This window comes from Polynucleobacter sp. AP-Kaivos-20-H2 (assembly GCF_018882215.1).
GTDB lineage: Bacteria > Pseudomonadota > Gammaproteobacteria > Burkholderiales > Burkholderiaceae > Polynucleobacter.
Map to the genome: position 1 here is coordinate 115,344 of NZ_JACVOX010000001.1, position 113,609 is coordinate 228,952.

At 46.4% G+C, this 113,609-nt stretch carries 118 protein-coding genes and 3 tRNA genes (2 of these 121 cut by a window edge); 79 read left to right on the forward strand and 42 right to left on the reverse strand.

Going from position 1 to position 113,609, the window contains the following annotated elements; genetic code table 11:
- The 4 genes in view from ICE89_RS00545 to ICE89_RS00560 are tightly spaced (at most 53 nt apart) and all read right to left on the reverse strand, a layout consistent with a single transcriptional unit that may run on beyond the window.
- A protein-coding gene (locus ICE89_RS00545; RefSeq protein ID WP_216264276.1) for a M3 family metallopeptidase crosses the window boundary here: on the reverse strand, positions 1-347 show its 5' end (the start). It extends 1,786 nt beyond the left edge of the window; 347 of the gene's 2,133 nt are visible here — the first part of the coding sequence; it begins with the start codon at positions 345-347; the stop codon falls past the left edge of the window.
- A gap of 53 nt (positions 348-400) precedes the next feature.
- Positions 401-1,255 (reverse strand): bifunctional methylenetetrahydrofolate dehydrogenase/methenyltetrahydrofolate cyclohydrolase FolD, encoded by an 855-nt coding sequence (gene folD / locus ICE89_RS00550; protein WP_216264277.1) that lies wholly within the window; start codon positions 1,253-1,255, stop codon positions 401-403.
- 15 nt (positions 1,256-1,270) lie between these two features.
- Entirely contained in the window at positions 1,271-1,918 is a 648-nt protein-coding gene (locus ICE89_RS00555) for a response regulator transcription factor (RefSeq protein ID WP_216264278.1), read from the reverse strand.
- A gap of 35 nt (positions 1,919-1,953) precedes the next feature.
- On the reverse strand, positions 1,954-4,476 hold the full coding sequence (locus ICE89_RS00560) for a PAS domain-containing sensor histidine kinase (protein ID WP_216264279.1): 2,523 nt from the start codon (positions 4,474-4,476) through the stop codon (positions 1,954-1,956).
- Between the two features lie 205 nt (positions 4,477-4,681).
- On the opposite strand from ICE89_RS00560, the gene aceE reads away from it, so the two are divergent.
- The 3 genes from aceE to lpdA (ICE89_RS00575) are packed head-to-tail and all read left to right on the forward strand — an operon-like array spanning position 4,682 to position 10,792.
- On the forward strand, positions 4,682-7,378 hold the full coding sequence (aceE, locus tag ICE89_RS00565; protein ID WP_216264280.1) for a pyruvate dehydrogenase (acetyl-transferring), homodimeric type: 2,697 nt from the start codon (positions 4,682-4,684) through the stop codon (positions 7,376-7,378).
- A 15-nt stretch (positions 7,379-7,393) separates the two neighbouring features.
- The gene (gene aceF, locus ICE89_RS00570; protein WP_216264281.1) at positions 7,394-8,998 is read left to right on the forward strand and encodes a dihydrolipoyllysine-residue acetyltransferase; all 1,605 of its coding nucleotides are present in this window, start codon (positions 7,394-7,396) and stop codon (positions 8,996-8,998) included.
- Positions 8,999-9,007: 9 nt separating this feature from the next.
- Positions 9,008-10,792 (forward strand): dihydrolipoyl dehydrogenase, encoded by a 1,785-nt coding sequence (gene lpdA, locus ICE89_RS00575; RefSeq protein ID WP_216264282.1) that lies wholly within the window; start codon positions 9,008-9,010, stop codon positions 10,790-10,792.
- 71 nt (positions 10,793-10,863) lie between these two features.
- On the opposite strand, the gene ICE89_RS00580 is transcribed toward lpdA (ICE89_RS00575), so the two are convergent.
- Positions 10,864-11,418 carry a phasin family protein gene (locus ICE89_RS00580; protein ID WP_216264283.1) on the reverse strand — a complete coding sequence of 185 codons (555 nt, stop codon included), beginning with the start codon at positions 11,416-11,418 and terminating at the stop codon, positions 10,864-10,866.
- Between the two features lie 199 nt (positions 11,419-11,617).
- Between ICE89_RS00580 and ICE89_RS00585 the strand changes: the two genes are divergently transcribed.
- Together ICE89_RS00585 and ICE89_RS00590 are read left to right on the forward strand one after the other, a co-directional pair.
- Positions 11,618-12,505 carry a DMT family transporter gene (locus ICE89_RS00585; protein ID WP_216264284.1) on the forward strand — a complete coding sequence of 296 codons (888 nt, stop codon included), beginning with the start codon at positions 11,618-11,620 and terminating at the stop codon, positions 12,503-12,505.
- A gap of 109 nt (positions 12,506-12,614) precedes the next feature.
- On the forward strand, positions 12,615-13,619 hold the full coding sequence (locus ICE89_RS00590) for a serine hydrolase (RefSeq protein ID WP_216264285.1): 1,005 nt from the start codon (positions 12,615-12,617) through the stop codon (positions 13,617-13,619).
- An 8-nt stretch (positions 13,620-13,627) separates the two neighbouring features.
- Here the strand turns inward: ICE89_RS00590 and ICE89_RS00595 are convergent, their stop codons facing one another.
- From ICE89_RS00595 to ICE89_RS00655, 13 genes are all read right to left on the reverse strand, one after another.
- Complete coding sequence (locus tag ICE89_RS00595) at positions 13,628-14,461, reverse strand: IclR family transcriptional regulator (protein ID WP_216264286.1); 834 nt, start codon at positions 14,459-14,461, stop codon at positions 13,628-13,630.
- Between the two features lie 102 nt (positions 14,462-14,563).
- Positions 14,564-15,598 carry a quinone-dependent dihydroorotate dehydrogenase gene (locus ICE89_RS00600; RefSeq protein WP_216264287.1) on the reverse strand — a complete coding sequence of 345 codons (1,035 nt, stop codon included), beginning with the start codon at positions 15,596-15,598 and terminating at the stop codon, positions 14,564-14,566.
- Positions 15,599-15,607: 9 nt separating this feature from the next.
- Entirely contained in the window at positions 15,608-16,354 is a 747-nt protein-coding gene (locus tag ICE89_RS00605) for an arginyltransferase (RefSeq protein ID WP_216264288.1), read from the reverse strand.
- Positions 16,351-17,088 carry a leucyl/phenylalanyl-tRNA--protein transferase gene (gene aat, locus ICE89_RS00610; protein WP_216263014.1) on the reverse strand — a complete coding sequence of 246 codons (738 nt, stop codon included), beginning with the start codon at positions 17,086-17,088 and terminating at the stop codon, positions 16,351-16,353. The genes ICE89_RS00605 and aat overlap by 4 nt, the downstream gene beginning before the upstream one ends.
- 9 nt (positions 17,089-17,097) lie before the next feature.
- Positions 17,098-17,658, reverse strand: coding sequence for an NUDIX hydrolase (locus ICE89_RS00615; RefSeq protein WP_216263015.1), 561 nt, complete (start codon positions 17,656-17,658; stop codon positions 17,098-17,100).
- Between the two features lie 9 nt (positions 17,659-17,667).
- Positions 17,668-19,494, reverse strand: a complete 1,827-nt coding sequence (locus ICE89_RS00620) for a bifunctional chorismate-binding protein/class IV aminotransferase (protein ID WP_216264289.1) — start codon at positions 19,492-19,494, stop codon at positions 17,668-17,670.
- 24 nt (positions 19,495-19,518) lie between these two features.
- Entirely contained in the window at positions 19,519-20,094 is a 576-nt protein-coding gene (locus tag ICE89_RS00625; protein WP_216264290.1) for a peptidylprolyl isomerase, read from the reverse strand.
- A gap of 77 nt (positions 20,095-20,171) precedes the next feature.
- On the reverse strand, positions 20,172-20,798 hold the full coding sequence (locus ICE89_RS00630; RefSeq protein ID WP_216264291.1) for a 2-hydroxychromene-2-carboxylate isomerase: 627 nt from the start codon (positions 20,796-20,798) through the stop codon (positions 20,172-20,174).
- A 6-nt stretch (positions 20,799-20,804) separates the two neighbouring features.
- Positions 20,805-22,118, reverse strand: a complete 1,314-nt coding sequence (locus ICE89_RS00635; RefSeq protein WP_216264292.1) for a replication-associated recombination protein A — start codon at positions 22,116-22,118, stop codon at positions 20,805-20,807.
- Positions 22,119-22,122: 4 nt separating this feature from the next.
- Entirely contained in the window at positions 22,123-22,602 is a 480-nt protein-coding gene (locus tag ICE89_RS00640) for a DUF3429 domain-containing protein (protein ID WP_251367797.1), read from the reverse strand.
- 36 nt (positions 22,603-22,638) lie between these two features.
- Positions 22,639-23,493, reverse strand: a complete 855-nt coding sequence (locus ICE89_RS00645) for a 3-hydroxybutyryl-CoA dehydrogenase (protein ID WP_216263021.1) — start codon at positions 23,491-23,493, stop codon at positions 22,639-22,641.
- A 1-nt stretch (position 23,494) separates the two neighbouring features.
- Positions 23,495-24,202 (reverse strand): glutathione binding-like protein, encoded by a 708-nt coding sequence (locus ICE89_RS00650; protein ID WP_216263221.1) that lies wholly within the window; start codon positions 24,200-24,202, stop codon positions 23,495-23,497.
- Between the two features lie 36 nt (positions 24,203-24,238).
- Positions 24,239-25,435, reverse strand: a complete 1,197-nt coding sequence (locus ICE89_RS00655; protein WP_216263022.1) for a pyridoxal phosphate-dependent aminotransferase — start codon at positions 25,433-25,435, stop codon at positions 24,239-24,241.
- A gap of 84 nt (positions 25,436-25,519) precedes the next feature.
- On the opposite strand from ICE89_RS00655, the gene yaaA reads away from it, so the two are divergent.
- Both yaaA and ICE89_RS00665 read left to right on the forward strand, forming a co-directional pair.
- Positions 25,520-26,296, forward strand: a complete 777-nt coding sequence (gene yaaA, locus ICE89_RS00660; RefSeq protein WP_216264293.1) for a peroxide stress protein YaaA — start codon at positions 25,520-25,522, stop codon at positions 26,294-26,296.
- Positions 26,296-27,507, forward strand: a complete 1,212-nt coding sequence (locus ICE89_RS00665) for a DUF2863 family protein (protein WP_216264294.1) — start codon at positions 26,296-26,298, stop codon at positions 27,505-27,507. The genes yaaA and ICE89_RS00665 overlap by 1 nt, the downstream gene beginning before the upstream one ends.
- Before the next feature lie 119 nt (positions 27,508-27,626).
- Here the strand turns inward: ICE89_RS00665 and ICE89_RS00670 are convergent, their stop codons facing one another.
- Positions 27,627-28,001, reverse strand: coding sequence for a hypothetical protein (locus ICE89_RS00670; protein WP_216264295.1), 375 nt, complete (start codon positions 27,999-28,001; stop codon positions 27,627-27,629).
- A 10-nt stretch (positions 28,002-28,011) separates the two neighbouring features.
- Positions 28,012-29,001, reverse strand: a complete 990-nt coding sequence (locus ICE89_RS00675) for a malate dehydrogenase (protein WP_072582234.1) — start codon at positions 28,999-29,001, stop codon at positions 28,012-28,014.
- 122 nt (positions 29,002-29,123) lie between these two features.
- Between ICE89_RS00675 and ICE89_RS00680 the strand changes: the two genes are divergently transcribed.
- The 24 genes from ICE89_RS00680 to ICE89_RS00795 all read left to right on the forward strand — a co-directional run bounded on the left by ICE89_RS00680 (position 29,124) and on the right by ICE89_RS00795 (position 51,726).
- On the forward strand, positions 29,124-29,897 hold the full coding sequence (locus tag ICE89_RS00680) for a GntR family transcriptional regulator (RefSeq protein WP_255558609.1): 774 nt from the start codon (positions 29,124-29,126) through the stop codon (positions 29,895-29,897).
- 155 nt (positions 29,898-30,052) lie between these two features.
- Positions 30,053-30,472 carry a succinate dehydrogenase, cytochrome b556 subunit gene (gene sdhC, locus ICE89_RS00685; RefSeq protein WP_216263027.1) on the forward strand — a complete coding sequence of 140 codons (420 nt, stop codon included), beginning with the start codon at positions 30,053-30,055 and terminating at the stop codon, positions 30,470-30,472.
- A 24-nt stretch (positions 30,473-30,496) separates the two neighbouring features.
- Entirely contained in the window at positions 30,497-30,862 is a 366-nt protein-coding gene (gene sdhD / locus ICE89_RS00690; RefSeq protein ID WP_216263028.1) for a succinate dehydrogenase, hydrophobic membrane anchor protein, read from the forward strand.
- A 4-nt stretch (positions 30,863-30,866) separates the two neighbouring features.
- Complete coding sequence (gene sdhA / locus ICE89_RS00695; protein WP_216263029.1) at positions 30,867-32,645, forward strand: succinate dehydrogenase flavoprotein subunit; 1,779 nt, start codon at positions 30,867-30,869, stop codon at positions 32,643-32,645.
- 16 nt (positions 32,646-32,661) lie between these two features.
- Positions 32,662-33,366, forward strand: a complete 705-nt coding sequence (locus ICE89_RS00700) for a succinate dehydrogenase iron-sulfur subunit (protein ID WP_215392479.1) — start codon at positions 32,662-32,664, stop codon at positions 33,364-33,366.
- Positions 33,363-33,632 carry a succinate dehydrogenase assembly factor 2 gene (locus ICE89_RS00705; protein WP_216263030.1) on the forward strand — a complete coding sequence of 90 codons (270 nt, stop codon included), beginning with the start codon at positions 33,363-33,365 and terminating at the stop codon, positions 33,630-33,632. Before ICE89_RS00700 ends, ICE89_RS00705 begins: the two co-directional genes overlap by 4 nt.
- 82 nt (positions 33,633-33,714) lie before the next feature.
- Positions 33,715-35,028 carry a citrate synthase gene (gene gltA / locus ICE89_RS00710; protein ID WP_216263031.1) on the forward strand — a complete coding sequence of 438 codons (1,314 nt, stop codon included), beginning with the start codon at positions 33,715-33,717 and terminating at the stop codon, positions 35,026-35,028.
- Between the two features lie 17 nt (positions 35,029-35,045).
- Positions 35,046-36,455, forward strand: a complete 1,410-nt coding sequence (gene leuC, locus ICE89_RS00715; protein ID WP_216263032.1) for a 3-isopropylmalate dehydratase large subunit — start codon at positions 35,046-35,048, stop codon at positions 36,453-36,455.
- 12 nt (positions 36,456-36,467) lie between these two features.
- Positions 36,468-36,674 carry a hypothetical protein gene (locus ICE89_RS00720; RefSeq protein WP_216263033.1) on the forward strand — a complete coding sequence of 69 codons (207 nt, stop codon included), beginning with the start codon at positions 36,468-36,470 and terminating at the stop codon, positions 36,672-36,674.
- A gap of 32 nt (positions 36,675-36,706) precedes the next feature.
- Complete coding sequence (gene leuD, locus ICE89_RS00725; protein ID WP_215363275.1) at positions 36,707-37,354, forward strand: 3-isopropylmalate dehydratase small subunit; 648 nt, start codon at positions 36,707-36,709, stop codon at positions 37,352-37,354.
- A 23-nt stretch (positions 37,355-37,377) separates the two neighbouring features.
- Positions 37,378-38,448, forward strand: coding sequence for a 3-isopropylmalate dehydrogenase (gene leuB / locus ICE89_RS00730; protein WP_216263034.1), 1,071 nt, complete (start codon positions 37,378-37,380; stop codon positions 38,446-38,448).
- Positions 38,449-38,528: 80 nt separating this feature from the next.
- Positions 38,529-39,686, forward strand: a complete 1,158-nt coding sequence (gene asd, locus ICE89_RS00735) for an aspartate-semialdehyde dehydrogenase (protein ID WP_216264296.1) — start codon at positions 38,529-38,531, stop codon at positions 39,684-39,686.
- Between the two features lie 10 nt (positions 39,687-39,696).
- Positions 39,697-41,079, forward strand: coding sequence for a FimV/HubP family polar landmark protein (locus tag ICE89_RS00740; protein WP_216263036.1), 1,383 nt, complete (start codon positions 39,697-39,699; stop codon positions 41,077-41,079).
- A 3-nt stretch (positions 41,080-41,082) separates the two neighbouring features.
- On the forward strand, positions 41,083-41,934 hold the full coding sequence (truA, locus tag ICE89_RS00745) for a tRNA pseudouridine(38-40) synthase TruA (RefSeq protein ID WP_216263037.1): 852 nt from the start codon (positions 41,083-41,085) through the stop codon (positions 41,932-41,934).
- A 25-nt stretch (positions 41,935-41,959) separates the two neighbouring features.
- Positions 41,960-42,637 carry a phosphoribosylanthranilate isomerase gene (locus tag ICE89_RS00750; protein WP_216263038.1) on the forward strand — a complete coding sequence of 226 codons (678 nt, stop codon included), beginning with the start codon at positions 41,960-41,962 and terminating at the stop codon, positions 42,635-42,637.
- Positions 42,638-42,667: 30 nt separating this feature from the next.
- Entirely contained in the window at positions 42,668-43,861 is a 1,194-nt protein-coding gene (gene trpB, locus ICE89_RS00755; RefSeq protein ID WP_215363289.1) for a tryptophan synthase subunit beta, read from the forward strand.
- A 9-nt stretch (positions 43,862-43,870) separates the two neighbouring features.
- Entirely contained in the window at positions 43,871-44,668 is a 798-nt protein-coding gene (gene trpA, locus ICE89_RS00760; protein ID WP_216263039.1) for a tryptophan synthase subunit alpha, read from the forward strand.
- A gap of 6 nt (positions 44,669-44,674) precedes the next feature.
- Complete coding sequence (gene accD, locus ICE89_RS00765; RefSeq protein WP_216264297.1) at positions 44,675-45,562, forward strand: acetyl-CoA carboxylase, carboxyltransferase subunit beta; 888 nt, start codon at positions 44,675-44,677, stop codon at positions 45,560-45,562.
- Between the two features lie 4 nt (positions 45,563-45,566).
- Positions 45,567-46,892: a bifunctional tetrahydrofolate synthase/dihydrofolate synthase gene (gene folC / locus ICE89_RS00770; RefSeq protein ID WP_216264298.1), complete on the forward strand. Its 1,326-nt coding sequence runs from the start codon at positions 45,567-45,569 to the stop codon at positions 46,890-46,892.
- A gap of 3 nt (positions 46,893-46,895) precedes the next feature.
- On the forward strand, positions 46,896-47,708 hold the full coding sequence (locus ICE89_RS00775; protein WP_216264299.1) for an SPOR domain-containing protein: 813 nt from the start codon (positions 46,896-46,898) through the stop codon (positions 47,706-47,708).
- Complete coding sequence (locus tag ICE89_RS00780; RefSeq protein WP_216264300.1) at positions 47,708-48,274, forward strand: CvpA family protein; 567 nt, start codon at positions 47,708-47,710, stop codon at positions 48,272-48,274. Before ICE89_RS00775 ends, ICE89_RS00780 begins: the two co-directional genes overlap by 1 nt.
- Before the next feature lie 4 nt (positions 48,275-48,278).
- Positions 48,279-49,817, forward strand: coding sequence for an amidophosphoribosyltransferase (purF, locus tag ICE89_RS00785; protein WP_216264301.1), 1,539 nt, complete (start codon positions 48,279-48,281; stop codon positions 49,815-49,817).
- Positions 49,818-49,877: 60 nt separating this feature from the next.
- Positions 49,878-51,086: an O-succinylhomoserine sulfhydrylase gene (locus ICE89_RS00790; protein WP_216264302.1), complete on the forward strand. Its 1,209-nt coding sequence runs from the start codon at positions 49,878-49,880 to the stop codon at positions 51,084-51,086.
- The gene (locus tag ICE89_RS00795) at positions 51,070-51,726 is read left to right on the forward strand and encodes a class I SAM-dependent methyltransferase (RefSeq protein WP_370625306.1); all 657 of its coding nucleotides are present in this window, start codon (positions 51,070-51,072) and stop codon (positions 51,724-51,726) included. The genes ICE89_RS00790 and ICE89_RS00795 overlap by 17 nt, the downstream gene beginning before the upstream one ends.
- An 8-nt stretch (positions 51,727-51,734) precedes the next feature.
- Here ICE89_RS00795 and ICE89_RS00800 read toward each other — a convergent pair whose 3' ends face one another.
- Both ICE89_RS00800 and modB read right to left on the reverse strand, forming a co-directional pair.
- Positions 51,735-52,841 carry an ABC transporter ATP-binding protein gene (locus ICE89_RS00800; protein ID WP_216264303.1) on the reverse strand — a complete coding sequence of 369 codons (1,107 nt, stop codon included), beginning with the start codon at positions 52,839-52,841 and terminating at the stop codon, positions 51,735-51,737.
- Entirely contained in the window at positions 52,841-53,497 is a 657-nt protein-coding gene (gene modB / locus ICE89_RS00805) for a molybdate ABC transporter permease subunit (RefSeq protein ID WP_216264304.1), read from the reverse strand. Before modB ends, ICE89_RS00800 begins: the two co-directional genes overlap by 1 nt.
- 166 nt (positions 53,498-53,663) lie before the next feature.
- Between modB and soxY the strand changes: the two genes are divergently transcribed.
- From soxY to mnmH, 12 genes are read left to right on the forward strand one after another with little or no spacing between them, the layout of a single operon-like run.
- Positions 53,664-54,116, forward strand: coding sequence for a thiosulfate oxidation carrier protein SoxY (gene soxY, locus ICE89_RS00810; RefSeq protein WP_216264305.1), 453 nt, complete (start codon positions 53,664-53,666; stop codon positions 54,114-54,116).
- Positions 54,117-54,175: 59 nt separating this feature from the next.
- Positions 54,176-54,484, forward strand: coding sequence for a thiosulfate oxidation carrier complex protein SoxZ (gene soxZ / locus ICE89_RS00815; protein WP_216227784.1), 309 nt, complete (start codon positions 54,176-54,178; stop codon positions 54,482-54,484).
- Between the two features lie 7 nt (positions 54,485-54,491).
- Complete coding sequence (gene soxA / locus ICE89_RS00820; protein ID WP_216264306.1) at positions 54,492-55,304, forward strand: sulfur oxidation c-type cytochrome SoxA; 813 nt, start codon at positions 54,492-54,494, stop codon at positions 55,302-55,304.
- Between the two features lie 11 nt (positions 55,305-55,315).
- On the forward strand, positions 55,316-55,933 hold the full coding sequence (gene soxX / locus ICE89_RS00825) for a sulfur oxidation c-type cytochrome SoxX (RefSeq protein ID WP_216264307.1): 618 nt from the start codon (positions 55,316-55,318) through the stop codon (positions 55,931-55,933).
- A 9-nt stretch (positions 55,934-55,942) separates the two neighbouring features.
- On the forward strand, positions 55,943-57,676 hold the full coding sequence (gene soxB / locus ICE89_RS00830; RefSeq protein WP_216264308.1) for a thiosulfohydrolase SoxB: 1,734 nt from the start codon (positions 55,943-55,945) through the stop codon (positions 57,674-57,676).
- A 24-nt stretch (positions 57,677-57,700) separates the two neighbouring features.
- Positions 57,701-58,156 (forward strand): DsrE family protein, encoded by a 456-nt coding sequence (locus tag ICE89_RS00835; RefSeq protein WP_370625307.1) that lies wholly within the window; start codon positions 57,701-57,703, stop codon positions 58,154-58,156.
- Positions 58,157-58,186: 30 nt separating this feature from the next.
- The gene (locus ICE89_RS00840; RefSeq protein WP_216264309.1) at positions 58,187-59,308 is read left to right on the forward strand and encodes a YeeE/YedE family protein; all 1,122 of its coding nucleotides are present in this window, start codon (positions 58,187-58,189) and stop codon (positions 59,306-59,308) included.
- 18 nt (positions 59,309-59,326) lie between these two features.
- Positions 59,327-59,764, forward strand: coding sequence for a YeeE/YedE family protein (locus tag ICE89_RS00845; protein ID WP_216264310.1), 438 nt, complete (start codon positions 59,327-59,329; stop codon positions 59,762-59,764).
- 1 nt (position 59,765) lies between these two features.
- Complete coding sequence (locus ICE89_RS00850; protein WP_216264311.1) at positions 59,766-60,206, forward strand: YeeE/YedE family protein; 441 nt, start codon at positions 59,766-59,768, stop codon at positions 60,204-60,206.
- A 58-nt stretch (positions 60,207-60,264) separates the two neighbouring features.
- A complete protein-coding gene (locus tag ICE89_RS00855; protein WP_216264312.1) occupies positions 60,265-60,609 on the forward strand; it encodes a TIGR01244 family sulfur transferase in 345 nt (114 codons plus the stop codon).
- 16 nt (positions 60,610-60,625) lie between these two features.
- Positions 60,626-61,045, forward strand: coding sequence for a thioesterase family protein (locus ICE89_RS00860; protein ID WP_216264313.1), 420 nt, complete (start codon positions 60,626-60,628; stop codon positions 61,043-61,045).
- A 6-nt stretch (positions 61,046-61,051) separates the two neighbouring features.
- Positions 61,052-62,125: a tRNA 2-selenouridine(34) synthase MnmH gene (mnmH, locus tag ICE89_RS00865; RefSeq protein WP_216264314.1), complete on the forward strand. Its 1,074-nt coding sequence runs from the start codon at positions 61,052-61,054 to the stop codon at positions 62,123-62,125.
- Here the strand turns inward: mnmH and ICE89_RS00870 are convergent.
- Positions 62,122-63,306: an acyl-CoA dehydrogenase gene (locus tag ICE89_RS00870; protein ID WP_215363379.1), complete on the reverse strand. Its 1,185-nt coding sequence runs from the start codon at positions 63,304-63,306 to the stop codon at positions 62,122-62,124. The genes mnmH and ICE89_RS00870 overlap by 4 nt on opposite strands.
- 105 nt (positions 63,307-63,411) lie before the next feature.
- Between ICE89_RS00870 and ICE89_RS00875 the strand changes: the two genes are divergently transcribed.
- Positions 63,412-64,122 carry a queuosine precursor transporter gene (locus ICE89_RS00875; protein ID WP_216264315.1) on the forward strand — a complete coding sequence of 237 codons (711 nt, stop codon included), beginning with the start codon at positions 63,412-63,414 and terminating at the stop codon, positions 64,120-64,122.
- Between the two features lie 114 nt (positions 64,123-64,236).
- On the forward strand, positions 64,237-65,844 hold the full coding sequence (locus tag ICE89_RS00880) for an ABC-F family ATPase (protein ID WP_215360039.1): 1,608 nt from the start codon (positions 64,237-64,239) through the stop codon (positions 65,842-65,844).
- A gap of 39 nt (positions 65,845-65,883) precedes the next feature.
- On the opposite strand, the gene ICE89_RS00885 is transcribed toward ICE89_RS00880, so the two are convergent.
- The 4 genes from ICE89_RS00885 to ICE89_RS00900 form a co-directional block, all read right to left on the reverse strand.
- Entirely contained in the window at positions 65,884-66,147 is a 264-nt protein-coding gene (locus ICE89_RS00885; RefSeq protein ID WP_216264316.1) for a DUF1289 domain-containing protein, read from the reverse strand.
- Positions 66,144-67,319, reverse strand: a complete 1,176-nt coding sequence (locus ICE89_RS00890; RefSeq protein WP_370625326.1) for a GNAT family N-acetyltransferase — start codon at positions 67,317-67,319, stop codon at positions 66,144-66,146. The genes ICE89_RS00885 and ICE89_RS00890 overlap by 4 nt, the downstream gene beginning before the upstream one ends.
- Complete coding sequence (gloA, locus tag ICE89_RS00895) at positions 67,319-67,705, reverse strand: lactoylglutathione lyase (protein ID WP_216264318.1); 387 nt, start codon at positions 67,703-67,705, stop codon at positions 67,319-67,321. Before gloA ends, ICE89_RS00890 begins: the two co-directional genes overlap by 1 nt.
- An 83-nt stretch (positions 67,706-67,788) precedes the next feature.
- On the reverse strand, positions 67,789-69,459 hold the full coding sequence (locus tag ICE89_RS00900) for an electron transfer flavoprotein-ubiquinone oxidoreductase (RefSeq protein WP_216264319.1): 1,671 nt from the start codon (positions 69,457-69,459) through the stop codon (positions 67,789-67,791).
- 158 nt (positions 69,460-69,617) lie between these two features.
- Here ICE89_RS00900 and ICE89_RS00905 point away from each other — a divergent pair, with 158 nt between their 5' ends.
- From ICE89_RS00905 to ICE89_RS00980, 16 genes are all read left to right on the forward strand, one after another.
- Positions 69,618-70,319, forward strand: a complete 702-nt coding sequence (locus ICE89_RS00905) for a CoA transferase subunit A (RefSeq protein ID WP_216122271.1) — start codon at positions 69,618-69,620, stop codon at positions 70,317-70,319.
- A 31-nt stretch (positions 70,320-70,350) separates the two neighbouring features.
- On the forward strand, positions 70,351-71,001 hold the full coding sequence (locus tag ICE89_RS00910; RefSeq protein WP_215363397.1) for a CoA transferase subunit B: 651 nt from the start codon (positions 70,351-70,353) through the stop codon (positions 70,999-71,001).
- 35 nt (positions 71,002-71,036) lie between these two features.
- The gene (locus ICE89_RS11755; protein WP_216264320.1) at positions 71,037-72,911 is read left to right on the forward strand and encodes an alpha/beta fold hydrolase; all 1,875 of its coding nucleotides are present in this window, start codon (positions 71,037-71,039) and stop codon (positions 72,909-72,911) included.
- 27 nt (positions 72,912-72,938) lie between these two features.
- A complete protein-coding gene (locus ICE89_RS00920; RefSeq protein ID WP_216264321.1) occupies positions 72,939-74,972 on the forward strand; it encodes a bifunctional (p)ppGpp synthetase/guanosine-3',5'-bis(diphosphate) 3'-pyrophosphohydrolase in 2,034 nt (677 codons plus the stop codon).
- Positions 74,973-74,990: 18 nt separating this feature from the next.
- Positions 74,991-75,067, forward strand: a tRNA-Val gene (locus ICE89_RS00925).
- Positions 75,068-75,165: 98 nt separating this feature from the next.
- Positions 75,166-77,088 (forward strand): threonine--tRNA ligase, encoded by a 1,923-nt coding sequence (gene thrS, locus ICE89_RS00930; RefSeq protein WP_216264322.1) that lies wholly within the window; start codon positions 75,166-75,168, stop codon positions 77,086-77,088.
- A gap of 42 nt (positions 77,089-77,130) precedes the next feature.
- Positions 77,131-77,655, forward strand: a complete 525-nt coding sequence (gene infC, locus ICE89_RS00935; RefSeq protein ID WP_174249837.1) for a translation initiation factor IF-3 — start codon at positions 77,131-77,133, stop codon at positions 77,653-77,655.
- 127 nt (positions 77,656-77,782) lie between these two features.
- Complete coding sequence (gene rpmI, locus ICE89_RS00940; RefSeq protein WP_046330084.1) at positions 77,783-77,980, forward strand: 50S ribosomal protein L35; 198 nt, start codon at positions 77,783-77,785, stop codon at positions 77,978-77,980.
- A 25-nt stretch (positions 77,981-78,005) separates the two neighbouring features.
- On the forward strand, positions 78,006-78,371 hold the full coding sequence (gene rplT / locus ICE89_RS00945) for a 50S ribosomal protein L20 (RefSeq protein WP_011902675.1): 366 nt from the start codon (positions 78,006-78,008) through the stop codon (positions 78,369-78,371).
- Positions 78,372-78,396: 25 nt separating this feature from the next.
- Positions 78,397-79,443, forward strand: a complete 1,047-nt coding sequence (gene pheS / locus ICE89_RS00950) for a phenylalanine--tRNA ligase subunit alpha (protein WP_216263069.1) — start codon at positions 78,397-78,399, stop codon at positions 79,441-79,443.
- Positions 79,444-79,476: 33 nt separating this feature from the next.
- Entirely contained in the window at positions 79,477-81,933 is a 2,457-nt protein-coding gene (gene pheT / locus ICE89_RS00955; RefSeq protein WP_216264323.1) for a phenylalanine--tRNA ligase subunit beta, read from the forward strand.
- A 53-nt stretch (positions 81,934-81,986) separates the two neighbouring features.
- The gene (locus tag ICE89_RS00960) at positions 81,987-82,310 is read left to right on the forward strand and encodes an integration host factor subunit alpha (RefSeq protein WP_216264324.1); all 324 of its coding nucleotides are present in this window, start codon (positions 81,987-81,989) and stop codon (positions 82,308-82,310) included.
- Positions 82,288-82,638, forward strand: a complete 351-nt coding sequence (locus tag ICE89_RS00965) for a MerR family transcriptional regulator (protein ID WP_215361724.1) — start codon at positions 82,288-82,290, stop codon at positions 82,636-82,638. The genes ICE89_RS00960 and ICE89_RS00965 overlap by 23 nt, the downstream gene beginning before the upstream one ends.
- 25 nt (positions 82,639-82,663) lie before the next feature.
- Positions 82,664-82,740, forward strand: a tRNA-Pro gene (locus tag ICE89_RS00970).
- A gap of 23 nt (positions 82,741-82,763) precedes the next feature.
- On the forward strand, positions 82,764-83,177 hold the full coding sequence (locus ICE89_RS00975) for a PaaI family thioesterase (RefSeq protein ID WP_216263071.1): 414 nt from the start codon (positions 82,764-82,766) through the stop codon (positions 83,175-83,177).
- A gap of 183 nt (positions 83,178-83,360) precedes the next feature.
- A complete protein-coding gene (locus tag ICE89_RS00980) occupies positions 83,361-83,645 on the forward strand; it encodes an H-NS family nucleoid-associated regulatory protein (protein ID WP_215360063.1) in 285 nt (94 codons plus the stop codon).
- A gap of 82 nt (positions 83,646-83,727) precedes the next feature.
- Here the strand turns inward: ICE89_RS00980 and ICE89_RS00985 are convergent, their stop codons facing one another.
- Positions 83,728-84,426 (reverse strand): excisionase family DNA-binding protein, encoded by a 699-nt coding sequence (locus tag ICE89_RS00985; protein ID WP_216264325.1) that lies wholly within the window; start codon positions 84,424-84,426, stop codon positions 83,728-83,730.
- A gap of 299 nt (positions 84,427-84,725) precedes the next feature.
- On the opposite strand from ICE89_RS00985, the gene ICE89_RS00990 reads away from it, so the two are divergent.
- The 9 genes from ICE89_RS00990 to bamC all read left to right on the forward strand — a co-directional run bounded on the left by ICE89_RS00990 (position 84,726) and on the right by bamC (position 96,177).
- Positions 84,726-87,581, forward strand: coding sequence for a 2-oxoglutarate dehydrogenase E1 component (locus ICE89_RS00990; protein WP_216264326.1), 2,856 nt, complete (start codon positions 84,726-84,728; stop codon positions 87,579-87,581).
- Positions 87,582-87,633: 52 nt separating this feature from the next.
- Positions 87,634-88,827 carry a 2-oxoglutarate dehydrogenase complex dihydrolipoyllysine-residue succinyltransferase gene (gene odhB / locus ICE89_RS00995; protein WP_216264327.1) on the forward strand — a complete coding sequence of 398 codons (1,194 nt, stop codon included), beginning with the start codon at positions 87,634-87,636 and terminating at the stop codon, positions 88,825-88,827.
- Positions 88,828-88,839: 12 nt separating this feature from the next.
- Positions 88,840-90,276, forward strand: coding sequence for a dihydrolipoyl dehydrogenase (gene lpdA / locus ICE89_RS01000; protein WP_216264328.1), 1,437 nt, complete (start codon positions 88,840-88,842; stop codon positions 90,274-90,276).
- The gene (zapE, locus tag ICE89_RS01005) at positions 90,277-91,380 is read left to right on the forward strand and encodes a cell division protein ZapE (protein WP_216264329.1); all 1,104 of its coding nucleotides are present in this window, start codon (positions 90,277-90,279) and stop codon (positions 91,378-91,380) included. It abuts the gene before it with no gap.
- A 9-nt stretch (positions 91,381-91,389) separates the two neighbouring features.
- Entirely contained in the window at positions 91,390-92,241 is an 852-nt protein-coding gene (locus ICE89_RS01010) for a 3',5'-nucleoside bisphosphate phosphatase (protein ID WP_216264330.1), read from the forward strand.
- Positions 92,242-92,306: 65 nt separating this feature from the next.
- Positions 92,307-93,509 (forward strand): tryptophan--tRNA ligase, encoded by a 1,203-nt coding sequence (locus ICE89_RS01015; protein WP_215363432.1) that lies wholly within the window; start codon positions 92,307-92,309, stop codon positions 93,507-93,509.
- Positions 93,510-93,518: 9 nt separating this feature from the next.
- A complete protein-coding gene (locus ICE89_RS01020) occupies positions 93,519-94,082 on the forward strand; it encodes a bifunctional 2-polyprenyl-6-hydroxyphenol methylase/3-demethylubiquinol 3-O-methyltransferase UbiG (protein ID WP_216264331.1) in 564 nt (187 codons plus the stop codon).
- 77 nt (positions 94,083-94,159) lie between these two features.
- Complete coding sequence (gene dapA, locus ICE89_RS01025; RefSeq protein WP_216264990.1) at positions 94,160-95,032, forward strand: 4-hydroxy-tetrahydrodipicolinate synthase; 873 nt, start codon at positions 94,160-94,162, stop codon at positions 95,030-95,032.
- Positions 95,032-96,177: an outer membrane protein assembly factor BamC gene (bamC, locus tag ICE89_RS01030; protein WP_216264991.1), complete on the forward strand. Its 1,146-nt coding sequence runs from the start codon at positions 95,032-95,034 to the stop codon at positions 96,175-96,177. The genes dapA and bamC overlap by 1 nt, the downstream gene beginning before the upstream one ends.
- A gap of 62 nt (positions 96,178-96,239) precedes the next feature.
- Here the strand turns inward: bamC and ICE89_RS01035 are convergent, their stop codons facing one another.
- Both ICE89_RS01035 and ICE89_RS01040 read right to left on the reverse strand, forming a co-directional pair.
- The gene (locus ICE89_RS01035; protein ID WP_216264332.1) at positions 96,240-96,419 is read right to left on the reverse strand and encodes a hypothetical protein; all 180 of its coding nucleotides are present in this window, start codon (positions 96,417-96,419) and stop codon (positions 96,240-96,242) included.
- 109 nt (positions 96,420-96,528) lie between these two features.
- Entirely contained in the window at positions 96,529-97,761 is a 1,233-nt protein-coding gene (locus ICE89_RS01040; RefSeq protein ID WP_216264333.1) for a cupin domain-containing protein, read from the reverse strand.
- A 54-nt stretch (positions 97,762-97,815) separates the two neighbouring features.
- Between ICE89_RS01040 and ICE89_RS01045 the strand changes: the two genes are divergently transcribed.
- A complete protein-coding gene (locus ICE89_RS01045) occupies positions 97,816-98,418 on the forward strand; it encodes a peptidylprolyl isomerase (protein ID WP_216263226.1) in 603 nt (200 codons plus the stop codon).
- Positions 98,419-98,512: 94 nt separating this feature from the next.
- Here the strand turns inward: ICE89_RS01045 and cysE are convergent, their stop codons facing one another.
- Together cysE and ICE89_RS01055 are read right to left on the reverse strand one after the other, a co-directional pair.
- On the reverse strand, positions 98,513-99,277 hold the full coding sequence (gene cysE, locus ICE89_RS01050) for a serine O-acetyltransferase (RefSeq protein ID WP_216264334.1): 765 nt from the start codon (positions 99,275-99,277) through the stop codon (positions 98,513-98,515).
- Between the two features lie 23 nt (positions 99,278-99,300).
- Positions 99,301-100,053, reverse strand: coding sequence for an RNA methyltransferase (locus tag ICE89_RS01055; RefSeq protein WP_216264992.1), 753 nt, complete (start codon positions 100,051-100,053; stop codon positions 99,301-99,303).
- Positions 100,054-100,193: 140 nt separating this feature from the next.
- Between ICE89_RS01055 and ICE89_RS01060 the strand changes: the two genes are divergently transcribed.
- Positions 100,194-100,982 (forward strand): inositol monophosphatase family protein, encoded by a 789-nt coding sequence (locus ICE89_RS01060; protein WP_072582299.1) that lies wholly within the window; start codon positions 100,194-100,196, stop codon positions 100,980-100,982.
- A gap of 32 nt (positions 100,983-101,014) precedes the next feature.
- On the opposite strand, the gene ICE89_RS01065 is transcribed toward ICE89_RS01060, so the two are convergent.
- Genes ICE89_RS01065 through ICE89_RS01075 form a run of 3 tightly spaced genes read right to left on the reverse strand, consistent with a single transcriptional unit; the run spans position 101,015 to position 103,183 of the window.
- Entirely contained in the window at positions 101,015-101,797 is a 783-nt protein-coding gene (locus ICE89_RS01065) for a UDP-2,3-diacylglucosamine diphosphatase (RefSeq protein ID WP_216264335.1), read from the reverse strand.
- The gene (locus tag ICE89_RS01070) at positions 101,794-102,297 is read right to left on the reverse strand and encodes a peptidylprolyl isomerase (RefSeq protein WP_216264336.1); all 504 of its coding nucleotides are present in this window, start codon (positions 102,295-102,297) and stop codon (positions 101,794-101,796) included. The genes ICE89_RS01065 and ICE89_RS01070 overlap by 4 nt, the downstream gene beginning before the upstream one ends.
- Positions 102,269-103,183: a M48 family metallopeptidase gene (locus ICE89_RS01075; RefSeq protein WP_216264337.1), complete on the reverse strand. Its 915-nt coding sequence runs from the start codon at positions 103,181-103,183 to the stop codon at positions 102,269-102,271. Before ICE89_RS01075 ends, ICE89_RS01070 begins: the two co-directional genes overlap by 29 nt.
- A gap of 60 nt (positions 103,184-103,243) precedes the next feature.
- Here ICE89_RS01075 and cysS point away from each other — a divergent pair, with 60 nt between their 5' ends.
- The 4 genes from cysS to tilS are packed head-to-tail and all read left to right on the forward strand — an operon-like array spanning position 103,244 to position 107,599.
- Positions 103,244-104,665 (forward strand): cysteine--tRNA ligase, encoded by a 1,422-nt coding sequence (gene cysS, locus ICE89_RS01080; protein WP_216264338.1) that lies wholly within the window; start codon positions 103,244-103,246, stop codon positions 104,663-104,665.
- Entirely contained in the window at positions 104,665-105,339 is a 675-nt protein-coding gene (locus ICE89_RS01085; protein ID WP_216264339.1) for a DNA-3-methyladenine glycosylase, read from the forward strand. Before cysS ends, ICE89_RS01085 begins: the two co-directional genes overlap by 1 nt.
- A gap of 9 nt (positions 105,340-105,348) precedes the next feature.
- Positions 105,349-106,320 (forward strand): acetyl-CoA carboxylase carboxyltransferase subunit alpha, encoded by a 972-nt coding sequence (locus tag ICE89_RS01090; protein WP_216264340.1) that lies wholly within the window; start codon positions 105,349-105,351, stop codon positions 106,318-106,320.
- Complete coding sequence (gene tilS / locus ICE89_RS01095) at positions 106,286-107,599, forward strand: tRNA lysidine(34) synthetase TilS (RefSeq protein ID WP_216264341.1); 1,314 nt, start codon at positions 106,286-106,288, stop codon at positions 107,597-107,599. The genes ICE89_RS01090 and tilS overlap by 35 nt, the downstream gene beginning before the upstream one ends.
- Here the strand turns inward: tilS and ICE89_RS01100 are convergent.
- Together ICE89_RS01100 and ICE89_RS01105 are read right to left on the reverse strand one after the other, a co-directional pair.
- Positions 107,589-107,882 (reverse strand): type II toxin-antitoxin system RelE/ParE family toxin, encoded by a 294-nt coding sequence (locus ICE89_RS01100; RefSeq protein ID WP_216263086.1) that lies wholly within the window; start codon positions 107,880-107,882, stop codon positions 107,589-107,591. The genes tilS and ICE89_RS01100 overlap by 11 nt on opposite strands.
- Positions 107,876-108,160, reverse strand: coding sequence for a hypothetical protein (locus tag ICE89_RS01105; RefSeq protein WP_216264342.1), 285 nt, complete (start codon positions 108,158-108,160; stop codon positions 107,876-107,878). Before ICE89_RS01105 ends, ICE89_RS01100 begins: the two co-directional genes overlap by 7 nt.
- Before the next feature lie 171 nt (positions 108,161-108,331).
- Here ICE89_RS01105 and ICE89_RS01110 point away from each other — a divergent pair, with 171 nt between their 5' ends.
- Positions 108,332-109,582 carry an aspartate kinase gene (locus tag ICE89_RS01110; protein ID WP_216264343.1) on the forward strand — a complete coding sequence of 417 codons (1,251 nt, stop codon included), beginning with the start codon at positions 108,332-108,334 and terminating at the stop codon, positions 109,580-109,582.
- A gap of 72 nt (positions 109,583-109,654) precedes the next feature.
- Positions 109,655-109,749: transfer RNA gene (locus tag ICE89_RS01115), tRNA-Ser, on the forward strand.
- Between the two features lie 222 nt (positions 109,750-109,971).
- Here the strand turns inward: ICE89_RS01115 and ICE89_RS01120 are convergent.
- Entirely contained in the window at positions 109,972-110,565 is a 594-nt protein-coding gene (locus tag ICE89_RS01120) for a nitroreductase (RefSeq protein ID WP_216153777.1), read from the reverse strand.
- Complete coding sequence (locus ICE89_RS01125) at positions 110,555-111,022, reverse strand: nuclear transport factor 2 family protein (RefSeq protein WP_215360111.1); 468 nt, start codon at positions 111,020-111,022, stop codon at positions 110,555-110,557. The genes ICE89_RS01120 and ICE89_RS01125 overlap by 11 nt, the downstream gene beginning before the upstream one ends.
- 263 nt (positions 111,023-111,285) lie before the next feature.
- Between ICE89_RS01125 and ICE89_RS01130 the strand changes: the two genes are divergently transcribed.
- Positions 111,286-111,660, forward strand: a complete 375-nt coding sequence (locus ICE89_RS01130) for an HPP family protein (protein WP_216264344.1) — start codon at positions 111,286-111,288, stop codon at positions 111,658-111,660.
- Positions 111,661-111,666: 6 nt separating this feature from the next.
- Here ICE89_RS01130 and ICE89_RS01135 read toward each other — a convergent pair whose 3' ends face one another.
- The 3 genes in view from ICE89_RS01135 to ICE89_RS01145 are tightly spaced (at most 7 nt apart) and all read right to left on the reverse strand, a layout consistent with a single transcriptional unit that may run on beyond the window.
- Positions 111,667-112,176, reverse strand: a complete 510-nt coding sequence (locus ICE89_RS01135; RefSeq protein ID WP_216264345.1) for an HPP family protein — start codon at positions 112,174-112,176, stop codon at positions 111,667-111,669.
- Positions 112,177-112,179: 3 nt separating this feature from the next.
- Positions 112,180-113,088, reverse strand: coding sequence for a DNA-binding protein YbiB (gene ybiB, locus ICE89_RS01140; RefSeq protein ID WP_011902844.1), 909 nt, complete (start codon positions 113,086-113,088; stop codon positions 112,180-112,182).
- A gap of 7 nt (positions 113,089-113,095) precedes the next feature.
- A protein-coding gene (locus tag ICE89_RS01145) for a nitrate reductase (protein WP_216264346.1) crosses the window boundary here: on the reverse strand, positions 113,096-113,609 show its final stretch. 2,327 nt of this gene lie beyond the right edge of the window; the window shows 514 of its 2,841 coding nt (coding positions 2,328-2,841); its start codon lies beyond the right edge, outside the window; its stop codon occupies positions 113,096-113,098.

Consider the following 113,609-nt stretch of genomic DNA (forward strand, 5'->3'; position numbering starts at 1 on the left):
AGGCTTGAGAAGAAAGCGGTGACCTTAGGTAGCATCTCGCCATAGGCAGCGCGTAACTCCGGGGTATCGGCAACGCTATTGAGATGAGATATCACGCCCCAAGACCTACCAAAAAATTCAGTAGCATCTTCTAGTGGTTCGGCGAGGGCATCCCAAGTAGATGGAGTACCTGGATTGACTGCCACATCCACAGCGTCTTGCGCTTGCTTGAGTAAATATTCAATTGCTGGTGCAATATGCTCAGGCTTGACTTCTGAGTAGGCAGCAATGCCGCGCCCAAAAGTAGTCAGTGGATTGTTTTGCAATTCTGCGGGGAGGGCGCTGGAGAGAGATATGGATGTAGTCATCCCTCTAGCTTAATGGACTGGGAGCAATTTTGCCAAAAGTCCCAGCTAATTCCTCAGAGCTTGGCGGCCTTTTCAGCAGCTTCCAAGGTATTCATGAGAAGCATAGTGATGGTCATTGGGCCAACACCACCTGGAACTGGGGTAATCCAACCGGCAATGTATTTGGCTGTATCAAAATCCACGTCGCCACAGAGTTTGCCATCAGGCAGGCGATTAATGCCCACATCAATGACAACGGCACCGTTCTTCACCATGTCGCCAGTAATCATTTTGGGTTTACCGGTAGCAACCACCAAAATGTCGGCATCCTTGGTGTGATGTGCCAAGTCACGAGTCTTGCTATTGCAAATAGTGACCGTTGCACCGGCTTGCAATAGCAGCATCGCCATCGGCTTGCCCACAATATTGGAGGCGCCAACAATCACAGCGCGAGCACCGCGAATTGGGTAATCAATGCTTTCAAGAATCTTCATGCAGCCATATGGGGTGCAAGGCTTGAATTCTGGTTGGCCAACCATCAAGGCGCCAGCATTTGCAACGTGAAAGCCATCCACATCTTTTTCTGGGGCAATTGCTTCCAGAACGCGCTCAGAGGCAATGTGCTCAGGTAGCGGGAGTTGCACCAAGATCCCGTGTATTGCAGGATCCGCATTGAGGGTGGCAATACGAGCGAGTAACTCTTCTTCGCCTAGTTCTACAGAATAGCGCTCTAAAACAGAATGAATGCCAACGTCTTCACAGGCTTTTACCTTATTACGCACATATACCGCGCTAGCAGGGTTGTCACCAACCACGATGACTGCTAAACCAGGTCTAGTGCCTTTGGCGGTGACGATTGCACCACGTGCAGCAATTTCCGTACGTAGTTTTTTAGAGAGTATGTTTCCGTCTAATAATTGAGCTGGCATAGAAAACCCCGGGAATTAATTAGGTTGGGGATCAGACAAAGCTAGGCGGAGTAGGTCGGCAACCGTGTTGACGTTGAGCTTTTCCATGATGTTGGCGCGGTGTGCTTCAACAGTCTTAATAGAAATGCCGAGATCATCAGCAATTTGTTTATTCAAACGGCCTGCAACAATGCGCTCTAGAACCTGACGCTCACGACCAGTTAACTTGCTGAGTAAGCTCTGGGTAATTTTGCGTTGACTAGCTTGTGAATAATCGATGCGCGCTTTAGCAAGCATGCGATCCACTAAACCACAAAGATCATTTTCTTTAAAAGGCTTTTCAATAAAGTCTACTGCGCCACGTTTCATCGTGGAGACAGCCATCGATACATCGCCATGACCAGTGATGAATGCAACTGGCATTGGTAGGTTTTCGTTGGTTAACCGCTCTTGCAATTCAAGGCCTGACATACCAGGCATGCGCACATCCAAAATGGCGCAAGAGATGGTGGACTTATCGGTACTTTGCAAGGACTGTAAGAAACGTTCTGCGCTAGCATGGCATCGCACAACATAACCATTGCTTTCTAAGAGCCAAGTAAGAGAGTCTCTTACCGCTTCGTCATCATCAACTACATAGACAACTTCAGCTTGGTTTGGTTTTGCAGTAGCGCTTAAGTTCATATCAGTTCTCGTGAGGTGAATCTATAAATTCGAAGTTAAACAGTAGCCTTGGATTCAGGGGATTCCAGTGGTAGAAGTATTGTAAAGGTGCAGCCAGCCAGCTTGGTCTGTTCTAAGTCTTTGACATTGGTGGCCCAAAGCCTGCCATGATGAGACTCAATAATGGAGCGGCAAATATTGAGTCCCATGCCCATTCCGTCGGACTTTGTGCTGAAAAACGGCTCAAATATGCGTTCCAGAACGTTTTCCGAGATTCCGCCCCCTGCATCGGTCACCTGGATTCTGAGCATGGCTGGGAAGACGCTGGTGTCCAAATCTGCGCTAATCTGAACTGGCGGCGCTGACCAACGGGAGGAAAGGGGGTAAGCCTCACGGACGCTATCCAAGGCGTTTTTCAGAAGATTGACCACTACCTGGAGGATCAGGACTGGATCTAGGTTAACTACGGGCAGATTTTCAGCAATTTCCGAGCTAATGACTAAGCGATGGCGGTGGGCTTCAATTTCAACCAAGCCAACTGCGTCATTAATAATTTCAGTAATGTTTGCCGCTTTACGTTGAGGCTCACTGCGTTTTACAAAACCTCGTATGCGCTGAATGATGGTGCCAGCACGATGGGCTTGTTCAGAAGCCTTTTCTAATGCCGGCAAAATATCTTTAGTTAGCGCAGGGTCAAGATGCCCATCCAAGCGCTTAGCAACACCCATGCAGTAGTTTGATATGGCTGAAAGAGGTTGGTTTAGTTCATGAGCTAAAGAGGATGCCATTTCACCCATTGTGGTGAGACGACTAGTGAACTGCATCCGCTCTTGTTGTTGCAGGGCTAAATCATCTGCTTCTTTACGAGCAGTAATGTCAGTGGCAATCAATAGCTGTGCAAGATGCCCATCTACCCACGGGATGTAACGACGTCTAACTTCAAACCATTGATTATTCTCATCGCCTAGCTGAACTTCTTCTGACTCGGATTCTTGGTATAGGAATGAGGTTGGAATTCCAGGGGGAGAATCCTCAAGATCTTCTGCAATATCTCGCATCGTCGTGTTGCTGGTATCGCTGCCCGCTAATTGGAAGTGACCTTTAGAGTTATCTCCAAAGCGCTCGCGGTAAAAACGATTAGCAAATAGCAGGGCGTTAGTTTCTAGTGAGACCACCGACACAGCTGCGTCTAGACTTTCTAGAACAGTGGTGAAGCGATCTTGAGAAGCAGCTAATTCTTCGCGAATCTTTTTAGGTTCTGAAATATCAATTAATGAGGTAACCCAACCAGTCTGCTTACCTTTTTCATTTATCAGTGGGGCAATAAAGGTACGGGTCTGTATCAAGGAGCCGTCTTTCTTTAAGATCGCTCCTTCGATGCCGACCCTCATGACAACGCTGATGTCGGACTTCATCGCCCGATTCATTTTCTCAACAAGCTCATCTCTTCTGCTATCTGGCCAGAATGGAAAGGGCGGAGTAAGGCCTATTAACTCTTCTGATGTCCAGCCTGTCATTTCGCAAAATGCTCGATTCACATAAGTAATGCGCTTTTGCATATCATGCGCACGAATGCCCACAGGGGTGGAGTCTTCCATGGCATTACGAAAGCTGGTTTCTTTGCGCAGGCTTGCTTCTGCCTCTTGGCGTACTTGCATTTGCTTTAGTACAGACCACAAGCTCCAAACCACGAATGCGCTTAATCCGATCACAACACCAATTAACATCCTGAAAGTGAGGTTGGTTGGCGGAGGATAGGTATCAATGCGTAAATTAATGTTGGGGCTTAAGACCCCAATGTCTAAACTTGTCTGATTGCTAAATGCTCTTTTAGGGGTATCTCTATCGGAAGAAATGCCCAATACTCTTTCATTGTCGGTGAGCAAGGTAAAGCGGTAATGGGATTTCAGTTCACTAGGCAGGGCATCCAATATTCCTTGAGGCGTATAGAGTGCTGCCAAGAAACCAACCACTTCTCCACCAACAATATTAGGTACCACTTGCCATAGAACGATTTTTCTATCGGTGGGGATCGGTGCGTCACCTGGTAAATTTAAGGAAACAAACTGGCTAAAGGCTGCTCGACTGGTTACTCGGCTAAGCTCAATAGTTGAGGCAAGACTGGAATTAATGAGCTGATCATTTTGAGTTTTGCTAATCCAATCCGATTTGTTACTTTCAGCGGGAGCTGCCCATAGCCACTGATTTTGATTATTTAACCAAATGATTTTGACGATCTCATGGTTATTTAAAACGAGATCTTCTGCTTGCTCGCGCGCAATTTGTCTGAGCTTGAATTGATCCTCGTTTGCAGCCATTTCTCTATTAATCGTTGTTAATGCATCAAGGTTGCTAGCGAAACGAGATTGAATACGCTGTTTGGCAAATGACAGCTCTCTAAATAGGGCAGCCTCTTGCTGATTCTTTTCTTGCAAATGCAGCGTACCCAAAATAATGCCCATGACTGCTGTAAAGAGAACAATGGCTAAAAGCGGGGTGTAAACAATCCTAAATCCGCGTATTTTGCGGAGCCACCTAAAGGGGCTGAGGACTAGGCTGGAAAATGCTGTTTTTCTCATAAATACTAAGCATTTTGCCTGATTTGCCCATCCAAAATGCCATTTCTTCCCGTTTCATAGCTTCTTATTTGCACCGCAATAAAATACCACATTATGAGAAATACTATCATTATGTGGAAAATTGCTTGTTTACACCCATATACCTTCCTAGAATGTTGCCTATAGAGTTGATTACAAATTAAGCATTATTCAATGGAGACAAAAAATGGCAGCAGTTCCAGACCAAGTATTAGGTAAACAGAACACTCAGGATGCGGATCCTGGTGAGACTCAGGAATGGTTACAAGCGCTCGATGGCGTGATTCGTAACGAAGGTCCCGAGAGAGCTGCCTATCTCATTGATCAACAAATTTCTCACGCTCGTGTAAACGGAGTAGTGCAGCCATTCCATGCTGAGACTCCTTATATCAATACTATTCCTGTTGAAAATCAAGCACGTTTACCTGGCGATCAAAATATAGAACATCGCATTCGTTCATATACGCGGTGGAATGCTATGGCGATGGTGCTGCGTGCGAACAAAGATACAAACGTTGGTGGACACATTTCATCGTTCCAGTCAGCAGCTACTTTGTATGACGTTGGCTTCAACCATTTCTGGCACGCACCGTCCCCAGAGAATGGTGGCGATTTAATATTTGTTCAGGGCCACTCAGCGCCAGGTGTTTATGCACGTGCATATATGTTGGGCCGTCTCGAAGAAGGTCAGCTCAATAACTTCCGTCAAGAAGTTGGTGGCAAAGGTATCTCTAGCTATCCACATCCTTGGTTGATGCCAGACTTCTGGCAGTTCCCAACCGTATCGATGGGCTTGGGTCCGATCATGGCAATTTACCAAGCGCGCTTTATGAAGTACCTAACAGACCGCGGCTTCATTCAAGAGCAAGGCCGTAAAGTTTGGGCATTCCTGGGTGATGGCGAAACCGACGAACCAGAATCCTTGGGCGCGATTGGTATGGCCGGTCGTGAAAAACTCGATAACCTGATTTTCGTAATTAACTGTAATTTGCAGCGTCTAGATGGACCAGTGCGCGGCAACGGCAGCATCATTCAAGAGCTTGAGAGCGAGTTCCGCGGTGCCGGCTGGAATGTGATCAAAGTAGTGTGGGGCGGTCAGTGGGACGCTCTCTTTGCACGCGATAAAAAAGGCATCCTGATGCAGCGCTTAGGCGAGATCGTTGACGGCCAGTATCAGACTATGAAGTCTAAGAACGGTAGCTACGTTCGCGAGATCGTTTTTAATACACCAGAATTAAAGGCCTTAGTAAGTGACTGGAGTGATGATGAAATTTGGCAACTGAATCGCGGTGGTCATGATCCACATAAAGTGTATGCAGCATTCCATGCGGCGGTAAATCACAAGAATCAACCTACAGTGATCCTAGCCCACACCATTAAAGGTTATGGCATGGGTGGCTCAGGTGAGGCGATGAACATTGCCCACCAAGCGAAGAAGATGAACGATGACGACGTGCGTCGCTTCCGTGATCGATTTGAGATTCCTGTTAAAGATGAAGAGTTGGACGAAATGCCTTTGGTCAAGTTTGCCGAAGGTAGTCCTGAATTAGAGTACATGAAGGCGCGTCGTCAAGAGTTGGGTGGTTACTTGCCGCAACGTCGCACTAAAGCGGAGAGCTTGCCAGTTCCTGCTTTAGAAGTATTTGCTCCATTGCTTGAAGCCACTAGTGAAGGTCGTGAGATTTCTACAACCATGGCATTTGTGCGCATACTCAATACAGTTGTGCGCGATAAGGTGTTGGGTAAACGGGTGGTACCGATTGTTCCAGATGAGTCCCGTACTTTTGGTATGGAAGGCATGTTCCGTCAATTAGGAATCTGGAATCAATTGGGTCAGTTATATACACCAGAAGATCATGATCAATTGATGTTCTACAAAGAGGACAAGACAGGTCAAATTCTGCAAGAAGGTATTAATGAAGCCGGCGGTATGTGCGACTGGATCGCCGCCGCAACTTCTTACTCTACCCATGGCGTACCGATGTTGCCTTTCTATATCTTCTACTCCATGTTTGGTTTCCAGCGTATCGGTGATTTAGCTTGGGCTGCAGGGGATATGCGTAGCCGCGGTTTCTTGCTAGGTGGTACAGCTGGAAGAACTACCTTGAACGGCGAAGGCTTACAGCACGAAGATGGCCATAGTCATTTGTGGAGTGGTGCGGTTCCTAACTGCATCAGCTATGACCCAACCTTCTCATTTGAATTAGCTGTAGTGATTCAGGATGGTATGCGTCGTATGTTGGAAGTTCAGGAAGACGTTTACTACTACGTTACTTTGATGAATGAAAACTATTCACACCCAGCAATGCCTAAGGGTGCGGAGAAAGACATCATCAAGGGTATGTATAAGCTCAAGTCTGTTGGTGATGACAAGGCAAAATTGCGTGTACAACTCTTAGGTTCGGGAACGATCTTCCGTGAAGTGATTGAAGCAGCGGAGATTCTGCATAAAGACTGGGGTGTTGCCTCTGACTTGTGGGGTTGCCCAAGCTTTACTGAGTTAGGCCGTGATTGGACTGCAGTTCACCGTAGCAATCTGTTGAACCCAACTGCTGCACCCGCCTTATCTCATGTAGAGAAATGCTTGAAAGATACTACTGGTCCAATCGTTGCAGCTACTGACTATGTTCGTTTATTTGCTGAACAGATTCGTCCAGCAATTCAGCACATGGGTCGCCGTTATGAAGTATTGGGTACTGATGGCTTTGGACGTTCTGATACTCGTGAAAAACTCCGTGACTTCTTTGAGGTAGATCGTCGCTGGGTCGTTCTCACTGCCTTGAGGTCGTTGGTTGACTCTGGTCAGCTTGATCGCTCTAAGTTGACTGAGGCGATTCAGAAGTACAACATTGACACTACTAAACCAAACCCAATGACGGTTTGATAAGAGACAAATACTATGAGTCAAATAATTGAAATCAAAGTCCCGGATATCGGCGACTATAAAGATGTGCCAGTGATCGAAGTCTTGGTTAAAGCCGGTGACAAGATTGAGAAAGAACAATCTATCGTTGTGCTGGAGTCTGATAAAGCCACCATGGATGTTCCATCATCACACGCTGGCATTGTAAAAGAAGTCAAAGTCAAAGTAGGCGACAACCTGTCTGAGGGATCCCTTGTAATTACCTTGGAAGAGGGCGTGGCAGGAACAACTCCTGCACCAGCGACAGCAGCAGCAAGCGCTCCTGCGCCAGTAGCAGCTGCCAGCGGCGGATCCCCCATCGAAATCAAAGTCCCAGATATCGGCGACTATAAAGATGTACCAGTGATCGAAGTCTTGATTAAAGCCGGTGACAAGATTGAGAAAGAACAATCTATCGTTGTGCTGGAGTCTGATAAAGCCACCATGGATGTTCCTTCTTCACACTCAGGCATCGTCAAAGAAGTTAAGGTAAAGGTGGGCGATAACTTATCGGAAGGATCGGTAGTTGTCATCTTGGAAGGTGGGGCATCTGGCGTATCGACTCCTGTGTCTACTCCTGCAGCTGCACCTGCCGCACCAGCAATTAAAGCGGTAGAGCCTCCGATTGCGCGCGCACCCGCACCACCTCCTATCAGCAATACCCCCCCGCCAGTCGACGACGCAGTAAGTCATGCAAGTCCATCAGTGCGTAAGTTTGCGCGTGAGCTTGGTGTCACTATTACGCAAGTTAAAGGATCTGGCCCTAAAGGCCGCATTACTCAGGAAGACGTCCAAGCATTTGTGAAGGCGGCTATGAGTGGTGGTGCAGGTAGTCCTGCGGCTGCTTCAAGCGGCGGTAGTTTAGGTGGTTTGAATCTGATTCCTTGGCCGAAGGTTGATTTCACGAAGTTTGGTGAAATCGAGCGCCAACCACTCAATCGTATTAAGAAACTCACTGCAGCCAATTTAGGCCGTAACTGGGTGATGATCCCTGCCGTGACTTATCACGAAGATGCTGACATCACTGATTTAGAAGCATTCCGCGTTCTCACCAATAAAGAGAATGAGAAGAAGGGTGTCAAGATCACAATGCTGGCTTTCTTAATGAAAGCTGCAGTCGCTGCATTGAAAAAGTATCCAGAGTTTAATAGCTCTCTGGATGGCGATGATCTGATTTTGAAGAAATACTTCAATATTGGATTTGCCGCAGATACTCCAACTGGATTGGTTGTCCCGGTCATTAAAGATGCTGATAAGAAAGGTATCTCTGAATTAGCTAAAGAGACTTCAGATTTAGCAGCTCTTGCCCGTGATGGCAAGTTAAAGCCAGATCAAATGCAAGGCGCTAGCTTTACGATCTCATCACTAGGCGGTATCGGTGGAACGTATTTCTCCCCAATCGTGAATGCTCCTGAAGTAGCGATTATGGGCGTGAGCAAAGCGGCTATGAAGCCAGTCTGGGATGGTAAGCAGTTTGTGCCACACCTCATTTGCCCATTGTCTCTCTCTGCAGATCACCGTGTAATTGATGGCGCCTTAGCTACTCGCTTCAATGTATACATTGCTCAGCTCTTAGCCGACTTCCGTCGCGCTAGTCTGTAAGGGGGATCTATGGCTAAGAAAACGATCCTCGTTCCGGATATTGGTGACTATGCAGATGTACCGGTCATTGAAGTACTGGTTAAAGTAGGCGACGTGATTGAAAAAGAGCAGCCGCTATTAGTTCTTGAATCCGATAAAGCAACCATGGAAGTTCCAGCCGATGCTGCAGGTACTGTTACTAGTATTGCAGTCAAGCTTGGAGATAAAGTGAGTAAAGGTTCTGTGATTGCGGAGATTGAGGCTAGTGGTGCAGCGCCTGCGCCTCAACCAGCTCCAGCAGCAAAACCTGTAGAACCAACCACACCTGCTGCTGCTATTGCTCCTGCCCCAGTAGCAGGGCAGTACAGCGGTCAGGTTGATCATGAGTGTGAAGTGTTGGTACTCGGCGCTGGCCCTGGCGGTTATAGCGCAGCGTTTCGTAGTGCCGATTTGGGTATGAATACCGTTTTAGTTGAGCGTTACCCCACTTTAGGCGGAGTCTGCTTGAACGTAGGTTGCATTCCATCTAAAGCATTGCTGCACACCACCTCAGTCATGGATGAAGTCAAAACGATGGCGAAGCACGGCATCACTTTTGGAGCGCCGAAGATTGAGATTGATCAGCTCCGTGGTTACAAAGAATCCGTCATTGCTAAATTGACCGGTGGGCTTGCTGGTATGGCAAAGGCTCGTAAAGTAAAAGTAGTACGTGGTCTAGGTAAGTTCTTGGATGTAAACCACGTCGAGGTTGAATTAACTGATGGTACCGGTCAGGATCTCACTGGTAAAAAAGAAGTGGTGCGCTTTCAGAAGGCCATCATTGCCGCTGGTAGTCAGCCAGTGAAGCTGCCATTCTTACCAGAAGACCCGCGCATTGTAGATAGTACCGGTGCTTTATTGCTCAAGAGCATTCCAAAGCGGATGCTTGTTATTGGTGGCGGCATTATTGGCCTAGAGATGGCTACGGTTTACAGCACATTAGGCTCACGCATTGATATCGCCGAGATGATGGATGGCTTGATGGCGGGTGCTGATCGTGATTTAGAAAAGGTCTGGGAGAAGTTCAATGCCGGACGTTTTGAAAAGATCATGCTTAAGACTCGTGCTGCTAAGGCAGAAGTAAAGCCTGACGGAATTCAAGTTTCTTTTGAGGGCGAGAACGCGCCAGCTGAACCACAAACGTATGACTTGGTATTGGTTGCAGTAGGCCGTACTCCGAATGGCAAAAAGATTGATGCCGGTAAAGCGGGTGTGCAGGTGGATGAGCGCGGCTTTATTCCAGTTGATAAACAAATGCGGACCAATGTCTCTAATATTTTTGCAATTGGCGACTTGGTTGGCCAGCCGATGTTGGCTCACAAGGCAGTACATGAAGGTCACGTTGCTGCGGAAGCTGCTGCTGGAGAAAAATCCTACTTCGATGCCAAGCAGATTCCATCGGTTGCCTACACTGATCCTGAAGTGGCATGGGCTGGCTTGACAGAGGAGCAATGTAAAGCTCAAGGTATTACTTATGAGAAGGGTTTATTCCCATGGGCAGCTAGTGGACGCGCGATCGCTAATGGACGTGATGAAGGTTTCACAAAACTCATTTTTGATGCTACTACCCATCGCATTATTGGTGGCGGTATTGTTGGCACGCACGCTGGCGATTTAATCGGCGAAGTGTGTTTGGCAATTGAGATGGGTGCTGATGCGGTGGATATCGGTAAAACGATTCATCCACACCCAACCCTTGGTGAGTCAGTCGGTCTTGCGGCTGAAGCAGCTCATGGCCATTGCACTGATTTACCGCCAGTGAAAAAGAAATCTTAAGTAGCGCTTGAGGTGTAAAAGAAAAAGCCCCGAGCAATCGGGGCTTTCGCAGTCAAGACACTCTCTCAGAATTATTTCTTCTTCGTCGCCTTACTAGCTTTCTCTGCAGTCTTCAATACAGTTTCTGTTGCGTCGCTAAGATTGGTTTGTGCAACTTCAACTGCGTGCTTAACCGCTTTTTGACTAGTTTCAAATACATTGTTTGCAGAAGCAATTGCTTGCTTCATTGCTTGCATAGCTGCATCTGATCCAGCCGGTGCATTTTTTGTCCACTCTTCTACCAAAGAGTTAATTTTCTTTTGGCCAGCTTGAAATTCTTTTTCAGCGGATTGTGTGAAGCTATTTTGTGTCTCATGTGCCAACTCATATAAATGACGGCTATAGGCCATAATTTTTTCTGCCATTGGTTGCACTGCTTCGGCTTGATGGGCTAGCAACTGTTGAATGTCTTTCACTTCCAGTGCTTTCTTAGCGCTATTCATGCTATCGCTCAAGCTTTGTTTCGCAATATGCATATTAAGCTCAACCAACTTTTTAATGCTTTGCAATGCTTGATTGGTCAATCCACTCAAAGTCTCTAAATTTGCTTTCTGTGCCGCTGCAATTTGTTCTGGAGTTAAGTTCATCTGCATCTCTTTCCGTTTCACTGTTTTGTGTCTTTTGATCTTAAGCTTTTTCTTAATGTACTCTCTTTGCGACATTGTATGGTGTAGATGTTGCGATGCAACATAAATGGCTTGCCATGTAGATGAATAGTTCAAACAAGAAAAGAGCCTAAAATCAGGGGGCTCAGTAAAAAATCTCAATACTTTCAGTAAGTTACCCATGAAGCTTTCGCTTGATAACGCCATTGCACCGATCTTTGTCCTCATATGGAGTACCGGCTTTGTGATTGCGCGTATGGCAATGCCATATGTAGAGCCAGCCACCTTTCTGTTTTGGCGTTTTGCAGGGGTTCTAGCGGCTATGGCAGCGCTCAGTCTCGTGTGGAGAATTACCTGGCCTAGCTGGTCGCAAATCAAGCACATCGCCATTGCTGGGATCTTGCTGCAGTTTGGCTATTTACTGGGAGTATGGTTTGCTGTTCGTCTTGGAATGACGGCAGGGTTGGTGGCCATAATAGTTGGTCTGCAACCCATCGTTACTGCTTGGTTTGCTGCTTGGATTTCTGAGAAGGTCAGCTCACGTCAATGGATAGGTCTAGGATTCGGATTTGCGGGTGTTGCGCTTGTGGTTGCCGAGAAGATTGGCTTTAACCACATTCCATTGCTTAGTTATGTTTTGGCATTTATTGCACTTCTATCTATTACCTTTGGCACCCTATATCAGAAGAAATTCTGCCCCGTATTTGATCTGCGTGCTGGATCCTCTATTCAGTTTGGGGTATCGGCAGTTTTGTGTTTCTTTTGTATGTATTTCTTTGAGTCTGGCGTGATGGTTTGGAATCCATCTGTTATTGGCGCCTTACTGTGGGCTATCTTTCCTCTGTCAATTGGATCGATTAGCTTGCTATTTATGATGATTCGCAAGGGGGCAGCCACTAAAGTCACCAGCTTTCTTTATTTAGTGCCACCAACTACTGCTGCAATGGCTTGGCTCTTATTTGATGAGCCATTTACATTGCTGATGGCGGTAGGTTTATGTTTGACGATGACTGGCGTAGTGCTAGTGAATGCCCGTCAGACCAATACAGTAGCGACTATTGCCGAGTAGGGCATTCATTTAGTGGAATAAATTACCTGGATTGGGGCGAATAAAACCGCTTTGTCTTCAGAAATTAATTATCATTCCGTATGTTGAAAGTTTTGGAAGGTATTTTGGGATGCGTTTGAATCGATTTTGGCCCCTAGTTATTGCATTGCTCTTTTGGCTGGGAGTGCTGGGTAACGCACCTGTTCAGGCCGCAACAAAAGATAAGCAGAAGCAAGTAAAGTCAACAAAAGTGGTGACTAAGTCACCCAAAAGAGCCAAGACTGTCCGCGTCACTGTTACTAGATCATCTGCACCCGTAGTTGCAGGACCTCCATCATTAGCTACTGCATTAGGTTTGCGTGGTCAGCGCGATGAGCTCAATCTTAAATCCACTGTAGTGATGGTGGTCAATCAAGACACAAAGGAAGTCTATTACGAGAAGAATCCTTCTGTCAGTTTGCCTATTGCCTCTATTACCAAACTCATGACTGCCATGGTGACGCTCGATGCAAAATTGCCAATGGATGATGTCATCGTTATTAATGCAGAAGACGCGCATATTTATCGGCACTCTCGTTTGGCTGAAGGCACTTCACTTACCCGAGAAGATGCGCTGCATTTGGCTTTGATGTCCTCTGAGAACCGCGCCGCATATACCCTAGCCAGAAACTATCCCGGCGGCCTACCTGCATTTGTTGCTGCCATGAACCGTAAGGCAAAAGATCTCGGCATGGAGCACTCTCACTTTGAGGATCCCACTGGACTGACTAGTGAGAATGTTGCTTCAGCAGAAGATCTCACACGCATGCTCAATGCTGCCTATCAGTACAAAACTATTCGTGAGTTCTCAACCTGGCCTGATTTAACTATGGTGATTGCCAATCGCCCGCAAAAGTTTTTGAACACAAACCGTTTGGTACGTTCCGGGGATATGGATATTGGATTGCAGAAGACTGGCTTCATTAACGCTGCAGGTCGATGCTTGGTCATGCAGGCAAGGGTAAACAACACGCCATTGCTATTGGTCTTTTTGGATTCTGTAGGAACGCAATCCCGTTTTGCCGATGCAGTGCGGGTGCGCGATTGGTATGAGCGCATGCCATCTGGCGCGCAACCCATTCGTCGCTTGATGTAACTGATGAATTAAGCTGCTGAGCCTGGCTCGGCAGACTTGGGTTTAAAACCCATGCCTTTGGATATCTGTAGGGCAGTCTCTAGTAGGGCGCGGAGCCAATCTGCTTGTATACGATCCGTTGGGGCGCTTAAAGACAAGCCGGCAACCAATTTTCCAGTGTCATCCAAAATGGCTGCAGCTAAACAGCTCACGCCTAACTCTAATTCTTCGTCATCGCGAGCGTTACCCACTTTACGCACATGATTGAGTTCGGTTTCGAGTTTGCCTAATTCGGTAATGCTGTTACGAGTGTGTCCAGATAAACCTGTGCGAGTGACATAGGCACGCACTTGTCCAGGGTCGTCGCTCGCGAGGAAGAGTTTGCCAACCGAGGTGAGATGCAAAGGTGCACGACCACCAATGGCACGAACTACCTGCATGCCTGAGCGTTCACTATAAGCGCGATCAACGTAGACAATTTCATCGCCTTGACGTACGGATAGGTTAACGGTTTCACCAGTGAGCTTATGCAGAGTACGCATTGGTAGTTGCGCAGCCTCACGCACAGATAAGCGTGCCTTCACCAAATTACCTAGCTCTAAAAGTTTTAAGCCAAGGCGATAGGTTCCTCCATCGCCACGCTCAACCAATCGGCAAGCAACGAGGTCATTCAAAATTCGGTGGGCAGTAGAAGGGTGCAGACCCGTTGTCTCTGCGAGATTCTTCAGGCTACTGGATTCTTCTTGCTCGGCAAGGGCGTCTAGCAAATTCATCATGCGCTCCACTACCTGGATGGCTGTCTTGCCAACCTCGCCGGTAGATTTGGGGGTTTTGATGGTCTTGCTGGTGTTCATAGGTCTCATTGTAGCGATTTCGGACGAAATTGCATATTATGAAATCCTATATTACAAAGGCATCTGCTGAAAATATCCCCTTTTATAGGGACACAGGGGATTAAGGCTCTTTTAGGCTTGCCTTAAAGCAGCAGCACACTCATTGACTAAGTCAGGCCCTCGATAAATCAGGCCGCTATAGAGTTGCACTAAGCTGGCGCCTGCCATGATCTTTTCACGGGCATCTGCGCCACTCATGATGCCGCCCACGCCGATGATGGGTAGTTGATTACCCAATCTCGCCTTTAAAGCTTTGATGACAATATTAGAGGCATTACGCACGGGCGCGCCAGATAAACCGCCAGCCTCTTCACCAAATTCCATTCCCTTGACTACATCACGAGAGATGGTTGTATTGGTGGCGATGACAGCATCAATGCCAAACTCGAGCAGGAGATCGGCAATGAGATGAATGTCGCTATGGTCTAGATCGGGTGCAATTTTCAAAAAGAGTGGTTTGCGTACGCCATAACGATCGCTTAAGCGCTTTCTGGCTTCATCAAGACTTCCCAATAATTCGCGGAGCATTTCTTCGCCTTGTAAGGCACGCAGATTTTTGGTGTTCGGTGAAGAAATGTTGACAGTGATATAAGCGGAGATTTCATAAACGGCTTCCATTGCCAGGATGTAATCTCGAGAAGCCTCTTCAATCGGGGTGCTGGCGTTCTTGCCAATATTTAAACCAAGTACACCACCACTTTGCCAAAACTGAGAGCGACGCACTCTGGCAACGCAGGCATCAACGCCATCGTTATTAAAGCCCATGCGATTAATAATGCCCTGAGCTTGCGGTAAACGAAACATGCGTGGCTTAGGATTGCCAGGCTGTGACCGTGGCGTGACTGTGCCGATTTCTAAAAATCCAAACCCTAATGCAGCGAGTGCATCGATATGCTTACCATCTTTATCTAAGCCTGCCGCTAATCCAACTGGGTTAGAAAAATCAATGCCACAGAGTGTTTGTGGATCATTAATGGGCTTGCTTACTAAACGCTCCAATAAACCCCAGCGCTGCGCACGGTCCATATTGCTTAAGGTGAGGTTGTGCGCCTTTTCTGGGTCTATAGAAAACAGCCAGGGGCGGAGGAGGGAGTAACGACCGATCATGGGTAGATATTATGACTCAGGGAGCTCTTGCCAATGATCGTCAATCAAACCTTCCATGGGTTGATATTTCACCTTATACGACATCTTGTCGCTTTCCTTAATGAAGTAGCCAAGGTAAAGGTAAGGCAAACCCAATATGCGAGCTTGTTCAATTTGCCACAGAATGCTATAGCTACCATAACTGGCCGCAGAGCTTGTGGTGTCGTAAAAGGTATAAACAGAAGAGATTCCCTGTTCCAGAATATCGATCATGCTCACCATACGTAATCGACCGGGGTGCGGGTCATGTGGACCATCCCGAAACTCCACAATACGGGAGTTCACTCGGCTTTGTAATAAGAACTGCATGTATTGATCTTGATCATCGCTATCCATGTCACCACCTGCGTGCCGCTCAGTTTGATAACGTTGATAGAGTTGGTAGTGTTCCTCTTGGTAACCTAGATTGAGGACTGAGGCCTGAAGATCAGAGTGTTTTTTTTGGGCGCGGCGCTGGCTGCGAGAAGGCGTAAATTGGTTTACCAAAATACGCGTAGAAATACAGGCTTTACATTCGTCGCAATATGGTCGATAGGTATACAAACCACTTCGACGAAAGCCAGCATTAAGTAAATCGTTATACACATCCGCATGAATCAGATGCGATGGTGTGGCTACTTGTGAGCGAGCTGTTTTATTGGGTAGGTAGCTACAAGCATAGGGAGCAGTTGCATAGAACTGCAGGGTGGTTAGGGGAAGTTCTTTAAGCTGAGTCATAACCAGTGATGCAAAATTGCTTTGTCAAAAGTCCAGGATTTCTCAATCTTAGTTTGATTTAAGGATATTTGCAGTTGCTCTAAAAAGACCTGCCTGGGTATTGGGCTGGCGCCTAAGGACAACAGGTGAGCCGTTTCTTGCTGGCAGTCGATCATCTGGACTTCATTCATCAGGCACCATGCACTCAGGGCTGCTAAAGAGATTTTTGATGCATTGGTCTTACGACTAAACATAGACTCACCAAACACCATTCCTCCAAAGGCAACACAATAAAGTCCGCCAGTAAGCTGGCCATCTTCGATTACGGCAATACTGTGGGCGTTGCCTGCTTCGTGAAGTGCGGTGTAGGCATCAATGATTTCATGGGTAATCCAAGTACCATCCTGATCTTTGCGAGTGCTCGTGGCACAGGAGCGTATGACCGCACCAAAATCGGCATCAACCAATATCTGTGACTGCGTGCTTTGACAAAAGAGTCGAATATTCTTTTGCAAAGATTCACTGCACTTAAAGGCGCTGGGCTTTAACACCATTCTAGGGTCCGGCGACCACCAGAGAATAGGTTGGTTATCCGAGTACCACGGAAAAATACCTTGTTGATAGGCGCGAGCTAGTTGACCGGGGTATATCTGCTCACTGACGGCAATGAGCCCAGGAACGCTGGGATCGGGATCTGCCTCAAGCAGCGGATTTGGGAAAGGGTCGTTGGGCCCTAGCCAGGCAATCTGACCCATATTGACTCTTTAGATTCTTTCGGAAGGTAGAACGTCACGACTGCGCACATGAAATTCCTTACCAGCCTCTAAGTTGCCAGCAGCGCGGTCTGCAAAGAACCATTCAAGGGTTTGCTTGACAGTGGGAAAGGCCAATTCTTCCCACGGAATATCATGCTCATGAAAAAGGGCTACTTCAAGACTTTCTTCACCAGCAGAAAATTCTGGATGGGTCATCGTGGCTAAATAGAATAGGTGCACCTGTTCTGCGTGAGGCACATTCAGCAAAGAATAGAGTGGTCCAATTTCCACGGCGGCACCAGCTTCTTCCAGAGTCTCGCGGGCTGCGCCGTGGCTAGTGCTTTCACCTAACTCCATAAAGCCCGCAGGTAAAGTCCAAAAGCCATGACGAGGTTCAATCGCACGACGACATAAGAGCACTTGCTTGCCGTATACCGGAATACTTCCCACTACGTTGCGAGGATTTTGATAATGAATGCTGCCGCACGCTTCACAGACATGACGCTCACGAGAGTCATCTGCTGGAATTTTGATAGTTAATACTGAGGCGCAGTTAGAGCAATACTTCATGCTGACTTTCTAAAAATGGGCTTTGATGGCGCCGCGTAATGCATTGCTAAGCATAATCTCATCTGCCATTGAAACATCATTAATAGTCAGGTTGGCTTCACGGGCATTTAGAGTGGGATCTGTAAGTAGGGCGGCACGCATTACCCCAGGCAAGAGACCGGCCGATACTGGTGGCGTAAGCCATTCAGAGCTACCCTGAGGTTTAACAAAAATGCTAGTCCTTCCGCCCTCAGTAACAAAGCCTTGTTCATTGACAAATAAGGCATCAAATCCACCTAAGTTCACGGCTTCTTGCCAAGCTTGGTCATAAAGAGATCGATTGCTCATTTTGTGACGCAGTAAAGCATCCCCAGAAAACATCGTCACATCACCTTGAAGAATATCTTTAGCCCAGAATAGTTTGACTGGTTCATTGATCAAATCCATCGCAGCATTCGTAACTAATAGTTCGCCAGTAGGCGTGAGATCCAACCTTAATCGATAGGACAAGTTTTTATCAAATGAGGCACAGGTGCTCAGAATCAATTTCTTGGCAGTCTCCAGTTGAAAGGGGATTCTTAAAGCTGCTGCAGATGCAAACAGACGGTGTAAGTGGGCGTGCAATCTTTGGGGTTCGCCATTCAGAACCGCAATGGTTTCAAATAAGCCTGTAGCGCTTGGAAGATCCACTAGGAAGGCAGATTTAATGCGGCACTCTTGCCATTCTTGGCCTGCATCTGAGTCATTGGTGATTCCAGCGCCAACCCCTAGGGTAAAGCTTGATACATGAGAGTCGTGATCTTGCCTAATTTCAACAGTGCGGATGGGAACACTAAAGGCAAAGTTCCCATTGGGGTCAAGCCAGCCTAAGGCGCCGCAATAGTAGCCGCGATCTTCGGGTTCTAGTTCTTGAATAATTTCCATACTACGCTTTTTAGGGGCCCCTGTAACTGAGCCACATGGAAATACCGCTTTGAAAATATCGAATAGAGCAACATCAGGTTTGATCTGACCTTGCACGGTAGAAGTCATTTGCAATACATCACCGTGTCTTGCCACTTCAAATAGATTGGGCACTAGTACCGTGCCCGGAAGAGAGATGCGACTGAGATCATTACGTAGCAAGTCCACAATCATGACATTCTCAGCTTGATTCTTTGGGTCATCCGATAAGGTGCTCGCAACGGCAGATAGGGCACTTGCAGTACCCTTCATTGGCATAGCTTTTATCGTATCGCCATCTCGCGCAATAAATAGTTCAGGTGATTGCGACAGTAAAAAGTTGCCATCATGTTCAATAAAAGCACCAAAGCGCCCAGGCTGGCGATCCCTTAAGCGGCTATATAAGGCGAGTGGAGCACCATAAGTCTTGCCTGTGATTCGATAGGTGTGGTTAATCTGGTAGCTATCACCGCTGCGGATGTATTCCTGTATCGCTGCAATATCGGCAGTAAATTGCTCCTCGTTCAAGGATTCCTGAACATCCATCACTCCGGCGCTTGCTTGAGCTAGATCTAGCGAAGCCAACCTCTGAGCAATGCAGATGTCGACATCCTGCTTGGATAGTTTTTTGAATTCTTCAAAAGACCAGGCTTCAATGAGCGGATGGTGATGATCTGATTGATTGACTCGCTCAGGTAGATTATGAATTTGTCTACCCAACTCATAAGCAAAGGCAGCAACAATAAATTCACCCTTTGCAAGCGCGGCAGAAATTTCAGTAAGGCACTGCTGGGTAGCGGTTAAATCTAACGCATGATCGCCGCTCGGAAGAACGCACCAGTAGTGCAGCGCGTTTTCATATTGGCGACTAGTGGGTAAGGCCGCGGTGCTTTGCGCATCATCGAGCAAAATCATCGCGGCTTACCTAGCAATGTCTACTTATTTCAGAATCGTGGCAGATTCGATGATGACAGTCTTAGTAGGAACGTCAGACATTCTGCCCATGCGTGGGGCTGGAGCAACCATGGTTGGTACTTTGCGAATGGCATCTATGGTTTGTGTCCCAGAGATCACTTTGCCAAACACGGTATAGCCATTACCCATCGCATTAGGGTAGTCGAGCGCCGCATTGTCTTTCACGTTAATAAAGAACTGCGAAGTTGCGGAATCAGGATCAGAGGTGCGAGCCATCGCAATCGTGTAAACGTTATTCTTCAAGCCATTTTGCGCTTCAGAAACTACTGGGGAATCGGTTGGCTTTTGATTTAAGTCTGGCGTAAACCCACCACCTTGAATCATGAAGCCATCAATCACACGATGAAAGATCGTGCCGTTATAGAAACCGCTCTTAACGTAGTTCAAAAAGTTAGCAGTGCTCTTGGGTGCTTTCACATCATCTAATTCAACGACGAAGTTGCCCATCGTAGTTTTGAATTCAACCTTAGGGCCTGCAAACGCTGCTTGACTAGTAAAACAAGAAACAGCAACAACAAGGGCGGCAAATAGCTTACGCATAAGAACTCCTTAAATAAGATAAAAATAGCTTGTATTTGATTGTATTGCCCAAGACCGCCGGAGGGTTAAATGATCCTTTAGGCTAGCCCATTGGGAACATTTCCGGCATAAGCATAGGAAGCCTCATCAAACATGCCCGGTCTTGCAAGGTAGTCCAGTGTCCAGTCAATAGTGTCAACACCCCAAAAGCAATGTTGATTCACTATCAGGGCCGGCACTCCAAAGGCGCCATCGGCTTTTGCTTGATTGGTATTAGCGATCAGCTTTGCCTTCACTTCTGGATTTTCAGGTTTAGGTGTATCTGCGGGAAGCCCTAAATGACTACAAAATTCTGGCCAAGATAGGTTGGGGTCTTTACCTTCCGCCCAAACATAATCAAAAGCACGCTCAACCATCACCCAATCGGCATTCTGTTCAACGAGAAGACGTTGTGCAGCAACTGTCATAAAGGGGTGATGTTCTGGAAAGCGAAACGGAATACCTAACTTCTCCGCCTGCCATACACAAAACTGATAGGTGTGTGGGCGTTTGGCAGCAACTTCTCCTGGACCCTTATTTTCAGAAGCTCTGAGCAGGCCACCCAGCAGAATAGAAATAGGTTTAATCTCTAGCTTGCTTTCAAGACGCTGTCTTTGCTTGGTGTACAGATAAGCAAACGGGGAAACAATATCGTAATAAAAAGTAGCTGCAATCTTTGTACTCATATCGCCTTATTTTTTCTTGTGCTCTTCATCGAGCTTCTTTAAGAATGCTAGTTTTTCTTTGATCTGCGACTCTAGGCCACGCTCAACTGGTTCGTACCAATGCGGCTCCTTCATGCCTTCTGGCAGATAGGTTTCACCAGCGGCATAGCCATGCGGCTCATCATGGGCATAGCGATATTCCTTGCCGTGACCAAGCTCTTTCATTAACTTAGTGGGTGCATTGCGCAGATGATTCGGAACGGGTTTGGATTGATCTTTTGCTACATAAGCGCGAGCAGCATTAAAAGCGTTGTAGCTTGCATTGCTTTTTGAGGCAACGGCAAGATAGACTACTGCTTGCCCAAGAGCTAACTCACCCTCAGGGGATCCTAGTCTTTCATAGGTCTGCGCTGCATCGTTAGCCAATTGCATCGCTCTTGGATCTGCCAGGCCAATATCTTCCCATGCCATCCGAATAATGCGTCTGGCTAAGTAACGGGGATCAGCACCGCCATCTAGCATGCGGCAAAACCAATATAAGGCCGCATCGGGGTTAGATCCGCGAACAGATTTGTGTAGAGCAGAGATTTGATCGTAGAAGTGATCGCCACCTTTGTCAAAACGCCGTGCTTGAGCACTCAGCGCATTCTCTATAAATTGCTGATCAACGATTTTTACTTCCGCATTTGGTGTGAGGACCGCATTGCGCACTTGTTCAACTAAATTGAGAAGGCGTCGCGCATCACCATCAGCGTTAGAGATAAGGGTGTCGATTGCCGTTGATTCAAATTGCACATCGGGCATCGCATGCTGATGAGCTCGATTAAAGAGTAATTTCAGCTCCTCGGGGGTGAGCGATTTCAAGACATAGACTTGAGCACGCGACAGAAGTGCAGAGTTCACTTCAAATGATGGGTTCTCAGTAGTGGCGCCAATAAAGGTAAATAAACCTGACTCCACATGGGGTAGCAGTGCGTCTTGCTGGCTTTTATTAAAGCGATGGATCTCGTCAACAAATAAAATCGTTTGCTTGCCGTACTGAGCCATATTTTGTTGGGCTTGCTCAATGGATTCCCGGATTTCTTTAACGCCCGCTAGGACTGCAGAGATCGCAATGAACTCACGATCAAATGCTTTGGCGGAGAGACGCGCTAGCGTAGTCTTGCCAACGCCCGGAGGACCCCAGAAAATCATCGAGTGAGGCTTGCCGGAGGCAAATGCTAGATTGAGTGGCTTACCACTTGCCAATAAATGCGCTTGTCCAATGACTTCTTCAATCATTTTTGGGCGCAGTGCCTCTGCTAAGGGTGGAGGCGGTGCGCTATCAAAAAGACTGCTCATTGCATCAGGCTTGAATAAAGAGAATAACTAAGGATGCCCAGGTGAGGCAGGCTGCTGCAACATAGGTCAAGCGATTGCGCATGGTCATAAAAGCAGAGCGGGCGGCTTCGTCGGCAAAATAATATTGATAGGTGTTCTGATCAATATTGCGCTGAATGATTAGAGTGGAAGCCAAAATAAGTAAGCCCACTGGAATATAAATGTGAAGCGCTAACCAAGCCACTAAAGCGGGGATGACACCCCAGATCCATGCATTACGGTCTTCCCAGCGATCACCAGCAGGTGCCTTACCTAGAAGATGTAAATTGGCACCCCAATGCAAAGCCCCCATAAAGGAAGTAATCACGGCACCATAACCCGCCAAAGATTCAGCGCTTAAATAATTTACGGGTGTTGGCGCTAATTGCACCATGAGGGCTAGCCCAATAAATGGAATAAGACCAGCATAGCCAAGTTTGCGAACTAAAGGTGGGATGGGGTTCACGATGACGATATCTAGGTTAAGGGGTTGTGAATGAAATTATTTATCGTAGGTGTATACGCCGCGACCTGTTTTGCGACCGAGATATCCAGCGGCAACCATTTCACGAAGCAACGGGCAAGGGCGGTATTTGGAATCGCTGAAGTTTTCAAAATAGACTTCCATCACTGCCAAGCAAGTATCAAGACCAATGAGATCTGCTAAGGCTAGTGGGCCAATCGGTTGATTGCAGCCTAACTTCATGCCAGCATCAATATCTTCTGGACTAGCAAGACCTTCTGATAAAACAAAGAAAGCCTCATTAATCATGGGTAGCAAAATGCGATTCACCACAAAGCCAGGTGAGTTTTTAACAGTAATTGGCTCTTTGCCAACACGCTTAGCCATCTCAATAATGGCAGCGTGGGTAGCGTCACTAGTTTGCAAGCCACGAATGACTTCCACTAAGGCCATTAGGGGTGGTGGGTTGAAGAAGTGCATGCCAATAAAGCGGGCAGGGTTTGAGTCAAGTGCCGCTAGCTTGGTAATCGATAGGGAGGAGGTGTTTGTGGCAATGATAGTGTCTTTGCTCACGATCTCGTCTACTTGCTTGAGAATCTTTTCTTTAATTGCTTGGTTCTCGGTTGCTGCTTCAATCACCAATCCCAAGCCTTTAAAGTCAGCATAAGAAGTGCTTCCTTTAATACGTTTGAGTGCAGCTTCCTTTGCTTCAACAGTTAGCGTTTCTTTTTTGACAAGACGATCCAAACTCTTGCTGATTTGCTCAAGACCGCGTTGTACTGCTGCCTCATTAATATCAACCATCACGACATCAAGGCCTGCAACCGCACACACTTGTGCAATTCCATTGCCCATAGTGCCCGCACCAATGACGCCTACTGATTGAATACTCATCTTATTTCCTCTTTTGATATTGGGTGGAACCAAATAACTGCTCTCTAGCCTTGTCATCGTGCAAGGGTTTGCGTAATGCGGTTAATACCTCGCAACCACGTATTACTGCTTGCCGTGAACCAATCTTTTCAAACCACTTTTTGAAATGCGGGTAATCATTGATTTCAATGCCTTGATTTTTCCAATTACGAGTCCATGGATAAATCGCAATATCAGCAATGGAATAGCTTTTGCCTGCAATATAGGGATTATCTTTCAGTTGACCATCCAATACACCATAGATACGCTTGGCTTCATTGGTGTAACGATTAATGGCGTATTCAATTTTCTCAGGTGCGTAGAGTCTGAAGTGGTGGTTTTGCCCAAGCATGGGGCCAAGGCCACCCATTTGGAACATCAGCCATTGCAGCACCTCGTACTTACCGCGGGTGCTCTGGGGTAAGAACTTGCCAGTCTTACCTGCTAAATAGAGAAGGATGGCGCCAGACTCAAAGACATTGATCGATTTTCCGTCTGGACCATCTGGGTCAACGATTGCTGGAATCTTATTGTTGGGGCTAATCCTGAGGAACTCAGGCGTAAATTGATCGCCGGCGCCAATATCAATCGGATGAGCAATCCAGTCGCGACCTAGGCGGTAGCCGCATTCTTCCAACATGATGTGGACCTTATGGCCATTTGGGGTTGGCCAACTGTAAACATCAATCACCTGTTTTGATTTTGGGGTTGCCATTTTTTTTTTCCTCTATAAATTTTGTAAGCGCTGTAAGGCATTGGCGAGTGTTTGCTCTTGCTTTGCAAAACAAAAACGAATGACGCCAGACTCGGTAGGTTGTTCATAAAAAGCAGAAACTGGAATGGCAGCTACCCCAACTTCGCTGGTAAGCCATTTACAAAAATCCGCCTCGTTCAATTTAGTCTGAGGTATTCCCAGCGCGGAGTAATCAGCGCATTGAAAATAACTACCGGGACTAGGAAGCAATTTAAATTTGGTTTTACTTAAACCAGCCCTAAAAAAGTCTCGCTTAGCTTGATAAAAGGCGGGAAGATTTAAATAATGTTTTTCATCTGCAAGATAAGTAGCTAAGCCATATTGCATGGGAGTATTAACCGCAAATACATTGAACTGATGCACCTTGCGGAACTCTTTTGTTAGCGCAGATGGCGCAGCTACATAACCCACTTTCCAACCAGTGACGTGATAGGTCTTGCCAAAGCTAGAAACTAGAAAGCTCCTAGCTGCTAACTCTGGATGAGAGGAGATGCTATGGTGCTTGGTGCCGTCATAGACCATATGCTCATAGACTTCGTCACTCAGAATCAAAGCGGAAGTATCGCGAACTAAGGCTGCTAGGTGATCAAGATCTGATGTATCCCACACCATGCCAGTCGGATTATGCGGAGTGTTAATCAAAATGAGTCGCGTTTTAGGGTTGATAGCATTTGCTAATACATCCCACGGAATTTGATACGAAGCCACTTGTCCTGATTCATCACGCACAACCTGCAATGAAATGGCAATCGTTTTACCCCCAGCTAAATCTATTGCAGGTCGGTAGCAGTCAAAGGCAGGTTCGATGATGATGACTTCATCGCCAGGACCAACGCAAGAGAGTATGGCTGTAAATATGGCCTGTGTGCCACCTGCAGTAATCGTGATTTCAGTATCAGCGTCGTAGTGGTGACCATATAAACGGCTGATCTTCTGACTAATGCCATGACGAAGCTCTGCAACTCCAGCCATAGGTGGGTATTGATTGTGATCTGCCATCATGGCGGCATTCACATCAGCAATCAGTTTTCTGTCGCATGGAAAATCCGGAAAGCCTTGCCCAAGATTAATAGCCTGATGCTCTGCGGCCAGGGAGGACATCACCGTAAAGATGGTGGTTCCAACTTTTGGTAGGCGACTTGGAAAAGAGGGTGTCTCTAGCGGGTTCATGAGGGCAGGGGTAATGATCGGTCTTTTACAGCGGATATATCCGGTAGTCGCTAGAATGGTAAAAATACATAAACAAATTGTGCCATGCTGATCGTTCTTTCACCTGCTAAATCCTTGGATTACAAGACCCCCGTCAAGGTCAAGGCACCGACTTTGCCCGAGTTTGTCTCGGAATCAGCCAAGCTTATTGCTGATCTCAAGAAGCTAGCACCGCAAGACATTGCCAAATTGATGGGTTTATCCGATCAATTGGCCATTCTGAATGTCGGTCGCTATCGGGATTGGTCCAAGAAATTCACAGAAGAAAACAGTAAGCCGGCGATCTATGCCTTTGATGGGGATGTCTATGATGGTTTTGACGTTAAAACCCTGAATGCCAAAGCAGTAGAGTTTGCCCAAGATCACATCCGAATTTTGTCCGGCCTTTATGGTGCGCTGAAGCCTCTGGATTTGATGCAGCCTTATCGCCTAGAAATGGGCACCTCATTCAAAAACGCCAGAGGTAAGGATCTTTATGCATTCTGGGGGAGTCGCGTAACTGATTCCATCAAGAAGGTTCTAGAAAAGCAAAAGAAGCCAGCCCTACTTAATCTGGCTTCAGAAGAGTATTTCAAGGTGCTCCAACCTAAAGAATTGGATTGCCAGGTCATTTCCCCGGTGTTTCAGGATGCTAAGGATGGCAAGTACAAGATTATTTCTTTTTATGCCAAGCGAGCCCGAGGCTTGATGGCTCGCTATGTGGTTGAGAATCGTATTACTGATCCCGCTGATTTAAAGGGCTTTAATTTAGATGGTTACAAGTACTATGCCGCTGAATCAAAAGTAGATAAGCCTGTATTTAGAAGGGCAGAAAGAAAATAATGGCCGTGCATCGCACTAAAGCATCGCAACGAAATTCTCCAGAAGTGGAGAAGATGGTAGCTGACGCTATTTCTTTGGCCGCATCTGGCAGTCAGATCGAGGATCGCTTCTGGGAAGAGCGTCTGAACATGCGCTTAATGCGCTTGCTCAAAAGTCAAAATCAAAACGTGATTGATGCCGCCTTAGATCAAACCTTTCGTATCAATACGGTAGCCTTTGAAGTGCTTGCCGATATTGCCGAAACGTTGGCTGAGTCATTGAGGGTTGAGCATGAAGGGCAGGAGTGGGATGTGTTGTTACTAGCAATGCCGATCGTTGCGCATACTCGTTATCAGATTCCATCTGGGCCATTGCCTGTCAATATTATTGAGTCAACTGCTCAGGCCCTACAAAGCGCTATCGCTTCAACTGACACGCGCATAGCCATTGTTCCTTGGCTTTACAGCATTGATCAAATGCCGCATTCCCATTGTCAAACGCGCGTATTGACTGAAGCATTGGCAACCGCGGCAATTTCCGGAAAAGATGTCAAGCTTGAGTTGCGCAATATGTCGGAAACGATTGCCGTATTGGCGGATCCGCGTTTTATTATTGCCGCCTTAAGTGCGCCGAGCGGCTCCCCCATTTTTCGTTGGCAGGCTGAGCCACCAGCTCGCCAAGAGCGGGGCGTGAGTTTGATTGGTTGGCAAACTGCTATGCAGGAGCCGATTGCATCTCTACTCCCTGGTTGTGAGTTTGAGTTGCTCTTACCAGAGGCCTATTTCACAAACTGTCGGTTGGCTGATAAGCATGTGCGACCTTTGAGTATTCGCGCAGCAGTCAATTTCTTAGAGAGCACTATAGGGATACTGCCAGCTGGTTTATCTTGTGTGGTCGGAGCCTTTGGAGAAGAGCAGGCAGATGAGTATCGAATATCGTTCAGTGTAAAAGGTTCATCCGATGTAATGTATGGGGTGATCTGGCCACTGTATGACAGGGAAAGCGTGGCAAACGACGCTTTAAACGACCTGTCAGATGATGAGAGTCCAATTAAGAAGATTTGTGATGCCTTGCATGACGCAGGAGTAGAGGATGTATTCCGACATGCCATGCTGTTTGATCCAGAGCTCTGCGATGACTGTGGGGCACCTTTATTTCCAGATCGCTCAGGCGAGGCAGTACATGCTGAAATGCCAGACGATGCACCATCACAGCAACCTCTGTTTCACTAAATAAAACAAAGAAGCAAAACAAAGAAGCAAAAGAAAAATATATCGATGAAACAAAAGAAGCGCTAAGCAATAAAAAAGCCGAGAAGTCTCGGCTTTTTTATTTGATGCAGTGTGAGAAATTAATTCTGCACAAAAGGTTCCGTGCCAGCAAACAAGTGTGGCAACTTACCAGATTTCATATCTGCTGTTTGGCAAAAATCGGCAAGACGTACACCCGCTTTAATGTTGAATAACATTGCTTTGTTACCCAATACCACTAGGTCGAAGCCAGAGTTGGTATTTTTGTAACGAAGACTGCCCGGCAATGAAGTTTGGCGATCCAAATCATACGTTTTGGATTCCCAAGTTAAGCGGATCTTTTCAGTTGAGCCAGCAGTTTTGAACTGCTTGCTTTCTTGACAGGTCCAAGTAAATGCTTCTTCATCAGCAAATGCATTTGCAGCACCTAAAGTGCTAGCAAGTACAAGGCTAATGGCGAGAAGGTTTTTCTTCATCTAGTTTTCCTTATGAGAGCAAGTGCTTAACGCCAGCCTGCTCTTCGAGTAATTCATTCAGGGTGTGGGTCATGCGCTCACGGGAGAATGCATCGATCTCTAAACCCTCGATCATTTTATATTCGCCGTTTTCGCAAACTACTGGGAAGCCATAAATCACTTCAGCAGGAATGTCGTATTCGCCTTTAGAAGGAATGCCCATCGTTACCCACTTACCGTTAGTGCCGAGAACCCAATCATGAATATGATCAATCGCCGCATTGGCTGCAGAAGCTGCAGAAGACAGGCCACGCGCTTCAATGATGGCTGCACCACGCTTACCAACAGTTGGAATAAATACATCTTTGTTCCAAGCTGCATCGTTGATAGAGTCTTTGACTGACTTGCCATCGATCGTTGCAAAGCGATAGTCTGGATACATTGTTGGGCTGTGGTTGCCCCATACAACCAATTTCTCAATATCAGCTACCGGCTTGTTTAACTTGCTAGCCAATTGTGAGAGGGCGCGGTTGTGATCCAGGCGCAACATGGCTGTGAAATTCTTCGCAGGAATATCTGGAGCAGATTTCATGGCGATGTACGCATTGGTATTTGCTGGATTACCAACAACCAATACTTTTACAGTCTTCTTAGCAACGGCATTCAATGCTTTGCCTTGAGCTGTGAAAATTTGTGCGTTAGCGGAGAGCAAGTCTTTACGCTCCATGCCGGGACCACGTGGACGTGCGCCAACTAAAAGGGCAACGTCGATATCTTTAAAAGCGGTCATTGGGTCAGAGTGCGCTGACATACCTGCCAATAGCGGGAATGCGCAGTCTTCCAACTCCATCATGACGCCAGTTAAGGCTTTTTGAGCTTTTTCATCAGGAATCTCAAGTAATTGCAGGATGACGGGCTGATCTTTGCCCAGCAGGTCGCCATTGGCGATGCGGAATAAAAGGGAATATCCGATTTGACCGGCTGCACCGGTTACAGCGACACGCATTGGGGCTTTTGCCATTACTGAGAACTCCAAAGGAAGGTTAATTGGGTTAAATAAAGAAAACTTTTCTATTATCCATTCAAGTGTAGGGACTTTAGCTTTACACTGTCAATGATGTCTTATATAAGACTAGAATTACCTTGAATTTTATCCAATTGACACGGCCTGGAGTTAATTTGTCTGATGTGAATTTGCCTGTTGCCTCATTTAGCCCTCTGTACGAACAGATCAAGGCGATGATTTTGGCTAGTTTGCAAGCCTCGGAATGGCTTCCAGGGATGGCTATTCCCAGTGAAATGGAGCTCGCAGCCCGTTATGCCGTGAGTCAAGGGACTGTCCGTAAAGCCATTGATGAACTAGCTGCCCAAAATTTACTGGTTCGCCGCCAAGGCAAGGGCACCTTTGTCGCCACCCATCAAGAAGACGACTGGCAATATCGTTTTTTACGCTTAGCCCCGGATTCTGGTGAGAAATTTCACCTGACCAACCAGTTTTTGACCTGCGAAAAGATTAAAGCTACGGCTTACGTGGCTAATTTGCTCAAATTAAAGGCAGGTGACTCGATTATTCATATCGACCGGGTTCAGAGTTTTGCAGGAAAGCCCATTGTTTTTGAAGAGATTTTTCTACCCGGAGCTCGTTTTAAGGGCTTAGATCTTGAGGCGCTGAATGCATGGCATGGTCCTGTATATGCATTCTATGAGGGGCACTACGCCACCCATATGGTGCGCGCAGAAGAAAAAATTAAGGCAGTAGCTGCTGATGAAATGCTGGCAAAACATCTGCATCTGGAAGAAGGCGCGCCAATCCTTTCTGTAGAGCGGGTAGCTTTCACCTACGGGAATAAGCCAGTAGAAATTCGTCACGCTAGATACGACACTTCAGAGCAGCATTACGAAAACAAATTGAACTAAGTGCGTTGATGAACATATCCGTTAAAACCCCTATTAAACCCCTATTAAACCCCTATAAACCCGTAAAAATCCCCACCAGACTTAAGGTTTCCAATAGAATATGTTGCGACACAACAAAACCACAATGAACCTCCACCTAAAGATAGAGATTACCCATGGTTGATTCACAGCAAAATGTAAAAAAAGATAGACCGGTTTACCGAAATATTGGTCTTGCCCAGTTGATTAAATACCGTCTCCCTTGGGCGGGTAAGGTGTCGATTCTTCACCGTATTAGCGGAGCAGCATTGTTTTTAATGTTACCTTTCTTGCTTTATCTTCTAGACCAAAGCTTAGCCTCAGAATTGAGCTATCAAAAGTTCCAAGCAATTACTGGTCATATGCTGGTGAAAATTATTTGCCTTGGATTGATTTGGTGTTTCTTGCACCATTTCTGCGCTGGTATTCGCTATCTCCTATTGGACTTAGAAATTGGTGTTGAAAAAGTGGATGCAAACCGCTCAGCTATCTTTGTGTTTTGCTTGGGCCTGGCTTTGACCGCAGTTGTTGGTCTCAAATTATTCGGCTTGTACTAAGCGCACATCATTTAAGGAAATTTCATGCCTATTTATCAAATTGGACCAAAGCGCTTAGTTGTGGGCGCGCACTACGGCCTTAAAGAATGGATCATCCAACGTGCTACTGCGATAGTGATGGTGGTATTTACGATTGTTTTGCTAGTGGACTATTGCATTACTGGCAGCGCTACTTATGAAGGTTGGTCTGCTTTGTTCAGCAACCAATTTATGAAGTTGTTGACGCTCTTGGCGTTCATCAGTCTGTTTTACCACGCCTGGATTGGTATCCGTGATATCTGGATGGATTACATCAAGCCCGTTAGCATTCGTTTGACACTGCAAGTGTTAACCGTTTTGTATCTAGTAGCCTGTGCAGCCTATGCTGTGCAAATTTTGTGGAAAGTGTAATTCGATGACTGCAATTAAAAAATCATTGCCACGCCGCCGTTTTGATGCGGTGATTATTGGGGCAGGTGGTTCCGGTATGCGTGCATCTTTACAGTTGGCTGAAGCCGGCTTGAATGTTGCTGTATTAACTAAGGTATTCCCAACACGTTCACATACAGTTGCTGCCCAAGGGGGTATCGGTGCTTCATTAGGCAATATGAGTGAAGACAATTGGCACTATCACTTCTATGACACCATCAAGGGATCTGACTGGTTAGGTGACCAAGACGTGATCGAGTTCATGTGTCGCGAAGCTCCAAAAGTTGTTTATGAGTTAGAGCACTTCGGCATGCCATTTGACCGTAACCCAGATGGCACGATTTATCAGCGTCCATTCGGTGGTCACACAGCAAACTATGGCGAGAAGCCTGTGCAACGTGCTTGTGCTGCTGCTGACCGAACTGGCCATGCCATGTTGCATACCTTGTATCAACGTAACGTGCGCGCTAAAACAAACTTCTTTGTAGAGTGGTTGGCGCTAGATTTAATTCGTGATGATGCAGGTGATGTTGTTGGCGTTACTGCACTCGAAATGGAAACAGGCCAGGTCTATATTTTGGAAGCCAAGATTGTGATGTTGGCAACTGGTGGTGCAGGACGTATTTGGGATGCATCGACTAACGCGTTTATTAATACCGGTGACGGTATGGGCTTAGCAGCTCGCGCAGGTATTCCATTGGAAGATATGGAGTTCTGGCAATTTCACCCAACTGGCGTAGCTGGTGCAGGCGTGTTGTTGACAGAAGGTTGTCGCGGTGAAGGCGGTATCTTGCGTAACAAAGATGGCGAGCGTTTCATGGAACGTTATGCGCCAACCTATAAAGATTTGGCCCCACGCGATTTCGTATCCCGCTGTATGGACCAAGAAATTAAAGAAGGGCGCGGTTGCGGTCCTAACGGTGACTATGTTGTACTCGATCTGACACACATTGGTGCCGAGACCATCATGAAGCGTTTACCTTCTGTTTATGAGATTGGTATTAACTTTGCGAACGTTGATGTCACTAAAGAACCAATTCCAGTAGTGCCTACGATTCACTATCAGATGGGCGGCATTCCAACGAACATCAATGGTCAAGTGGTTGTTCCTGCAAATGGTATCCACAATGAAATCGTCAATGGTTTGTATGCAATTGGTGAGTGTTCATGTGTATCCGTACACGGTGCGAACCGCTTAGGCACTAACTCATTGCTCGACCTCTTGGTATTCGGTCGCGCAGCCGGTAACCACATTGTTGGCCTAGATCTTAAAAATCGCGAGTTCAAGCCCTTACCTGCGAATGCTGGTGAGCAAACATTGGAGCGTATTGCGAAGCTGGATAACTCAACTTCAGGTGAGTACGCGCAAGACGTTGCAAATGATATTCGTAAGTGCATGCAGAAATATGCTGGTGTGTTCCGTAATCAAGAGTTGATGGACGAAGGTGTTCGTCAAATGGCTAAATTGACAGAGCGCGCCAATAACTTGTGGCTTAAAGACAAATCCGAGATTTTCAATACAGCACGTATTGAGGCTTTGGAAGTGGCTAACTTGGTCGAAACTGCAAATGCAACCATGATTTCTGCTGCAGCTCGTAAAGAGAGTCGTGGTGCACATTCGCATGATGACCATCAAGAGCGCGATGATGAGAATTGGATGAAGCACACCCTTTGGTACAGCGAGGGAAATAAGCTTTCTTACAAGCCGGTTGTCTTGAAGCCCCTCACTGTTGAGTCCTTCCCTCCTAAAGAACGTACTTTCTAAGCAAAAGAGATAGAAGATGAGTGATATCCGTATATTCGAAATTTACCGCTACGATCCAGATGTCGATGCTGCTCCACGCATGCAACGTTATGAGTTAGAACTCACTGGTGAGCGTATGTTGTTGGACGCTTTGATTTCTTTGAAGAAGCAAGATGAGACGATTTCTTATCGTCGCTCATGCCGTGAAGGCGTCTGCGGTTCAGACGCTATGAACATCAATGGTAAAAATGGTTTGGCTTGTTTGACTAATATGTTGACTTTGCCTAAGGTCATCACATTGCGCCCATTGCCTGGCTTGCCAGTCGTGCGCGATTTAATTGTCGATATGACTTTGTTCTTCAAGCAGTATTTGTCAATCAAGCCTTACTTGGTAAACGAAAATCCACCTCCTGAAAAAGAGCGTCTTCAGAGTCCTGAAGAGCGTGAAGAGTTGAACGGCTTGTATGAGTGCATCTTATGCGCATCATGCTCAACTTCATGCCCATCTTTCTGGTGGAATCCAGATAAGTTCGTTGGCCCAGCTGGTTTACTGCAGGCTTATCGCTTTATTGCGGATAGCCGTGATGAAGATACCAATCAGCGTTTGGATAATTTAGAAGACCCATACCGCCTATTCCGTTGCCACACGATCATGAATTGCGTAGATGTATGTCCTAAGCACTTGAATCCAACGAAGGCAATTGGCAAGATCAAGGAGTTGATGGTTCGTAGGGCAGTATGACCCTCGGCAATGCAGAGTTATATCGTTTAAAGAGTGATGCTCGTAGGGGCTTGCTAGAGAACGATTTAATTCTGCAGCGTTTCTTTGAGCGTTACGGCACTCAATTAAGCGTAGAAGATGGAAAAGTTTTAAGCCAGTTATTAGCTTTAGATGACAACGACTTGATGGATTTATTGATTGGTCGTAAAGACTCTATAGCCAGCCTGGAGAAAGAGATGCAAACAGACTCTTTCAAGATGGTTTTACAAAGGCTGAGAGAGAAGTAATTCAGCTTTTTGGTGCAGTAGCGTTATAGACGCATGGTTGAATAGTGTATTAATCATAATTTTGAATGACTAAGGATTAGAAATGATTGAATCGGACATCAAAGCAAAACTCTCGTTTTCGGATGGCACACCAGATATTGATCTGCCAATTTATAAAGGGACAGTGGGTCCTGATGTAATCGACATTCGTAAGCTCTATGGTCAGACTGGTAAGTTCACTTATGACTCAGGCTTCTTATCTACTGCGTCATGTAATAGCAAAATTACCTACATCGATGGCGATAAGGGTGAGTTGCTCTATCGCGGCTACCCAATCGAAGATTTAGCTAATAACTGTGACTTCTTGGAAGTATGCTACCTGTTGATCAATGGTGACTTGCCAAACCCTGCCGAGAAAAAAGCTTTTGATGAAATGGTGATTCACCACACCATGGTTCATGAGCAAATGCAATTCTTCTTGCGTGGCTTCCGTCGTGATGCACATCCAATGTCTGTATTAACTGGCCTGGTTGGTGCAATGGCTGCGTTCTATCATGACGAGATCGACTATGCCGATGAAAAGGCGCGTGAAGTGGCGCAAATTCGTTTGATCGCAAAAATGCCAACCCTAGTTGCAATGTCTTATAAGTATTCCGTAGGGCAACCGTTTATTTATCCAGATAACTCGTTGTCATACACTGCAAACTTCATGCGTATGATGTTTGCAACGCCATGTGAGCAGTACAAAGTAAATCCAGTATTGGTACGCGCCTTAGATCGTATCTTTATCTTACATGCAGACCATGAGCAAAATGCGTCTACATCAACTGTACGTTTGTGTGGTTCTTCAGGCACGAATCCATTTGCTGCTATTTCTGCTGGTATTGCTTGCCTCTGGGGCCCTGCACACGGCGGTGCTAACGAAGCCTGCTTGCAAATGTTAAATGAGATCCAGGCTAGTGGCGGTGTAGATAAGATTCATGAATTCATCGCTCAAGTAAAAGATAAGAACTCAAGCGTTCGCTTGATGGGCTTTGGTCACCGTGTTTACAAAAACTTTGATCCACGTGCAAAGTTGATGCGTGAAACTTGCTACGAAGTATTGAATGAACTTGGTCTGCAAGATGACCCATTATTCAAGTTGGCAATGACTCTTGAGAAGATTGCTTTGGAAGATGAGTACTTTGTTAGCCGTAAGCTCTATCCAAACGTTGACTTCTACTCTGGCATCGTTCAACGTGCTCTAGGGATCCCAACAGAAATGTTCACCTGTATTTTTGCTTTGGCAAGAACAGTAGGTTGGATTGCTCAGTGGGAAGAAATGATTACTGATCCTGAATACAAAATTGGTCGTCCACGTCAGTTATACGTAGGCGAAACAACGCGTAAGGTTCCAAACATCTCTGTTCGTAAATAAGGTATCTAAGGCCTCTCATGTCTCGTACGCTTTATGACAAATTGTGGGATGACCACGTTGTTTACTCTGAAGAGGATGGCACAGCCACGATTTATATTGATCGTCAATTGCTGCATGAGGTAACTAGTCCTCAGGCATTTGAAGGTTTGAATTTGGCTGGTCGTCCAGTTTGGCGTATCTCCGCTAATTTGGCAGTTTCTGATCACAACGTACCAACGACTGATCGCTCCGAAGGAATTACTGATCCGATATCCAAGTTGCAAGTAGATACTTTGGATCAAAACTGCGATGCCTTCGGGATTACCCAATACAAGATGAACGACACCCGCCAAGGGATTGTTCATGTCATCGGACCAGAGCAGGGTGCAACTTTGCCTGGCATGACCGTGGTTTGTGGTGATTCGCATACTAGTACGCATGGTGCTTTTGGTGCTTTGGCGTTTGGTATTGGCACTTCGGAAGTCGAGCACGTATTGGCAACCCAAACTTTGCTCATGAAGAAGAGCAAAAATATGCTGGTGCGTGTTGCTGGTCGCTTGCAACCAGGCTCTACTGCTAAGGACATCGTTCTCGCTGTGATTGGCAAGATTGGTACTGCAGGCGGTACGGGTTACACCATTGAGTTTGCTGGCGAAGCCATTCGCAACCTTTCAATGGAAGGTCGTATGACTATCTGCAATATGGCGATTGAAGCTGGCGCGCGCGCTGGTTTAGTTGCTGTAGATGAAACTACAATTGAATATATTCAGGGTCGTCCATATGCGCCTAAGGGCCCAGCGATGTTGCAAGCTTTGCAATATTGGAGAACCTTGCATTCAGATCCTGATGCAAAGTTTGATGCCGTAATTGAATTGCGTGCAGAAGAAATCGCTCCACAGGTTACCTGGGGAACTTCACCAGAAATGGTGCTTGCGATTAGTGAGCGTGTTCCTGACCCAGAAAAAGAACGTGATCCAAACAAGCGCTCCGCAATGGAACGTGCTTTGGAGTACATGAACCTTACGCCAAACACTCCTCTAAGCAGTATCTCTGTGGATAAAGTATTTATCGGCTCATGCACTAACAGTCGCATTGAAGATATGCGTGCTGCTGCTAAGGTGGTCGATCGTCTAGGTAAGAAAGTAGCTGCTAATGTGAAGTTGGCGTTAGTTGTTCCTGGTTCTGGCTTAGTCAAAGCGCAAGCAGAGCGTGAAGGTCTGGATCGTATATTCAAGGCTGCTGGTTTTGAATGGCGTGAGCCTGGTTGCTCAATGTGCTTGGCGATGAATGCCGATCGCTTGGAGCCAGGAGAGCGTTGTGCCTCAACATCGAATCGCAACTTCGAAGGTCGTCAAGGCAATGGTGGCCGCACACATTTGGTTAGCCCTGCGATGGCAGCTGCTGCAGCGATCGAAGGTCACTTTGTTGACGTACGTAAGATTTCATAAGGAAACTAATTAATGAAATTTTCTTCACTTTGTTTAATTTCTAGACTCGCAATTATTGGCATCGCTGGATTCATTATTTCTGCATGTAGCAGCACTATGGAAGGTGTTGGTAAAGACTTGCAGAACATGGGAACTTCCATGGGTGGATCAAGTAATACACAGCAAAACAATCAATCTCAAACCAAGGGTAAGGATGTTGTTATTACCCCTGTGAAGTAAACATTCAGAGTAAATAGAGTAAAAGTCGAATCATGGAAAAATTTACGGTATACAAAGGTTTAGTTGCTCCGCTTAATCGCGAGAACGTGGATACCGATGCCATTATTCCGAAGCAGTTTCTAAAATCAATCAAGAAGACTGGCTTTGGTCAAAACCTGTTTGATGAATGGCGCTACCTCGATCATGGTGAACCTGGTCAAGATTGCAGTACACGTCCCATTAACCCAGACTTTGTTCTCAATCAACCCCGTTACAAAGGTGCTGGCATTCTGTTGGCTCGTAAGAACTTTGGCTGCGGCAGTTCCCGTGAGCATGCACCCTGGGCCTTGGATCAATTTGGCTTTAGAGCGGTGATTGCGCCTAGTTTTGCAGATATCTTCTACAACAATTGCTTCAAAAACGGTGTTTTGCCGATTGTCTTGACTGAAATGCAGGTTGATCATCTTTTTAATGAAACCCAAGCGTTTAACGGCTATCAATTAACAATTGATCTAGCGGCACAGCAGGTTATTGCCCCCGATGGCACTGCTTATAGCTTCGAAGTGGCCCCATTTAGAAAGTATTGCCTTCTTAACGGCTTAGACGATATTGGCCTAACCCTGCAACATGCAGATAAAATCAAGGCTTATGAAGCCGAGCGCATTCTAAAAATGCCTTGGCTTGCGACACAATTGCCGTAATTTAGTTGATTTAAGGGCCTTTCATGAAAATTGCAGTTCTACCGGGCGATGGTATCGGCCCGGAAATCGTTGCTCAAGCTGTTCGAGTGCTCCAAGCGCTTGGCCCAAAGTTTGATTTAGAAGAAGCTCCCGTAGGCGGAGCAGCTTATGACGTCGCTGGACATCCTTTGCCACCAGCCACCCTAGAGCTCGCTAAAAAAGCGGATGCTATTTTGTTTGGCGCAGTAGGTGATTGGAAATACGACACGCTTGCACGTGAACTACGTCCGGAGCAGGCTATCTTGGGTTTACGTAAACACCTCGAGTTGTTTGCTAATTTCAGGCCAGCCATTTGTTACCCAGAGCTCACTGCTGCATCCAGCCTTAAGCCAGAAATCATTGGCGGCTTGGATATCTTGATTGTGCGTGAGCTCAATGGCGATATTTACTTTGGTCAGCCACGCGGTATTCGCACTTCAGAGTTGCCCTTGTTCAAGGGCGCTCGTGAAGGTTTTGACACTATGCATTACAGCGAGCCAGAAGTAGAGCGCATTGGACATGTTGCTTTTGAGGCAGCACGCAAGCGCGGTAAAAAAGTGTGCAGCGTAGACAAGGCAAACGTATTAGAGACTTCTCAGCTTTGGCGTGAAGTCATGATTCGGGTTTCTAAAGACTACCCAGATGTTGAGTTATCGCATATGTATGTGGATAACGCTGCAATGCAGTTAGTTAAAGCGCCTAAAGCATTTGATGTGGTGGTAACCGGCAATCTATTTGGCGACATCTTGTCTGATGAAGCTGCGATGTTGACTGGCTCTATCGGCATGTTGCCATCTGCATCTTTAGATAAGAACAATAAGGGCTTGTATGAGCCTAGCCATGGTTCTGCGCCGGATATCGCTGGTAAGGGTATCGCCAATCCATTGGCAACCATTTTGTCTGCAGCAATGATGTTGCGTTATTCATTAGGTATGCCTGCAGAAGCAGATCGCATTGAAAAAGCAGTGCAAAAAGTCTTAGCGCAAGGTTTAAGAACAGCAGACATCTATACCGAAGGCACGAAAAAAGTATCAACGGTTGAAATGGGCGATGCTGTAGTTGCAGCGCTTGCGTAAGATATTGACTTGAAATAAGCAGAAGCAAAAAAAGAAACAAAACAAGAAACAAAACAAACACATTCACTAGATAGTTCATCATGGCAAATTCAAAAACACCTTTGGTTGGTTTAGTTGGCTGGCGCGGTATGGTTGGCAGTGTTCTCATGGAGCGCATGCTCGCTGAAAAAGACTTCGACCTAATCGAACCTGTATTTTTTAGTACCAGCCAAGCGGGTGGTGAAGTGCCTTTGCTTAATGGTCAAAAAGTGACTAAAAGCGAAAGCACTTTGCAAGATGCAAACGACATTAAGGCACTTTCACGCTGCGACATCATTTTGACTTGCCAAGGTGGCGATTACACCAATGACATCTTCCCTAAGCTTCGTGCAGCAGGGTGGAATGGTCATTGGATTGATGCTGCTAGTGCATTGCGTATGAAGGATGACGCAGTATTGGTTTTAGATCCTGTTAACCGCCCGGTGATTGATAAGGCTTTGGCTTCTGGTGGGAAGAATTGGATCGGCGCTAATTGCACTGTGAGTTTGATGATGATGGCTATGGGCGGCTTGGTTAAGGCTGACATGGTTGAGTGGATAAGCGCTATGACTTATCAAGCAGCTTCTGGTGCTGGCGCTCAAAACATGCGCGAGCTATTGCTGCAGATGGGTGCTTTGCGTGACAGCGTAGCTACTGAGTTGGCTGATCCATCCTCTTGGATTCTCGATATTGACCGCAAGGTTACTGAGACATTGCGTTCTGCTGATTTTCCGAAAAAGAATTTCCGTAACACCGCTTTAGCGGGTAGCCTGATTCCATGGATCGATGTACCTGTTGAAAATGGTCAAACTAAAGAAGAGTGGAAGGGTGGCGCTGAGTTCAATAAGATCTTAGGTCGTCCTGCATTCCGCACACCTGGCAGTATTCCAATCGATGGTTTGTGCGTTCGTGTGGGTGCGATGCGTTGCCATTCACAAGGTTTGACTGTGAAGCTCAAAAAAGATATTCCACTGAAAGAAATCGAAGCGATTTTGGCTGCAGATAATCAGTGGGTCAAAGTAGTTCCGAATGATCGTGAAACTACCGAGCGTGATTTATCTCCTGCTGCTGTCAGCGGTACATTGACTGTACCTATTGGCCGTTTACATAAGATGGCAATGGGCCCAGAGTATTTGGGCGCTTTTACTGTTGGCGACCAACTCTTATGGGGTGCTGCTGAGCCATTGCGCCGCATGCTTTGCATTCTGCTTGAGAAGTAATCCACCGTTTATGTTTACGACAAACCACCTCGGCTTAAAGCTCCTATGTGTTGTTTTGCTTGGCTGGACATCCGTTGCTAACGCTATTACCTTAGGCGTTCCGCAACTTCAGTCCCGCCCTGGTGAGCCATTACGAGTAGAGATCCCTATTCGAGTTAGAGCGGATGAGCAAGGTGCTTTATCTAGCCTGAATGTGGTAATGCCTAACAAGGCATCTTATGAGCGCTTAGGCATTTCCCAAAAGATTCTAGAATTGAATCCACAGGCGATGGTTTACCGTAATCGCCAAGAACAACTCATGGTGTTGGTCGAGACTGTGAATTCAGTTCCGATGGCCGATGATCCATTTTTGGATGTATTGGTCAATCTGAATTGGTCCAGCGGTAGCCTTACTAAGACATTTACATTGTTACTCGGTGACGTGCAGAAGGTAACAGTAAAGCCTGGGCAGGCCTTATCTGAAATTGCTGTTATATTTGCGCCCCAATTGGATGGTGCAACCTTAGATCAAACCATGATGGCTTTGTATAAAGCTAACCCCGATGCGTTTGCCAGTGGAAGTATCAATCGCTTAGCTGCTGGCGTTGAGTTATCTAAGCCAAGCCAAGCGCTGCTACGCTCCATTAGTCCGGCAGAGGCAAATCAGTTTGTTACAGATGCTAATCAGCAATGGCGTCAAGAGCGCGAGGACAAGGACGGGGTCTCAAGCGTATCAAAATCTACGAACTCTAAAACGACTGAAGCATCTCCTAAGGATCGTCTGAAGATTGGTTCAAGCGCTGAGGGCAATGAGCAAGAACGTCGCTACACGGAAGAGTTAGTAGCCCAAGAGAAGATGCTGGAGCAGACTAAAGCTCGTGTTGCTGAGTTAGAAAAGAATATTACCGACTTGCAAAAACTCTTGGACAAATCTAAGGGGAAAAAAGCAGTCGACAATAACTTTGGCCTAGGTGGCTTGGGACCAGCGATACTGGCTGTAACCTTAATAGGTTTCACTGGTTTATTGCTCTGGGGCTTAGCTCGTAATGCGCGTCGCTCAGAGACGCCAAGCTTTCATGCGGATGTACATCATGCTGTTAAAGATGAGAAACCTGCAACCAGCGCTCATTTTGAAATGCCAGCTCGCGCAAAGGCATTGTTTGATGGTATTGATCTTGATCTTTCAAAACCCGCAGAAGAGGTCCCCGTAATAACTGCTACCCCAGCGTCAAATCCACTTGCAGATACCTTGCGTGTCAAATTGAATTTAGCGCGTGCTTACATCACGATTGAAGATTTCTCTGCAGCTAAAAATTCTTTGGATGAAGTGCTTCGTATTAGTAATTCTGTTGATCCGGAAATCACCATTGAAGCGCAAGGCTTGTTGGCAGAGATCTCGCACCGCAATACCTAAACCATGCGCATAGCCCTTGGCCTTCAGTATGACGGCAGCCCCTATTCCGGCTGGCAAACCCAAGTTAATCACAACACAGTACAAGATGAATTAGAAAAGGCGATTACAGCCTTTGTTGGTGAGCAGGCTTGTGCAGAACATCCCATTCATACAATTACTGCAGGAAGAACCGACACCGGTGTTCATGCCTTAGGGCAGGTTGTGCACTTTGATACTAATGTTGAGCGTGAAGACTTTTCATGGGTAAGGGGTGTGAACTCATTCTTGCCGCCATCGATTGTTATTAACTGGGCAAAGCCAGTTTCTGATCAGTTCAGTGCGCGCTTCTCTGCTTATGAGCGCGAATATATTTATGCCTTGCAAGCGGGGCCCTGTCGTTCGCCGATGTCGCACTCACGCGCAGGTTACTTACTGGTACCCCAAAATCAATGGCTTGATGTCGAGGCTATGAAAAAATCAGCTGAGTGCTTGATTGGCGAACACGACTTCAGTTCTTTTCGCTCATCCGAGTGCCAGAGCAAAACACCGGTTAAAACGATTTACTCCATTGAGATTATTTCTGAGCAACCATGGCTGTATTTCCGAATTCGGGGAAATGCTTTTTTGCATCACATGATCCGCAATGTAGTCGGCTGTTTTTTGCAAATTGGTCAGGGTAGACAAAAGCCGGAGTGGATGGCCGAAGTCTTGGCTGCTAAGAATAGACAAATCGCCGCTCCTACTTTTATGGCCGATGGCCTGTATTTGGCAAAAATCACTTATCCGGACGAATTTGCCATCCCCCAGCCTTGGTTGGAAAACTCCTGGCTGCCAGATCAGGTCATTGGGAAACAAAAGAGAGCGCAAGGGAAATAAAGGCCCTTGGCCTTATCATTCATTTATGGGCTTACTGACATATTCTCCGGACCGAACTAGGGTCAAAATCTGTGGCTTAAAAACGGCTGCTGACATCGATTCCGCTGTTTCTGCGGGGGTGGACGCTGTTGGCTTCGTCTTTTATCCCCCTAGCGTGAGGGCTGTGAGCCCCAATATCGCAGCCCAACTTATCTCTAGGCTCCCAGCAGGGGTAGATGCCGTTGGATTGGTTGTAAATGCTACAGATGAGCAATTTGCCGCAATTCGGGCTGCCGCCTCGATCACCTTATGGCAGTTTCATGGGGATGAGACCCCAGAGCGCTGTGCCCAGCTTGCTGCAGGCGAGCCTTGGATGAAGGCTGCTCGTGTAGGAACTGGCTTCGCTTTTGACGATTTTTCCCTACAATATGGGGATGCAAACGCTTTTCTGCTGGATGCCCTGGTTGAGGGATACGGTGGCGGGGGCGTTCCTTTTGATTGGCAGGGGATTCCACAGACATGGGTAAGCGAAAACGCGCCTCGGGTCGTTTTGAGTGGTGGATTGAACACGCACAACGTGGGCGAGGCCATTGCACGCCTGCATCCTTGCGCGGTTGACGTCAGTAGTGGCGTAGAAAGCAGCAGGGGTGTTAAAGATCCTGCGCTCATGGCCCAATTTGTTCAAGCAGTGCGCGCAGCGGATGCCAAAGCATCATCCCAATAATTTGCTGTAGATAAATCAAAAGAGGTAGCTATGTACGACAAGCCAGATGCACGAGGACACTTCGGTCCTTACGGCGGCGTGTTTGTTTCTGAGACATTGATGTTTGCCTTAGATGAGCTTAAAGAAGCTTATGCAAAGTATCAACACGATCCAGAATTCATTGAAGAGTTTCATTACGAGCTTAAACATTTTGTTGGTAGACCTTCACCGGTTTATCACGCTAAGCGTTGGAGCGAAATGCTGGGTGGTGCACAAATCTACCTGAAGCGTGAAGATTTAAATCACACTGGCGCACACAAGATTAATAACGTGATTGGTCAAGCGATGTTGGCCAAGCGCATGGGTAAGCCTCGCATTATTGCTGAGACAGGGGCAGGGCAGCACGGTGTTGCTACAGCAACGATCTGCGCTCGCTTTGGCTTAGACTGCACGGTCTATCAAGGCTCTGTGGACGTAGCCCGTCAGGCGCAAAACGTATTCCGCATGAAGTTACTTGGCGCAAAGGTAGTTCCAGTGGAATCTGGTACCAAGACCCTGAAAGATGCGCTCAATGAAGCGATGCGCGATTGGGTGACGAATGTGGATAACACCTTCTACATCATCGGCACCGTCGCAGGACCACATCCTTATCCAATGATGGTGAGAGATTTTCAGAGTGTGATTGGTGAAGAGTGCAAAGTACAGATGCCAGAGATGACCGGTCGTCAACCTGACTATGTTTTAGCTTGTGTTGGCGGCGGCTCTAATGCGATGGGTATTTTTTATCCTTATATTGATTTCCCGGAAGTGAAACTCGTTGGTGTTGAAGCTGCAGGACATGGTCTGGGAAGTGGTTTGCATTCAGCAGCTTTGTGCGTTGGTACGCCTGGCGTGTTACACGGCAACCGTACTTATTTATTGCAAGATAAGAATGGCCAGATCTCTGAAACACATTCTGTTTCTGCTGGCATGGATTACCCAGGCGTTGGCCCTGAGCATGCATGGCTAAAAGATTCTGGTCGCGCAGACTATGTGGCGATTACAGATGAAGAGGCGCTCCAAGCATTCCATGATTGCTGTCAGATTGAAGGCATCATTCCCGCGCTCGAGTCATCTCATGCTATTGCCTATGCCTGCAAGCTTGCTAAGACTTTGCCTAAAGACAAGACGATCTTGGTCAACCTCTCTGGCCGTGGTGATAAGGATATGCATACCGTTGCGCAGGCAACAGGTTCAGAAGGTTAAGAAAGAGTTATGTCAAAAATTACTGCGCTCTTCAAGGAGCTAAAAGCAACAGGTAAGAAAGGATTGATTCCTTTTATTACTGCTGGTGATCCAGATCCTAAACAAACCGTTGAACTCATGCATGCATTGGTTCGTGGCGGCTCAAGTGTGATTGAATTAGGTGTGCCGTTTTCAGATCCAATGGCTGATGGTCCTGTCATTCAGAGATCATCGGAACGCGCACTGACTCAAGGCGTCACTTTGCATAGCTGCTTAGAGATGGTGAAAGAGTTTCGCAAACAGGATGCTAATACACCAGTTGTTTTGATGGGTTATGCAAACCCAGTAGAGCAAATGGGGGCAGAGCGTTTTGCAACCGAAGCGAAGGCTGCTGGTGTCGATGGTGTTCTCGTAGTAGATTACCCGCCAGAAGAGTGTGTGGACTTTGCCGCTCGTATGCGCGTTGCCGGTATTGACCCGATTTTCTTATTAGCGCCTACTTCATCACATGAGCGCATTAAAGAGGCGGCCAAAATAGCTTCTGGTTATATCTATTATGTTTCTATGAGAGGGGTTACTGGCGCCTCAAACCTCAATACTCAGGATGTGGCCAGCATCATCCCAAAAATTCGTGAAGAGACGGATATTCCGATTGCTGTAGGCTTTGGAATTAGCGATGCAGCTAGCGCGAAGGCGGTGTCGGTAAGTGCTGATGCAGTGGTGATCGGCAGCCGAATCATTCGTCTTTTAGAGGATGCGCCCCCTGGGCAGGCGGTACAATCACTGGAAATCTTCATTCGTGAGATACGCGACGCATTGGATAGCTAAAAACTAATGAGCTGGATAGATAAATTACTCCCACCCCAAATACAACATACTGATCCTGCAAATCGCAAGTCGGTACCTGAGGGATTGTGGGTTAAGTGCCCCAGTTGTGAAACTGTTCTGTACAGCACCGACATTGAAGCTAATTTATCGGTATGCCCAAAATGTAGTCATCACATGCGTATCGGAGCGCGTCTACGCTTAGATAGCTTGTTGGATGAAAAAGGCCGCTACGAAATCGGTGCTGATATCTATCCAATTGACCCGCTTAAATTTAAAGACTCAAAAAAATACCCAGATCGTATTAAAGAAGCGAATGATGCTTCTGGTGAATCTGAAGCCTTGATTGTGATGGGCGGCAAGATTGAAGCCATTCCTGTAGTAGCTGCTTGTTTCGAATTCCAATACATGGGTGGTTCGATGGGCTCTGTAGTGGGTGAGCGTTTTGCCCGCGGAGTACAAGAGGCAATTAATAAGAAGTGCGCCTTCATTTGTGTCACTGCTACTGGCGGTGCGCGTATGCAAGAAAGCTTGTTATCACTTTTCCAAATGGCGAAGACTAACTCGATGTTGACCTTGTTAGCTAAAAAAGGCTTGCCTTACATTAGCGTGCTTACTGATCCGACGATGGGCGGCATTTCTGCCAGCTTTGCCTTCATGGGTGATGTAGTCATGGCTGAGCCAAAAGCCTTGATTGGATTTGCTGGCCCACGCGTGATTGAACAAACTGTTCGCGAAAAATTGCCCGAAGGATTCCAAAGATCTGAGTTCCTGATGCAAAAGGGCGGTATCGATATGATTGTTGATCGTCGTCAGATCCGCGGTGAAATTGCGCGTTTACTTGCATTGTTGCAAAAGCTTCCTGAGCCTGCTATCGCGGGTAGCGCAGTCGTTTAAGCGCTTGAGCTCAGCATACCAAGCCCCCATATTATTTCCTAGCCTAGAGGCTTGGCTTAGCCACCTCGAAACTGCTCACCCCGTTGGCATAGACATGGGGCTTGAGCGCATCAATCGCGTGAAGGCTGCATTAGATCTCCATTTTGATTGCCCAGTAATTACGGTTGCCGGCACAAATGGCAAAGGCTCGACCTGTGCATTTCTGGAGAGCATTCTGTTGGCTTCTGGCTATAGAGTCGGTTGCCATACCTCTCCACATTTACTCAAATTCAATGAGCGTGCTCGCATCAATGGTGAAGATGTCAAAGACAATCTCTTGCTTGAGCATTTTGCTGCTGTCGAAGAGGCTCGGGTGAGTCTAGTCGATGCGCCAACCTTAACGTATTTTGAGTTCACCACCTTAGCCATCATGCATCTGTTTGCTAAGTCCAATTTAGATGCGGTTGTCTTGGAAGTGGGAATGGGTGGTCGCTTAGATGCTGTCAACATCGTTGATGCTGATTGCGCAATCGTGACTAGTATCGATATCGATCATGCGGATTTTTTGGGTGGCACACGCGAAGCCATTGGCCTAGAAAAGGCCGGTATTTTCCGTCCAGGACATATCGCGGTGTGCGGTGATCCTGTACCACCACAATCACTAATTGATCATGCTGAAAAGTTAGGATGCGATCTCTGGTTACAGGGGCGTGACTACAACTTCCAGGGCGATAAACAGCAATGGGGTTGGGCAGGGCGCAAGAAGCGCTTTAGTGGGCTCGGGTACCCAGCGCTGCGAGGTGCCAATCAGATTCTGAATGCCTCGGCAGTAATAGCTGCCTTGATGGCCTTACATCAGCGCTTACCAGTGAGTGCCCAGGATATTCGTAATGGTTTTGCTTTGGTCGAGCTACCAGGCCGATTCCAGGTTCTCCCGGGTCAGCCTAGCGTGGTATTGGATGTTGCTCACAATCCCCATGCTGCTGCTACCCTGGCTCAGGGGCTCGATAAGATGGGTTACCACCCCTACACCTATGCCATTTTTGGGGTTATGGCTGACAAGGATATTGAGGGGGTGATTAAACCCCTCTTAAGCATCGTAGATTTCTGGTTTTGTACTGATTTACCAACCCCCAGAGCTGCCAGTGCCAAAGTCCTGGCCGAGAAGCTTGAATCTATGGGAGTAAAGCCAAAAAATGGGTCAGACGGGGGGATTGAATGCCTCCCAGAACCTGCTTTAGCGTATCAAAAAGCGCTATCTTTGGCGGGTGAGGGTGATAGAATTGTGATCTTCGGATCCTTCTATACCGTTGCAGGCGTAATGACTTACCGAAACAACCAGGCCCACTGATCCATGATTCGTTTACCAAGCTTTTTTAAGCGAAAAACCCAGTTTGATGACCTTGAAATAGGTTCAAGGGGTAGTCGCACCGCCAAACGAGCAGCCCCACGCAGTTTTCAGCGCGCAGCAGAAGCTGAAGAACTTGCCCTCACAGAAGATCCAGAACAACAAAGAGCGCGCCATCGCCTGATTGGTTCCGCTGTCCTCGTATTAATTGCTGTTATTGGCTTGCCTCGTATTTTGGATAACAAACCAAAGGCGTCATATAACGACATCGCAGTAAACATTGTTACCAGCTTACCTATTCCTGGTACGGAGCCTAAGGCTGAAGAAAAACCTAAAGCCGAATTTCCTGTTGAGCCCGCTAAAGAAGCTCCTAAGGTTGCCGCTGCACCTGCGCCAGAAGTAAAGCCAGAAGCAAAAGTAGAAACTAAGGCAGACACTAAACCAGCAGCGCCTGCAGCAAACAAATCTGGCACGTTAGGTTTGGCGGCGGGTGAAGAAGTAGTTGCTGCTAGCACCCCTAAGGCAGACGCTAAGCCTAAGGCAGAGGATGCTCCAAAATCTGCCGCCTCAAATGATTCCGGTAAATATTTTATTCAAATAGGGGCCTTTGCATCGGAAGAACGCGCTAAGGGTTGGATTGCTAAACTCAAAGATCAAAAGATTCCAAACTACGTCCTAAATAAGACGGGTAGTGATGGCATAAAGCTGTATTTATTGCGCGCAGGGCCTTACACCGACAAAGATGCTGCAGAAGCGGCGGAAAAGAAAATTAAGGCGATGGGTCTTACACCAAGACTCGTCGAATCCGGTAAGCAGTAATGGAATATTTATCCACCCTCAAGCTAACATCGGTGGATTACTTCACCCTAGTTGTACTCTTGGTTTCTGCCCTGGTAGGTATCTCACGCGGCTTGTTTAAAGAGGTGCTTGCTTTAGCTTCTTGGGTTGCAGCTTCTTGGGTTGCTTATCACTACAGCAGTTACCTCTCCACCGAATGGCTGTCTACATTTCATCTGGATGAGTTGCTGAGTCTTGGTGTGAGCTTCCTCATCCTCTTTGTCCTTACGCTGATTGTTTGTGGATTGTTTGGCGGGGTAGTGCAAAAAATTATTTTGTCGGTTGGTCTGAGTTTGACTGACCGTTTTTTGGGTTTGATGTTTGGTTTGATTCGTGGCGGGTTAATCGTAGTGGTTCTCGCCACCTTAGCTGCACTCACCCCCATTCCACAAAGTATTGCCTGGAAGAATGCCGTTACCAGACCAGCAATTGATACGGCAACCGGTTTAATTAAAGGTTGGCTTCCTGCCGACTGGGCAAAGCAATTGGGTGATGCTATGCCTAAAGTTGCCCCTACCATTACTCCTAAAATAACAATAGGAATCTAGAAATATGTGCGGCGTCGTCGGAACTGTTTCTCACTCACCAGTAAATCAACTTCTCTATGATGCCTTGTTGCTCTTGCAACATCGTGGTCAAGATGCGGCAGGCATTGCAACCATGAACGGTAATTCGTTCACTATGCATAAGGCGAATGGCTTAGTCAGAGACGTCTTTAGAACCCGCAATATGCGTAGCCTAGTAGGTAGTGCTGGCATTGGCCAAGTGCGCTATCCAACAGCTGGCTCTGCTAGTAGCGAAGAAGAGGCACAGCCATTTTATGTTAGCGCACCATACGGCATTATCTTGGCGCATAACGGCAATCTCACCAATGCACCAAGTCTGCATGTGGAGATGGCTTATCGTGACCGTCGTCACATCAACACCAGCTCAGATACGGAAGTATTGCTCAACGTCTTGGCTGATGAATTGCAAAAAGAAACCAACAGCGCCGCTCTCGATGAGGGTGCGATGTTTAATGCGGTTACTGGAGTAACTAATCGCGTTAAAGGTTCGTATGCAGTAGTTTCTTTGATTGCAGGCTATGGCTTATTAGCCTTCCGCGATCAATACGGTATCCGCCCTTTATGTATTGGGCGTATCGATACTCCTCAAGGGCCCGAGTGGATGATTGCATCTGAGTCTGTAGCGCTTGAGGGCTTAGGCTTTACATTTGTTCGTGACGTCAATCCGGGCGAAGCAATTTACATTGACTTGGATGGCAACTTCTATTCGCGTCAATGTGTACCAAACGCAGTGTTAACACCTTGTATTTTTGAATACGTCTACATGGCTCGTCCAGACTCCACCATTGATGGGGTGACTGTCTACAACGTACGTATGCGTATGGGCGATTACTTAGCTGAAAAGATTCGTAAAGAAACCAATGTAGATGAGATTGATGTAGTGATGCCAATTCCGGACTCAAGTCGTCCAGCAGCAATGCAGGTAGCTAAGAACTTAGGCGTTGATTACCGTGAAGGCTTCTTTAAGAATCGTTATATCGGCCGTACTTTTATCATGCCAGGCCAAGCCGTTCGCAAGAAGTCTGTGCGTCAAAAATTGAATGCCATGCGCATTGAGTTTAAAGATAAGACCGTATTAATTGTGGACGACTCCATTGTTCGCGGGACAACATCCTTTGAGATTGTGCAGATGGCTCGTGAATCTGGTGCCAAGAAAGTGATCTTTGCATCGGCTGCGCCACCAGTACGCTTTCCAAATGTCTACGGTATTGATATGCCCACTCGCAGCGAATTGGTGGCCTATGGCCGTACTGATGAAGAAATCAACAAGATGATTGGCGCAGATCAACTGATCTATCAAAGTGTTGAAGATATGAAGCAGGCTGTGAGAGATATCAATCCCAATATCAAGCAGTTTGAAGCCTCTTGTTTTGATGGCTTTTACGTCACAGGCGACATCACTGAATCCTATCTTGATGCATTAGAGGCTGCCAGAAATACTTCCGACGCTAAGGCAGATCGCCAAAAGGATTCGAGCGACTTCGCCCGTTCACAGCTCCACCTGCATTTGGCCACCGAAGACTAAAAAGCGACAGGAATTTGCCTCACTCGAGGCAAATTCGTAATTCGGTGTCAAAATAGCAGTATGAAGAGCAAAACTATCCGTAAAAAACCCGATTTTTCTAAGCTAGCGCTCGAGACCTTGGCGGTTCGCGCCGGTACTCGTCGCACCGCTGAATACCAAGAACATTCAGAAGCCATGTTTCTGACTTCTAGCTTCTGTTTTGATAGTGCAGAGTTAGCAGCTGATGGTTTTGCGCATGCTGACCAAGGCTTTATCTATTCTCGCTTTACTAATCCAACCGTAAGCATGTTCCAAGATCGCCTGGCTGCTTTAGAGGGTGGTGAGGCTTGTATTGCTACCGCTTCCGGAATGTCAGCCATTCTGACAATGGCGATGGCGCATCTGCAAGCAGGTGACCACGTGGTTTGCTCACGCTCGGTATTTGGCGCAACGATTCAGTTGTTCACCAATATCTTGGGTCGCTTTGGCATCACAACAACATATGCTGATTTGGCGGATACTAAGTCATGGCAGGCAGCTGTCCAGCCAAACACTAAACTTTTTTATCTAGAGACGCCTTCCAATCCTTTAACTGAGATTGCTGATATCAGGGCGATATCAAAGATTGCTAAAAAAGCAGGCGCCTTATTCGCAGTGGATAACTGCTTCTGTACGCCTGCTTTGCAAAAACCATTGGCGCTTGGTGCTGATGTTGTGATTCATTCGGCCACTAAGTACTTAGATGGACAAGGCCGAGTAGTGGGTGGAGCAATTGTCGGCAGCAAAGATTTCATCATGGGTAAAGTCTTCCCATACGTGCGTACCGCAGGCCCAACCCTATCCGCGTTTAATGCCTGGGTCTTCCTCAAGGGTCTGGAGACTTTAGAGCTTCGCATGAAGCAGCAGAGTCAGAATGCGCTTGCCTTGGCTCAATGGCTTGAGAAGCAATCTGGAGTAGAGCGCGTTTACCATCCCGGCCTGAAATCGCATCCTCAACATGCGTTGGCAATGCGCCAGCAAAAAGAGGGTGGGGCGATTGTGTCTTTCACATTGAAGGGTGGCAAGAAGGCTGCGTTCAAACTTATCAACCAAACTAAGCTTTGCTCGATTACTGCAAACTTGGGTGATACCCGCACGACTATTACTCACCCAGCCACAACAACGCATTGCCGTGTAACGCCTGAGGCTCGTAAAGCCGCCGGTATTTCGGATGGCTTGGTGCGCATTGCGGTTGGCCTTGAAAACATTAACGACTTAAAGAATGATCTTGTTGGTGGACTCAAAAAATAATCAAGTTCATCAAGATAAGCCCATGGGTTTCTCCGATGCCACGCAATTTTGGAATGAACGCTTCGATAAAGAAGAGTTCATTTTTGGCAAAGAGCCAAATGAATATCTGGTTGAAAAAACAAAGCAATACCTAAGGCCGCAAGATAAAGTACTGTGCATTGCCGATGGCGAAGGTCGCAATGGCGTCTGGCTTGCTAAACAAGGTATGCAAGTAGTTGGATTTGATGCATCGGATATCGCTCTAGCCAAGGCAAAGCAATTCGCGAAAGACAATCAAGTCGAGGTTGATTATTCATTCTCTGATACTGATAGCTACGCTTGGCCCGAAAATACTTATGACGCAGTGATTGGAATCTTCATTCAATTTGCCGATCCAGCAATGCGCGCTAGAATCTTTGAGCAAGCTTACAAGGCGACAAAATCAGGCGGCCTTTTTATCTTGCAGGGCTATACCCCAAAGCAACTAGATTACAAAACTGGCGGCCCATCATTAATAGAGCATCTCTATACAGAAGAGTTAATTAGAGGTCTCGTCAAAGACTTTGAAATACTCGAGCTTGTAAGTTACGAGAAAGAGCTTTCTGAAGGCCCAAGACATACCGGTATGTCTGCTCTTCTAGGGCTTGTTGCTAAAAAGTAATTAATTTCTTAGCTGGCAAAGCGACGTGGATCATTAATCGGGCGCAAAGGCATGATGTGAATCTTGCCGCTATCCATTTCGAGATAAGCTTCTTTGCCTATATCCAAGGCAAGGCGCTTAACCTCTGCAGCAGAGGCCTCCCAAGTAATCGCATGATTGCCTTCAGTTGTGCGAAGTTGGATAACAGCAATCTGCCCTAATGCGCTAAGCTGTTCAACCTTAGCTTCAATCGATGTCGAGCTAGATGATGCATGAAGACTAATTCCGTCTGCTGGGATAACCCAAGCGACAGGCGTATTTGGCGGGATCTTGCCTTTGTCGATGACGTTAAAGATGCGCTGGCAACCGTGCCAACTGAGTTTTCCGGCAGAAAAGACGCCCTCAAACTTATTGCTTATCCCAACGAGTTCGGCGACCCTCGAATTTCTCGGTCTTTCAAACAGCACTTGCGGAGGTGCAGTCTGTAATCCCACGCCTTGGTCAATCACGGTGATGCGATCCGCCAATAAATCAGCCTCTCTTAAATCGTGAGTAACTAGCAGAATAGGAATATTCAAATCTTTGCGAAGTTCAGCGAGTGTCTTGTAAAGGCCTTGACGCGTAGGGGCATCAATCGCAGAGAAGGGTTCATCAAGCAGTAATATTTTTGGAGATCGCGCTAATGCCCTGGCAAGTGCAACCCGTTGCTGTTGACCGCCTGAGAGTTGATTGGGCATGCGTTTGGCTAACTCACCGATTCCCATGCGATCTAACCATTGCTGAGCCTGCGCCTTGCGCTCCGAGAGATCAACGGCTGAGTTGTAAAGAGGGATGCATACATTCTCTAACGCAGTGAGATGCGGAAACAGAGCGTACTGCTGAAATAAGAACCCACATGAGCGATTGGCAGGACTTAGTGAGGTGGTAATGCCATTCGCTTCATTTGCTTCAAACCATAGCTTGCCATCACATTCAATTTTTCCGCTATCAGCATTATTTAGGCCAGCGATTGTGCGCAGGGCGGTTGTCTTACCGCTGCCAGAGGGGCCCACTAAGGCATGCAATTCACCGGGGATGCATTCAATATTGAGCTGCAGGGGGTTTGGGTTGACTTGGGAGAGTTTTACTTTAAGCATTAGCGACTCCACCGATTGGCATGCGATGGGCTACGACCAAAGAAGCCGTAGGAAAGCGCTATCGCTACAAGGGAGGTACAAAGTAATATCAATGACAGCGCGCCAGCACCAGAGGTATCAAAGCTTTGCACTTTGTCATATATAGCAATGGAGACTGTTTTTGTTTCTCCTGGGATTGCGCCACCAACCATGAGGATGACGCCAAACTCTCCAAGGGTATGTGCAAAGGTAAGAACGGCTGCACTCGTAATACCGCGCCAAGCAAGGGGTAATTCAATCAAACGAAAGATCTGCCACTTGGATAGCCCGCTTACCTGAGCCGCCTCCCGAATCTCAGGGTTAATTGCTTCAAAGGCACGCTGTATTGGCTGAATGGCGAATGGCAAATTCACAATCAAGGATGCAATCAGGATTCCTGTGAAGGAAAACACCAGCGGGATTCCAAAAATCGTTTTTCCTCCAAGGCCTACGAGGAGGTAATAGCCCAAAACGGTAGGGGGAAGGACCAATGGTAATGCTAGGGTCGCCTCTATCCAGGACCTGCCTTTGCCCATGCTTTGAAGCGAATGCGCCATCCAAACTCCAAAAGGGAGGATCAGGACCAGAGTCCAAATAGCTAGCTTTAGCGAGAGGATAAGTGCCTCTAGATCAAACATCAGGTTAAGTCGCCTTCAGGTTAATAATTACCCTCATTTTCACCTATCTTGAGTTGAGTCAGGCTATTGGCGGCTTTGGTTAGGGACAGATTGGGCAATCCCCTTTAAAGTAGAGGTTTGTAACAATTTTTAATGACCCAGATCGAGGGTATTCGAAGGGATGGATATGAATCAGCAGCGTCGCGACTTATTGAAATATTCGACGGTATTTGGACTTATGGCATCTGCAGGCTTAATTACCACTGCTCAGGCTGAAGAGTGGAATAAGGCGGCTTTTGAAGGAAAGAGCCTTGATGATGTATTTAAGGCTTTGGGAACAAGTACTCCAGATAAGTCAGGTGCAGTCGTTATCAACGCACCCGATATTGCAGAGAATGGTGCTGTAGTGCCAGTAGGAGTCACCACCAGCTTAAAGGCCAATCAGTTAGCAATTTTGGTTGAGAAAAATCCAAGCCCATTGGCTGCCCAATTTTTTATTCCAGCTGGCACAGAGCCGGTAGTCACTACTCGAATCAAAATGGCCCAAACTTCAAATGTATACGCATTGGTAAAGGCAGATGGAAAGTGGATGATGGCTGTTAAAGAAATCAAAGTGACTTTGGGTGGTTGTGGCGGCTAATACGTTATCTAACATACTTACAGAATCATTAATTAGAAATAAAAGATAAAGGAACTACGATGGGTGATCCAATGCGCATTCGGGCAGCCGAATCAAACGGAATTGTGGATGTCAAAATTTTGATGAAGCATGACATGGAATCCGGTCAACGCAAAGATGCTTCCGGCAAATTAATTCCAGCATGGTTTATTTCTACAGTATCGGTTAAGGCTCAGGGTAAAGAAGTCTTCTCCGCAGACTTTGGCTCAGCTATTTCTAAAGACCCGTTCTTGAACTTTAAGTACAAAGGCTCCAAGGGCGATAAATTGGTTGTGAGCTGGGTTGATACTAAAGGCGATAAACGCAGTGATGAAGCCACAGTTTCTTAAGCAGACCATGAGAAAAAATCTAAGCCCTTTGTTTGGTCTGCTTCTAGTAGGCGGGGCAATATTTTTTGCCTCTACTGGTTTTGCCCAATCAACTGCAGATGAAATCGCCAAATATCGCCAGATGATTGCCGATGGCAATCCTTCTGAGCTCTATGAGGATGCTGGGGCTGAATTATGGAAGAAACCAGCAGGGCCTAAAAATGCCACACTTGAAAAGTGTAATTTAGGTCTTGGTCCTGGGGTTATCAAAGGTGCCGCAGCACAGTTGCCAAGATATTTTTCCGATACCAATAAAGTGCAGGATTTGGAGTCTCGTTTAATCACTTGCATGTCTGCCCTGCAAGGTATTTCAGCTCAAGAGATTGTAGATGCGCCATTTCAAAAAGGCTTGAAGAAAGATATGGATGCTTTAGTTGCATATGTAGTTACTGCATCCAAAGATCAAAAAATCAAAGTCAGTACGCAGCATCCAAAAGAAAAAGAAGCTTACGAATTAGGTAAGCGTGCTTTTTATTATGAAGGTGGTCTAATGGACTTTTCCTGCGCAACTTGCCATGGGTCAAGCGGCAAGAGAATTCGCTTGCAAGATCTTCCCAATTTAACGACCCAAGCAGGAGCTGCTGCAGGCTGGGGTTCTTGGCCCGCCTACCGCGTTTCCAGCGGACAATTTTGGACCATGGGCTTGCGCTTAAATGATTGCTATCGCCAGCAACGATTCCCTTTCCCAATATATGGCTCCGATCTATTAACGGCAGTGTCAATGTATATGGCAGTTAATGCGAATGGCGGCACGATGCAAACTCCAGGCTTGAAACGTTAAGGCCAATGATGATGAAAATAAAATTACTGTTATCGGCAGCGTTTCTCACTGCATTCTCTTTCACTGCCTTTGCTCAATCTAGCTTTGATGCTAAGTTTCAAAAAATGATGACTGAAGGCTTTAGGGCTGAAGGTATTGCTGGTTTGGATCGCATCAAGCAGGATGAAACACAAAAGTTTTGCTCTGATCCAAAGCTGATGAATACAAAGCAGGGTGCTGCCAAGGCAATTGAAATTCAAAAGCTGAATATGGCATCCATCGTTCAGCCTGCTGATGGTAAATATATTGGCGACTGGAAAAATGGTGAGGCAATTGCTCAGAGTGGCCGTGGTGCAACTTGGACTGACAAGCCTGACACCATCAATGGCGGTGGCTGCTATAACTGTCACGAGATCAATAAAAAAGAAATCTCTTATGGCAACTTGGGCCCAAGTCTTTGGAACTACGGTAAAGATCGCGGATACTCCCAAGAGGTAATGGTTTACACGTGGAATCGCATCAACAATTCAAAGGCGTATAACGCTTGCAGTAATATGCCGCGCTTTGGTCATTTCAAATTATTGACGCAAGAGCAAATGCAGGATGTGATGGCTTTACTCTTGGACCCGCAATCTCCCGTTAATCAATAATCGATCAGCATGTCGCTTAATCGCCGGGAATTTATACAAGCCCTAGCCATTGCCTCCGTTGGCGGCATGAGCCTGCAATCTGATTTGGCTTCGGCGCAAACGCAAGCACGATCTTTTTATGATTTGCCTCGCTTTGGTAACGTGCATTTATTGCACTTCACGGATTGCCATGCCCAACTTCTGCCAGTATATTTTCGTGAGCCTAATGTCAATATCGGGGTAGGGCCGCAAGCAGGAAAAACACCACACTTAGTTGGCAATTATTTTTTGAAGGCCAATAAGATTGCATCTGCCACGCGTGATGCCCATGCATTTACCTATTTAGATTTCACAGCTGCAGCTCATCAATACGGTCAAATGGGTGGTTTTGCGCATCTATCGACTCTCATCAAGCAGTTGAAAGCGTCAAGGCCTGGTGCCTTGCTTCTGGATGGTGGAGATACTTGGCAAGGATCTGGAACTGCACTATGGACGCAGGGCCAGGATATGGTGGATGCAGCCTTGGAGCTTGGTGTAGATGTCATGACCGCGCACTGGGAAATGACTCTGGGCGAGAAGCGGGTGATGGAGATTGTGCAAAATGATTTCCAGGACAAGATTTCATTGATTGCGCAAAACATTATCACCACAGATTTTGGAGATGAAGTTTTTGCTCCATACGTGATACGCGAGATGAATGGAGTACCAGTAGGGATTATTGGTCAAGCATTTCCTTACACTCCAGTTGCAAACCCAAGATATTTCACGCCAAATTGGACGTTTGGAATACAAGAGCAGAATCTTCAAAAAACAATTGATCAAGTTCGCCAAAAAGGGGCTAAGGCAGTTGTATTGCTATCCCATAATGGCATGGACGTTGATCTCAAGTTAGCGTCCAGAGTCAGAGGTTTGGATGCAATTCTTGGTGGCCATACACATGACGGTGTTCCGGTGCCTGTCAAAGTAAGGAATGCAGGCGGTATTACTCTGGTTACCAACGCAGGATCAAATGGCAAATTTTTGGGCGTCCTTGATTTTGATGTGAAGGGCGGGAAGGTGGTTGATTTTCGCTACAAACTTCTTCCTGTGTTCTCAAGCCTGATTACGCCGGATGCCAAAATGAGTCAGCTCATTACGAAAATTCGTCAACCATTCGAAGTGCGCTTAAATGAAAAACTGGCAATGACGGAGGATCTTTTGTATCGTCGCGGTAATTTCAATGGCAGCTTTGATCAACTCATTCTGGATGGTCTAATGACGCAAAAGAATGCAGAAATTGCGTTCTCGCCTGGCTTCAGGTGGGGTACCTCATTATTGCCCGGTGAAGCGATTACGACAGAGCATCTAATGGATCAGACGGCCATCACCTATCCATACACTACGGCCTCCAACATGACTGGCGAAAATATCAAGACTATCTTAGAAGATGTGGCTGATAATTTATTTAATCCTGATCCGTATTATCAGCAGGGCGGCGATATGGTTCGGGTTGGCGGCTTGCAGTACACCATTGATCCTAACGCCACCATGGGTAAGCGCATCTCTGAAATGAGGCTCAATGGAGTACTTATAGAGGCCGATAAAAACTATCGCGTTGCAGGCTGGGCTCCAGTGAGCGAGGAGGCGAAGGCATTAAATTCAGAGCCAATCTGGGATCTGATGTCTCGGCACTTAAAAGAGGTGAAGTTGATTAAGCCCAAAAAATTAAATGAGCCAATCATCAAAGGCCTTGCTAATAATCCTGGCATTGAAGCTATCAAATAACCTATAAAGAAATCGCCTAAAAAAATGAATCGACCAAATTATTTCTCAAAGTTGTTAAAACAGGTTTTGGCCGCAATCACTTTTGCATTTATTGGCATGATTTTTTGTGAGCCTGCCTTAGCCCAAACAAAAGTGGTGTATCACATTGATGATGCTCAGGCGCAAGGCTTAAAAGGATTGCGCAATATTCGCAATCATCTAGATACGGCACCTCAGGCCAAAATTATTGTCGTGACTCATGCGGCAGGAGTGGATCTGCTGATGGAGGGCGCTAAAGATCAGAAGAATAATATTGAATATGCCCCATTAGTTTCTGCACTCAAATCCCGTGGAGTGGTATTTGAGGTCTGTGAAATTACCCTAAAGAACCGTAATCTTAATAAAAACCAATTCCTATTGGATGCTGACTTCACTTCTTCTGGAGTGGTGAAGATTGCCGATCTGCAGTATGTTGATCATTACGCCTATATAAAGCCCTAATTCTTACTGACACGCAAGTAAAATATAAGAATGAACACTGTTGATATTTCCCTTATTAGTCAGCAAGCATTGTGGGCGACTTTTGTTGTGACTTTGCTGCTTGGCGCAATTATGCAGCGAACCAGTTTTTGTACTATGGGCGCAATTGCCGATCTATTTGTTATGTCGAATTTATCCAGATTGCGTCAATGGTCTTTGGCTATTGGCGTTGCTATCTTAGGAGTGATGTTGTTGGCTTCTTTGGGCTTGATAGATGTTTCTAAGTCCATCTATACCTCTAGTAAATTAATGTATCTCTCTATTCTGATTGGTAGCACTCTATTTGGATTGGGGATGGTATTGGCCTCAGGTTGTGGGAGCAAGACGCTGGTTCGAATTGGCGGGGGCAATCTTAAATCGTTAGTGGTATTTTTGGTGCTGGCCCTTGTCGCATATATGACCTTGCGTGGATTCTTGGCGGTGATTCGCATCAATATGCTGGACGCATTCTTTATCACGCTAAATTCAAATCAAGACCTACCGAGTATCTTGAGTGCTCAGCTTGGACAGAGCCGCTCAAGCTCGCATCTTTTGCTTGGTTTAATTATCGGTGGTGCTTTTGTTATGTTTGCACTTTTGGATAAATCATTTTGGACCGCTAAAAATCTCCTTGCTGGTTTTGGCGTTGGATTGGCGATCTGTGCTGTATGGTGGATCTCTGGCTACTTGGCATTTGTTGCGGAGGATCCCAACACCTTAGAAGAGGTGTTCCTGGCAACCAACTCAGGCAAGATGGAGAGTCTTTCATTCGTGGCTCCCTATGCTTATTCGTTGGACTGGCTGATGTTCTACAGCGATACCTCTAAGGTTCTTACTATTGGTGTTGTGGCAGTGTTGGGTATGGTTTGTGGTTCAGCTGGCGTTGCATTGGCAACAAAAACCTTTCGGTGGGAAACGTTTTTAAACGCAGAAGATACAGCCAACCATTTGGTGGGTGGTGCCTTGATGGGTTTTGGTGGTATTACTGCTTTGGGCTGCACCATTGGGCAGGGGCTAAGCGGAATTTCAACATTGGCACTCGGATCTTTTTTAGCCATCCCTGGATTTTTCTTGGGAGCTTATCTAGGTTTGCGTTACTTGCAGATGCGTCTTGCCCCAAATCCTTGCGCTTAATTAGACTGGATATAAGACATGCAAATTGACTGGTACTCTTTTACACCCATACCTTCTTTATTGGGTGGAATGATTCTTGGAGTTGCCGCGGCCCTTTACGTGTTGCTTCATGGGCGCATCCTAGGAATCAGTGGCATTGTTTCTGGTTTATTGCATCCCAAATTAACGGATACAGCATGGCGACTTAGCCTCGTATTGGGATTAGTATCAGCCCCATTTATGGCGGCACTGTTTTTTGGAATATTCCCTGTTGTAGAGATTGAATCTGATTGGATCGCCATTGTGATTGCAGGCCTTCTAGTTGGCTTTGGTGCGCACTACGGATCTGGCTGTACTAGCGGTCATGGCATCTGCGGGCTTTCTCGCTTATCACCGCGTTCACTTCTGGCTACACTCTTGTTTATGGGGGCAGGTTTTTTGACTGTTTTTGTTTTGCGTCACCTGATCGGAGTCTAAGATGAAAAAACATTTTGGTCTTGTGAGTCAGTATGCAATTGGTGTACTTTTTGGCTGGGGTTTAATCATCTCCGGCATGAGTAATCCTGAGAAGATATTAGGTTTCCTAGATTTGGCTGGCCCGTGGGACCCATCCCTGGCATTTGTTATGTTGGGTGCAGTGTTAGTTGGGCTTGCCGGTTTTTATGTTGTGAGCAAAAGATCAGAGGCCTTCTTTGGTGGCGCCTTGCATATTCCTACCCGCAGAGACATCACGAAGCCTCTGATTGTTGGTAGTCTTATTTTCGGTGCGGGCTGGGGAATTGCTGGTTTTTGCCCGGGGCCAGCCTTGGTTGCCTTGGGTGCCGGGCACCTCAAGGCCTTGGTATTTGTTATTGCCATGATTGTGGGTATGGAAATTTGCGAGCGTTTCTTCTCGACCCATAAACAGACTCCCAACTGAACCTGATCAGCCTGATTTAGAATCAACTCTATTGCTATTTATCAAATATAGAGGGTTTATGAGTCTTCCTATTTCTTGCCATAACGATCAGTTCGGCACTATCGGTCAAATTGAGCCAAGCCATTTGGCTGAAATTGCGGCACAAGGTTATAAGAGTGTGATTAATAACCGTCCTGATGGTGAGGGCGGTCCAGATCAGCCAACTAATGCCAGCATTCAAGCTGAAGCAGAAAAGTTGGGCTTAAATTACGCCTACCTACCAGTTGTGCCTAGTGCAATCAATGTTGATCAAGTAAGGGAGATGGCTCGTTTATTGAGGACCATGCCCGGACCGGTATTAGCATTTTGTCGCTCTGGTGCGCGCTCTACGAATCTGTATCAACTTGCATTGCAAGTGAAATAGTAGGTTACTGACCCGCATGCGCATCACCATTCCCGAAGATAGAAAGCTAGTACATGAAATGATCATGCCCATTCGTTGGGGTGATATGGATGCGTATGGACATGTCAACAATACCGTGTACTTTCGGTATATGGAGCAAGCTCGCTGTGAATGGATTACATCTTTGGGTTATGACGTCGCTCCTGGTCGCGAGTCCATGTCGATGATTAATGGCTTTTGTAATTTCTTTCAACAACTCACTTATCCAGGCGAATTAATCCTGAAGACTTCGATTGGCGCTGTTGGTAGAACCAGCCTAGATCTCTACACCAGCATGGCGTTGACTACTGCGCCTGAGGTGGAGGCTGCTATCGGTGGTGCAACCATGGTTTGGGTAGATCTCACTACGAATACATCAGCGCCTTGGCCTGAGCATGTTTTGCAACAGTTGCGCTAGTCCCTCGTGCAGCCGATTAATCCTCACATCTTAAAATCTGATCAATTTTTATCTGAGCTAGATCAGTTTGATCTCGTAATTGATGTCAGGTCGCCCGCTGAATTTGCCCTTGACCATATTCCAGGCGCAGTGAATTACCCCGTTCTGAATAATGAGGAGCGCGCCACTATTGGTACGCTCTACAAAAAAGAGTCTCCCTTTGCAGCTAAAAAATTAGGTGCAGCTTTAGTCTCTAAGAATATTGCTGCACACTTAGAAAACCATTTTCTGGAATTCCCACGTGAGTGGCGCCCATTAATTTATTGCTGGCGCGGTGGTGAACGTAGTGGGGCGTTTACCCATATTCTTAATCGCATTGGTTGGAAAGCCAAGCAGCTCGAGGGCGGGTATCAGGGCTTTAGAAGAACTGTAATCGATGGTCTTGATCAAGCTGCAACCCAATTTACATTCCAGGTGATCTGTGGAATGACGGGCAGTGGCAAAACAAAAGTGCTGCAAGAGATCGGCGCGCTAGGCGCTCAGATTCTTGATCTAGAAGGCTTGGCCGTTCACCGTGGATCTGTATTGGGTAATGAGCCTAATATCGAGCAGCCATCCCAAAAAGGCTTTGAGACTGCGCTCTGGAATGCGTTACGTTCGCTCGATCCAGCTAAGCCTGTATTTGTGGAGTCCGAAAGCAAGAAGGTCGGCGGCTTGCATGTACCTGATGCTTTGATGGAAAAAATTCGTAATGGTGCTTGCTTTGAATTGAGATCAAGTACGAAGACTCGCGTTTCTTGGTTGATTCGTGAATATCACCACTTCTTAACCGATACCGATAATTTCAAACAGAAACTGGCTTTGCTTACTGCGCATTATGGGAAAGTACAGATTGCTAAATGGAATGAATCCATTGATGCGGGTAATTTTCCGGAGTTAGTGGAAGAGTTATTGGTAAAGCACTACGACCCTTCATATCAATCTTCGATCGTACGCAATTTTCCCCAATACAAGATTGAAAATTTTGTACAACTGGAAAATGATAGTGACAAGGCCTTTGCCAAAGCAGCAAAGGCCATCATCAGTAAATCAGGTTCTTAGCTAAAAGCTTGGATACCAGTTTGCGCACGACCTAGAATCAAGGCGTGAATATCGTGAGTACCTTCATAGGTGTTCACAACCTCTAAATTCAGCATATGACGTACAACGCCATACTCATCAGAGATGCCGTTACCACCATGCATATCGCGTGCCATGCGCGCGATGTCTAATGACTTGCCGCAAGAGTTGCGTTTCATGATGGAGGTGATTTCTGGAGCTGCAATGCCTTCATCTTTCATGCGACCTAAGCGCAAGCAACCTTGTAGGCCAAGAGTAATTTCGGTTTGCATATCCGCCAATTTTTTCTGAATCAGTTGATTGGCAGCAAGTGGCTTACCGAACTGCTTACGGTCCATGGTGTACTGGCGGGCAGCATACCAACACCATTCAGCGGCGCCTAGTGCACCCCAAGCGATACCGTAGCGAGCAGAGTTTAAGCAAGTGAAGGGACCCTTCAGGCCCTCAACTTCAGGGAATTCATTTTCTGCTGGTACAAATACTTCGTCCATGACGATTTCACCAGTGATGGAGGCGCGCAGACCCATCTTGCCGCTAATTTTCGGGGCGCTTAAGCCCTTCATGCCCTTTTCTAAAATGTAACCACGAATGATGCCTTCATCATTTTTAGCCCACACTACAAATACATCAGCAATCGGAGAGTTGGAGATCCACATCTTCGAGCCCGTTAATGAAAATCCGCCAGGCACTTTCTTGGCGCGAGTAATCATGCCGCCTGCATCAGAGCCATAGTTTGGCTCCGTTAAACCAAAGCAACCAATCCATTCGCCACTCGCTAATTTAGGGAGGTACTTTTGTTTTTGCGCTTCGCTACCAAATTCATTTATGGGAACCATGACTAAAGAAGACTGCACGCTCATCATGGAGCGATAGCCAGAATCCACGCGTTCAATCTCGCGCGCAATTAAGCCGTAAGAGACATAGTTCAAGTTAGCTCCACCATACTGCTCAGGAATCGTGATGCCTAAGAGGCCAAGCTCGCCCATTTCTCGGAAGATGGCTGGGTCGGTTGTTTCGTTGCGATAAGCATCGTGAATGCGGGGCATCAGGCGCCCTTGAGCGTATTCAGCAGCTGCGTCACGAATCATGCGCTCCTCTTCGGTTAGCTGGGTATCCAGAAGAAGGGGGTCCGCCCAGTTAAAGCTGGCCTTACTTTTGCTCATTGCTTTGGCATCCTATATTTCATTTTTGTCTTGATTTTTAGCTGCTTCCTGCGAATTTTCAGGAATGCAGATATTCTTATTTCTATTATCCATTTTTCTTGACTTATGGACTTGCCTAGACCTCGCCACCGCTATTACGACCTGATTTTGGCTGCCTTTGTGGTGGTCTTGCTCTGTTCAAACTTTATTGGTGCCGGTAAAGCAGCTGTGGTTGATTTGCCTTACTTTGGATCCGTGCCTTTTGGTGCAGGCATTTTGTTCTTCCCCATCTCCTATTTCTTCGGCGATATTCTGACTGAGGTTTATGGCTATGCCTATGACCGGAGGGCAGTTTGGACTGGATTTGCAGCCCTTGCATTTGCGGCAATCATGGCTCAGATAGTGATTGCCTTACCAGTGGCGCCTGGAACCTATATGAGCAATTACCAACAGGGGTTAGAAACCGTCTTTGGAAACTCTTGGCGTATCGCCTTAGCTTCCATGTTCTCCTTTTGGTGCGGCAGTCTGGTGAATAGCTATGTTCTGGCGAAGATGAAAATCATGACCCAAGGACGCTTTCTCTGGATGCGGACGATTGGCTCGACAGCGGTAGGGGAGTTGGTCGACTCTTCTTTCTTCTATATGTTGGCGTTCTATGGCATCTGGCCTACCCATGAAGTCATTCAGGTAGCGCTGGCCCAATATGTCCTTAAGACTACTTGGGAGGTTCTAGCAACCCCCATGACCTATTGGGTTGTGAACTTCCTCAAGCGCAAGGAAAACGAGGATTTTTACGATATTCATACGAATTTCACCCCATTTAGGGTCAAAGTCTAAGCAAGACCACGGGCTTCCTGCCAACAAAGACCTCTAAGCCGTTAAAATAACGGTCTTTGCCCCGAAATTCGGGGGTAACTATCTAATTGAATTTCAGAAAGCTAGAAAACATCCGTGCTGTCAGCATCTAATATCACCATGCAGTTTGGGGCAAAGCCTCTATTTGAAAACATTTCCGTGAAGTTTGGCGGCGGCAATCGCTATGGCCTGATTGGCGCAAACGGTTGCGGTAAATCCACCTTCATGAAAATTTTAGGTGGCGAGCTAGAGCCAACGAGCGGTAATGTGAGCTTGGATCCTGGTATTCGTTTGGGTAAGTTGCGTCAAGATCAATTTGCTTACGAGGATGTTCGCGTACTCGATGTCGTGATGATGGGTCACGAAGAGATGTGGAAGGCTGCGGCTGAGCGCGATGCTATCTACGCCAATCCAGATGCTACTGATGAAGATTACATGAAGGCTGCTGAGCTTGAGGGTAAGTACGCCGAATACGGTGGCTACACCGCAGAAGCAAAAGCAGGGGAGTTGTTGTTAGGTATTGGTATTCCTATTGACCAACACAATGGTCCGATGAGCAACGTTGCACCAGGTTGGAAGCTGCGTGTATTGCTAGCGCAAGCATTGTTCTCCGATCCAGATGTATTGCTGCTCGATGAGCCAACGAATAACTTGGATATTCACTCCATTCACTGGCTTGAGGACATCCTCAATCAAATTAAGAGCACCATCGTCATCATTTCCCATGACCGTCACTTCCTCAATGAAGTCTGTACGCATATGGCCGATATGGACTATGGCACTTTAAAAGTCTACCCAGGTAATTACGACTCTTACATGCTGGCTTCTGTTCAGGCAAGAACACAGCAGCTCAGTAATAACGTGAAAGCCAAAGAAAAAATTGCTGAATTAGCAGCTTTCGTGGCTCGCTTCTCTGCAAACGCATCTAAAGCACGTCAAGCGACTTCACGTCAGAGGCAACTGGAGAAGATTGAAATTGTTGAAGTAAAACCTTCTTCACGTCAGAACCCATTTATTCGTTTCGATACTGAGAAAAAATTACACAATATGGCTGTAGAGTGCAATGCACTTACTAAAGCTTATGATCGCGTGATCTTCAAGAATTTCAAGCTAGGTGTTCGTGCTGGTGAAAAGATTGCGATCATCGGTCAAAACGGCGCCGGTAAGACAACACTTCTCAAAACGATCTTGAGTAAGCGCTTTGATGGTATTGCCGCTGATAGCGGTGATGTGAAATGGGCTGAGAATGCTAACGTCGGCGTAATGCCTCAAGACAACACCGAAATGTTTGCTAAAGATGAGTTGCTCATGGATTGGATGAATTGGTGGCGCAATACTGGTGACGATGACCAAGTCATTCGTGGCACATTAGGTCGTCTATTGTTCTCTGGTGATGATATTGGCAAGTCTGTCAAAGTTCTATCTGGTGGTGAGAAGGGTCGCATGATTTGGGGCAAACTCATGCTCCAAAAATACAACGTCCTAGCAATGGATGAGCCAACCAACCACATGGATATGGAATCGATTGAGAGTTTGCAAATTGCTCTTGAGAAATTCGATGGGACTTTGATTTTCGTATCCCATGACCGCGAGTTTGTTTCCGCATTAGCCAACCGCATCTTAGAAGTGAAGATGGATGGTACGGTGGTGGATTACTCTGGAACTTACGAGGAATATCTGCGTAGCCAGGAATTAGCCGGATGATAAGGTTAAAACAATAAGTTGTTTATAAAAATAAGCCCGTTAACTGGGCTTATTTTCTTTGGCCTGTCGTTGAAAGCGCGTTGCAGTACCTTCGGCACGGATACGCTTCCATACAGAATCTTTTTCTTGTTGGGAAAAGAATACCCAATTACTTACTTCACCTAAAGTGCGACCACAACCTTGGCAGATCTCGTCGTATAGCGTGGTGCACACACCAATACAAGGCGAGTCGGAGTCTGCATCCCCCGTGGAAAGGGAGTGGGAGCCATCTTGCGCAATAGATTTGGTGTCTTCAGAATTCATGGCTGTACTTTAGACGATTTCAAAGGACTGTGCTCGGCGAGCTCATCTACATAAGCCCCTATGCCTTGATGTTCACGATCCAGGAAGTGTTGCACAGCTTTAGAAAACTGAGGATCCGCAATGAAATGGGCGGATTGAATGGTGGTGGGCAAGAAACCGCGCGCCATCTTGTGTTCGCCTTGAGCGCCACCTTCAAAGGTTTGAATCCGATTAGAGATGCAATATTCAATCGCTTGATAGTAGGCGGTTTCAAAGTGCAAGCAGGGTATATGTGCGATAGCGCCCCAATACCTTCCATAAGCCTTAGAGCTTGTGTGGTCAACAACTAGCAAGGATGCTGCAATCGGATTTCCATTGCGCTCTGCAATGATGAGGTGTAAGTTTTCAGGCATACGCTGTGCCCATAACTTCAAGAATGCCTCATTGAGATAGGGGCTAGATCCATGCTCTAAGTAAGTGTTTGCGTAACAGTGATAAAAGAATTCCCAATCGGCATTGGTTGAAGATATTCCTGGGACATGTCTAAAAGTAATTAGCTCTCTCGATACCTGTTCTCGTTCGCGTCGAATATTCTTGCGACGCTTCATAGTGAGGGCTGCTAAAAATTGTTCGAAATTCTCAAAGCCTTGGTTATGCCAATGAAATTGCACCGAGTCTCGCAACATGAAGCCTTGGTCCTTGAGTCCCTTTGCTTCTGAAGTATGGGGAAATAAGACATGTGCTGAAGATAGATTATTTTGCAGAACTAAAGTCTTCAAGCCTTTGACTAATTGTTGCTTTACTAAATCAGCGGCTACATTGCTCGCACTCAAAATCCTTGAGCCTTGAATTGGTGTAAACGGAATGGCGCAAAGCGCTTTCGGAAAATACTGCATACCTTGTTGCTCATAGGCCTGCGCCCATGACCAGTCGAAGACAAATTCTCCGTAGGAGTGTTGCTTCAAATACAGGGGCATTGCACCAATCAGTTTTTGATCATCCCTTAAAACGAGATGAGCCACTTGCCACCCAGTATTGCCTCCAACACAGCCAGTTTCCTCTAGCGCACTAAGAAACTCATAGCGAAGAAAGGGTCCTGCATCTGCGGGAAGAAGAGCATTCCACTCCTTTGAGGAGATATCGCTAAGGCGATCAACTATTTCTAATTGAAATGAATCGGGCTCTGCCACAATTAACGCTGAATGAGCTCTATTTTGTAACCATCAGGATCGGTAACAAATGCAATGATGGTGTCACCGCCAGCTACAGGACCAGCCTCACGGGTCACATTGCCGCCGGCCGCCTTAATGGCAGCACAAGCTGCATAGGCATCCGGAACCTCAATTGCAATATGCCCATAGGCTGTGCCTAGGTCATAGGATTGAACGCCATGGTTGTAGGTAAGCTCAATCTCCGATTGGCCATCACCATTACCTTTGCCGTATCCGACAAAAGCAAGGGAGTATTTTTGCTCAGGACGCTCAGTTGTGCGCAGTAAATTCATGCCCAAAACTTTGGTGTAGAAATCAATCGAGCGATTTAAGTCGCCGACGCGGAGCATGGTATGTTGGATTATCATGGGTTAAATATAACGCTATTTATTTAATCGTGTTGAGATGAAAAACCCCGGTATGGAACCGGGGTTTGCTGTATTGCATTTCTTTACATGGATGCGTAGTTTGGACCGCCGCCACCTTCTGGGGTAACCCAGACGATATTTTGTGTTGGATCTTTAATATCACAGGTTTTGCAGTGTACGCAGTTTTGCGAATTGATTTGCAAGCGCGCTTTACCATCGGTTTCGACAAACTCATATACGCCAGCAGGGCAGTAGCGTTGCTCGGGTCCTGCATAGGTTTCCAGGTTCACGCCTACAGGAATAGATTCATTCTTCAGCGTTAAATGAACTGGTTGATTTTCAGCATGATTGGTATTGGAGATAAATACTGAAGAGAGGCGGTCAAACGTAATCTTGCCATCTGGCTTAGGGTAGTCAATCGGCTTGTGTTGTGCTGCAGGCTCCAAACATTCATGGTCTGCATGTTTTAAATGCACTGTCCATGGCATGTTGCCACCCAAAAGTTTTTGTTCCAATCCAACCATCAGCGTACCAACATAAAGTCCTTTGGACATCCACGGCTTGAAGTTGCGCGCTTGGCTTAGTTCAGTATGCAGCCAGCTATTTTGGAATGCAGTTGGGTACGCAGATAAAACATCCTCAGAGCGATTCTCATTGATAGCAGCAACTGCTGCTTCAGCAGCAAGCATGCCAGTCTTAATTGCCGCATGACTTCCCTTGATGCGAGATGCATTGAGAAAGCCAGCATCGCAACCAATGAGCGCGCCACCAGGAAATACAGTTTTAGGAAGACTATTTAAACCACCAGCAGTCAGTGCGCGTGCGCCATAAGAAATGCGTTTACCGCCTTCAAACGTTTCACGAATCTTTGGATGTAATTTATAGCGTTGGAATTCTTCAAAAGGAGAGAGGTAGGGATTCTTATAAGACAGGCCCACTACTAGGCCAACGGCAACCTTGTTATCGCCTAGGTGATAGAGGAACGAGCCACCATAGGTATCGCTCTCTAAAGGCCAGCCAGCGGTGTGCACTACAAGTCCAGGCTTACTCTTGGAGGGTTCAACCTCCCAAAGCTCTTTAATACCAATGCCATAGCTTTGTGGGTCTGCATCCTTATCTAATGCAAACTTAGCAATCAGTTGTTTGCCAAGATGGCCGCGCGCACCCTCAGCAAAGAGGGTGTACTTGCCGCGTAATTCCATACCAAGCTGAAACTGATCCGTTGGATTGCCTTCTTTGTCTAAACCCATTGAGCCGGTGATGACGCCGCCCACTGCGCCTTGCTCGTTGTATAGAATTTCTGCTGCTGGAAAGCCGGTGAAAATCTCAACGCCGAGATTCTCGGCTTGTTGCCCTAGCCAGCGAGTGACGTTTGCAAGGCTGACAATATAGTTGCCTTCATTCTTAAAACAGTGCGGCAGCATCCAGTTTGGAACCTGGTATGAGTTATCGCTAGTTAAGAATAGAAATTGATCTTGTGTGACTGGGGTATCAAGTGGGGCACCCAATTCTTTCCAGTCGGGGAATAATTCAGTGAGTGCTTTAGGGTCCATCACGGCACCAGAAAGGATGTGGGCTCCGATTTCAGAACCCTTTTCCAAAACGCAGACGCTAATTTCTTTTCCTGAGGAGCTGGCTAATTGCTTGGCTTTAATAGCAGCCGACAATCCTGCGGGACCGCCTCCGACAATGACTAGGTCATAGTCCATGGAGTCTCTGGGACCAAATTGCTCTACCAACTCTGCAGAATTCATTCAATTTCTCCGAAATTTCTTAAAAATGGTGCATTTAAGCCCTGTTAGTTTAGTTCTAACTGGCAAAAACCGAATTAGTGCCAAGACTGCCCAGCTCAGGGCGCCTTAAGCGTTATGATTGCTTTATTACCCATTTTGGCAATATTAGGACAAAAGTTATGAATAAAACTTACCCATCGGCAGTGGATGCCTTGCGGGATATCTTAAAAGACGGACAAAAATTGGCTGTTGGCGGTTTTGGTCTTTGTGGCATTCCAGAGGCTTTGATTCAAGCAGTTAAGGACTTGGGTGTTCAAAACCTCACCGCAATTGCTAACAACGCTGGAGTTGACGGCTTTGGTTTGGGTTTATTGCTCAATTCACGTCAGGTAAAGAAAATGGTTGCTTCATACGTGGGGGAGAACAAAGAATTCGAACGTCAGTATTTGGCTGGTGAATTGGAGTTGGAATTTACGCCCCAAGGTACATTGGCTGAAAAATTACGTGCCGGTGGTTGTGGTATTCCTGCTTTCTATACCAAAACTGGTGTTGGTACTTTGGTTGCTGAAGGTAAAGAAGAAAAAGAATTCGATGGCGAGAAATACATCATGGAGCGTTCAATCGTTTCAGATATTTCTTTGGTAAAAGCTTGGAAAGCAGATAAATCCGGTAACTTGGTCTATCGCTATACAGCACGGAACTTCAATCCAGTAGTTGCTATGGCTGGCAAGATCACCGTTGCAGAAGTAGAAGAGATTGTTGAGAACGGCAAGCTGCATCCAGATGAAATCCATACGCCTGGTATTTATGTACATCGCTTGGTGCTACATAAAACACCAGAAAAGCGCATTGAACAGCGCACGATGACTGCAACAGCGTAATTCCCAGAACAGAATACTTAGGAAGATCGAAATGCCTTGGACTAGAGACGAAATGGCAGCACGTGCTGCTAAAGAATTAAAAGACGGTTACTACGTGAACTTGGGCATTGGTATGCCTACTTTGGTAGCGAACCATGTTCCTAAAGATATGGAAGTATGGCTTCAGTCTGAAAATGGTTTATTGGGTATCGGACCGTTTCCAACGGAAGAAACAATTGATGCGGACTTAATCAATGCCGGCAAGCAAACGATTACGACTTTGCCTGGTTCATCCATTTTCTCTTCTGCCGATTCATTTGGAATGATTCGTGGTGGAAAAATCAACATCGCGATCTTGGGTGCAATGCAAGTAAGCGAACATGGTGATTTGGCCAACTGGATGATTCCAGGAAAAATGGTCAAGGGCATGGGCGGTGCAATGGATTTGGTCGCCGGTGTTAAGCATGTTGTCGTATTGATGGAGCACGTTGCCAAGAAAAAAGATGGCACTGAAGAGCTCAAAATTTTGCCGCATTGCACATTACCTTTAACGGGTGTAGGCGTTATTAGCCAGATCATTACCGATCTTTGTGTTCTTGATATCACCCCTAAGGGTTTGAAGTTAACTGAATTGGCTCCAGGCGTGACTAAGGAAGAGGTTATCGCTAAAACAGGAGCCCCTGTTGACACAACAGGTTTCTAATCAGAGTCATCAATTAATGGAATAATGGGTTCACCATGTCGGGCTCCCATCATTTCCATTCGAAGCCATCTAAACCCCAGAATCAATCTGGAGTAGATCCTTCTCTACATGCCCATAAGAAGGGTGATGCACGGCATACCCATAGCAAGCAAGCCTCTAATCAAAACCTACTATTAATTGCCTTAGTACTGACCTTAGGTTTTTCAGGGGTTGAGGGCGCTGCTGCCTATTTCGCAAATTCATTGGCGTTGATTTCTGATGCGGGTCACATGGTGACTGATGCTGCCGCTTTGGGTTTAGCGCTACTTGCGCAGATTATTTCCCGTCGCCCACCATCTCCAAAGCATTCATTTGGTTTTGGGCGTGCTGAAGCGCTAGCTGCATTTGTTAATAGCATTGCGATGCTAGCTTTGGTGTTATGGATCGTCATTGAGGCTGTCAGTCGTTTTGCTAATCCCCATAAAGTGGATGGCTTGACTGTCACGGTTGTTGCTGCAATCGGTCTTCTGATGAACGTCGTCGTAGCATGGGTTTTATCTCGTGATAAGCAAAGTGTGAATACCCGTGCGGCACTAGTTCATGTCATGGGTGATCTATTGGGTTCAGTTGCGGCATTGATTGCTGGTGTTGTGATTCAGCTTACCGGTTGGATGCCTATCGATGCCATTCTCTCTATTTTGGTATCGCTGCTTATTCTGAAGTCCACCATCTCGATTCTGCATGAGTCTTATCACTTCCTGATGGAGGGTGTACCTCTACATATTGATTACTTACAAGTAGGTACTGATTTAAGAAATATTCCAGGCGTACTCGCGGTGCATGATTTGCATGTGTGGGAAATGACCCCTAGCTTCCCGGCCTTGATTGGCCATATTGAAATCGCTGAGATGCAGAAGTGGCCAGAAATTATGGCCAGAATCAATACGATGCTCTTGGATAAGCACGGCATCGATCATGTGACCTTGCAGCCTGAAGAGGTTGGTGATGACCACGATCATGAGCATGATCATTTACATCATGAAATTCATAACGAAGCTCAGGCAGCAAATGTATTTCATGACGGCGATACCTTTTACGTAGAGTGCGCTAGTGGCGATTCCACGCATCGTATGGCCTATCACGCTTGGGGAAACCCTGGCAAAAAAGTATTGCTGTGTATTCACGGCCTAACAAGACGGGGCAGCGACTTTAAGACGCTTGCGCAGGCAATGTGCAAAGACTATTACGTGGTTTGTCCAGATATAGTTGGAAGGGGTGATTCGGATCGCTTAAGCAATCCAATGCTCTATGCTGTGCCACAGTACGTTGCTGATATTGCTGCGTTAGTTAAAAAGCTTGGCGTTGCACAAGTGGATTGGCTGGGAACTTCAATGGGTGGCTTGATTGGCATGGTGTATGCCGCAATGCCAAACTCACCCATACGGAGAATGATCATCAATGATGTGGGCCCCAAGATTGAGCCAGAGGCAATTAAACGCCTAGGTTCTTACGTCGGGCAGCCATTTACTTTTGCAGATCGCAGTCACGCACTCCAGCGCTTGAATGAGATCTGCGCCACTTTTGGTGAGCACACTTCAGAAGAGTGGGAAATCTATAACGGCCCCATGTTGATTCAGAAAGATGGTAAATGGATCATGCATTACGACCCAGATATCTCAGTGCCGTTTGCATCCGTAAACCCCATCACGGCTAAAGCAGGTGAGATGGCGATGTGGCATGCCTTTAAGCACATTCATATTCCGATGTTGATCGTCCGAGGTGGTAACTCTGACTTGCTTTCCGCTGCTACTGTCGCAGAGATGTGCAAAGTTAATCCTTATGCACGCAGTATTGAGATTCCCAATGTGGGGCATGCGCCCGCGTTTGTGAAACCTGAGCAGATTGCTTTAGCAAAAGAATTCTTCAGTTAATTATTTCTTAATCACTCCACATTGCCAATGGCAAATGCCCCCAGCAATTCATTAAAAGAGTCAGTATTTGTAGATGCCTGGTATGGTGAGCCGGCAGAATTGCACGCAGCCGGCGTATTGCAGGTATTGCAGTCTCTTAATCTGGATGAGGCGACATTAACTGCTGCCAGCAATATTGCCCGCACCCATGGCAAAGAAGCCCTCATCAAACTCATTGGCGAAGAGCCTGCGAAATTACTGATTGGTTACCGTGGCTTACGTCAAGCGCAAGCAAAGCTAGTTCGTAGTGATGGTGGTTTAAGTGTGACCGGCCAAGAAGAAATGTTGCGCAAAATGCTGTTGGCATTTGGCGATGATTTGCGTGTGGTTCTGATTTATCTCGCTTCCCGCTTGCAGACCTTGCGCTGGATCGCACAAGAGAAGATCGAGATGCCTGCAGCCTGGGCTCAAGAGATCTTGAGTATCGATGCCTCATTGGCTAATCGATTAGGTATTTGGCAAATGAAGTGGGAGATGGAGGACTTAGCATTTCGAGCGCTCTCACCGCAGACTTATCGTGATATTGCCAAGATGCTGGATGCTAAACGCATTGAGCGTCAATCTTTCATCGATCAAATCGTCTTGCAACTGCAGGGCGAATTAAAGGCTGCGCAGATCGAAGGCGAAGTGCTTGGAAGGCCAAAACATATATACAGCATCTGGAAAAAGATGGAAGGTAAATCATTAGACTTTGCCAATCTTTATGATGTCAGAGCATTTCGGGTATTGGTCGCCGATGTCAAATCTTGCTACGCTGTATTAGGCATCGTGCACAACGTCTGGCAGCCCGTACCAAGAGAGTTTGATGATTACATTGCGCGACCTAAGCCTAACGGTTATCAATCACTGCATACAGTAGTGATGAACGAAGACGGTACCGCATTTGAGATTCAGGTCCGCACACAAGAAATGCATCAGCAGGCAGAATATGGTTTAGCTGCGCATTGGCGCTACAAGGAGGGGGCATATGCAGGTATGGCCACCCCCCCAAATCCTGCCAAAAAAAACAAGCCAAGTGTTACTCACCCGCAAGGCACGCATAGCGCAGAGGTTGCCTATGAAAGGCAAATCGCTTGGGCTCGCCAGCTTATCTCTTGGAAAGAGGATGCCTGGGAGCAGCTTAAGCACCATGAGATTGACGACCATATTTATGTGCTTACACCTTTAGGGAAAGTGATTTCTTTGGAGAAGGGCTCAACGCCAATCGATTTTGCTTATGCGGTTCACACTAATCTTGGTCATCGTTGCCGGGGTGCACGTGTAGATGGCGCAATGGTGCCGCTCGAGACGGCATTGAAGAATGGACAAACCATTGAAATCATTGCTGTCAAACACGGTGGCCCATCACGCGATTGGATTAGCCCTGATAAGCACTATTTACGCTCACAAAGAGCACGCCAACGAGTTCGCGCTTGGTTTAATGCGCTCGATGATGAAGAGGCTGGGCAATCTGGAAAAGCTTTAGAGGGTAAAGCTGAGGCAATCCCTGAATTAAAGACCCCATCCACAACACCTGAAATCGTTTTGCGCAACAGCACCCATAAAGCAGGGCGAGGGGGCGATGTTTTGGTCGTTGGCGTGGATTCATTATTGACCCAGTTAGCGCGCTGCTGCCGACCCGTTCCACCAGACACCATTGCGGGATTTGTGACCCAGGGTAGAGGCGTTTCGATTCACCGTCGCTCCTGCAAAACCTTTAGAGGTTTGCTTGAGAGGGCGCCTGAGCGGGTCATTCAAACTGCTTGGACTGCTTCTGCTGCTGATCCTGTGGTCAATCAAGAGCAAAAACGCGTCTTTCCAGCTGATTTGGTGGTGACTGGCTTAGATCGCCCCGAGTTAATGCGGGAGCTCTTTGAAATTCTGACTAGGCAGGGTGTGCATGTGATCGATTTGCGTAAATCAGCCAAAAAAGGTCTTGCTCAGATCCTTTTAACGATTGAGGTGAAGGATTCTGAAGTGCTGCGAGTCGTGCAAAACAGCCTAGAAGAGGTCAAAGGGGTCACCCAAGTGCGCCGCCGGTGATAAACTCTATGGCTGTATAGGCTCGTAGCTCAGCTGGTTAGAGCACCACCTTGACATGGTGGGGGTCGTTGGTTCGAGTCCAATCGAGCCTACCAACGAATAGGACCCAAAGCGCGGTTGCCCAAAAGCTGCCGCGCTTTATTTTTAGGTCATTGAAGTAAAACGGAAGTACAGAAAAGAAGATGGAGTTGTCATGCTTGTAGTTACTCTGCCCGATGGATCAAAACGTGAGTTTGAGGCACCAGTTCGCGTAGCGGACGTTGCTCAAAGCATCGGTAGTAGTCTTGCAAAAGCTGCTTTAGGTGGCATTGTCGATGGCAAGATGGTTGACACCAGCTTTGTGATTGATAAAGATAGTCAATTAGCCATCATCACTGACAAAAGTCCTGAGGCGCTTGAGATTGTGCGTCACTCTACAGCGCACTTATTAGCTTACGCTGTAAAAGAATTATTTCCTGAAGCACAAGTAACTATCGGTCCAGTAATCGAGAATGGTTTTTACTATGACTTCTCTTATCACCGCCCATTTACTCCGGATGACTTAGTCGCTTTAGAAAAGAAAATGACTGAGCTTGCTAAAAAAGATGAGCCAGTGACTCGCACCGTAATGCCGCGCGATAACGCTGTCGAGTTTTTTAAGAAGCAAGGCGAAAACTACAAAGCAGAATTGATTGCCAGCATTCCGCAGGGCGAAGATGTTTCCTTATATGCTGAAGGTAAATTCACCGATTTATGCCGCGGCCCGCACGTGCCTTCTACCGGCAAGCTCAAGGTATTTAAGCTCATGAAGCTGGCCGGCGCTTACTGGCGTGGCGATAGTAAGAATGAGATGCTGCAGCGTATTTACGGCACCGCATGGTTACGTAAAGAAGATCAAGATGCTTACTTACATATGCTTGAAGAATCTGAGAAGCGTGATCACCGCCGCCTCGGTAAGCAACTTGATTTATTTCATTTTCAAGAAGAAGCGCCTGGTTTAATTTTCTGGCATCCAAAAGGTTGGTCCATTTGGCAAGAAGTTGAGCAATACATGCGTCGTGTGTATCAGCAAGAAGGCTATCAAGAAGTAAAAGCTCCGCAGATTTTGGACCGCGGTCTTTGGGAAAAATCAGGCCACTGGGAAAACTATAAAGAAAATATGTTCACGACGGAGTCGGAGAATCGTGCTTACGCATTAAAGCCGATGAACTGTCCTGGTCACGTACAAATTTATAACTCTGGCTTGCATAGCTATCGTGAGTTGCCATTACGTTTTGGTGAGTTTGGTCAATGTCACCGTAACGAACCATCAGGTGCATTGCATGGTTTGATGCGTGTGCGCGGCTTCACTCAAGACGATGGCCATATTTTCTGTGCTGAAGATCAAATTCAATCAGAGGTTGCTGCTTTTGATAAAGCAGTGCGCGCTGTGTATCAAGATTTTGGGTTTACCGAGGTGGCTGTAAAGCTAGCCTTACGTCCTGCTAAGCGTGTAGGCGATGATGCTATTTGGGATAAAGCAGAAGAGGCCCTCCGTGGTGCCCTCAAGGCTTCAGGCCAAGAATGGGAAGAATTGCCAGGTGAGGGTGCTTTTTATGGCCCTAAGATCGAATATCACCTTAAGGACTCGATTGGTCGTACTTGGCAATGTGGCACGATCCAGGTCGATTTCTCAATGCCAGCCCGTTTAGGTGCTGAATATGTTGCAGAAGACAATAGTCGCAAGACCCCAGTTATGCTCCATAGAGCAATTGTGGGCTCCTTAGAGCGTTTTATCGGTATTTTGATTGAAAACCATGCTGGAAACATGCCAGTTTGGCTTGCCCCAACCCAGGCTGTTGTCCTCAATATCTCTGGAAATTCTGCTGCATATGCACAACAAGTGCAGCAATTGCTGAAAAAACAAGGGTTTAGAGTCGAATCTGATTTGCGGAACGAGAAAATTACGTATAAAATACGTGAGCACGCATTACAGAAGACCCCATTTTTGCTAGTTGTAGGTGATAAAGAGTCTGAAAGCAATACGGTGGCCGTTCGTGCCCGTGGCGGAGTGGATTTAGGTGTAATGCCTCTTGATGCCTTCGTTGCCCGACTCCAGCAGGATATATCACAGAAAGTCGGACCCGAGCTTAGCTAGGGTTAGAACGGTTTTTATTGTTTTTTTAAAGGAATTAAGAAGATCGCTACTGAAAAATTGCAGCGCATTAACCGGGAAATTACTGCTCCTGAAGTGCGTTTGATTGGAATTGATGGAGAGCCCATCGGTGTAGTTAAGTTGAGTGAAGCCTTGGCTTTGGCAGAAGAGAAAGAGACCGATTTGGTTGAAATTGCTCCGACGGCTGTGCCACCTGTAGTCCGCATCATGGACTTCGGCAAATTCAAATACCAAGAAGCCAAGCGGATGCATGAAGCTAAGCTGAAGCAAAAAGTAATTCAGGTGAAGGAAGTGAAGTTCCGCCCTGGTACTGATGATGGTGACTACGGTGTGAAGCTACGCAATCTAATCCGCTTTTTGGAAGATGGCGATAAGACAAAGATTACTCTGCGGTTTCGGGGTCGTGAAATGGCCCACCAAGAAATCGGAGTCAGAATGTTGGAGCGTTTGAAGTTGGATCTCGTTGAATACGGCCAAGTCGAACAGTTTCCAAAGATGGAAGGCCGCCAGATGGTGATGGTATTGGCCCCTATCCGTAAGGCTAAGTAACTAGGTTCTACCTGGTTCTTATGTAGGGAGGTATCGAAAGATATCGGTAGTTTGAAGTGCTTCTGGGTACAGGAAGAGTAACCGTCGGTTACCACCTATGTTGCACAAGTAATTGAAGGGGTGCTTTATGCCCAAGATGAAGAGCAAGAGTAGCGCTAAAAAGCGCTTCACGGTTCGCGCAGGCGGAACGATTAAACGAGGACAGGCTTTCAAACGCCATATCCTCACCAAGAAGACCACAAAGAATAAGCGTCACTTACGTGGTACCACCGAAGTTGCGAAAGCTGACGTTAAGTCAATTCGCTCCATGCTTCCATACGCTTAACCTCAGACTAGATTAGGAGAAATAAATGCCAAGAGTCAAACGTGGGGTTACAGCAAGAGCCCGTCATAAGAAAATTACCGATGCCGCTACAGGTTACCGTGGCCGTCGTAAGAACGTATTCCGTATTGCTAAGCAAGCGGTTATGCGTGCTGGTCAATATGCCTATCGTGACCGTCGCAATAAGAAACGTGTATTCCGCGCATTGTGGATTGCCCGTATCAACGCGGCAGTTCGTCAGCATGACATGACCTATAGCGTATTCATGAATGGTATGAAGAAAGCTGCGATCGAACTCGACCGCAAAGTGCTTTCTGATATGGCCATTGCTGACAAAGCAGCTTTTGCTGCTTTGGTTACTCGGATCAAATCCGTAGTAAACGCTGCAGCTTAATCTTAGTTTTCTAAACTAAGCTGCAATGGTTTCTCTCGACCACATTGTCGAGGATGCTAAACGTGATTTCCTCGGAGCTGCCGATGCGGCAGCTCTAGAGGACGCGAAAGCCAAGTATCTCGGTAAGTCAGGTGTTCTCACTGAGCGTTTAAAAGCGCTTGGTGGAATGTCGCCTGATGAACGCAAGAGTGCTGGCGCCCAAATTAATCAAATCAAAACCCAAGTAGAAGCTGCATTACAAGAGCGTCGCCAAGCTTTGGCTGATGCCGTCTTGTTGCAACGTCTTGCAGCGGAGTCTATCGATGTTTCCTTGCCTGGCCGTGGCCAAGCAGTAGGTAGCTTGCATCCTGTGATGCGCACTTGGGAACGTGTTGAAGAGATCTTCCGCTCAATAGGTTTTGATGTAGCAGATGGCCCTGAGATTGAAACCGATTGGTTTAATTTCACCGCCTTAAATAGCCCTGAGAATCATCCTGCACGTTCAATGCAGGATACTTTTTATATCGATGGCAAAGACTCTAACGAGAAGCCGTTGCTATTACGTACGCATACCAGCCCCATTCAGGTTCGTTATGCGAGCGAACATGTTAAGAAATACGCTAACGCCGATGTCATGCCGCCAATCAAAGTAATTGCGCCAGGAAGAACATATCGTGTTGATAGCGACGCAACCCATTCACCCATGTTCCATCAAGTTGAAGGCTTGTGGATTGCTGAGAGTGTTTCATTTGCAGACCTCAAAGGCGTCTATACAGATTTCTTGAGAACCTTCTTTGAAACGAATGCATTGCAAGTTCGTTTCCGACCTTCATATTTCCCGTTTACAGAGCCTTCAGCTGAGATTGATATGGCCTTCGGTAGCGGCAAACTTGTCGGCCGTTGGTTAGAAATCTCCGGAGCAGGGCAGGTTCATCCTAATGTCTTACGCAATATGGGTATCGACCCAGAGCGCTATACCGGCTTCGCATTTGGATCTGGTCTAGAGCGCTTAACGATGCTGCGTTACGGTGTAGATGACTTGCGCCTCTTCTTTGAAAACGATCTGCGTTTTTTAGCGCAGTTCCCTGCATAACCAAACTATTTATTACTAAACTAAGATCGCGCTATGCAATTTTCTGAATCTTGGCTTCGTCAGTATGTAAACCCATCACTGGATAGTGATGCGCTTGGTCATGCAATGACAATGGCCGGTTTAGAAGTTGAAGAGCAACATTCAGTAGCCCCTGCATTTACTAAGATCGTGATTGCGCAAATCTTGTCTGCAGAGCAACATCCTGATGCAGACCGTTTACGTGTTTGTAAAGTAGACGCTGGTACTGGTCAAGAGTTACAAATTGTTTGTGGTGCGCCTAATGCGCGTGCTGGGATCAAGATTCCGTGCGCTATGGTTGGCGCTGAATTGCCCCCTGCTGAAGCCGGCGGCAAGCCATTCATGATCAAAGTGGGTAAGCTACGCGGTGTTGAAAGCCAAGGTATGTTGTGCTCTGGCCGTGAGCTTGGCTTGGGCGATGATCACGAAGGCATCCTAGAGTTACCTGTGGATGCGCCAGTTGGCAAAGATATTCGTGAATATCTGAATCTTGATGATCAAATCTTTGTTATTAAATTAACCCCGAATAAAGCAGATTGCCTCTCATTAATGGGTATGGCAAGAGAAGTTTCCGCCATTACTGGCGCTACGCTCTGCGCGCCGAAGTGGACACCACCAGCAGTATCGATTGACGATAAGCGCAAAGTTACCGTAGAAGATAAAGAACTCTGTGGACGTTTTGCTGGTCGCGTGATTCGTGGTGTTAATCCGCAGGCTAAAACACCCGAGTGGATTGTGCAGCTTTTATCCCGCGCAGGTCAAAGAAGTATTTCTGCATTAGTAGATCTCTCTAACTACGTCATGCTAGAGATGGGTCAACCTACCCACGTATTTGATATTGATAAATTGAATGGCGATATCACTGTTCGTTGGGCTAAAGCAGGCGAAACTCTTGAATTATTAAATGGTCAGACTGTGACTTTGCAGGGCCCCGACTCTGCGGGCAAGTTACAGGAAGCTGGCGTGGTTGCTGATCAGAATGGCCCGGTAGCGCTTGCCGGAATCATGGGCGGCAATCATTGCGCCGTATCTGATGACACCAAGAATATCTATGTTGAGGCTGCATATTGGTTGCCTTCAGCTATTCAGGGCCGTGCCCGCCGCTTTAACTTCAGCACAGATGCAGCGCATCGCTTTGAGCGCGGTGTAGATCCCCAAAATACAGTTAATTGTCTAGAGTATCTCAGTGCCTTAATTATTGAGGTCTGCGGTGGTCAAGCTGGCCCAGTGGATGATCAAGTATTGAACGTGCCAGACCGTAAGCCAGTCAAAATGCGTTTGGCTAGAGCAGAAAAAGTAATTGGTATTCCACTAACAAATGAAGTGGTTGCTGATGTATTTCAGCGTCTTGGTTTTGAGTTTAAGCAAGAGGGTGATGCCTTTGTTGTAATGCCCCCAAGCTATCGTTTCGATATTGAGATCGAAGAAGATTTGATCGAAGAAGTCGCACGTATGTACGGCTTTGAAAATATTCCGGATCAACCACCAGTAGCCTCATTGAAAATGAGTGCTAAAGCAGAAGCAAAACGCGGTGTTCATTTATTGCGCCAGCGTTTGGCTCTCCAAGGTTATCAAGAGGCAGTAAATTTTGGCTTCACAGATCTCGAAAGTGAAAAGCGTTTAACTAGCGCCACTGAAACAGAGATCATTGCGGTGTTAAATCCTATTGCCAGCCAATACGGTGTGATGCGCAGTACGCTATGGGGCGGTTTGTTAAATAACCTCAAGGCGAATTTGAACCGTGGAGCAGGGCGTGTACGCCTGTTTGAGACTGGCCGTGTATTTAAGCGTGACGTGAATGTTCAAGAAGAGGCTGGCAAGGTGGCTGGCTTTTATCAGCCCCAAAAAATTGGCGGCCTTGCTTATGGATCTTTTGTTCCTGAGCAATGGGCCAATGCAACCCGTGCGGTTGATTTCTTTGATGTGAAGGGTGATCTGGAGCGTGTTTTAGATCCCCTGCATTTTGTCACTGAAGCCGCACAGCACCCTGCATTACATCCGGGTCGCAGTGCAAAGATATTCTTGACTGCAGCCAAGAATCGTATTGAAGTAGGATTCATTGGAGAGCTTCATCCTGGTTTGCAACAAGCATATGAGTTGCCACAAGCGCCTGTTTTATTTGAATTAGACTTAGATCCTATTCGTGAGCTTGGCTTGCCGGTGCCTGAAGATTTGAGTAAATTTCCTGCAGTGCAACGTGATTTGGCCTTGGTTGTGAAGCAAAGCGTTTCTGCGCAGTCACTGTTAGATGTTATGGCTGCTAGCAAGCAAAATTTTGTGCGTAATATTGAACTCTTTGATGAGTTCAAGCCTAAGGCTGGATCAAGTAGTATGGCGGATGATGAGAAGAGCTTGGCTTTCCGAGTAACCCTCTTAAACCCTAATGAGACATTACAGGATCCCCAAATTGATGCAGCAATGGCTGCTTTATTGGGCGCAGTTGAAAAAAAGTGCGCAGCTCGTTTGCGCTAGGTTTAATATTAGGCATAAATCAAATAATTAATTAGTTACCAAAGAGACAAGTAATGACTGAATTGATTTCTAACGATACCGTTACCAAGAATGAGCTATCTGAAGCTCTTTTTGATCAAGTTGGACTAAATAAGCGCGAAGCAAAAGATATGATCGATGCTTTCTTTGATCATATTGGGCAGTCCCTTGAAGCGGGCGTAGAAGTGAAAATTTCCGGTTTCGGTAATTTTCAGTTGCGCAATAAATCGGCTCGCCCTGGCCGAAATCCAAAGACAGGTCAAATGATTCCGATTGCAGCTAGACGCGTAGTTACATTTCACGCAAGTCAAAAGCTTAAAGATGTAGTGGAGTCACATGCTCGAGAAAACCGAGTTTGATGCTAGCTCAGCGCTGCTGAGCTCTCAACTTCCCCCGATACCAGCAAAGCGCTATTTCACCATTGGTGAAGTAGCTGATCTTTGTGGTGTGCGCTCACACGTATTGCGTTATTGGGAGCAGGAGTTTACTCAACTCAGCCCACAAAAGCGCCGCGGTAACCGTCGTTACTACCAGCACCATGAAGTGGTCTTGATCAGAAAGATTCGCTCACTCCTCTATGAAGAAGGCTTTACGATTAGCGGTGCTCGCAATCGCCTTGAAGAGGCTCGTGGCGATCTCCGTCTGCGTGAAGAATTGCAAGCTGTCCTGCAGATTCTCTCTAAATAGTTACTGATACAATTTTGCTTTTCGTCGGGGCGTAGCGCAGCCTGGTAGCGTACATGCATGGGGTGCATGTGGTCGGAGGTTCAAATCCTCTCGCCCCGACCATTCAAACTAATCCCACCATCTCCATGACAAGCGAAACAAAACCCGTTGAATACTTTGGTCTCAAGATTCCTTTTTTGGCGCATTTGGGCGTAGTTCCTGAGTATGCGAAAGAGGGTAAGTCCCGAATTAGCCTTGACCTTAAGCCTGAGTATGAGAATAGCTTTGGTATTGCCCATGGCGGTGTCATCATGACACTACTGGATTTTGCAATGGGGGCAGCAGCTAGGAGCATTTCCGAGGCTCCCTTGGGGGCAATGACGATTGATATGTCGGTCAGCTTCCTGCGTCCCAGCACCGGCAAAATCGTGGTGGAGGGCACCATTCTCAAACCAGGAAAGACGATTAACTACTGCGAAGCAATTGTGTTGAATGAGGCAGGGGAGATAACTGCAAAATCCAGCGGTACATTTATGCTCAGAGAATCAAAAACAGTTTAATTAAATATAATATTTATAAAGATTATGTCTTTTATTAACCTGAGCTGATATAGCCCTAATAAATATTGTTAATTATTCCGAATAATATATATTGCCTGATAGATTAATGTATATATAATAAACATCTAATAAGGCTTATATAAGCCCTATAAAACAAACTATTATTCGGAGAGTGAAAAGAATATGTCTTCTTATAAAGAGCTTTTAGCCCAACGCGAGCAGTTGGATAAACAGATTAAAGAAGCAATTGCTCATGAAAAGGCTGATGGCATTGCCAAGGCCAAAGTCATTATTGAGCAATATGGCTTAACTGCATCCGATCTATTTAGCCGTAAAGCCGGTGTAAAGAGTGCTGGCGGTAAGGTGGCTCCTAAATATCGCAATCCATCTACAGGCGAAACTTGGACTGGAAGAGGTAAGGCGCCAAAGTGGATTGAAGGCAGAGATCGTAGTAGCTATTTGATCTAAGTGCTTGTTTTGCTTAAGTTTTGTACCAAAGGCCGCTTATAGCGGCCTTTTCATTTGTTCCTTTCTTGATCTGAATTACCCTCTAAGCACACTTCCTAGCCAAAGCTTCTACAAATAGGGGTTCTAGTAACTCATGCCGACTGCCATGAGGCCAGTTTCCATCAGTCTCTGGATTAGTTGCAGGGTAGCCAATAATGAGTGGGTTGAGGTCAATTAAACCGTTTTCAAGCTCCTGTTTGATGCTTTCGCTCAAGGGATGCTTACTGCCCGAGTTCTCGTCTGCCAGCGCAACTACGCCAGGGTGTAGCTTGATAAAGCCTTCATCTACTAGTATAGGTATGCGCTGAGTGTCCTTGTTTTTGCTCAAATAATGGATTAAATGGACTTGCTCTACAGGTGGAATAAGAGCATCTAAAAAGATCAAATCGGGGGCAATGGAAACTGCCTTCATTAAGCCCTCTAGGCTATCTACCGCCATTTCCATGTCTACCTTGAGCTGCCAATCGGCAATAGACTCTAATAATTCTTGGCCATTCTCGGATCTTCTAAATATCCCCATAGCTACACAGTTTTGAGTGGTCTTTTGACGCATAGCCCTTTTTCTGCGTTGTAATTGCTGTTCTAAGGAGCTTGCCAATATACGTCTGTGCCCGCCACGGGTTTTCCAAGCAATAAGTTCGCCTAATTCCACCATTTTCTGAACGGTGCCTAGGGAAACCTGTAAAACCTTGGCGCTTTGGCGAGTACTGAGATATTCCGTTTCTGGGGTAATTAATTTCATATTTCCCTTAATTTCATTTAATTGTTTGAAGATTTAGAGAATAAAAATCAAATTCATTTGAATCTGTCGGCAAACCTTTAAAGCGGAGTAGGAAAGTTCTTATTAATTCTCTTTGATAGGGAGATACCCCCAAATTCTTTGAAATCAGGGAAAGCCCTTTAAGTACCAATGGGCATTCGTGTTAAATTACACCTGTAGCACCAGTATTCGCACAGATCAATTCGCTAAACGGTAGAGCCGTGTAACGAATGGTTTTAACCACAGTTTTTATTCGGGAAACCCGATGAAAGGTGAGCATCATGATGCAGGATCAAAGAGATAATTCCTATCTCTTCGGCGGAAACGCACCCTACGTAGAGGAACTCTACGAATCCTACTTGCACGATCCAGCTTCAGTAGCTGATCATTGGCGAGATTATTTCGATAACGTGAAACAGGTTCCTGCGGTTGACGGTTCATCTCGAACTGACATTGCCCACGCACCTATTGTTGCTTCATTTGCTGAGCGCGCTAAGCAAGGCCCAATCAGAACGATATCTGATTCGGCTGACTCAGAGATGGGCCGTAAGCGCGTTGCTGTTCAGCAGTTAATTGCTGCGTATCGCAACGTTGGTAATCGCTGGGCTAATACTGATCCTCTCAAGCGGACAGAGCGCCAGGATATTCCTGAGTTAGATTCTGCTTTCTATGGCTTCACTGACGGCGATATGGATATCGTCTTCAATACAAGTAATACATTCTTTGGTAGAAACGAGATGTCCTTGCGCGATTTGCTGCAAGCATTGCGTGAAACCTATTGCGGGACTATTGGCGCTGAATATATGTTCATCGCTGACCAAAAAATTAAAAAATGGTGGCAGGAAAAGTTAGAGTCCATACGCTCGAACCCATCATTTAATCAAGAAAAAAAACGTCAAATCCTTGATCGCGTTACTGCTGCAGAAGGCTTGGAGCGCTACCTTCAAGCTAAATATGTTGGCCAAAAGCGCTTCTCTCTCGAGGGAGGCGAAAGTTTTATTGCCTGTATGGATGAGGTCATTCATGAGGCTGGCGCTAAAGGCGTCCAAGAGATTGTAATTGGCATGGCCCACCGTGGGCGCCTGAATGTGTTGGTTAATACCTTAGGAAAGATGCCCAAGGATCTATTTGCAGAGTTTGAGCACAAAGGTCCTGAAACATTGCCTGCTGGTGATGTGAAATATCACCAAGGATTTTCAAGCGATATCTCTACACCAACCGGACCAGTACACGTATCTTTGGCATTTAATCCATCGCACTTGGAGATTGTGAATCCTGTGGTTGAAGGTTCTGCACGCGCTCGAATGGATCGTCGTGGAGATGTTTTGGGTCAGCAGGTATTGCCTGTTCTAGTTCATGGTGATGCTGCAATTGCAGGCCAAGGAGTGATGCAAGAAACCTTAGCAATGGCTGAGGTTCGTGGTTACTCGACTGGCGGCACTTTGCATATTGTGATTAACAACCAAATTGGTTTTACGACTTCAGACCCGCGTGACTTGCGTTCAAGCTTGTATTGCACGGACATCATGAAAATCATTGATGCACCGGTATTGCATGTGAACGGTGATGATCCTGAAGCGGTTGTGTTGGCAACTCAGCTGGCGATAGAGTTCCGTACACAGTTTCACAAGGATGTAGCCATTGATATTGTTTGCTTTAGAAAATTAGGCCACAACGAGCAAGATACGCCATCAATGACTCAGCCTTTGATGTATAAGATCATTGCCGCTCATCCTGGTACTCGTAAGCTTTATGCCGACAAACTAGAAGCTGAGGGAACATTGCCCGCCGGCTCTGGCGAGGAGATGGTGAAGGCCTACCGTGCTGCGATGGATGCGGGTATACAGACTTCAGACCCAGTGCTGAGTAACTACAAGGGTAAGTTTGCGGTTGATTGGTCACCATTCTTAAATAAAAAATGGACAGACGAGGCTGATACAGCAATTCCTTTGACTGAATGGAAGCGATTGGCAGAACGCATTTCCACTCCTCGTGAGGGCTTTAAAGTTCACCCATTGGTAGAAAAGGTCTTAAATGACCGTGCTGCAATGGGTCGCGGCGAGGTCAATGTCGACTGGGGTATGGGGGAGCATATGGCTTTTGCATCCCTGGTTGCTAGTGGCTACCCCGTTCGGCTATCTGGTGAAGATAGTGGTCGTGGAACATTTACCCATCGTCATGCAGTGCTACACAATCAAAATCGTGAAAAGTGGGATACCGGAATTTATATTCCACTGCGCCACGTCGCTAAAGATCAAGCACCATTTTTGGTAATTGACTCCATTCTCTCTGAAGAGGCGGTGCTTGGTTTTGAATACGGTTATGCCGCTGCAGAACCTAATACGTTAACTATTTGGGAAGCCCAGTTCGGCGACTTTGCTAACGGAGCACAGGTAGTAATTGACCAATTCATCGCCTCAGGCGAGGTGAAGTGGGGTCGTGCTAATGGCTTAGTCATGATGTTGCCGCACGGTTATGAAGGTCAAGGCCCAGAGCATTCTTCTGCACGTCTTGAGCGTTTTATGCAGTTGTGCGCTGATACTAATATGCAAGTCATTCAGCCAACTACTGCTTCACAGATATTCCATGTATTACGTCGTCAGATGATTCGTCAATTCCGCAAGCCGCTAATATTGATGACTCCAAAATCACTGCTGCGTAATAAGGAGGCAGCATCGCCTCTGTCTGAGTTTACCAAGGGTGGATTTAAGACTGTATTAGGTGAGCGTGATGACTCGATTGATGCCAGCCAGGTAACTCGACTTGTAATGTGTTCTGGTAAGGTCTATTACGACTTAGTTAAACAACGTACGGAGAAGAAGATTGGTGATGTTGCCATTATTCGCTTGGAGCAGTTGTATCCATTCCCACACAAAGCATTAACTGCTGAGTTGAAGAAATATCCAAAATTGGAGGAGATTATTTGGTGCCAAGATGAGCCTCAAAACCAAGGCGCCTGGTTCTTTGTACAGCACAACATCTTGGAAAATATGTCTGATGGTATGAAACTAGCTTATGTAGGTCGTCCTGCATCAGCATCACCAGCCTGTGGTTATGCCCATCTTCACCAAGAACAGCAGAAGTCATTACTGAATACGGCATTTGCCAAACTCAAAGGGTATGTGATCACGAAATAATCGTTTTCATAACTCAACATACACACATACATACATATAAACAGGATTAATCATGGCTATTTTCGAAGTTAAAGTTCCACAACTCTCCGAGTCAGTTGCTGAAGCAATTTTGTTGCAATGGAAAAAGAAGGTTGGTGACGCTGTTGGTCAAGATGAGATCTTGATTGAAATTGAAACCGATAAAGTGGTTCTCGAGGTTCCAGCGCCTTCCGCTGGTGTCTTGACAGAAATCGTTGTTGCTGACGGTGGTACCGTTGTTGCTGAGCAATTGATTGCAAAGATCGATAGCACTGCTGTTGCCGCTGCCGCACCTGCTCCAGCTGCCGCTCCCGCAGCAGCCCCAGCAAAAGCACCTGCTCCTGCCGCTAAAGCTGGCACAGCGGCTGCACCTTCCGCTGCAAAAATTCTGGCTGAGAAAAATATCGACGCTGGTCAAGTTGCCGGTTCTGGTCGTGATGGCCGTATCACCAAGGGTGATGCATTGAATGCTTCTACAGGCGGTACTAAATCTGCTGCATTACCAAGCGCACCAGTTCCAATGGGTGATCGCCCAGAAGAGCGTGTACCAATGAGCCGTTTGCGTGCTCGTATTGCTGAGCGTTTGCTTGAGTCCCAAGCTAACAACGCCATCTTGACTACATTCAATGAAGTCAATATGGCTCCAGTAATCGCTATGCGTAATAAGTACAAAGATCAGTTTGAAAAAGTCCATGGTGTGAAGTTGGGCTTCATGTCTTTCTTCGTTAAAGCGGCTACACATGCTCTGAAGAAATTCCCACTCCTGAATGCTTCGGTTGATGGCAATGACATCGTTTACCACGGTTACTTTGATATCGGTATCGCAGTAAGCTCACCACGCGGCTTGGTAGTTCCTATTTTGCGTGACGTTGATCAAATGAATTTGGCTGACATTGAGAAGAAAATTGCTGAGTTCGGTGCTAAAGCACGTGATGGTAAATTGTCGATTGAAGAGTTGACTGGTGGCACATTCTCCATCTCTAACGGCGGCGTATTCGGATCGATGTTGTCCACTCCGATCATCAACCCACCGCAATCGGCTATTTTGGGTATCCACGCAACTAAAGATCGTGCCGTAGTTGAAAACGGTCAAGTAGTTGTTCGTCCAATCAACTATCTTGCTTTGTCATATGACCACCGCATTATTGACGGTCGCGAGGCTGTACTTGGTTTAGTTGCTATGAAGGATGCTTTAGAAGATCCTTCTCGTCTTCTCCTTGATTTGTAAAAAGGGAAGATCATGATCCAAGTTTTTGACGTAGTAGTAATTGGTGCTGGCCCTGGTGGCTATATCGCCGCGATTCGTGCAGCGCAACTTGGTTTTAAGGTTGCCTGTGCTGAATCTAGTTCCTATGATGATCCTAAAGGTGAAACACGTTTGGGCGGTACCTGCTTAAACGTGGGTTGTATTCCCTCTAAGGCATTGTTAGCATCTTCTGAGGAATTTGAAAAGATCAGCCATCATGCTGCAGATCATGGCATTAAAGTGGGTGCAGTAAGCATCGACTCTAAAAAGATGATTGCCCGTAAAGATGACATCGTTACCAAGATGACTGGTGGTATTCAGTACTTATTCCGTAAGAACAAAATCACTTTATTAAAAGGCCATGCTTCGTTCGAAGGTAAGGGCGCCGATGGATATCAAGTGAAGATTGCTGGCAAAGACAAAGAAACGGTTACTGCAAAGAATGTAATCATTGCTACCGGCTCTAAAGCGCGTCACCTCCCAGGCATTAATGTTGACAACGTCTTGATCTGCGATAACGAAGGTGCACTCAAATTTGACTCCGCCCCTAAGAAATTAGGTGTAATCGGTGCTGGTGTAATCGGCCTGGAGTTGGGATCTGTATGGCGTCGTCTCGGTGCTGAAGTGACTGTGCTTGAAGCTATGCCTTCATTCTTGGGTGCTTGTGATATCGGTATTGCCAAAGAAGCTCAAAAGCTCTTTGCTAAGCAAGGCTTAGATATTCATACTGGCGTGAAGATTGGTGATGTTAAAGCCGACAAGAAGGGTGTAGTAGTTAATTACACCGATAGCGCTGGTAAGGCTGCTAAGTTGGAATGTGATCGCTTAATTGTTTCCGTTGGTCGTGTACCTAACACCGACAAATTGGGTTTAGACAAGATTGGTCTTAAAGTGGATGAGCGTGGCTTCATTCCAATTGATGATCACACTTGTGCTACTGCGGCTCCCGGCGTTTACGCTGTTGGTGACGTGGTACGTGGCCCAATGTTGGCCCATAAAGCAGAAGACGAAGGCGTCTTGGTTGCTGAAGTGATTGCCGGTCAAAAGCCTCATATCGATTACAACTGCATACCTTGGGTTATCTATACCGATCCTGAAATTGCCTGGGTTGGTAAAACTGAACAAGCACTCAAAGAGGCGGGCATTGCTTATAAAGCAGGTCAGTTTCCCTTTGCTGCTAACGGCCGTGCGTTGGGTATTGGTCGTGCTGATGGTTTCATCAAAGTGTTAGCAGATGCTAAGACAGATGAGATTCTTGGCGTACATATTATTGGTGCCAATGCTTCTGACTTAATTGCTGAAGCAGCGGTTGCAATGGAATTTAAAGCAGCAGCAGAAGATATTGCTCGTATCTGTCATGCACATCCAAGTTTGTCTGAAGTGATGCGCGAAGCAGCATTGGCGACAGACTCACGTGCATTAAATATGTAATTGAAAACCATTGAGTTTTACCAACAAGAGTTAAAGGCGCGCGGGTATCAAAGTGATCCCGCGCAGCTTCGTGCTGTTGAGCGTCTTCAGGAGTGTGAAGATGAATGGATTGCTTACAAAGAAATCCGCAGCAATACCTTAAAGAAAAAGATATTTAAACCAACGCTTCCCCGCGGTATTTACCTATGGGGTGGGGTAGGTCGTGGCAAATCCTTCTTGATGGACTGCTTTTATGCGGCCTCACCATTAGAAAAGAAAATTCGCATTCATTTTCATGAGTTCATGCGTGAAGTCCATCGCGAACTCCATGAGTTATCAGGTTTATCAGACCCGCTTGATGAGCTTGCTAAGCGTATTTCAAATCGCTATCGTCTTATTTGCTTTGATGAGTTTCACATCAACGACATTGCGGATGCGATGATTCTCTATCGCTTGCTAAGTGCATTATTTGCTGACCGCGTGCAGTTTGTGATGACATCAAACTATTGTCCAGATCAGCTCTATCCGAATGGTTTGCATCGAGATCGATTGATTCCTGCAATTAAGCTCCTAGAAGAAAAGCTAGATGTCTTAAACGTAGATGCAGGTAATGATTACCGCCGGGTTCAAATGGCGCAAGTCGAGGCCTATCTCACTCCGGTCAATGCAGAAACACAAGCAACGCTCGGTCAAATGTTTCAAACCTTAATTGGTAATCAGAAAGAGGCGCGTAATCCAGTCCTTAATATTGAGTCGCGTGAGTTACGACCACTTCACATGGCGGACGGTGTGGTTTGGTTCGACTTCAAAACTTTGTGTTGTGGCCCACGCTCGCAAAATGATTACTTGGAGATTGCTAACCAGTTTCATACGGTGATTTTGTCTGGGGTGCCTTATATGCCCCCAAGAATGACAAATGAAGCCCGCCGCTTTATTTGGCTAATCGACGTCTTGTATGACCACAAGATTAAGTTAATCATGTCTGCTGAGGTTCCAGCTCCAGATTTGTACACTGAGGGCCAAATTACGTCTGAATTCTCTCGAACCGTCTCCCGTTTGATTGAGATGCAGTCTCGTGACTACCTAGATGCACCGCGCCGGGTAATTGATACCAGCTTGACCTAAAATAGGGTTATGAGCAGCTTTTCTCCCATAAACGCCGACTTGCATTGCCATTCAGTGATTTCTGACGGGACTTTGACGCCTGAACACTTAGCGGAGCGTGCTAAAGCCAATGGAGTGCATTTGTGGGCCTTGACCGATCATGATGAATTGGGTGGTCAGAAACGTGCTCGAGAAGCAGCTGGCGCATTAAAGATCGATTACCTTGCTGGTGTAGAAATTTCTGTCACTTGGATGGGTGAGACTATTCATATTGTTGGTCTTGGAATTGATGCTGAGCATGTTGGCATCATCGAAGGACTTCGTCGCACTCGTGATGGCCGAGGCAATCGCGCCAAACTGATGGCCGAACAATTACTCAAAGCAGGTATTCCTGCAGCTTATGAAGGCGCACTGCATTTTGCAGGGAATCGCGATTTGATTTCAAGAACACACTTTGCGCGTTTCTTGGTAGAGCAGGGTGTGTGTCGTAATACCGAGCATGTATTTAAAAATTATTTAATTGAAGGCAAGCCAGGATATGTACCTCATCAGTGGGCTACTCTAGATGACGCTGTTAGCTGGATTAAATCAGCAGGTGGTGTAGCGGTGATTGCTCATCCTGGACGCTACAGTAGACTCAATGCCATGCAAATGGATGAGCTCTATAAACACTTTAAGGACATTGGTGGCCTAGCAATTGAGGTTATTACAGGTAGCCATAGCCCGGACCAATACAAAACCTTTGCAAAGATTGCGCAGCAATATGGCTTTTTAGCTTCTCGTGGCTCAGATTTTCATGACCCAAGCGAGAGTCATATAGATTTAGGCAATTTGCCGCACTTACCGGACCACCTTACGCCAGTATGGTCTGCCTTTCATTAAACGATTAATTCATTCATTCATTAATTAATTCCATCATCACTTAACTACTTAGAAAAAGAATACAGATGTTTGCTGAACGCGTTCTCTCTGGCATGCGACCAACCGGTAGCTTGCACTTGGGTCACTACCATGGTGTATTAAAGAACTGGGTGCGCTTGCAGTCAGAGTATCCGTGCTTCTTTTTTGTGGCTGATTGGCATGCATTAACTACTCATTACGAGACTCCGGATGTCATTGAGCAGTCTGTATGGGATATGGTGATTGATTGGTTGGCAACGGGCGTTGATCCAAATCAGGCGACCTTGTTTATTCAAAGCAAAGTGCCTGAGCATGCCGAACTGTTTCTATTGCTCTCCATGGGAACCCCATTGGGCTGGCTTGAGCGGGTACCTACCTATAAAGATCAAATTGAGAAACTCAAGGAAAAAGATCTCCAAACTTATGGTTTCTTGGGTTATCCATTGCTGCAGGCAGCTGACATATTGATGTACCGCGCACAGTTGGTGCCAGTTGGTGAAGATCAGGTGCCACATGTAGAGATGACTCGTGAAGTAGCGCGCCGCTTTAATTATTTGTACGGACGCGAACCCGGATTTGAAGAAAAAGCTTTAGAGGCAGTTAAAAAATTAGGCAGCAAGCGCGCCAAAATGTATGCAGAATTACGAGTGGCCTTCCAAGAGCGCGGCGATGATGAGGCGTTAGAGCAAGCAAAGGCTTTATTGCAAGAAGCTCAAAGTCTATCCATGGCCGACCGAGAAAGACTCTTTGGTTTCCTTGAAGGGGCTCGCAAAATTATTCTGCCTGAGCCACAAGCATTACTCACAACGGCATCACGTATGCCTGGTATCGATGGTCAGAAGATGTCAAAGTCTTATGGCAACACCATTAGCATTCGCGAAAATCCTGAGGATGTGATTAAAAAGATTCGCACAATGCCTACTGATCCAGCGCGTGTTCGCAGAACCGATGCCGGAGATCCAGCACGTTGCCCTGTATGGCAACTGCATACCGTTTACTCCAATGAAGAAACAAAACAATGGGTTGATAAGGGTTGTAAATCCGCAGGTATTGGATGTCTCGAGTGCAAGCAACCTGTGATTGATTCAATTCTGGCTGAGCAGCAGCCGATGTTTGAGCGTGCGCAGAAGTATTTGGATGATCCTAGTTTGCTGCGCTCCATCATTGCTGACGGTTGCGACAAGGCGCGCAAGGTTGCCCAGGAAACCATGCGTGAGGTTCGCGAAGCAATGGGCCTTGCCTACGATTGAGGTCAGACCTTGCCTAGTTCGCATGATGTAATTCTGAATGCCTCTTCTTGGGTAAGAAGATTTGCGCCTCTCATTTCAAAGGGTGGGGTGGTATTGGATTTAGCCTGCGGATCAGGGCGGCACTCTGAGTTATTGGCAAGCATGGGTCATGATGTCTTGGCGGTTGATCAAGATGTCACAGCAGTAGGTTCTGTTGGCAACCCTTTAATCACTCCAAAGCCTCTCAATCTTGAAGAAGCTGATTGGCCTCTGATAGGTTCGGAGTTCAGTGCGATCGTAGTGACAAACTACCTCTATCGTCCGCACTTAGACCAATTGCCCAAAATGCTGCAAAAGGGTGGTGTTTTGATCTATGAAACCTTCGCCCTGGGGAATGAGGAATTTGGTAAGCCATCCAACCCTCATTTCCTGTTAAATCCAGGGGAATTACTCACTTTTGCCTCCCGTCATAGTCTTAAGGTAGTGGCTTATGAGGATATTTACGTAGATCAACCCAAACCAGCTATGGTTCAGCGCCTGTGCGCGGTAAAAGGTGAGCTAAAACAGCGCATTCCGTTACAATTTCAGGGTTAAGACAGCTAAAAATCGGTGCATATTCGGTGACAAATACAGCTCATTCCAAAGGTAGCAAAAAGCCCATCGCTGGCAGTATGCCGGCTATCGTAACTCCCATGTTCGAAGATGGCAGCTTGGATTACGCTAGCTTGCGTTCCTTGTTGGATTGGCATGTGTCTGAAGGCACCGACGGCATTGTAATTGTTGGTACTAGCGGTGAGTCTCCAACAGTTTCTGTTCAAGAGCATTGCGAGCTCATTCGCGTGACAGTAGAGCAGATTGCTGGACGCATTCCAGTGATTGCTGGCACCGGCGGTAACTCTACGATTGAAGCGATTGAATTAACTCAATTTGCTAAGCAGGTTGGCGCAGATGCCAGCTTGCAGGTAGTGCCGTATTACAACAAGCCAACGCAAGATGGCATGTTTGCCCACTTTAAAAAGATTGCTGAGTCGGTTGATTTACCAGTAATTTTGTATAACGTTCCCGGTAGAACGGTTGCTGATTTGGCTGGCGATACGGTAGTTCGTTTAGCGGGCGTGCCAGGCATTATCGGTATTAAAGAGGCGACAGGCAGTTTAGAGCGTGGCACCTTATTGATTAATGATCTCAAGCGCGCTGGTCATCAAGACTTCTCCGTATTTTCGGGCGACGATCTGACTGCAGCCATGTTGATGTTGATGGGTGGCAAGGGCAATATTTCTGTCACGGCCAATATTGCTCCGCGTTTGATGCATGAGCTCTGCGTAGCCGCCATGTCAGATGATGTAAAAAGAACCCGTGAAATTCAATACCAATTGATTGCAGTCCATAAAGCTATGTTTACAGAGGCTAACCCAATCCCAGTGAAGTGGGCATTACACGAGATGGGCAAGATTACTGCTGGCATTCGTTTGCCATTAACACCTTTAAGCAATTCCTTGCGTGAGCCTTTGAAGGCAGCGTTAAAACAGGCCAACCTATTATGATGAATTTGCTCCAACTATCCCGTCGATATCTATCGATTCTGGCTCTAATTGCTATTGCTTCTGCTGCATTGACTTCCTGTAAGTCAGTTACGAGTAGCGATACCGTTGACTACAAGAGTGCAGGTGCTGTGCGCGGCCCTAATTTGTCATACCCGCCAGACTTAATCACAGCACAGGCTGACCGCCGCTACATCGTTCAGGATGGTACGGCTACGATGTCTGAATACAATGCAGCCGTTAAGAAATCAGCGCAGATGCGCAGTAATGTCATGACGGGTATTCCTGGTATGCGCATTGCGCGTGACGGTGAGCGTCGTTGGTTGGTAGTTGAAAAACCAGCCCCTGAGCTCTACCCACAAGTAAAAGATTTCTGGCAAGAGAATGGCTTCTTATTGGTAATCGATTCACCATCAACCGGCATTATGGAAACCGACTGGGCAGAAAATCGCGCAAAGATTGCACAAGATTGGATTCGTTCGACCATTGGCGGCGCACTTGATACCATTTATGACACCGGTGAGCGCGATAAATATAAAACACGTTTAGAAGTTTCTAAGCCTGGCGAAACGGAGATTTACATTACCCAACGCGGCGCGATTGAGAAATGTACGACCGACACCACTGGCGCTTGTTTATCTACTATTTGGACACCTCGTCCTAGCGACCCAGAATTAGAAGCAGTATTCTTGGCTCGTTTGATGGAGCGCTTGGGTATGAGTCAAGAGCAAGCAAAGGCAATGGTTGCAGCACCTCTTGGTCCAAAGACCCCTAAAGCAAAGTTTGTCCAAGAGGGCGTCAACCAGGCTTATATTGAGCTCAGTACAAGCTTTGATCGCTCTTGGCGTGATGTTGGATTAGCCCTAGATCGTTCTAACTTCACGGTTGAGGATCGAAATCGCTCAACTGGTGTTTACTATGTTCGTTACGTGAACCCTAAAGACTTGGGCGACACCAAAGGCTTTTTCTCTAATCTCTTTAGTAGTAAAGATGATTCCGGTATGAAGGCTAAAAAATATCAGGTGCTTGTGAAGAGTACTGGTGAGAATTCTGCAAATGTTTATGTACAGAACGCGGATGGCAAGCCAGAAAATACGCCTGCTGGTTTCCAATTATTAACTTTGCTAACTGAGCAGCTAACCAAGTAATGCATTTTCTAAGGCAAATAAAAAAGCCGCTTTTCAGCGGCTTTTTTTCTTCATGAAGAAGATTACTTCTTAGCGTCAGCAGCAGGAGCAGCTGGAGCTGGAGCTGGAGCAGCAGCAGGAGCTTCAGCAGCAGGAGCAGCTGGAGCAGCAGCAGGAGCTTCAGCAGGTTTTGGTTCTTCTTTTTTACCGCAAGCGGCCAAGGCGATTGCTAACATTGCAGCGAATACGAGTGACTTCTTCATTTGTAAATTCCTTTAAAAAATTAATAACAATTACCGGTAATTGTTCTTTGGATATACCGAGGGAATGCCCCTAAGTAGTTTCCAGTAAATATTATATCCATCTCCGTATTCAGTGTTCAAAAACCAACCATCCGGCTAAATAAGCTTCATAAAGGCTGGATTGATCAGGCTGTTTGAGCCTGCCCACCCTGAGTTCTTTATGTGCCGAGATGCTCTGCCAGGCCGAAAGAATATCTGTGGCTTGCCCCTGGGTCATGGATTCTCCATTGCAATACACCTGTTTTCCAAGGCTCAGAATACGGGTTTGCAGATGAGGGAGAAGTCTGTTAGCCCCAAGTTTCTTAAGGAAGGCATTCGGTTTTAGGGGTCTATCGGGTGCATCAAAAAGGGCTTGTTGTTTGGGCTCAGATAGATAGGCGGTAATCCCAGGTAGAAATCCATCAATTTGGTCTAGTTTTAGCTCTTTGAGTTTTGAACCTAGTTGTTTGATGAGCTCTTCGGGCAATTGCTCTGCATTATGGGTCGCGCCTTGTTGGGGGTCTGCAAACTTGCTCTCTAGGGCGGGAATATTTTCCAAAGATTCTGCTAGGCGCCACAAACCTTCTTGCAGTAATTCTTTAAAGCTGGGGGAACGAAATCCAACAGACCATGTTTGGCAACCCCCATCTAGCGCAATACCATCATGTGCAACATGTGGCGGTAAATACAACATATCACCAGGCTCTAGCACCCACTCCTGCTCAGGTTTAAAGTTACGCAGAATTTTTAGCGGTAGATTAGGGTTGAGGCTCAGATCTTTTTGTTCTGAAATTTTCCACTGCCTTCTACCAGACATTTGAATCAGGAAGACGTCGTATGAATCAAAGTGGGGGCCAACGCCGCCTCCAATACCAGCAATGCTAATCATTAAGTCATCTAAGCGCGCATCGGGAATAAAGCGGAACCAAGACAGAATTTTTGCAGCTGCTGGGTGATGGGCTTCCATTCCTTGAAGTAATAAAGTCCAGTCGGGCTTGTTGATAGATGGAATTGCCCTTTTAGAAAATGGTCCGTTATCAAAGCTCCATGGATTGGATTTAACCAAGCGCGCCTCTACCTCATCTTGTAGGGCAAATTTGAGTAACTCTTTGGCGGAAATAGGGCTATCCAGGAGTGCACCATCTTGAGTCGAAAGGGTAAATGCCGGAATTGCCCCGCGGATGAGAAGGGGCTTTTTATGCCAATACCGCGCCATGAACTGGTCTGGGCTAATACTCCCAAATAAGGCCCAGGGCTCGCCTAAAGCGAGGTTTGCAGGGGCCTGGGGAGGCTCATAGGGTTTGCTCAAGTAAAATGAGGTCATAAAGTAAAAAGCTGTTTAGAAACTGATTAAAAACAAATGTTCGACAAATTCCGCATGAAGATTGAAAAAAATACCATCGTATCCCTTCGCTATAAGTTAACCGATGCGCAAAACAATGTTATCGAGGAACCCGATTCTCCGATGGTATACCTGCACGGTGGTTATGAAGGCACTTTTCCTAAAATCGAGACCCTGCTTGATGGCCAAGATATTGGTTATGAGGCAACGATTCAGCTAGAGCCTAGTGAAGCCTTTGGTGAATATGATCCTGAGTTGTTAAAGATCGAACCGCGCACCCGTTTCCCTGAGCCTTTAGAAGTAGGGATGCAATTTGAAGGTGTTCCTGATGCAGATGAGGATGCCGCAGTAGATGATCCTGAAGATGATGAGCCTTTAATCTATACCGTTACAGATGTTGCAGATAGTCAGGTCGTGTTAGATGGCAATCATCCCTTAGCAGGCATGGCATTACGTTTTTGGGTTCAAGTTGAAGATGTTCGCGCAGCCACTGATGATGAAATTGAAAATCGTCATCCAGAAGGTGGAGAAAGTTTTTCGTTTGGAATGCCCAATGATGATGGCGATGACGATGAAGGGGAGGAATTTCCAGGCGGTGCATTAGGTAGTGATAGCACTGGCCCACGTACGCTGCATTAATTAAAACCAAACTTGCATAAAAAAAGGAATAGCATGCTATTCCTTTTTCTTTGCATCATTTCTTCTGCATGACCCCAAGGGTGGCTGCGAAGCACTATTCCCTTAGCCACTGTTTAATCGCATCAAGGTCGCGTTTGGTATCGCTAGAGCCTTCAGCATCAACGCCAGCAGGGGTGTTGCTTAACTTGGCTAACGCCTTCTCTAGTGCTGCAATCTTGGCTTCTTGTTCGATCGTGGCATCAATTAAACCTTTGAGCGCCATTGATACAGGATCATCTACATTCGGTGTCACTCCATAAGCAGAAAAATATTCCTTTGTTTTGCTATCAGGACTTTGCGGTAAATCTGGATGCAGGATGCGCGCAGGAATACCAACTGCAGTTGCACCTGCAGGAATTTCTTTTAGTACCACGGCATTGGATCCAACTCGTGCGCCATCGCCTACAGTAAATCCACCGAGAACTTTTGCACCAGCACTGACCACAACACCTTTACCAAGAGTGGGGTGGCGCTTAACGCCTTTATAAAGCGAAGTACCGCCCAAGGTAACGCCTTGATAAATCGTGCAGTCATCACCAATTTCAGTCGTCTCACCAATCACAATACCAAGTCCATGGTCCAGAAATACTCGGCGACCAATCTTTGCACCAGGATGAATTTCTATCCCAGTGAAAAAACGCGCAAACATGGACAACACGCGGGCAAGCCATTTCAGACCAAGATTCCATAAAAAATGGGAGATGCGATGCAGCCAAACTGCATGCAAGCCTTGGTAGCAAGTGATGACCTCGAGACGATTCCGGGCTGCTGGGTCTCTGGCAATAATGGAGTCGACTTGGTCGAATAGGGGATTTGACATAGCTTGATTTTAACGGGATGCGCTTATTTTCTCAGGAGCATCTGTTTTGCAATACCGCGTAGCAGATCAATCTCTTCTTTATGAAGGCGGCTACGAGCAAACAGCGCTTGAATACGGGGCATCAGTTTCTTGGGGTTGGCTGGATCTAAATACCCAATAGCCTCCAAACCTTCGCGCCAATGTTCCACCATCGCTGCAACGGCCGCAGGATCGGCAAAATCAGCCATTTCTTCCCGGCTAGATAAGGCATTTCGCCCTCCCAAATGCCGGGAGAGTGTTTCCCTAAGGGTGTAAGCGCAGACCATAATTGCCTGGGCCAAGTTAAGAGACGGGTAGTCAGGATTGGCATCTAACCAGACCCTATGGGTGCATAAGGCCAAATGATCGTTATCCAAGCCAGTTCTTTCTGGACCAAAGAGCAGGGCAACCTGTGCTCCTCCTGCTGTCGTATCGGTTATTAAGGTCCGAGCGGTTTGCCAGTCTAAGGCTGGCGGGCCAAACTCTCGATCACGGCTGGTTAAGCCTAAAACTAGTGAGCAACCCTCTACGGCGGAAGATAAAGAGCTTGTTTCTGAGGAGTGCTGAAGGATATCTGCCGCACCGCTGGCTAGAGCAATGGCATCCGCATTGGCTGCTATATCTTTGATCTTGGGATTAATAAGGCGCAGGTCGCTAAAGCCCATCGTTTTAAGGGCGCGAGCAGCTGAACCCACGTTTCCTGGGTGACTGGTTTCGACTAAAACCCAGCGCAGTAGTTCAGATTTGTCGATATTCATCAATGCCAATGGGAGTGTTTATAGGGGGTAATAGATGCTAATCGTTTAGAATCAGTCTGTTAGCTTCGTATTGTCATGCAATTTTCCTTTTTGCAGGCATTACAAGGAGCTTGTTCTTATTTAATTTGTCCATCAATACTATGCATCCCATGTTAAATGTGGCCGTCAAGGCCGCCCGTCGCGCTGGAACAGTTATTAATCGTGCTTCTTTGAACTTGGAGCGCTTGCAAGTTGACCGTAAGCAACACAACGATTTCGTCACCGAGGTGGACAAAGCCGCAGAAGCGGCCATCATTGAAACGCTTAGCGAAGCCTATCCAACCCATGGATTTTTGGCTGAAGAAACAGGCGAGCACAATGCGGATGCAGAAAACGTTTGGATCATTGATCCACTAGATGGCACAACTAATTTTATTCACGGCTTTCCGCAGTATGCAGTTTCGATTGCGCTCGCAGTCAATGGCGTGACTCAACAAGCCGTTGTTTATGACCCAACACGTGATGAGTTATTCACTGCTACCCGTGGTGCGGGTGCGTATTTGGATCGTCGGCGTTTGCGTGTAGCTACGCAAGATCGCTTGGCAAATTCTTTGCTCGGTACTGGCTTTCCGTATCGTGAAGACCAGGACTTAGAAAAGTATTTAAAGATCTTTGCTGAAATGTCACGTCAATGCGCGGGCTTACGTCGCCCAGGCGCTGCATCATTGGATTTGGCTTATGTAGCAGCTGGTCGTTACGATGGATTTTTTGAGAGCGATCTCAAACCATGGGACATGGCTGCTGGTGCATTGCTAATTACTGAAGCAGGTGGACTGATTGGTAACTATCGCGGCGAAGAAGGCTTTCTGAAAAGTGGCGAAGTCATGGCTGCTAATCCACGCATCTTCGCGCAGATGGTGCAGTCACTCTCTAAATACTCAGTTTCTTAATTCAATTTCTCGAACTGAGAAGTCTGTAGCGTTTAGTGCTTAATGAGGTCGAGATAGCGCGCTCCAGCACTATCGATCAGTAGGGCGCTTGACCGAGGGTGAAGGCTCTCAGGGTGATCGAGATCCCAGTCAGATAAAACCCAGCGCTGCCAAGCCTGGGTATTCAAAGATTCTTCATGATGGGCTGGCAAGTGAGTATGCCCATGAACTAATCTGTCGCCAGATTGATCTTTCATCACAGCTGCACAAGCTTCTCGCGTGACATCCATTTTGAGTTGATTTGCAGCAGAGCGTTGCTGTGTTTGATATTGACTATGACTATTGCTACGTAGATGCTGGGCAACACCTTTGCGCCAATTGAGGGGCAAGGTTAAAAAGAGTTTTTGCACCCAAGGTTTTCTAACCCAACTACGAAATACCTGATAGCCAAAGTCTGCAGTGCATAAAGCATCACCATGGGCTAAGACCCATTTGTGTGAGGCTAATTCAACTACGCTAGGATCTGGCAAGAGCGTCATGCCAGTCTTTTTAATAAAACTTTTGCCGATTAAAAAATCTCGATTGCCATGGATGTAATATGTTTTTACTTTGGCAGAAAGATTGGCGATGGCACGCTGAACTTCTTGTTGAAAAGGTGAAGATGCGGATACATCGTCACCAACCCAATACTCAAATAAGTCACCCAAAATAAATACAGCCTCAACTTTAGGAGCGTCTTTTTCACAGAAGTCAAAAAAGCGTTGCGCCGTCAAGGGCATTGACGGCGTGAGATGTAAGTCTGATATGAGCAGCGCGCTCGCGTGTTGCGGAATCATTCCTCGAGAACAGTAGCCTTCTCAATCACAACATCTTCAGCAGGAACATCTTGGTGAAAGCCGGAGCTACCAGTCTTGACTTTGCGAATGGTGTCAACGATATCCATGCCGCCAGTAACTTTGCCGAATACCGCATAACCCCAGCCTTGGGCATTCGGAGCGGTGTGGTTTAAGAAATCGTTGTCATTCACATTGATGAAGAATTGAGCGGTTGCAGAATGTGGGTCGCTGGTACGCGCCATGGCTACAGTGTAGCGATCATTCTTGAGGCCATTATTAGCTTCGTTTTCAATTTCTGCGCCTGTAGGCTTTTGCTTCATGCCCGCAGTCATGCCGCCGCCTTGAACCATAAAGTTATCAATGACACGATGAAAGATTGTGCCATCGTAGTGACCGCTTTTTACGTATTGCAAAAAGTTAGCAACACTTTTCGGTGCCTTAGCTGCATCAAGAGTGAGGGTGATCTCACCCTTATTGGTTTTTAAGAGAACTTTCGCCATTATTAGGTCTACTTTCTAGAGAGTTAGTGGATGGAGTATTGCTAGGCAGAGTATCTGCAGAATTGAGGGCGCGATTAACAGGGCGCTTTGCAGGGGGCTTGAGCACATCTAAGAGCGCTTTAGCGCGGTTGGAGTATTGGCGCTGATTCAGTGTTGCATTTTTCGCAGCGTCTTCATACGCTTGAGCGCCAAGGCGAATATAGATCTCACCCAAATTAGCTGAGGCAATGGCATAGCTAGGACGCAGCTTTAATGCAAGCTCTAAATAATCTCGCGCTTCAATCCATTGACCTTGGTTGGCAGCTATCGCGGCAAGATTGTTATAAGGCTCTGGTAATTCTGGGAACTGCTGAGTAATTTCAATCAACGTTTTTTTGGCTTGATCGAATTGGCGCATCTCAATTTGTAAGCGCGCTTTTACAAAACGCAATTGCACATTGCGTGGCGTCTTCTTGAGATCCGTATTGATTTGGGTAACCGCATCTTGGTATTTACGTGCCTTGATGAGTTTTTCTACATCGGATGGCACTGCATTTTTGGTGATGGGGTCCGGCTCAATAATCAAGAAGGATAAAAATGGGACGCCAACGGTCTCTGATAACTCTGGGTTTAATGGGTCATAGCCCATATCCGCCGATAACCTAGGGGGATCCGTTGGACTGTAACCACCTAAATAGGGTTGTGGAGCCAATTGGCCTGACTTCATTTCTTGGGTATTTAATGCCTGAATTTCAGCATCGGCACGTTGCTGGGCAGGCGTGCTGCAGCCTGTCATCAGTACCAGCGATACCAAAGTGGCAAAAGCTGGGACTAAGATCTTATTCAGGGCAGGGTGTGGCGCTGGGGCGTTGTGGGGCATAGAGGAAGGGGTGTGAAACGGGCTCATTCGATATACTCAGCGCTCAGTCTAACAAATTGGCGCTACTTGCCCCACCTTTATAGCCCTATGCTGCAAATCTATAACACCCTTAGCCGTTCTAAACAGGTCTTTAAGCCCATAGTGCCGGGCAAGGTCAAGATGTACGTCTGTGGCATGACGGTTTATGACTTTTGTCATATTGGCCATGCCAGGGTCATGATTGTCTTTGATATGGTGGTGCGTTGGCTTAGGGCTAGCGGCTATGAAGTGCTTTATGTGCGCAATATCACTGATATTGATGACAAGATCATCAACCGTGCCATTGAGAATGGCGAACCCATTTCTGCATTAACCAATCGCTTTATCGATGCGATGCATGCCGACTCGGATGAATTGGGTTTAATGCATCCCGATCAAGAGCCGCGCGCTACCGATTACATCGCCCAAATGCAGGGCATGATTGGCAAACTCATTGAAAACGAATTGGCTTATCAAGCCAATGATGGTGATGTCAATTTTGCGGTGCGTTTATTGCCGCGTTATGGTCAGCTATCCGGTAAGACGCTTGATGAATTAAATGCTGGCGAGCGGGTGGCAGTGGGTGATGGCAAACGTGACCCACTGGATTTCGTTTTATGGAAAAGTGCTAAAGCAGAAGAGCCGGCTGATACTCGCTGGAAATCGCCATGGGGCGAAGGCCGTCCAGGCTGGCATATTGAGTGCTCAGCAATGTCTTGTGACTTACTGGGCGAGCATTTTGATATTCATGGTGGCGGTGCCGATTTGCAATTCCCGCACCACGAAAATGAAATTGCCCAAAGCGAAGGCGCTTTGTATGGCAAGGATCGCAAAGATGACGATGCTCCCTTTGTAAATTACTGGATGCATAATGGCCACATTCGGGTCAATGAAGAAAAGATGTCTAAGTCGTTAGGCAATTTCTTCTTAATTCGGGATGTGCTTAAAAGCTTTGATCCTGAAGTATTGCGCTTCTTCATGCTCAAGGCGCATTACCGTAGTCCGATAAATTACAGCGATGCACAACTAGAAGAGGCGCGCTCAGGCCTTGGTCGTCTATATACCGCCTTGGCTCAAGCCCCAAAAGCGCAAGCAATTAATCTGGATCCACATAACCCGTGGGCCAAGCGCTTTGCGGATGCCATGAATGATGATTTCAATACACCAGAGGCGATTGCAGTCTTGTTTGACCTGGCCAGCGAAGTTAACCGTGCACAAGGCGAAGAAAAGCAATTGCTCGCCAATACAATGAAGGCCCTAGGCGCTTCATTGAATTTCTTGCAGCGTGATCCAACCGCATTTTTACAAGCGGGCTCCAAAAATCAGGATGGCTTAAGTCCTGCACAAATTGAAGAACATATCGCTGCACGTGTGGCTGCCAAACAGGCAAAAGATTTTGCCCAAGCAGACTTAATTCGTAAGACATTACTAGAGCAAGGAATTGTTCTGGAAGATAAACCCGGCGGCTTAACAGAATGGCGTAGGGCTTAATGACTGCAGCAAAAGAAATAAAAGTAGAAAAAGCAGAATCAATTCTTGAGGAAATTGCTCCAGACTATTGGGAGCAGGCTTGCAAGGAATTGATGAAGCATGATCGTATTCTGAAAAAACTGATTCCTAAAATTGGATCTGGATTTTTAGTGACGCGCGGCGATTCATTTAATACTTTGGCAAGATCGATTGTAGGGCAGCAGATTTCAGTAGCAGCAGCCCAATCCGTTTGGAATAGAGTGGTTGCCGCTAGCAAAAAGAAAGTCACCCCCAAAAATATCCTAGCGCTCTCTGTAGAAGAATTGCGTGCAGCGGGATTGTCTGGGCGCAAGGCGGAGTACATCCGTGATTTGGCAGATCACTTTGATTCTGGGCGCCTGCATGCCAATCAGTGGAAAGATATGGATGATGAGAGCGTGATCAAAGAATTAAGCTCTATTCGGGGAATTGGGCGCTGGACTGCTGAAATGTTCCTCATTTTTAATATGGTTCGCCCTAATATCCTTCCTCTAGACGATGTTGGTCTAATTAAAGCTATTTCCCTCAATTACTTCAGCGGTGAGCCTGTTAGCCGCCATGAGGCGAGGGAGGTGGCTGCCAATTGGGCCCCATGGCGAACGGTAGCTACCTGGTATATGTGGAGAAGTCTCGACCCCGCCCCAGTTGAACATTAAAATCAGACTATGAAAACGACTTTCCTGGATTTTGAGCAGCAAATCGCCGAATTAGAGTCAAAGATTGAAGAGCTGCGTTTTGTACAAGACGAGTCATCGGTAGATATCTCCGATGAGATCAAAACTCTTTCCGAAAAAAGTCAGCAATTAACAAAAGATGTTTATGCCAATTTGACTCCTTGGCAGGTCTCTCAAGTAGCGCGTCATCCACAGCGTCCTTACACCTTAGATTATGTTGACGCCTTATTTACCGACTTCCATGAACTGCATGGTGATCGCACTTTTGCAGATGATCAATCAATCATTGCTGGATTAGCCCGTTTTGAAAATCAGCCTTGTATGGTGATTGGTCATCAGAAGGGCCGCGATACTAAAGAGCGTGCCCTCAGAAACTTCGGCATGAGTCGGCCAGAAGGTTATCGCAAAGCAATGCGCCTTATGCGTCTTGCAGAAAAGTTTGGCATTCCGGTATTTACTTTTGTGGATACCCCAGGCGCATTCCCTGGTATTGATGCAGAAGAGCGCAATCAGTCTGAAGCGATTGGTCGCAATTTGTTTGTGCAAGCAGAGCTTGAAGTTCCAATCATCGCCACCATTATTGGTGAAGGTGGTTCCGGTGGTGCGTTAGCAATTGCTATGGGCGATGTGGTCTTAATGTTGCAGAACTCCACTTACTCAGTAATCTCTCCTGAAGGCTGCGCCTCTATCCTCTGGAAGACCGCCGATAAGGCTCCTGAGGCGGCTGAGCAGCTGGGCCTCACAGCTCAGCGCTTAAAGGCTTTGGGTTTAATCGATAAGATCGTTGCTGAGCCTATTGGTGGCGCACATCGTGATTACGACAATATGATGAGCAATATGCGCAAAGCACTTGCTGAATCCTTAAAAACTTTTGATGGCATGAAGGTAGATGCATTACTTGAACGTCGTCATGAGCGTTTGATGAGCTATGGCAAGTTCAAGGAAATTACAGCAAAGTCCTAAGCCGGGAAAACGAATTGCGGTTGCCTTAAGTGGCGGCCTCGATTCGGTTGTGTTGCTCGACACGGTTTGCAAGGCGCAAGCTAAAGAAGCAACACAAAACAAAAACCAAACCAAGAACGAGATTTACGCTTTTCATATTCATCATGGCTTGCAAAAATCAGCAGATGAGTGGTTAATCTTTTGTGAGAAGCTAGCAAAAAAATACAAGATCCATTTTGATTTTCGACTCTTGCATCTAGACAATCCACACGAGCAAGGCAATATCGAGGCTAGAGCAAGAGCAGGGCGTTACGAAGCGCTCGCCGATCTCTGTGAAGAATATTGCATCGAAGATTTACTCTTGGCCCATCACCAAAACGATCAAGCGGAAACCGTTCTCCTGCAGCTCCTGCGGGGCTCAGGCGTAGCTGGCTTGTCTGGTATGCCAACCAGTAGGGGAGTTTCAAGCAATCAAAGTCTCACCCTATGGCGACCACTTTTAAATCAAAGTAGACAAGAGCTTGAGGCTTACGCAAAAGAACATAAGCTCCAATGGATTGAAGATCCCAGCAATCAAGATACAAAATATCGCCGTAATGCCGTTCGTAAAAGAATTATTCCAGTACTAGAAAAGATTCAACCAGAAGCCTTGGCTAATATGGCGCGCAGTGCAGAGCTTCTTGGCGAAGCACAAACACTACTTAACCGACTAGCAACACAAGATGGCAGAAGCATTCTCAATAAAGATCAATTGAAAGTAAGCCCATTACTAGCTCTTGCTAAAGATGATTTACCGGCAGCAAACAATGTCTTGCGCCATTGGTTGCAAACGCAGCAGTTGGCGATGCCATCTCAGGAGCGCCTACAAGCTTGGTGGCGTGATCTTGCTAAAGTCAAAGCAGATGCCAAATTAGAGTGGTTGCATGATGAGAAAAAAATCTACCTATGGCGTGGGGCACTGCAAGTATCCAATCCAGAAGAAGGGGGTTGGGTTCTCAAATTACTTCCAGCGAATTCCAAGCAATTAGGTCTGCCTGCAGATTGGGTAAAAGCTGCCCAAGAGAATAATCAAATCACCCTTAGAGAGCGCCTAGGCTCGGAGAAGATCCAGGTTAAGCCTAAGACGCCCCGTAAAACCCTTAAAAACCTCTACCAGGAGGCTGATATCCCACCCTGGGAGCGTCAGGCCCCCTTGCTCTATATCAACGATGAATTGATCGCGGTGGCTGGTATTGGGCTGAGTTACCCACATCTGACTTCAGATGGCAAACGTTTCCTGCCAATTTGGACTAAGGCGTAATCCCAGATTCTTTTTGATGACGTATGGTGCAAATGAGCACGGCATTTTTAGTTTCATCAAAGCTGTATAGCGCTACGTAACCAGACTTTCCGCGGGAGATAATTAATTCTCTGATGTGGGCATCGCAGGTGCGACCGATGTAAGGGTGTTCAGACAATATCTGAATTGCGCTCTCAATAATTTCTAAAGTAGCTAGAGCAGCATTTTTGTCACTTTCAACTAAAAAGTCAGTAAGTCTCTCGAGATCTAATAGGGCTCTTGGGGAGAAAACAATTCTTACCAATTCGTTGCTTTCAAGGTTGACTTCTTACCGGCAATGCGTGCTTTTAAATGTTTAAAGACTTTATCTGCATCATGCACTTTACCTTCTTGTAAAACCTCCTTGCGAGCATTGTTAGCGTCTTCAATAAAAGATCTCCGCAATTCCGCATTGATGCTTGCTTGCTTAATTGCTTCAACCATAAAGGCGTGAGTAGTAATGCCAAGATCTTTGGCCGCATTGGCTGCTTGGAGTTTGATTTCATCAGTGAGTTTGAGGGAGGTCGTACTTATAGGGCTCATGGAAGCTCCAAAGGAAACATTGAGGTAACACTAAAGTAACACCATGCTAAACCGGCCCTAGTGCAAAGTCAACGAGTTGGGCTTAAGCCCTACAAAACCCTGTAAAATAAGCCCTTTTTAGACCTCCAAGGATTCATTTCCTTGTTACAGATAGTTAAATAGACGGTTTTTATGGCTCTTATCGTTCATAAGTACGGCGGCACCTCAATGGGCTCAACAGAGCGCATTGCCAATGTTGCCAAGCGCGTTGCCAAATGGATGCGTGCAGGTCACCAAGTGGTGGTCGTGCCCTCGGCCATGTCTGGCGAAACTAATCGCTTGCTCGGCCTTGCAAAAGAAATTAATCCGGATGCAAACCCACGCGAGTTAGATCAAATTGCATCTACTGGTGAGCAAGTTAGCTCCGGTCTCTTAGCGCTGGCGTTAATCCGTGAGGGTATCGATGCAGTGAGTTACGCTGGTTGGCAAGTAACAGTCCACACGGATTCTGCATTTACCAAAGCGCGCATTAAGAGCATTGATAGCGAAAAGATTCTCAAAGACCTTAATGCTGGTCGAGCAGTGGTTGTTACTGGTTTCCAGGGCGTTGATCCTAACGGCAATATCACCACATTAGGTCGTGGTGGTTCAGATACCTCAGCGGTTGCCATGGCAGCGGCCTTAAAGGCCGATGAGTGCTTAATCTACACAGACGTTGATGGTGTTTATACAACTGACCCTCGTGTTTGTGAGGACGCACGTCGCCTAGACAAGATTACCTTTGAAGAGATGCTAGAAATGGCAAGCTTAGGTTCAAAGGTATTGCAGATTCGTTCAGTAGAGTTTGCAGGTAAGTACAAAGTTAAAACCCGGGTTCTGTCTTCTTTGACAGACCCATTGATGCCCTTAGACATTGAGATGAAGTCGGGCACCTTGATTACATTTGAAGAGGACAGCACTATGGAAGCCGCAGTTATTTCCGGCATCGCCTTTGCGCGTGATGAAGCGAAGATTACCGTTCTTGGAGTTCCTGATCGTCCAGGTATTGCGTATCAAATTCTTGGCCCGATTGCGGATGCCAATATTGATGTGGACATCATCATTCAGAACCAATCTGTAGAAGGTAAGACAGACTTCACATTTACAGTGCCACGTGCTGATTATCAAAAAGCATTAGACATACTGAAGACCACAGTACAAGCCCATATCGAAGCAAAAGAAATTTCTGGTGATCCAAAGGTTTCTAAAGTTTCAGTAGTTGGTGTTGGCATGCGTTCTCACGTTGGTATCGCCAGCAAGATGTTCCGCACCTTGTCAGAAGAGGGCATCAATATCTTGATGATCTCCACCAGCGAAATCAAGATCTCAGTAGTGATTGATGAGAAATACATGGAATTGGCTGTACGCGCCTTACATAAGGCATTTGAGCTGGATCAGAAGTAAGTAAAAAGCGTAATAAACCCCTCAGGAGCGGTTATCCGTTAAACTGTGGGGCGTTGTAATAGTAAGAAGTACGGAGACGTGGCCGAGCTGGTCGAAGGCACTCCCCTGCTAAGGGAGCATCGGGGCTAAAACTCTGATCGGAGGTTCGAATCCTCTCGTCTCCGCCAGTACTTTTGGTATTTTTTCTGTTTTTCACTATATGCATCAATGACTTAGCCCCATAACCGGGGCTTTTTCTTTATCACTCCCGCTTACCAGTACGCTTACCACTCAAGCAATATTTGATTCCGGATGTGTGGCTAATGCAATTTAAGCTAACGATTACTCAGCACACCTTGATGGCATGGTTAATTAATTGTTGAGAAGCTAAAAACGTTCAATAGATTCGGTTAGAAAACAGAACTATAAGAATTTGCATCAGGCCTTTGCTTATTGGGCTTATGAACCGAGATAGTGCCGATAGTGATGAAGCACAGAGGCTCCTCTTTATCCTTAAGTAAAAATAACTCCCTCATCTTTTGGCTGTATAGAGCCTTACCGCTTGATAGTCCTGAACCAAATCCTAAAGAATTAGCCATTAGTAAAATATTTTGAATTGCACATCCTGCGGAGATGAGTTTTTCTTGCTCGGGAATGTTGTCAAGTTCATTGTTCAGCTTAGCAGTTGCCAATAAAAGCAAGGGGCCTCGAAAAGCTTTCTGCTTTGCTTCATCAATTTGAGTTGGCGTTGCGCTTGGGTCTCTTGCTATGAGCGCGTCTGCAAACAAGTCGCCTAATAAATTACGACTTTCGGGGCTGACTTCATAAAAGTGCCAAGGCGTTACCTTTCCATGGTCGGGGGCGGCTCCAGCCGCATTCAGAATTTCTAATTTCTGGGGTAGGTTAGGGCCTGGTGCAATCAGTCTTTTAGGAGAAACATGCTGGCGACTATGGATCAGCGCATGAGCAAAGCCTCCGAGTGAATCTAAATTATCAGAAGCCAAAATCACTTAGTCCTGGATGGTCATCAGGTCTTCTTCCTAGGGGCCAAAAAAACTTTCGGTCAGATTCTTTAATGGGTAAATCATTGATGCTAGCGAAACGTCTCATCATGAAACCATTTTCATTGAACTCCCAATTCTCATTACCAAAGCTTCGCGACCAGTTACCAGAGTCATCATGACATTCGTAGGCAAAACGAACCGCAATGCGGTTATCTGTAAATGCCCATAATTCCTTAATCAGGCGGTAGTCAAGCTCCTTGGCCCATTTGCGGCGAAGAAACTCTTTTACTTGCTCTCTACCTTTTGGAAATTCAGCCCGATTTCGCCAAATAGTGTCTTCCGTATAAACCAAGGAAACCTTCTCGGGATCTCTGGTATTCCAAGCATCTTCAGCCATTCGAATCTTCTGAATAGCGGTTTCTTTGGTAAAAGGGGGTAATGGCAGTTTCTGTTCCATGATTCGCTTTATTGAGGGTTATATAGCTCTAAGGTTACACAAAATACTTTATACAATATAGAGCAATATGCCATTTTTGGTGCATTCGCCGTTCTAATAGATGGAATTTTTTTCTGCAAAAATTATTTAAAAGCTTGATTGAGTATTTCAATAGGATAGCTCCACGACAAGACCAATATTCTTGGTTTGATAGGTTGCGAGTATCGATTGGTGTTGGCCTAACTATTTTTGCGATAGCCCTATTGAATCTTCTATGGGGTGATATGACTCAAGATGAAAACATGGTGACGGCAGTTTTTGGAGTCAGCGCTTTATTTATTTTCCTATTTCCCAATAGTAAATTCTTTTCGCCCTTAACTTTAATAGAAGCAAATCTATTAGCTTCCTGCGTAGCCTTCATTTGTGTTTATCTGATTCCATCGATTTCTGTGGGCATTCCATTAGCCGTCATTGGCACGATGGTTGGAATGTATTTACTGGGGTGTATGCACCCGCCAGCGGTTTTCTTAAGTATTTTTATAGTAATGGCTGGAACTAATAGCTATGAATTTGCCTTGCATCCTGTTTTGGCCGACTCTCTTGTATTGATCTTGGCGAGTTTTTTAAATAAAGCTTTAATAAAGCGTTCGTTAGGCTAAGCTGTGCTACCCCCACACACTCCAATCCTTGGATTGTGGTGAAGGTTCATTCCACTTCACTGGGTAATGCAGGGATTTCCCGGGAGTGAGGCGACTCCAGATGGCTGCTACAACCGCAAGAATTGTCACCCCTACCAAGACTACTACTACGAGATGGCCAAAGCCAGCGTGCGCCTGGATCATGATAAGTGGATTTGCACCAGCTGGCGGATGTACAGTTTGTGTAAGCAACAAGACTGCCAAAGTAATTACCTCCGCAAGCAAGTAAACCCATAAAGCATCATCAAAGAGCTGGTAGCAGACAATACCAATAAGTGCGCTGATGAGGTGCCCGCCAAATAAAGCTCTTGGCTGTGCTGCAGGAGCACCAGTCAAGCCAAACAGAAATATTGTTGAACCGCCTAGCGAAGCAAGTAGTAATGGCGTTGTTGGTGGTTTAGTGGCAAGCAGGGCCAAGCCAAGCGCAACGATTGCTCCCAATGAAACCCATGCCAAACGTTTAACTGTTCTGAGCATCGCTTAGTGTAATCCAGCCATCGTAGATATTTGAATGGCTTGTCTGAGAATTGAGCTCGGACATTTGACTTGCCCAGATAGAATTTGCTCGGTAACGGATGCGGTTGAAATGGCATCAATGTCTAAAAACGGACTGAGATCTTCAAAGCGCTCTTCGGGGGTTGTAATTTCATTCGCATTTGCATGCAAAAAATGCATTTCAGGTAATCGTTGCAGGGAGGCAGTTGGTTCACCCTCGCTCCCTCTAATCAAAATTGCATTGGCTGAACGAAGTTGAAAAAATTCTCGTAGTTTTTCTGGGTATTCTGGATGGGTGTAGTTGGAAACTTGCCAAGGCTTCTGAAGGGTTGGGTTAATGAGTTTTGCCAGCACATGACTAGTATTCCGCAGACCTATTCGCTCCCTGATATCTAATAACTTTTGAAGCGCTGGGGAAATAACATTAAGAGAGCAAAAGATCGGTTGATTCAATGCCAGGAGTGCACCAAATTCATCTTTCGTTTTGAGAATTGGCCAGCCAAGGGACTTAAAGATTTCATGGCTCGTTATCCTGGTTTGATCTTTTTCGACCCCCTGAACAAGCACTGTAAAACCATAACTAACAAGCATGCCGGAAAGAAGTGGTGTGAGATTTGCTTGTTTTCTAGCCCCGTTATAGCTTGGTAAGACTATGGTTGGACGTGTGCCAAGATTTAGTAAATTTAGATGTGGTTGCAGAGCATCCATAAAGCCCATGAGCTCAGATACGGACTCACCCTTGATGCGCATAGCAATACAAAATGCACCGAGCTCAAGATCGCTGACATTGCCATCTAGAATTTGAGTGAATACTTCTTTAGCCTGATTGCGATCAAGATCGCCGGCACCTTTGCTGCCTCGGCCAATAACTTTTAAGAATGATGTGATGCTCATTGCAGGATTATGCCGCTACTTCCACTTTCTTGAGAAAGCTGACAATAATTTGCTTGACTTCGGGCTTGCAGGATCCACAATTAGTTCCACATTGCGTTTCTGATTGAAGTGAGCTCATAGCATCATCGGGGGAGGTTCCTGCAGGCATCTTGCTTAAGCATTGCTTCATTGTGTCTGCAGATACATTAAAGCAATTACAAATGGCCTTACCTTTGGGTTTAATTTCTACAGGGGGTTTGCTGACAGGCATCAACAAAGACCGACCAAGCGCTTTTGCATCTAAACCGCTTTCTAGGTACTCTCTTAACCAGGCAGTACTTGCTAGGCTGCCAATAGGGCCGGTAAGCATGGCAGATAGAACCTTCTCTTGAGCGCGAACAAGTCGAACTACGCCCCTGCGCTTATCAATATAGCGCATTACAGGTTCTCCAGATGCTTCATCTAGCTTGAATTTCTGCATCACTTGCTTTAAAGCTTGCGCGGCAAGAGATTCTGATTCTTCTAGCGGGTCATCGTGGTGA

What these genes read in the sequence shown, in the direction of transcription:
- ICE89_RS00625 (WP_216264290.1), bottom strand. Translation starts at nt 20,094, where the DNA reads ATGCGTAAGCTATTTGCCGCCCTTGTTGTTGCTGTTTCTTGTTTTACT.
- soxY (WP_216264305.1), top strand. Translation starts at nt 53,664, where the DNA reads ATGAATCAGCAGCGTCGCGACTTATTGAAATATTCGACGGTATTTGGA.
- folD (WP_216264277.1), bottom strand. Translation starts at nt 1,255, where the DNA reads ATGCCAGCTCAATTATTAGACGGAAACATACTCTCTAAAAAACTACGT.
- ICE89_RS01110 (WP_216264343.1), top strand. Translation starts at nt 108,332, where the DNA reads ATGGCTCTTATCGTTCATAAGTACGGCGGCACCTCAATGGGCTCAACA.
- leuC (WP_216263032.1), top strand. Translation starts at nt 35,046, where the DNA reads ATGTCTCGTACGCTTTATGACAAATTGTGGGATGACCACGTTGTTTAC.
- ICE89_RS00870 (WP_215363379.1), bottom strand. Translation starts at nt 63,306, where the DNA reads ATGAGCAAAAGTAAGGCCAGCTTTAACTGGGCGGACCCCCTTCTTCTG.
- ICE89_RS00740 (WP_216263036.1), top strand. Translation starts at nt 39,697, where the DNA reads ATGTTTACGACAAACCACCTCGGCTTAAAGCTCCTATGTGTTGTTTTG.
- cysE (WP_216264334.1), bottom strand. Translation starts at nt 99,277, where the DNA reads ATGTCAAATCCCCTATTCGACCAAGTCGACTCCATTATTGCCAGAGAC.
- leuD (WP_215363275.1), top strand. Translation starts at nt 36,707, where the DNA reads ATGGAAAAATTTACGGTATACAAAGGTTTAGTTGCTCCGCTTAATCGC.
- ICE89_RS01125 (WP_215360111.1), bottom strand. Translation starts at nt 111,022, where the DNA reads ATGGAACAGAAACTGCCATTACCCCCTTTTACCAAAGAAACCGCTATT.
- ICE89_RS00655 (WP_216263022.1), bottom strand. Translation starts at nt 25,435, where the DNA reads ATGAACCCGCTAGAGACACCCTCTTTTCCAAGTCGCCTACCAAAAGTT.
- ICE89_RS00845 (WP_216264310.1), top strand. Translation starts at nt 59,327, where the DNA reads ATGCAAATTGACTGGTACTCTTTTACACCCATACCTTCTTTATTGGGT.
- ICE89_RS01090 (WP_216264340.1), top strand. Translation starts at nt 105,349, where the DNA reads ATGAAAACGACTTTCCTGGATTTTGAGCAGCAAATCGCCGAATTAGAG.
- bamC (WP_216264991.1), top strand. Translation starts at nt 95,032, where the DNA reads ATGAATTTGCTCCAACTATCCCGTCGATATCTATCGATTCTGGCTCTA.
- ICE89_RS00620 (WP_216264289.1), bottom strand. Translation starts at nt 19,494, where the DNA reads ATGATTTTGCTCGATGATGCGCAAAGCACCGCGGCCTTACCCACTAGT.
- ICE89_RS00750 (WP_216263038.1), top strand. Translation starts at nt 41,960, where the DNA reads ATGGGCTTACTGACATATTCTCCGGACCGAACTAGGGTCAAAATCTGT.
- gloA (WP_216264318.1), bottom strand. Translation starts at nt 67,705, where the DNA reads ATGATAATCCAACATACCATGCTCCGCGTCGGCGACTTAAATCGCTCG.
- ICE89_RS00900 (WP_216264319.1), bottom strand. Translation starts at nt 69,459, where the DNA reads ATGAATTCTGCAGAGTTGGTAGAGCAATTTGGTCCCAGAGACTCCATG.
- sdhA (WP_216263029.1), top strand. Translation starts at nt 30,867, where the DNA reads ATGACTGCAATTAAAAAATCATTGCCACGCCGCCGTTTTGATGCGGTG.
- ICE89_RS11755 (WP_216264320.1), top strand. Translation starts at nt 71,037, where the DNA reads ATGTCGGGCTCCCATCATTTCCATTCGAAGCCATCTAAACCCCAGAAT.
- ICE89_RS00670 (WP_216264295.1), bottom strand. Translation starts at nt 28,001, where the DNA reads ATGAAGAAAAACCTTCTCGCCATTAGCCTTGTACTTGCTAGCACTTTA.
- ICE89_RS01135 (WP_216264345.1), bottom strand. Translation starts at nt 112,176, where the DNA reads ATGCTCAGAACAGTTAAACGTTTGGCATGGGTTTCATTGGGAGCAATC.
- ICE89_RS00975 (WP_216263071.1), top strand. Translation starts at nt 82,764, where the DNA reads ATGACAAGCGAAACAAAACCCGTTGAATACTTTGGTCTCAAGATTCCT.
- pheS (WP_216263069.1), top strand. Translation starts at nt 78,397, where the DNA reads ATGGTTTCTCTCGACCACATTGTCGAGGATGCTAAACGTGATTTCCTC.
- rpmI (WP_046330084.1), top strand. Translation starts at nt 77,783, where the DNA reads ATGCCCAAGATGAAGAGCAAGAGTAGCGCTAAAAAGCGCTTCACGGTT.
- ICE89_RS01075 (WP_216264337.1), bottom strand. Translation starts at nt 103,183, where the DNA reads ATGAGCCCGTTTCACACCCCTTCCTCTATGCCCCACAACGCCCCAGCG.
- ICE89_RS01105 (WP_216264342.1), bottom strand. Translation starts at nt 108,160, where the DNA reads ATGAGCCCTATAAGTACGACCTCCCTCAAACTCACTGATGAAATCAAA.
- soxA (WP_216264306.1), top strand. Translation starts at nt 54,492, where the DNA reads ATGAGAAAAAATCTAAGCCCTTTGTTTGGTCTGCTTCTAGTAGGCGGG.
- ICE89_RS00840 (WP_216264309.1), top strand. Translation starts at nt 58,187, where the DNA reads ATGAACACTGTTGATATTTCCCTTATTAGTCAGCAAGCATTGTGGGCG.
- ICE89_RS01085 (WP_216264339.1), top strand. Translation starts at nt 104,665, where the DNA reads ATGACTGCAGCAAAAGAAATAAAAGTAGAAAAAGCAGAATCAATTCTT.
- ICE89_RS00700 (WP_215392479.1), top strand. Translation starts at nt 32,662, where the DNA reads ATGAGTGATATCCGTATATTCGAAATTTACCGCTACGATCCAGATGTC.
- purF (WP_216264301.1), top strand. Translation starts at nt 48,279, where the DNA reads ATGTGCGGCGTCGTCGGAACTGTTTCTCACTCACCAGTAAATCAACTT.
- rplT (WP_011902675.1), top strand. Translation starts at nt 78,006, where the DNA reads ATGCCAAGAGTCAAACGTGGGGTTACAGCAAGAGCCCGTCATAAGAAA.
- ICE89_RS00960 (WP_216264324.1), top strand. Translation starts at nt 81,987, where the DNA reads ATGACTGAATTGATTTCTAACGATACCGTTACCAAGAATGAGCTATCT.
- sdhD (WP_216263028.1), top strand. Translation starts at nt 30,497, where the DNA reads ATGCCTATTTATCAAATTGGACCAAAGCGCTTAGTTGTGGGCGCGCAC.
- ICE89_RS00665 (WP_216264294.1), top strand. Translation starts at nt 26,296, where the DNA reads ATGGCCGTGCATCGCACTAAAGCATCGCAACGAAATTCTCCAGAAGTG.
- ICE89_RS00800 (WP_216264303.1), bottom strand. Translation starts at nt 52,841, where the DNA reads ATGCTTAAAGTAAAACTCTCCCAAGTCAACCCAAACCCCCTGCAGCTC.
- ICE89_RS00920 (WP_216264321.1), top strand. Translation starts at nt 72,939, where the DNA reads ATGGCAAATGCCCCCAGCAATTCATTAAAAGAGTCAGTATTTGTAGAT.
- accD (WP_216264297.1), top strand. Translation starts at nt 44,675, where the DNA reads ATGAGCTGGATAGATAAATTACTCCCACCCCAAATACAACATACTGAT.
- ICE89_RS00560 (WP_216264279.1), bottom strand. Translation starts at nt 4,476, where the DNA reads ATGAGAAAAACAGCATTTTCCAGCCTAGTCCTCAGCCCCTTTAGGTGG.
- ICE89_RS00600 (WP_216264287.1), bottom strand. Translation starts at nt 15,598, where the DNA reads ATGATCGGTCGTTACTCCCTCCTCCGCCCCTGGCTGTTTTCTATAGAC.
- ICE89_RS01040 (WP_216264333.1), bottom strand. Translation starts at nt 97,761, where the DNA reads ATGACCTCATTTTACTTGAGCAAACCCTATGAGCCTCCCCAGGCCCCT.
- ICE89_RS00615 (WP_216263015.1), bottom strand. Translation starts at nt 17,658, where the DNA reads ATGAAGTATTGCTCTAACTGCGCCTCAGTATTAACTATCAAAATTCCA.
- dapA (WP_216264990.1), top strand. Translation starts at nt 94,160, where the DNA reads ATGCCGGCTATCGTAACTCCCATGTTCGAAGATGGCAGCTTGGATTAC.
- ICE89_RS01060 (WP_072582299.1), top strand. Translation starts at nt 100,194, where the DNA reads ATGCATCCCATGTTAAATGTGGCCGTCAAGGCCGCCCGTCGCGCTGGA.
- soxX (WP_216264307.1), top strand. Translation starts at nt 55,316, where the DNA reads ATGAAAATAAAATTACTGTTATCGGCAGCGTTTCTCACTGCATTCTCT.
- gltA (WP_216263031.1), top strand. Translation starts at nt 33,715, where the DNA reads ATGATTGAATCGGACATCAAAGCAAAACTCTCGTTTTCGGATGGCACA.
- ICE89_RS00875 (WP_216264315.1), top strand. Translation starts at nt 63,412, where the DNA reads ATGGACTTGCCTAGACCTCGCCACCGCTATTACGACCTGATTTTGGCT.
- lpdA (WP_216264282.1), top strand. Translation starts at nt 9,008, where the DNA reads ATGGCTAAGAAAACGATCCTCGTTCCGGATATTGGTGACTATGCAGAT.
- ICE89_RS01010 (WP_216264330.1), top strand. Translation starts at nt 91,390, where the DNA reads ATGAGCAGCTTTTCTCCCATAAACGCCGACTTGCATTGCCATTCAGTG.
- ICE89_RS00905 (WP_216122271.1), top strand. Translation starts at nt 69,618, where the DNA reads ATGAATAAAACTTACCCATCGGCAGTGGATGCCTTGCGGGATATCTTA.
- trpA (WP_216263039.1), top strand. Translation starts at nt 43,871, where the DNA reads ATGTCAAAAATTACTGCGCTCTTCAAGGAGCTAAAAGCAACAGGTAAG.
- ICE89_RS00585 (WP_216264284.1), top strand. Translation starts at nt 11,618, where the DNA reads ATGAAGCTTTCGCTTGATAACGCCATTGCACCGATCTTTGTCCTCATA.
- soxZ (WP_216227784.1), top strand. Translation starts at nt 54,176, where the DNA reads ATGGGTGATCCAATGCGCATTCGGGCAGCCGAATCAAACGGAATTGTG.
- ICE89_RS00720 (WP_216263033.1), top strand. Translation starts at nt 36,468, where the DNA reads ATGAAATTTTCTTCACTTTGTTTAATTTCTAGACTCGCAATTATTGGC.
- ICE89_RS01070 (WP_216264336.1), bottom strand. Translation starts at nt 102,297, where the DNA reads ATGGCGAAAGTTCTCTTAAAAACCAATAAGGGTGAGATCACCCTCACT.
- pheT (WP_216264323.1), top strand. Translation starts at nt 79,477, where the DNA reads ATGCAATTTTCTGAATCTTGGCTTCGTCAGTATGTAAACCCATCACTG.
- leuB (WP_216263034.1), top strand. Translation starts at nt 37,378, where the DNA reads ATGAAAATTGCAGTTCTACCGGGCGATGGTATCGGCCCGGAAATCGTT.
- ICE89_RS00780 (WP_216264300.1), top strand. Translation starts at nt 47,708, where the DNA reads ATGGAATATTTATCCACCCTCAAGCTAACATCGGTGGATTACTTCACC.
- ICE89_RS00580 (WP_216264283.1), bottom strand. Translation starts at nt 11,418, where the DNA reads ATGAACTTAACTCCAGAACAAATTGCAGCGGCACAGAAAGCAAATTTA.
- ICE89_RS00835 (WP_370625307.1), top strand. Translation starts at nt 57,701, where the DNA reads ATGAATCGACCAAATTATTTCTCAAAGTTGTTAAAACAGGTTTTGGCC.
- modB (WP_216264304.1), bottom strand. Translation starts at nt 53,497, where the DNA reads ATGTTTGATCTAGAGGCACTTATCCTCTCGCTAAAGCTAGCTATTTGG.
- ICE89_RS01130 (WP_216264344.1), top strand. Translation starts at nt 111,286, where the DNA reads ATGACTCAAGATGAAAACATGGTGACGGCAGTTTTTGGAGTCAGCGCT.
- ICE89_RS00860 (WP_216264313.1), top strand. Translation starts at nt 60,626, where the DNA reads ATGCGCATCACCATTCCCGAAGATAGAAAGCTAGTACATGAAATGATC.
- ICE89_RS00985 (WP_216264325.1), bottom strand. Translation starts at nt 84,426, where the DNA reads ATGAAATTAATTACCCCAGAAACGGAATATCTCAGTACTCGCCAAAGC.
- aat (WP_216263014.1), bottom strand. Translation starts at nt 17,088, where the DNA reads ATGGGTCAGATTGCCTGGCTAGGGCCCAACGACCCTTTCCCAAATCCG.
- trpB (WP_215363289.1), top strand. Translation starts at nt 42,668, where the DNA reads ATGTACGACAAGCCAGATGCACGAGGACACTTCGGTCCTTACGGCGGC.
- ICE89_RS00855 (WP_216264312.1), top strand. Translation starts at nt 60,265, where the DNA reads ATGAGTCTTCCTATTTCTTGCCATAACGATCAGTTCGGCACTATCGGT.
- ICE89_RS00980 (WP_215360063.1), top strand. Translation starts at nt 83,361, where the DNA reads ATGTCTTCTTATAAAGAGCTTTTAGCCCAACGCGAGCAGTTGGATAAA.
- ICE89_RS00605 (WP_216264288.1), bottom strand. Translation starts at nt 16,354, where the DNA reads ATGACTCAGCTTAAAGAACTTCCCCTAACCACCCTGCAGTTCTATGCA.
- ICE89_RS00790 (WP_216264302.1), top strand. Translation starts at nt 49,878, where the DNA reads ATGAAGAGCAAAACTATCCGTAAAAAACCCGATTTTTCTAAGCTAGCG.
- odhB (WP_216264327.1), top strand. Translation starts at nt 87,634, where the DNA reads ATGGCTATTTTCGAAGTTAAAGTTCCACAACTCTCCGAGTCAGTTGCT.
- thrS (WP_216264322.1), top strand. Translation starts at nt 75,166, where the DNA reads ATGCTTGTAGTTACTCTGCCCGATGGATCAAAACGTGAGTTTGAGGCA.
- ICE89_RS00590 (WP_216264285.1), top strand. Translation starts at nt 12,615, where the DNA reads ATGCGTTTGAATCGATTTTGGCCCCTAGTTATTGCATTGCTCTTTTGG.
- ICE89_RS00675 (WP_072582234.1), bottom strand. Translation starts at nt 29,001, where the DNA reads ATGGCAAAAGCCCCAATGCGTGTCGCTGTAACCGGTGCAGCCGGTCAA.
- yaaA (WP_216264293.1), top strand. Translation starts at nt 25,520, where the DNA reads ATGCTGATCGTTCTTTCACCTGCTAAATCCTTGGATTACAAGACCCCC.
- ICE89_RS01065 (WP_216264335.1), bottom strand. Translation starts at nt 101,797, where the DNA reads ATGATTCCGCAACACGCGAGCGCGCTGCTCATATCAGACTTACATCTC.
- ICE89_RS00630 (WP_216264291.1), bottom strand. Translation starts at nt 20,798, where the DNA reads ATGAGTACAAAGATTGCAGCTACTTTTTATTACGATATTGTTTCCCCG.
- ICE89_RS01045 (WP_216263226.1), top strand. Translation starts at nt 97,816, where the DNA reads ATGAAGATTGAAAAAAATACCATCGTATCCCTTCGCTATAAGTTAACC.
- ICE89_RS01015 (WP_215363432.1), top strand. Translation starts at nt 92,307, where the DNA reads ATGTTTGCTGAACGCGTTCTCTCTGGCATGCGACCAACCGGTAGCTTG.
- cysS (WP_216264338.1), top strand. Translation starts at nt 103,244, where the DNA reads ATGCTGCAAATCTATAACACCCTTAGCCGTTCTAAACAGGTCTTTAAG.
- ICE89_RS00705 (WP_216263030.1), top strand. Translation starts at nt 33,363, where the DNA reads ATGACCCTCGGCAATGCAGAGTTATATCGTTTAAAGAGTGATGCTCGT.
- aceF (WP_216264281.1), top strand. Translation starts at nt 7,394, where the DNA reads ATGAGTCAAATAATTGAAATCAAAGTCCCGGATATCGGCGACTATAAA.
- ICE89_RS00635 (WP_216264292.1), bottom strand. Translation starts at nt 22,118, where the DNA reads ATGAGCAGTCTTTTTGATAGCGCACCGCCTCCACCCTTAGCAGAGGCA.
- truA (WP_216263037.1), top strand. Translation starts at nt 41,083, where the DNA reads ATGCGCATAGCCCTTGGCCTTCAGTATGACGGCAGCCCCTATTCCGGC.
- asd (WP_216264296.1), top strand. Translation starts at nt 38,529, where the DNA reads ATGGCAAATTCAAAAACACCTTTGGTTGGTTTAGTTGGCTGGCGCGGT.
- ICE89_RS00645 (WP_216263021.1), bottom strand. Translation starts at nt 23,493, where the DNA reads ATGAGTATTCAATCAGTAGGCGTCATTGGTGCGGGCACTATGGGCAAT.
- ICE89_RS00850 (WP_216264311.1), top strand. Translation starts at nt 59,766, where the DNA reads ATGAAAAAACATTTTGGTCTTGTGAGTCAGTATGCAATTGGTGTACTT.
- ICE89_RS01035 (WP_216264332.1), bottom strand. Translation starts at nt 96,419, where the DNA reads ATGAAGAAGTCACTCGTATTCGCTGCAATGTTAGCAATCGCCTTGGCC.
- aceE (WP_216264280.1), top strand. Translation starts at nt 4,682, where the DNA reads ATGGCAGCAGTTCCAGACCAAGTATTAGGTAAACAGAACACTCAGGAT.
- lpdA (WP_216264328.1), top strand. Translation starts at nt 88,840, where the DNA reads ATGATCCAAGTTTTTGACGTAGTAGTAATTGGTGCTGGCCCTGGTGGC.
- ICE89_RS00965 (WP_215361724.1), top strand. Translation starts at nt 82,288, where the DNA reads ATGCTCGAGAAAACCGAGTTTGATGCTAGCTCAGCGCTGCTGAGCTCT.
- ICE89_RS01055 (WP_216264992.1), bottom strand. Translation starts at nt 100,053, where the DNA reads ATGAATATCGACAAATCTGAACTACTGCGCTGGGTTTTAGTCGAAACC.
- ICE89_RS00775 (WP_216264299.1), top strand. Translation starts at nt 46,896, where the DNA reads ATGATTCGTTTACCAAGCTTTTTTAAGCGAAAAACCCAGTTTGATGAC.
- soxB (WP_216264308.1), top strand. Translation starts at nt 55,943, where the DNA reads ATGTCGCTTAATCGCCGGGAATTTATACAAGCCCTAGCCATTGCCTCC.
- ICE89_RS00555 (WP_216264278.1), bottom strand. Translation starts at nt 1,918, where the DNA reads ATGAACTTAAGCGCTACTGCAAAACCAAACCAAGCTGAAGTTGTCTAT.
- ICE89_RS00990 (WP_216264326.1), top strand. Translation starts at nt 84,726, where the DNA reads ATGATGCAGGATCAAAGAGATAATTCCTATCTCTTCGGCGGAAACGCA.
- sdhC (WP_216263027.1), top strand. Translation starts at nt 30,053, where the DNA reads ATGGTTGATTCACAGCAAAATGTAAAAAAAGATAGACCGGTTTACCGA.
- ICE89_RS00885 (WP_216264316.1), bottom strand. Translation starts at nt 66,147, where the DNA reads ATGAATTCTGAAGACACCAAATCTATTGCGCAAGATGGCTCCCACTCC.
- ybiB (WP_011902844.1), bottom strand. Translation starts at nt 113,088, where the DNA reads ATGAGCATCACATCATTCTTAAAAGTTATTGGCCGAGGCAGCAAAGGT.
- tilS (WP_216264341.1), top strand. Translation starts at nt 106,286, where the DNA reads ATGGCAAGTTCAAGGAAATTACAGCAAAGTCCTAAGCCGGGAAAACGA.
- ICE89_RS00910 (WP_215363397.1), top strand. Translation starts at nt 70,351, where the DNA reads ATGCCTTGGACTAGAGACGAAATGGCAGCACGTGCTGCTAAAGAATTA.
- ICE89_RS00595 (WP_216264286.1), bottom strand. Translation starts at nt 14,461, where the DNA reads ATGAGACCTATGAACACCAGCAAGACCATCAAAACCCCCAAATCTACC.